This window comes from Limosilactobacillus secundus, assembly GCF_020784695.1.
In the GTDB taxonomy this organism is placed as follows: Bacteria; Bacillota; Bacilli; order Lactobacillales; family Lactobacillaceae; genus Limosilactobacillus; species Limosilactobacillus reuteri_F.
Genome location: NZ_JAJGUA010000032.1, coordinates 1 through 115343 on the forward strand (window position 1 = coordinate 1; position 115343 = coordinate 115343).

A 115343-nucleotide genomic window follows, 5' to 3' on the forward strand; every position below is an offset into this window, starting at 1 on the left:
TTTTGCTAATCAAAAATTTTTCTTTTTAAGAATTGATTGTATTTTTTCATAAAAAAAAATACCCCCTACATTTTCGTAGGAAGTATTTTTAGTCAACCATACCAGTTGACAGATACCCGGTAAAAAACCGAGTATTGGAGGCCTATTGTTGCTTGCGGGGGCTCCCAGAGGCTAGCTTCGCGTCGAAAAACGAAGTCACAAGTGACTTCTGTCTCGCTCCCTATCTTATGCTTTTTCGTTTTTACCCCCATGTCGAACAAGGTATACTGCGACTGCTAGAATTAATACTACAGCACCAACAATAACCGAAACCCGTGTGTCAGGATTAATAAACATAAAGATAACGATCACAATCAACATGAGAAATGCAAAGTAATTCGAAAATGGATATAGTGGTAATTTGAATGGATGATCAACCATTAAGTCTTTATTATTACGACGGAAACGTAATTCTGCTAGTAAAATTACAAACCATGGAATCATTCCAGGTAAAACAGAAGAACTGAAGACAACCACGAACATATCAGCAGTTGAATGATTATAAGTTGCCGAAATCATATCAATAATAAATCCAATCAAGATACCACCGGAAATACCAAGGATGGCAGCATCGGGAACGATCCGTTTTGAAAGACGCCCAAAAATCTTAGGAGCATCCCCCTCATGAGATAACTTAAACAGCATCCGACTTGAACTATAAATACCTGAATTAGCACCTGATAATGCAGCTGTCAAAACCACAAAGTTAATAATTGATGCTGCAGCTGTAATTCCGACCTTAGCAAAAGTAGATACAAAAGGTGACCCAACACTGCTTAATTCATTCCAAGGATAAATTGTTACAATTACAAAAATTGCTCCAACATAGAAAATCAAAATCCGGAATAAAACAGACTTAACAGATTTAACAATTGCTTTTTGCGGATTTGCTACTTCACCGGCAGAAATTCCTAGCAATTCGATGCCCTCATAAGATCCAACGATAATTGACATTGAGAAGAAGAAACCACTCCAGCCACCAGTGAAGAATCCACCATGAGACCAAAGATTACTGAAACCAGTTGGATGACCGCCATTACCAAAACCAAAGAAGATAATCATAAATCCAAGTAAGATCATAAAGATAATAGTAATAACTTTGATCATCGCAAACCAAAATTCAAGTGATCCATATGCCTTTGCACTTGCTAAATTAGCGAGAACCAAGAAAATAATAATAACAACTCCAGCTACCCAAGTATGAAGGTGGGGCCACCAATATTTAAGATATTCAGTCGCTGCTACTACTTCAGACATTCCTACAACAATATACTCAAATACGTTAGCCCATTTAGCAAGATATCCAGCTACTGGATGAACATATTCAGTTGCATAATCCGCAAAAGAACCTGTTCCAGGATTAATGTAAATCATCTCTCCTAACGCTCTCATAACAATATATAAAATTAAGCCAACAAACGCATATGCGAGGATAACAGATGGTCCGGTCCACTTGATTGTAGATGTTGATCCCATAAACAGTCCAACACCAATTGCTCCACCAAGGGAAATCATTTCCATCTGACCAGCAGTCATCGAACGATTAAGTTCTGGTGCCGATTTTTTCATGTGTATCATTATCCTTTCATTGTATTTAACTCTTAAAGATTATATTATATTTCATACTAAATTCCAACGCTTCTTTCTCATTATTTTCTAATACAAAAAGATGTAATCGATTTCAAACTCAATTAAATAATTTGTAATTAAAAAGGACTACGGAATTCCATCCATAGTCCTTTTTGATTTTTAACTAATGCTTAAAATTAACGATTTTCGATGTCTTGACGAGCTTGTTGGCTCAAGTTGTAGAATGAGTGAATACCCTTATATTGAGCAACATCACCAAGTTGATCTTCAATCCGCATTAATTGGTTGTACTTAGCAAGACGGTCAGTCCGGCTCATTGAACCAGTCTTGATTTGTCCAGCGTTTGTAGCAACAACCAAGTCAGCGATGGTAGTGTCTTCAGTTTCACCAGAACGGTGTGAAACGATGGCAGTGTAACCAGCTTCCTTAGCCATTTCGATAGCTTCAACAGTTTCAGTTAAAGTACCAATTTGGTTAAGCTTGATTAAGATTGAGTTAGCAGCACCCATTTGGATACCCTTCTTCAAGTAATCAGTGTTAGTTACAAAGAAGTCATCACCAACAAGTTGAACCTTCTTACCTAACTTATCAGTAATAGTTACCCAGTCATCCCAGTTGTTTTCGTCAATTGGGTCTTCAACAGATACTACTGGGTACTTTTCAATAATACCGGATAAGTAGTTAATCCATTCTTCAGTGGTGTATTCTTCACCAGTTGACCAACGAAGCTTGTACTTCTTGTCTTCGTCGTTCCATAATTCTGAAGCAGCAACGTCAAAGGCAATGGCAATGTCCTTACCTGGCTTGTAACCAGCATCTTCAATAGCCTTGATTAAGTATTCGAATGGTTCTTCATTGTTAGCAAAGTCAGGAGCAAATCCACCTTCGTCACCAACAGAGGTTACTTTACCAGCAGCTTCCAATTCCTTCTTCAAGGCGTGGAAAGTTTCTGAACCCCAACGAATAGCTTCACGTACAGTTGGTGCACCAACTGGCATGATCATGAATTCTTGGAAGTCAACCTTGTTATCTGAGTGAGCACCACCGTTAATAACGTTCATCATTGGTGTTGGCAATACATGAGCGTTGAAACCACCAAGGTAGTTGTAAAGAGGTACTTGTAATTCGTCAGCAGCAGCCCGAGCAGCAGCTAATGAAACAGCTAAAATAGCGTTCGCACCTAACTTACCCTTGTTTGGAGTACCGTCTAACTTAATCATTGCCTTATCGATAGCGATTTGGTCAGTAACTTCCATCCCTACGATTTCCTTAGCAATAATGTTGTTTACGTTTGAAACAGCCTTTAAAACACCCTTGCCGCCAAAACGGTTCTTGTCGCCGTCACGTAATTCAACAGCTTCGTGTTCACCAGTTGAAGCACCTGAAGGAACGATACCGCGACCTACACCACCGGCTTCTGTGTAAACTTCTGCTTCAACTGTTGGGTTACCACGTGAATCAAGGACTTCACGTGCATAAATATCTGTAATGAGTGACATTTGATGAATCTCTCCTCTGTCATTTATTTGGAAAGCAATTCCACTTAACATTGTATTATTTTACACAATTAAAAACAAGCATTTAACAGACTAATGGTGAACTAATTGTAAAAATGTTTCTGGATTTAAGCTCGCTGTTCCAACTAAAACACCATCAATATCATTTTTTGCCATTAATGCATTGATATTAGAAGTTGTTACACTGCCTCCATACAAAATTCGAACATTATTTGCAACTTTATCTCCATACATATCACTAATTGTCTGCCTAATTAAGTAACAACCCTCTGCTGCCTGATCTGGATCAGCACTCTCGCCTGTCCCAATCGCCCAACTAGGTTCATAAGCAACCGTAACATGACAAATTTCATTATTGGTCAATCCATGAAGATCTGCGAGAATGCGGCTCACCACCCAATGAACTTTCTTTCCAGCAACTCGTCGACGCATGGTATCATCACAGCAAACAATCGGACATAACCCGTTTATTAATGCCGCCTTTACTTTTCTATTAATTAATTCATCAGTTTCATTAAAGTAAGTTCGACGTTCAGAATGGCCTAAAATTACATGATGGATTCCTGCTTGGTATAAAGCATATGGACTTGTTTCACCAGTATAGGCTCCCTCATTCTTATAGTAGCAGTTTTCTGCCATTATTTTTAACGGGGATTCTTTAGCTGCTTTAACCATTGGTACTAAACAAAGAGTAGGAGCAGCAATTGCTGTTTCAAGTTGGTCGGCAGGCGGAAGCTGATTTTTTACTGCTTCGATAAAAGAGACAGCTTCTTGAACATCTTTATGCATTTTCCAATTGCCAGCAATAATCGGTACTCTCATTGTTGACCCTCCCATCTACTATTTTATTGTTAATACCAAGATACGGTAAGAGGCTGAGAAAAGCAAAAGTTTTCTCAGCCTCTTATATAAGATTTATAAATAGTAGTTAAACATTAATTATTTGTCAGAAATTGCGGCAATTCCAGGTAATTCGTTACCTTCAAGGTAAGTTAATGATGCACCACCACCAGTTGAAATGTGAGTAAGCTTGTCAGCAACCCCCAATTCCTTAACAGCAGCAGTTGAGTCTCCGCCCCCAACGATTGTTGTAGCATCCGTTAATGTACCAAGGAATTTACCAATTTCAAGCGTTCCCTTAGCAAAGTTTGGCATTTCAAATACACCCATTGGTCCATTCCAAACAACAGTCTTGGCATCTTTTAATACGTTCTTGAACTCTTCAACAGACTTAGGACCAATATCAAGGGCCATCCAACCGTCGTCAATATCACCTTCAACAACTTTTGTATCAGCATCATTGTTGAACTTATCAGCTACTACATTATCAATTGGCAATACAAGCTTGTCGCCAGCTTTATCTAAGATTTGCTTAGCAACGTCAATCTTGTCTTTTTCAACAAGTGAGTTACCAACTTTGATTCCCTTAGCAGCGTAGAATGTATAAGCCATTCCACCACCGATAATAATCTTGTCTGCTTTGTCAAGAAGATTATCAATAACACCAATCTTATCAGAAACCTTTGCACCACCAAGAATGGCAACAAATGGACGTTCAGGATTATCTACAGCATCACCTAAGAACTTGATTTCCTTTTCCATCAAGTAACCAGCTGCTGCCTTGCCTGGCATATTAGTAGCAATACCAACATTAGAAGCGTGCTTACGGTGAGCTGTACCAAAGGCATCATTTACAAATACATCACCAAGAGAGGCCCAGTACTTACCTAATTCAGGATCATTACCAGATTCACGCTTTACATATTCGCCATCCTTAACATCTTCATAACGGGTGTTTTGAACAAGCAAAACATCCCCATTCTTCATGTTATCGATAGCATCTTCTAATTGCTTACCTTCAGTAACTGGAACAAATGTTACTGGCTTGTTTAGTAGGTTAGAAAGACGTTCTGCAACTGGACGAAGTGAAAGTCCAGGCTTATCTTCTTCTTTTTTAATCCGGCCAAGGTGTGAGAATAAGATTGCTCGACCACCGTGGTCAATAACATATTTAATTGTTGGTAAGGCAGCAACAATTCGGTTGTCGTCACCAACAACGCCATCTTTAATTGGAACATTAAAGTCAACACGCATTAATACTTTCTTGCCTTCTAAAGGAAGGTCTTCAACAGTTAATTTAGCCATTGTATTATGTCTCCTCTTCTTTTGATAAAAAAAGCGGGCGGAGTAGTCCTCCTCCCACCTTAATCAAATTAGTTTAATTTTACTTCAAATTAAAGAGTAGCAAAATGAAGCAAAGTCCGGATCATGTTGCTAGTGAAACCGTATTCGTTGTCGTACCAAGCAACAGTCTTAACTAATTGTGAACCATCGTCACCTTCCATAATTTCAGTTTGGGAAGGATCGAATACTGAACCGTATGTTGAACCGATAATATCAGTTGAAACAATTTCATCTTCAGTGTAACCGAATGCTGGGTTAGTAGCCTTCTTCATAGCATCGTTGATTTGGTCAACAGTAACCTTCTTGTCTAAGATTGAAACAAGTTCAGTTAATGAACCATCAACAACACCAACACGTTGTGCGTGACCTGAAAGCTTACCGTTTAATTCAGGAATAACTAAACCAATAGCCTTAGCAGCACCACTTGAGTGAGGAATAGTGTTTACACTTGCAGTACGGTTGTTACGCATCTTCTTACCACGAGGGCCATCAAGAATAGCTTGAGTAGAAGTAAATGCGTGGATAGTAGTCATAGTACCAACCTTAACACCAAATTCGTCATTTAAGACCTTAGCCATTGGTGCCAAGCAACTAGTAGTACATGAACCAGCTGATACGATAATGTCATCCTTAGTCAAAGTATCAAGGTTAACACCAGGAACAACAGTTGGGATGTTACCAGCAGGTGCTGAAATCAATACACGCTTTGCACCAGCGTCAATGTGTGCTTGTGACTTTTCAGCAGAGGTGTAGAAACCAGTACATTCAAGAACAAAGTCAACACCATCGTTCTTTACCCAAGGAATGTTACGAGCATCGCGTTCAGCGTATACAGGGTATTCCTTACCATCAACAACAATACCAGTATCAGTAGATGTAACTTCACCTGGGAACTTACCATGAGTTGAGTCATACTTAAGTAAGTAAGCCAACATAGAAGGAGTAGTCAAATCGTTGATTGCAACAACTTCAATATCATTTGTGTTAAGTTCGTGAATCCGACGAAATGCTAAACGACCAATACGGCCAAAACCGTTAATACCAATTTTTACAGTCATACTGCAAATTCCTCCTTTAGGAAAAAACATAATTAGTGTACTTGCTTAGTTTATCACATTACATCAGCATCGCAACTCTCAACCATTGTAAGTGACGCAGTGGGAAGGTCTAAGCAACAATACAACTTCTACGATACTTATGATACCATCTTCAAAAAAATTGTCTATTCAATCACAACATTTTTCTGATGTAAGCGTTATTTTGATTAATTTTTTCAAATAATGCTTGCAATTCATTTTAACTTAAGATAATATAATATCTGTTGACGCGCCCTTAGTGTAATGGATCGCACGTGAGATTCCGGTTCTCGAGATCCGAGTTCGACTCTCGGGGGGCGCATTTTTATGAGACTGTTGAAAAAATTTTTCAACAGTCTTTTTTATTTTTAAGATATTATGGAACTATTTTCGCGTCGCTACAAGGCTGTTAATTTTCACTTGCCTTTTTGATAATTCAAAAAAAAGATCTCCGTCATTCGAAATTAATCGAATAATTGGAGATCTTTTTATTTATCCCTTTACTTTAATTTTGAATTATTTTCCATTACACCATCAAGTAAGCCGTAATCTACTGCTTCTTGTGCTGTCAAGTAATGATCACGTTCAGTATCAGCCTGGATCTTCTCGATAGGTTGACCAGAATTCTTAGCAAGGATCCCGTTAAGCATCTTCCGTGTTTTCAAAATTTCAGTAGCAGCAATTTCGATTTCAGTCTGTTGACCTTGAGCTCCACCAGATGGTTGATGAATCAAAACTTGTGAGTGTGGTAATCCAAAACGCTTACCCTTAGCACCAGATGATACTAATACACTGGCCATAGAAGCAGCCATCCCGATTACAATAGTTTGAACATCAGCCTTAATAAAGTTCATCGTGTCATAAATTGCCATTCCTGAGGTAACAACACCACCAGGTGAATTAATGTATAAGTAAATATCTTTAGTTGAATCTTGCGCATCAAGGAATAAAAGTTGCGCAACAATTGAATTTGCCATTTCGTCTTCAATTGGACCAGAGAGCATAATAATACGGTCCTTCAGAAGCCGTGAGTAGATGTCATAAGCACGTTCACCACGGGATGATTGCTCAATGACAGTAGGTACTAAATTCATAATATGGCCTCCTTAATAAATTAGCACTCGTTAGTCTTGCATGCCAACGGATAATAATACTATACTCGATTGGTCAAAAAAGGTCAAATGTTTTAACTATTATTTAATATTTTTTTGTAAAACATTCTTGACTATTATAATTAAATCAAAAAACAAGGCTAAAAATTCTTCAAAGCCTTGTTTTAGCGAAAATTTAATCTTTTTTGTCAGAAGCGGCTATCTTTTCAGCACGACGTTCAGCAATAAAAATATAAACCAATAATAGAAATGCTAGCGCTGAAGCAGTGTATAAAACCATATTACTTGCAAGCCAGCCATATTTGGCTACCAAAATACCAATTAAAGCAGTTGCTAACGTTTCACCAAAAATATATTGGAAAAAGCCCATAAATCCAGTTGATGAACCTACTGCAAATTTAGGAACTGCTTCGTTAACCATTAATCCAACCAATGTTAATGGAGCATAAATTAAAGTTCCCATAACAAAAAGAACACTTACGATCAAAACGTGATTGGTACTAAAGAAATACGTTGTCAAACAAATAAATAAACCAATTACACATAAAATACAAACAATAGCTCGACGTCCCTTTAATGCATCGGAAATTGCTCCCATAATAATTACTCCCGGAACCGCCGCAAGTTCAAAAATACCCACTAACCATTTTGCAAAGTTAGTCGTAAAGCCTTTTGATTCTACAAGATAGCTTGGAATCCAGCTCATTATCCCATATCGAACCAAATACAGGGACATTGATGTTAGGGTAATGGCCCACACAACTTTATTTGTCAAAATATATTTAACAAAAATTTGTGGTAAAGTCAGACTCGTCTCTTCCGAATCAGACTCAGTTCCGTTTTCTAAAACAACTTCATCTCCGGTATATTCAGAAATACTTGGCAACCCAACACTAACCGGCCGATCAGCACCAACTAATAATACAAAGGCCGCAATAATCAGTGAAACCACTGAAGATGTATAAAAGACAGCAGAAATGGAACCTGAAAACATGAATGTTGCTAATTGTACAACAGCAACACAAGCAAAGGCTCCAGCGTTATGTGCAGAAGACCAAATCGAATAAATCGCTCCCCGGTGTTTCTTTCCCCACCATAATTGAACAGAACGCTGGCATGCCGCTGCCCCCATCCCTTGAGCAATTGACATAATTAACATTAGAAACATCATCATATAAAGGCTACGGGTAGATCCTAAACCGAAATTAAGCAGTGCAGAAATAATTAATCCGGTTGCTAAATAACGATTAGTATTACTTTTATCACTTAATGCTCCCATAAATAGTTTTGAAATCCCATAACCAATCCCAAAACACGAAAGCACCATTCCGATATCAGCCGTGGTAAAACCATACTGCTTCATAATTTCATTTTGTTCGGTTGTGAAAATTAAACGAATAATATAATAGCCAATATAACCGATACAAATCGCAAGTAATACTCCTAACTGATGCCAACGATACGAACTTTCAACCTTATCAGCAGGAACCTTTTGCTTCGCCGCTGGAGCTGGTTTTAAAAATTCAAACATACTATCACCTCTTTTATAAACGACACTTTTCTGTAAGCGCTTACCTATATTTTAACATACAAAATACAGTATTAGTGTACAAAAATATTAAAACGTTATTTTTAAAAGAGTCATCTTATTAATTAATGCTTTAGTTTTTTCTTTTTATTAAAAAATAAAAGCTATGCACTGGATTGCATAGCTTTTATAAAATAAATTACTTTTCTTCAGCTGGCTTTTCTTTAGCCCACTTACGAATAGCTTCGATCTTCTTTTCTTTTAATGCTCGCTTATACTTTGAAGCGATTGGGCGACGGCCTTGTACGCCGTATGGGTGTGCTTTACGCATGTTACTTTGCCTCCTTTGATATTAAACGTAAATTAATTAACGTTCCAATTATACCGGTCATTGTTTTAAAAAGCAAGTCTCCCTTAATCCAAAACAACTATCTCGTGAATACCATTTCTAAAAATTAATAATTTATCTAAATTTGATAAACGATTATCTTTGCTATTCCATTAATGGTTTCAGCAATTGAACTATACCAATTCCACAAAGCGCCACATAAATACCGTTATTATAACAGTTGACTTTTAGACCAATCATAGTATGATATAAGATGTAGATGAAAGAGAACAAAGGTGTAAGGTCAAGGAGGATATTATAATGTCAGTAAATAAATTAAACGTTTTTAACGTTACCACCAACTGGAATAAATTAGATCAAGAATGTGCAACAGCCGAATTAGCGCTAATTAGCGAAAGTATAAATAAAAAATAAATTTCACTTAAAGAAGATAAAATAAAACCTTTGAGGATAAGAAAAAAGCTTATTTTTTTCTTATCCTCAAAGGTTTTTATTGTTTAACCTGCGATGTACGCAATTCATCAGCATAAGCATTCAATTTACGTAAACGATGGTTAACACCCGACTTGGAAATCGGACCACCAGGAACCAATTCCCCTAATTCTTTTAGACTAACTTCTTGATGGGCTAACCGCGTTTCTGCAATTTCCCGCAACTTATCAGGTAAGCTGCTAAGACCTACTCGTGAATCAATAAATTCAATATTTTCGATTTGTCGCGTTGACGCATTCGCAATCTTATTCAGGTTAGCATTTTCACAATTTACTAATCGGTTAACTGAATTCCGCATATCTCGTACAATTCGAACATTCTCAAACTGAAGCATTGAGTTAGTTGCACCAATTAATGACATAAAATCAGCAATTTTTTCGGCTTCTTTCAAGTAAACGATAAAGCCACTACGGCGAGCGGTTGTTTGGGCATTTAGGCCAAACTTGTTCATCATCTGAGCAATAATCTCATTATGTTCCTCATAAAGAGAGTATATCTCCAAGTGGTAACGGGAAGTTTCAGGATTATTTACTGATCCCCCCGCTAAAAATGCACCTCTTAGATATGAACGGACCATCCATTCATCCTTGAGCAATTCTACGGGTACTTGTTCTTTAATTTGATAATTTTGTAAAATGCCAAGATCATCTAAGACATGTTGTGCATGATAGCGTAAGCGAACTATATATTGGTTATTCTTTTTTAATTTCATTTTACGACGAACCACGATTTCACTTTCCACCCCGTAAAATTGTTTTAAAAGTGAATAGATTCGTCGCGCAATTGCCGGGTTTTCAGTCTGAACATTCAAAACTAACTGGTGGTCAGCAATGCCAATCGACCCATTCATCCGAATAAGGGCCATCAATTCCGCCTTTGCATTATCCCGATGAACAGTAATTCCCGTTAATTCCTTCTTTACTTCGCTTGCATATGACATTTAGCATCAGTCTCCTAACTACTCGTGAACTTGGTGAAGTCGATTCATTAATTCTGCTACAACTTTATCGCGATCATGGAAGGCACCGTTGTCTTTTAGCCGCAGAAAATTTGAACTAATTACGCGACAATTCTGTGCTCGTAGTCCTTGGAAATCATGCTTAACCGGTTGAGAAATTTCATTCCATTCTTGAAAATCAAGGTAATTTTCTGGAACAGGTTGAATATTGACTAAAACTGTATTAATAAAATTCTTCCCAAGGTGATGGTTTAATACCCGAACATGATCAGCATCTGTAAAGTTATCCGTTTCACCTTTTTGCGTCATAATATTGCAAATATAGACAACTTCAGCCTTACTTTCGCGAACGGCTTGCCCTACTTCAGAAATCATCAAGTTTGGCAGGATGCTAGTAAATAAGCTTCCAGGACCAAGAACGATTTGATCTGCATTTTTTATTGCTGTTATAACCTCTGACACAGGACGAGCAGGATGCCCATCATTATCTTTAGAAGGTGTTACCCAGACCCGTTTAATTTGTTTATGGGCGGCCGTAATTTCCGATTCGCCACTTAACTTTGTACCGTCTGTAAATTCAGCATTTAAAGTCAACGGCTCATTGGCAACAGGATAAATATTTCCATTAATCTTCATCATTTCTGATAACTCTTGAACAGCGGCAAAAATACCACCCTTCATTTCAGATAAAGCAGAGATAATCAAATTACCAATCGCATGACCGGCAAAGAACTGATCACTACTCTTAAAACGATATTGAAAAATGTCAAGGTCAAGATCCGGTAATTCTGATAACGCCACTAAAACATTTCTAATATCACCAGGTGGAACCACATTAATATAATTTCGTAAAATTCCTGAAGAACCACCATCATCAGCTACTGTTACGACTGCCGTAACATCAACGTTTTGATCTCGCAACCCGCGAAGGACAACTGGTAGACCAGTCCCACCACCAATCACTACAATCTTTGGTTTATGCAACATAATTAAAACTCCTCTTTATTTTGCCTTCTCAATATCGCGATGGTAAGTATTTACTTTATATCTCTTTTCTTTTAAATCAGCAGATAATTTATTAGCAATAGTTACTGACCGATGTTGACCACCTGTACACCCAATTGCAATTGTCAAACTGCTCTTTCCCTCCTTAATGTAACCTGGAAGAGTAATCTCTAAGAGAGACCGTAAATGCTGGTAAAATTCCTTAGCCAGCGAACTCTGCATAACATAATTTTGAACAGCTAGATCATTTCCTGTTAAGTGCTTTAATTCCGGAATATAGAATGGATTAGGGAGAAAACGAACATCCATTACGATATCCGCATCAAGTGGCAACCCATATTTAAAACCAAATGACATTACTTCAACATAAAAGTCATTGCCTTCACCCTGTCCGAATAATTTATTAAGTCTTAACTTTAGATTTCGTGGTGTCACATTAGTGGTGTCGATTACTATATCTGCTTGACTTTTAAGATCAGTTGAAAGCTTCCGTTCTAATTCTACCCCATCAAGAATTCGACCTTGCGGAGATAAGGGATGAGAACGTCTTGTTTCCTTATAACGTGAAATTAACGTGACGTCATTAGCATCTAAGAAGAGTAGTTTCACATCTAAATCAGCCCGCTTTTTCAGTTTTTCAAAATTTGGTAAAACCTCATCGTAAAACCCGCGTGAACGCATATCCATTACCATGGCGATTTTATTAAACTCTCCTGAATCTTTTATCACATCAACAAAACGTTCTGCCAATCCAGGAAGCATGTTATCAATTACGAAATATCCTAAATCTTCTAAGCTATGAACGGCAACGGTTTTCCCCGCACCACTCATCCCTGTAATAATTACTACTTTTAATTTTTTATCTACCATCACTAGTTCCTCTTTCCGCATACAGCTACCCAACTATTCTATCACATCAAGCCGGGTGTGTCTTATTTAAGCAACAAAAAAGGCCAAGTTAAGCTTAGCCTTAAATCTTAATGCATCCGTCGTTGATCCATTCGTTTAACAATATATAAGATTGGTAATCCTACGATGACGATTCCGATAAAAAGAATTACACCAGCCGGATCATTCATAACTTCACTTACTAGGACAAAGATTCCACCAGCAATCGCAATAATTGGCACTAAGGGATAAAGCGGTGTGCTGAATGGACGTGGTCCCTTATTTCTATGTCTTAAAATGAAGATCCCAAAGAATGCTAAAAGATAAAAACAATAAACAGTAAATACACACAAATCTGATAAGTGATCAGGGTCAAAGAAGAACATCATAGCCGTTGCAAGAACGATAATAAACATCGTTGCTACTACTGGCGACTTCCCCTTTGGCGTAATATATGCGAGATAACGTGAAAATGGCAAATCATGACGACGCGCCATTGCGTATACAATCCGGGGAAAAGTAATCATTTTCCCGTTTAAAGTCCCCATCATCGAAATAATAATTCCGGCTGACAGCAATTTTCCCCCAATTGCTCCAAAGGCTTTTACTGCTAAATATGCAGTTGCATTTTCGCCTAGCCGATGAATAGTATTAACTGGAAGGAACTTAAGAATCCCAACAGTAATTAAAGTATAAATAATAAGAACAGCAGTAATCCCTAAAATAATAGCTCGTGGCAATAATTTTTGGGGATTTTTCATTTCTCCTCCAAGATTTGCAATCAAAATCCACCCATCATAACCAAATAAAGTTGCTAAAACTGCTACTCCAAAACCACCAGTTGATTGGTGAATTTCGGTAACTGTTTGACCAAAAGCATTTTGATGTCCCCAGAACAAGCCAAAGATAATAATTGCTGCAATTGGAATCATTTTTCCGGCAGTCGTAATAATCGAAAAAATTGCACCAACTTTATTTTCAAAAAGGTTCATTACTCCAATTGCAATCACTGTAATCACTGCTAAAGGTATTCGCCACTGGGGTCCTAAACCAAAGAAGTTTGCCATTAAAATACTCATAAATCCGGCAACCGAAGCAATAATTGCTGGTCCATAAACAATTACTTGCATCCACCCGGCTAAAAATCCTAAAAGGCGACCATACAAGTTTTCAATATAGACATATAATCCCCCGGTATATGGCATCTGAGCACCAATTTCCGCCACTGTTAATCCACCAGTTAAAGTAATAATTCCTCCAAATACCCAGGCAGCAATCGCAAGCGTAGATGTACCAGCACTATCAAGAACAGATCCTTGTTTAAAGAATATTCCCGATCCAATAATTGTCCCAATAACAATCGAAATAGCGGACCAAAAGCCAAGCGACCTTTTTAGTTCATCTGTTGGTTGTTGATTCATCATCATTCCTCCATTCTTAATATTAGGCAAAATAAAAACTCGGGATATCATCTATTAATACAATTTGGTCACGCCAAATGATTAATAGAGAACCCGAGTCTGTATAAACCTATCGATTGGGTACACCAAAATCACTCAGCCTTAATAGAATTAGAGGCTGAGGAGGAAGAAAACTGTTGATTTTGATTATTAAAAAATAACATCTCTTTTCCCTCGTTTCGTGTACTTTAATTTTCATTAGAATACCATTAGAAGAATTAGATTGCAACTACTTTTTTTGCTTAGCTTCTCGTTCTTCTGCCCATTTTTGATCACGTGCGAGCATCTCTTTTAAATATTTACCAGTGTAACTTCCCTTTACTTCTGCTACTTGCTCTGGAGTTCCAGTGGCGACAACATTGCCTCCACCAGCTCCTCCTTCAGGGCCAAGATCAATTAACCAGTCCGCTGATTTTACAACATCTAAATCATGCTCAATTACTAAAACAGTATTTCCCGCATCGACTAACCGCTGCAGGACAGCTAATAAGCGTTTGATATCATCCATGTGCAATCCAGTAGTTGGCTCATCTAAAATATAGAAGCTCTTACCGTGAGACTGACGGTGAAGTTCAGCTGCTAATTTCATTCGTTGAGCTTCCCCACCTGAAAGAGTAGTTGCCGGTTGACCAAGGTGAACATAACCCAACCCAACGTCTTCAATAGTTTGCAGTTTGCGCTTAATTTTCGGAATCGCACTAAAGAAGTCAAGAGCTTCAGAAACAGTCATATTAAGGACCTCAGCAATATTCTTGCCCTTGTATTCAACTTCAAGGGTTTCAGAATTATAACGTGTTCCATGACAAACTTCACATGGCACATAAACATCTGGCAAGAAATTCATCTCAATTTTAATAATTCCGTCCCCACGGCAAGCTTCACAGCGTCCTCCCTTAACGTTAAAGCTAAAACGTCCCTTAGTATATCCATGCATTTTAGCTTGGTTGGTTTGAGCAAATAGTTCACGAATGTCATCAAAGACTCCCGTATAAGTTGCCGGGTTGCTTCGTGGAGTACGACCAATTGGCGATTGATCAATATTGATAACTTTTTCAATATTTTCAACCCCACTAATCGACTTGTACTTACCAGGTTTTGCGGAATTATTATTCAGTTTTTGGGCTAAAACTCTTTTGAGAATCATATTAACAAGGGTTGACTTTCCTGATCCAGAAACCCCCGTTACGCAAATAAACTCACCAAGTGGAAAATCGACTGTAATATCCTTTAAGTTATTTTCCGCCGCTCCTGTAATAGTAATTTTCTTACCACTACCTACTCGACGCTCCTGAGGTACTGGAATAAATTTTTTCCCTGATAAGTATTGGCCAGTTAACGACTTCCGTGATCGCATAATTTGCTTAGGAGTTCCGGCAGCCATCACTTGGCCCCCGTTTTCACCAGCTCCAGGGCCAATATCGACAATGTAATCGGCCGCGCGCATTGTATCTTCATCATGCTCTACGACAATCAGCGTATTGCCAAGATCACGCATGGCCTTTAACGACTCAATCAAACGGTCATTATCTCGTTGATGAAGTCCAATTGACGGCTCATCGAGAACATACATTACTCCTGACAAATTAGAACCAATTTGCGTTGCTAACCGAATCCGCTGAGCTTCTCCCCCTGAAAGAGTTCGAGCTGAGCGACTTAAAGTTAGGTATTCAACACCAACATTTTTCATAAAAGTTAATCGGTCAATGATTTCTTTTAAAATTGGCTTAGCAATTTCATTTTTTTGTGCAGAGAGTTTGATACTCTTAAAGAATTCAAGAGAATCACTAATTGATAAAGCGGAAACTTCACCGATATTTCGCCCATCAATCTTTACTGCTAAGGCCCGCTGGTTTAGCCGGTAACCATGACAAACCGGACATGGAAGCTCAGTCATATACTTTCTCATTTGTTCCCTTGTAAAATCTGAGTTAGTCTCCCGGTATCGTCGGCTAATATTATTGATAACACCTTCAAATGGCACATCGACATCCCGAATGCCACCAAAGTCATTCTCATAATGGAAGTGGAATGGTGTTTCACCATTACCGTACAAAATCTGTTGTTGTTGCTTTTTAGGCAACTTATTGAAAGGAGTATCCATATCAATGCTAACCGACTTGCAGAATTGTTCTAACATTTGTGGATAGTATTGCGATGAGATTGGATTCCAGGGAACAATCGCCCCTTCTCTTAAGGTCTTTGTTTGGTCAGGAACTACTAAATCAATATCTACTTCAAGTTTCAATCCTAACCCTTCACATTCTGGACAAGCACCAGTAGGAGCATTAAAGGAGAATAGCCGTGGCTCTAATTCACCAACTGTAAAGCCACAAATGGGACAGGCATATTGTTCAGAAAATGGAATTGGGTCTCCCCCAATCACATCAGCAATTGCATAACCATCGCTTAAGCGGAGAGCCGATTCAAAGGAATCAAATAACCGCGCCCTAATTCCCTCTTTGATGATAATTCGATCAATTACGACATTAACCGTATGTTTTTTATTTTTATCTAATTCAGGGACTGAATCAAGATCATAAGTTTCGCCATCTACTTGAACCCGGACAAATCCCTCACGTTTAATTGTTTCAAAAACTTTCTTTTGTGTTCCCTTTTTATCACGAACAACCGGCGAAAGAATTTGCAGGCGTGTCCGTTCAGGCAATTCTAGTACCCGATCTACCATTTGTTCTGGTGACTGACTAGTAATTGGAATATTATCGTTCGGACAAATTGGTGTCCCAACCCGCGCCCATAGTAAGCGTAGAAAATCGTTAATTTCAGTCACGGTTCCGACCGTTGAACGCGGATTATGGGAAGTTGTTTTTTGGTCAATTGAAATTGCCGGAGATAAACCGTCAATTGAGTCCACATCTGGCTTATCCATCTGTCCTAAAAATTGTCGCGCATAAGCCGATAAACTTTCCACGTAGCGTCGTTGTCCTTCTGCGTATAATGTATCAAAAGCTAAAGAACTCTTTCCAGAACCTGATAGGCCAGTTACAACGACTAACTTGTTTTTCGGAATAGTAATATCAATATTTTTTAGGTTATGAGCCCGTGCCCCATGAATTATGATCTTATCATTTGCCACGAAATAATCCCTCCTCTATTTTTTTGCTTTTGTCTTTAATTCCATTATCGTATCACGAAGCGTAGCAGCTTGTTCAAAGTCAAGGCGCTTAGCAGCAGAGCGCATTTGCTCTGTTAATTCATCAAGCATCTTTGCTTGGGCCTCTTTATCTAGCTTTGCAAAATCTTTGTCAGTAAATTCAGCACTGTTATCTGCTTCAGCTTCATCCGTTGCTTTCTTAGTAACAGTAATTGCTTCTTGAATTGGCTTGATGATTGTATGCGGCGTAATGTGATGTTCTTCATTGTATTTCATCTGAATCGTCCGCCGCCGCTTTGTTTCATCGATTGCCTTTTGCATCGAGTCAGTCACAGTATCAGCATACATAATTACTGCCCCATTCTCATTCCGGGCCGCTCGACCAATCGTCTGAATAAGGGAACGTTCATTGCGTAAAAAGCCTTCCTTATCGGCATCAAGAATGGCGACCAAGGATACTTCTGGAACGTCCAGCCCTTCCCGCAAGAGGTTAATTCCAACAAGAACATCAAATTTACCAAGACGGAGATCACGAATAATTTGTGTCCGTTCAAGAGTCTTAATATCACTATGAAGGTATTTGACCTTTAACCCCATATCCTTTAGATAATCAGTAAGGTCTTCAGACATCTTTTTCGTCAGGGTCGTAACAAAAACACGTTCATTTTTCTCAATACGTTTGTTAATTTCACCAACTAGGTCGTCAATCTGTCCCATTACCGGGCGAACCTCGACTGTTGGGTCAAGTAACCCAGTTGGTCGAATAATTTGCTGAGCAACGTGGTCTGTCTGTTCCATTTCATATGGGCCAGGTGTTGCAGACATGTATACAACTTGATTAACATGTTGTTCAAATTCTGGTAGTTTTAATGGTCGATTGTCAAGAGCACTTGGTAAGCGGAACCCATAATCAATTAACATTTGTTTCCGCGCTCGGTCCCCGTTATACATTCCCCGTACTTGCGGCATGGTTTGGTGGGATTCATCAACAACTAATAAGAAATCTTTAGGGAAGAAATCCAATAAAGTATAAGGAGGTTCGCCGGGCTTTCGGCCATCCATATAACGCGAATAATTCTCAATTCCATTGGTGTAGCCCATCTCACGCATCATTTCAATATCATAAGTTGTTCGTTGCTGAATCCGCTCTGCCTCAAGAAGTTTTCCCTCATCAGTAAACTTCTTTACTTGTTTCTTCAAATCAGCTTCAATTTGTGGCAATGCCCGATCCATGACTTCTTCATTAGTCATAAAGTGGGTAGCCGGGAAGATAGAAACATGATCCCGGTCACCAATCACTTCGCCTGTCAGTGCATCAACTTCACGAATCCGATCAATCTCATCCCCAAAGAATTCAATCCGCAATGCCCGTTCATCACGCGACGCCGGAAAGATTTCAACTACATCGCCACGAACGCGGAAACGCCCCCGTTGAAAATCAATATCATTGCGATCAAATTGAAGATTAACAAGTTCGGTCAACAATCGATCACGTTCAATTTCTTGACCAACGCGCAAAGAAAGGACACTATTTTGATATTCTCGAGGATCCCCTAATCCAAAAATACTAGAAACAGAGGCAACTACAATTACATCATTTCGTTCCAGTAAGGAAGTAGTGGCAGAGTGCCGAAGCTTATCAATTTCATCATTAATTGACGCATCTTTTTCAATATAAGTATCACTAGATGGCACATATGCTTCTGGTTGATAGTAGTCATAGTAGGAAACAAAATATTCAACCGCGTTATGAGGGAAGAATTTTTTCATTTCACCATAGAGTTGCCCCGCTAAGGTCTTATTATGGGAAAGAATCAAAGTTGGCTTATTGACATTGGCAATCACATTTGAGATTGTAAATGTTTTTCCTGTTCCTGTTGCCCCTAATAAGATTTGAGCTTTTTCACCATCTTCAATCCCCCTTGTCAATTGATTAATTGCTTGGGGCTGATCGCCAGTTGGTTTGTACTCTGACACTAGTTCAAATTTTTTATCTGGTTGCCGGTAAATCAAAAGAATTTCCTCCCTTACGTCGCAGTTAAATAAAATAAAGTGGAATCGCAACTTCATAAATTACCGCATCCCACTTATCACTAACTATTTATTATTTACTGTTATTAGTTTATCACCCAAACATGTATTCGTCTATAAATTTACAGTAAAAAAGTGAGTAGAAAACAATCGCTCCAAACAAAACTATTTTCACTCACTTCTTAAAACATTTTATTTATCATTTTAATTGTGCCGAAAGTAACCGAAGTAAAATTGTAAGCCCGCGGCAACAACATTAATCCAATTCAAACAAATAAACCACGGAACAAGATTAGCATTATCAAAATGGGTTACCCCATAAAATACGGAAAAACCACCAATAATCGCAATAAGATTAAGCCAAGCACATAGGCGCCGCATTACAATATCTCTTGGTCGACTCAATTCCCAGATAATATCAACGATTAACCACAATACTAAAATTGCAAATGTTCCTGCAAATAAACTTGGTGTCATCCTTGCCGCCTCCCTTTATCTTGTTAGTTTTTACCTTCTACTTCCATTATAAGAAAGCGTTTGCAAAAAGCAACTATTTGATAAAAGGGAAGCCTAACAGTATAAATTATTGTTGAATAATTTGGGTAGTAATAATCGCTAATTGGTTTTTCGCATTACTATCTGCATTATCTTTTAATAATTCTGGCAAAATCTTCTTAAGGAAATACCGGACACTGGCCATATCACGAAAATCCATAATTGCTGTCAAGCTCGACTTATAAATATCCATATAAACTGGTTCAGGATTACCTTTTTGAATTTCGCCAAATGATTCATACATAAGATCAATCTTATCAGCAACTGCGAGAATTTTACCTTCTAAAGTATCATCTTTTCCTTCCGCAAATCGTCGTTCATAAGCTGTCCGGAACTCAGCCGGAATCTCAGATTGAATAAAGTTTTCTGTTAATGATTTATCAACCCGCGCCAGCATTGAGCGCAATTCAGGAGTAGCATATTTTACCGGCGTTTTGATGTCACCAATAAAGCGCTCTGTATAGTCATGATTAAGAGCTTTTTCATATAAAGAACGCCAATCAATTTCATTTCCGGCTTGTTCTTCAATATCACCCAGCATTTGTGCGGCTTGAGTTACTTTAAATGAATGGGCAGCTACATTATGTTCCTCAAATTTAAAATATCCTGGAGCACGGTTAATCATTTCGAGGTCACTTAAACTTTTCAGATATTCATGCATTCCCATGATGAATTCCTCCCAAAAAATAATTAATTTGTACAATCATACAATTTTTTTGCGAAATTTCAAGAAAGGTGAGGAAAAATTTAATCTTATTGACATCCCCGATATCGTGTATAAAAACAGAGACTGTTGAAAAAAGCAAAGTTTTTTTCAACAGTCTCTCAGTTATTATTCTTCAGCAAACTCTTGTAAAGCCTTTTCGAAATCAGCTAATTTTTCATTTGCCTTATCTAAGGTATCAGCACTTGTACCAATGTAGAACTTAAGCTTTGGTTCAGTTCCCGATGGACGAATAGCAATCCAAGTATCATCATCAAGAATGTAACGCAATACATTTGATTCTGGAATACCTAATTCACTTACTTTGCCATCAGCTGTAGTTTTAGTCCCATTAGCGAAATCTTCAGTAACTACTACTTGATGACCCGCAAAATGAGTTGGGGCTTCTTCTCTGAACTTCTTCATTAAAGCCTTAATCTTAGCAGGGCCATCAACACCAGCATAAGTATTAGCAATTGTCTTTTCACGGAAGTAGCCATACTTCTTAAATAATTCTTGTAAGCCATCGTAAAGGGTCATGTTACGACTACGGTAATAAGCGGCAACCTCAGCAAGTAACGTTAAGGATTGGATGGCATCCTTGTCACGAACAAATGGCTTAATAAGGTAACCATAACTTTCTTCAAAACCGAACATAAAGGTATGATCAGCTTTCCCAGTCTCATATTGATGAATTTGGTCAGCAATCCACTTAAATCCAGTTAAAACATTGATCATATCAACGCCGTAACTTTCTGCAATTTTAGCAGCGAAATTAGTAGAAACAATTGATTTTACCGCAGCAGCATTCTTTGGCAAGGTTCCTGCTTGTTTATGCGCCTCAAGAATGTAGGCAAGCATGATAGAAGCAATTTGATTACCAGTTAGCAATTGATATTCACCATCTGGTTGACGAACTGCACATCCAAGCCGGTCAGCATCAGGGTCCGTGGCGATCAACACATCTGCATCAACCTTTTTACCAAGGGCAATGGACCGAACAAATGCTTCTGGGAATTCTGGATTAGGATGTTCCAAGCCAGGGAAGTCACCATTTGGTTGTGCTTCAGTTGGTTCCATTTCGTAATTTGTAAACCCAGCTTGACGCAATGCTCGTTCACCAAGCATTCGACCTGTTCCACATAATGGGGTAAAGACAAACTTCATATCTTTACCATATTCCTTAGCTAATTTAGGGTTAACAGTTACGCCCTTAGCATTAGCAAGGTATGCAGCGTCGACATCTTCACCCATAATTGTTTCCAAACCATTGTCAAGCATTTCTTGTTCATCAGCTAAAGCAATGTCAAAAATATCATCAATCTTACGGATGTAACCTGTCATCATGTCAGATTCTTTCGGTGGCATCTGTCCACCATCTTCACCGTAAATCTTGTAACCATTGTATTCCTTAGGGTTATGACTAGCGGTAATCATGATCCCCGCATAAGTTCCCATGTGACGAACGGCAAATGATAATTCAGGCGTTGGACGTAAATTATCATAGATATAAACCTTAATCCCATGAGCACCTAATACACGAGCAGCGTCATGAGCAAATTTACGGGAGTTGTGACGAGAATCGTAACCAATAGCGACTCCCCGCTTTTTAATATCGTCACCCAATGAATCCATTAAAGTTGCCAAGCCTTCAGTTGCTTGACGGACAGTGTAAACATTCATCCGGTTAATTCCTGGTCCCATCAGTCCCCGCATTCCTGCAGTCCCGAATGATAGTGGACCGTAAAAGGCATCTTCAATTTCTTTATCGTCGCTCATTGCAGCTAATTCTTGCTTTAAGTCTGGTTCAAAATCTGTTCGTTCTTGCCAAACCTTATAAGTATCTTTCCAGCTCACAATAATGTCTCCTTTATGTCATACTCTGCTTTTTAGTATACCGCATAAAATGTTATCTGTCGCTTTTTACTTAAAAATTTACTAAAGTTTTACCACGGCTTGGAAAGTGAAATATGAGGCAAAAATTCTTGCTGTTTTTGCCGCTGGATTTGACGTTGCTTAACACGTTGAGAATATGTTGCCATTAATGTCTTTTGCTCTTCAGTTTCTGGAATTAATTTATTAAATACCGTTTGTTTTTCAGGGTCAAGAATTACAAAAGTCATAAAACAATAAAAGCCGAGAAAACGTTCGCCGGTCATCAAGTGCTCGCCAATTACTTTTGTAAATACTTCAATTGATCGCTTCCCAAAGCCGGTAACGTATGCTTCCATACACATTGAATCTTGAAGGTCAAATGGTCGCAGAAATTGGATCTCATCCATCGATACCGTTGCAACTGTTGTCCGAGCTACTCGCATTGCTGCTACCGAGGCTTGCCCATCAATCAATTCCAAGATTCGTCCTCCATATACTGTCCCGTGTTCGTTCAAATCTGAATGACGAACCCGATGAATTGACACCGCTAATGTATCATTACATTTGATTGCACCCATAAAAAAAACTCCTTAGTCCTTGTTATATTAAATTTTAGCAAATCATTAACGATTATTGTTGGATTTTTGAAATTCGGCAACCGGGCCCAGATAATCGCTACCAATTTCTAATCATTTTTTATTACCCCGTCGTAAGGTATCATCTTTTTGAAGAGTCCCAAGAGCGTAGTTAATTTTATTAATAATCGTCCGATCTTCCTTCTTCATTCCAATCGCAACCCAGTCTATAGGATATTTCGTTGCTGGAATCAATTTATAATTATTGCTATTAGCGATGTGGGTAGCGTAATGACAAGTTGAACTTTCTTGAATTTCCAACGTCTTTCCTTTCATATCCACGAATTTTTTAATTTTACTATCCTTTCCGTACCACTAAATAAAAAAGATGCTAGAGCTTTTTCTCTAACACCTTTTTTTGTTACTCCATCGATTTAATATATTGGTAAACTTGCTGTCCAGCAATTGCGCCATCACCAACGGCGGTTGCAACCTGTCGTAATGGTGTTTCACGAACGTCCCCAATGGCAAAAATACCTGGTACTGCTGTCCGCATTCGCTCATCAGTCTTTACCCAACCTTGATCATCTAGGATGTCTAAATTCTTAAAAGCGGCTGTCATTGGGAAATTACCAACATAAATAAAGACACCATCCGCAGCCATTTCACCATCTTCACCAGTCTTATTATTATGAGTTTTAACACCTGTTACTTTAATATCATCCCCAACAATTTCAGTCACACTAGTGTTGTAAATAAACTCAATTTTATCATTATTCATCGCTTCTGCTTGAATAATCGGTTCAGCCCGGAGTTCATCACGACGAACAAGCACTGTTACTTTGGAAGCTAATTGCGTTAAATAAACTCCCTCTTCAACAGCCGCATCACCACCGCCAACAACGATTAAATGCTTTCCTTTAAAGAAAGCTCCATCACAAACTGCACAGTATGAAACACCACGGCCACCAAATTCTTCTTCTCCCGGAACATTGAGATGACGCTGATCAGACCCAGTCGCAATAACAACCGCCTTTGCAGTATATGTTTCATCCATGTCAGTAGTAATCTTCTTTAAGTCACCATCAAGTTCTACTTTAGTTACTGTTCCATAAGCATATTCTGCGCCAAATTGAGTAGCACCTTCATACATTTGTTGGGCAAGTTCAGGGCCTTTAACACTCTTGAACCCTGTGTAATTTTCAATTTCTGCAGTATTATTCAAGTTTCCGCCATAAATTCCACGATCAAGCATCAAGACAGATAGGTTTGCACGTGATGCATACATTGCTCCGGTCATTCCACCCGGACCGGCACCGATGATTACAACATCATATTGCTTATTTTCAGCCATTTCTCTCTTCCTCCTCGAACAATTTTTACTATCCATATCATACAGACTTTAGATCTTTTTGTCTATCATATTGCTTACTTTTTAACAGTGATATTCTTATCGAACTATAACCAATATTATAATTTTATATATTTATTTTAAATAATCAAATCGTTTTCAATCCTAATATTATCACATTTGAGTTATACTTATTATGATAAGCAATTATTTTTTCGATTTTTAAGGAGGCGAAGTGCATCCAACTAATGCACGCATGTATGAAAGTCTGTATTTTTTCTACTTGTATCGTTGATCTGCTTTATCCAGATGTCGGAAAAGCAACGGTTGAACTTCTCCAACGTTTTGGCTGCGAAACATTTTTCCCTGATAAACAAATCTGTTGCGGACAGCCGACCTATAATAGCGGTTATGATCGCGAAACAATCGCTACATTTAAAAATCAGCTCGATGCCCTTTTAAGTATTGATGCCGATTATATTGTTGGGCCTTCTGGATCATGTGTTGCCATGCTTCATGAATACAAGAACATTTTCAAAGATGATCCGGAGTATTCGAAGAAAGCGCAAATTCTTTATGATAAATCTTTTGAACTAACGCAATTTATTTACCGGGTTCTCGGTATTCTTGATTGCGGTGCAGAACTAGATGATACGGCAACCTTTCACCGTTCTTGCCACATGACTCGTCTTCTTGGTGAACGCACGGCACCAATCGTTCTTCTTGAACACGTCAAGGGTCTTACACTCATCCCCCTTCATAATATTCAGTTATGTTGTGGCTTTGGTGGAACATTCTCTGCTAAAGAACCCCTTCTCTCTGAAGCGATGGTTGATGATAAAGCAAATAATGTTTTAAAGACGAAAGCACACGTTCTTATTGCTTGTGAGCAAACATGTTTAATGAATATTGGTGGACGAATTAACCGGCGCCGTGATGGATCTCATATTACGATTATGCACATTGCTGAAGTCCTTAATCATAACGTTGATACTAGCCGGATCACTTATATCAAAGATACGGATCACGTAATGGTACCAGCAAACGGAAACGGGGTGTTTTAGATGGGAATAGCCACAAGCGATAAACCTTTTACAGAACGAATCAAAGACGCAGAAGCTGACAAATTTATGCGGGCATCTGTTGCTAAAGCACAAGACGCTCAATTCCAAAAACGAACGGAGGCTCGCCGCCAATTAGGCCATTGGGAAGGCTGGCGCGATCTCTCCGCAGAAATTCGCCAACATGTTATTAAGCACCTTCCGGACTACTTGGAGGAATTCAGTGATAACGTTCAAAAAAATGGCGGTCATGTTTTCTTTGCTAAGGATGGTAACGAAGCAAGTACCTTTATTAAACAATTAGCAATCAAACAACAAGCTCATCATGTTGTTAAATCAAAATCAATGGTCACTACAGAAATTGGCCTTGATAAAGAACTATTGACTATCCCTGGCCTTTCATTAATGGAAACTGATTTAGCCGAATTTATTTTACAGGAAGATAACTGGGATGAACCGACTCATATTGTTTTCCCCACATTGCATAAAAACCGCAACCAAATTCAAAAAGTTTTTGAAAAACTCGGTTACGATGGTGATAATGATCCTGAACACATGGCAAGATTTGTCCGTCACTATCTTCGTAATTACTTTATGCAAGCTGATTTTGGCATTACTGGCTGTAACTTTGCGATTGCTGACAACGGGATGATTAATCTGGTCACAAACGAAGGAAACGCTGATATAAGTATGGCAATTCCCCAAACCCAAGTTGTAGTTATGGGGATGGAGCGTATTGTGCCAAGCTTGAAAGAAGCTGAAGTCCTCGACAATGTTTTATGCCGAAGCGCGGTGGGACAAAAATTGACTAGTTATTGTACTTTTTCAAAAGGTAAGGAAGCCGATGAAGCTGATGGACCAGACGACTTCTATGTTGTCATTGTTGATAATGGTCGTTCTAAGATGCTGAATTCTGATTTTGAACCAATGCTCCAATGTATCCGTTGTGGTTCTTGCTTAAATGTTTGCCCCGTTTACCGGCAAGTCGGTGGAAAGGGCTATGGATCGATTTATCCAGGACCAATGGGCGAAGTTCTTTCCCCAATTTTAGGTGGTTATCAAGAATTCAAGGAATTGCCATATGCATGTAGTCTATGTGCTGCTTGTACAGAAACTTGTCCTGTTAAAATTCCCCTTCATGAGTTAATTCGGCATCACCGTTATGTAGAAATGGATGAGCTTCATTTAGATCACAGTCCTTCGAATGCCCTTCTAAAGGCAGTTGGTAAAGGGACCAGTTCCCCTACGCTTTTTAATGACGCGATGCGATTTGCTCATATTGCTCTTGAGCCATTTGGCAAGAAGACAACTCCTGAAGACATTAAGAACCTTTATCCAGATGGTAAAATTAATCACCTTCCCGCAATTGCTCCTAAACTAGCTCATGGCTGGGTAGACGTTCGTGATCTCGCTGTTCCGCCGAAGTATCATCAAAATTTCCGTCATTGGTACCACCATTATGAAGAAGAGGAGGAAGAGGGAAATGACTGATTACTTACAAGAAGCAAATACTACTAAGAATCAAGAAGATTTCTTAAATCGAATTGCAAAGGCTGCCAATCGCCCTCGTCATACGCTTGCTGAGGACCCATTTGTCCCTGTTAATGATCTTCCAGAAACTACCCTTGCTGGAAAAAGTCAAGATGAACTTCTTGAACTTGCGCGCAAAAATAGCGAAGAAGTTCATGTTGATTTCCATGTTGTTAAATCAGGTGATCTTGGTCACACCCTCAATGATTTTATCCAAGAAAAAGGGATTAAAAGTTTAATGCTTCCCTCCTTTGATGAAGAGAAATGGCAAGATTATTCATTGGGAAAATGGCAGGATAATTTACGAGTAGATCCCCTTTACTATTGGGAGCCTGAATTTGGGCGGCAAAATATTGTAAATGCAAATAACAGTGATGGGGCAATTGGTTTCGCGGACTTTCTATTAGCTGAGTCAGGAACTGTAACAGTTGCAACCTACCCACAACAGGGACGAATGTTCCATTTTCTTCCAACCCACTACCTAGCTATTGTGCCAAAAAGTAAAATTCTACCACGTTCACGTCAAGCAATGGATTATTACCAAAAAGCAATTCAGGATGGTAGTTTACAAACATCAAATATTAACTTTATTACCGGTCCATCCAATTCTGGGGATATTGAAATGGTGCTAATCGTTGGTGTTCATGGTCCCCTTGATATGGAATATGTAGTTGTTGAAGATATGTAAAAAATAAACCTTCAAGGTCCCTAACGAATCTTGAAGGTTTATTTTTGTTAAAAGGCTAATACTAGTCTTACTTCTTAGAATTATTTTGCTTATCTTCAGCAGTAAGCTTTGCGCCTAATTCCTTAATATATTCACGCAATTCTTCTTTAACTTGTGGGTGTTCCAAGCCATATTCAATGTTTGTCTTAACCCAACCAAACTTATTACCAACATCGTAACGGTCACCCTTGTATTCACGAGCGAATACCCGTTGAGTTTGGTTCAAAGTATCAATTGCATCAGTTAATTGAATTTCTCCGCCCTTACCTGGCTTAGTCTTTGCTAATACATCAAAGATTTCTGGAGTAAAGACATACCGACCAATGATTGCTAAATCACTTGGTGCGTCTTTAGGAGCTGGCTTTTCAACGAAACTAGTTACGTTATAGAGGCCGGGCGTAACCTCCTTGCTAGGGTTAATTACACCATACTTTGCAGTATCTTCATGTGGAACCCGCATAACTGCAAGAGTAGATGCGCCAGTTTGGTTATAACTTTCAATTAATTGCTTCGTTAAAGCTTCATTCTTGTTGTTAATGTTATTAAGGTCATCCCCAAGCATAACAACAAACGGTTCATCCCCGATAAAATCACGAGCAGTTAAAACAGCGTCCCCTAAACCACGAGGATGTGATTGACGAATGAAGTAAATATTAACATCAGTTGTTTCTTCAACCATCTTTAACATCTCGTCCTTGTGCTTTGAACGGAGATTATCTTCCAACTCTGGATTAGAGTCAAAATGATCTTCAATAGACCGCTTATTCTTTCCATCAACAACAACAATATCTTCAATTCCTGATTTACGCGCTTCTTCAACAATAAATTGAATTGTTGGCTTATCAACAATTGGTAACATTTCCTTTGCCAATGCCTTTGTTGCAGGAAGAAAACGAGTTCCTAAACCAGCAGCAGGGATAATGGCTTTTCTAACACGTTTCATACTTATAAACCCTTTCCATGTTTCAATTTCTCTCAATATCCATCCTCTAGCATTTTACCATATTTATTCGTTTTCTGAAGTAAGATCTCGGTCCATTAACTGAGAAATTGCAGTTTTGATATCTTCACCTTCATACAAAACACGGTAAAGAGCTTCGGTAATTGGCATCTGTACTTGCCGTTTACGGCTTAATTCATAAGCGGCCTTGGTAGTATAGACCCCCTCGATAACCATTCCCATATTATCAATTACATCTTGAAGTTTTTTTCCTTGCCCCAATTGATATCCAGCACGCCAATTTCGAGAATTTTTACTGGTAGCAGTAACAACAAGGTCACCAACACCAGAAAGACCAATAAAAGTCATTGGGTTAGCACCAAAAGCAACCCCCAACCGACGAATTTCTGCAAGTCCACGAGTAATCAAGGCTGCCCGTGCATTATCATGGTACCCAAGGCCTTGGATAGCTCCCGCACCAATTGCAATAATATTCTTTAAGGCTGCTCCAAATTCTGCACCAATCACATCGTCGTTAGTATAAACACGGAAATAAGAATTACTAAATAACTTCTGCGCCTTTTTAGCACTAGCTAGGTCCTCACAAGCCGCAGTTACAGCTGTCATATCTTTAATTGCCACATCTTCAGCATGACTCGGACCGGATAAAACAACAATTGCCTGACGGTTTTCAGGAGAAATATCTTCGCTAAGCATTTCTGATGGCCGCTTATAAGTATTTTGTTCTAGGCCTTTCGTTGCGTGAATAATTAACGGTTTTTGGTGTAATTCAGCCAAAATTGTATTTAATTTCTTAGCAACCTCACGTAGACCCTTTGTTGGAATTACAATCAGTATCACGCTGGCACCCTTAACCGCTTTTTTCATATCTGTTGTTGCTGTTAAGTTAGGAGAATAAACAAAATCTTTCATGTAGCGAGGATTTGTATGTTCAGTATTTAATTGCTTAACTTGTTCCTCATTACGAGACCATAATGTAACATCGTGGCCATTTTCTGTAAGCATGTTTGCTAAAACACTGCCCCACGAACCAGCACCTAAAACAGCAATTTTTTCTGCCATAATTCTTTCTCCTTATCCAATTCAATTAGTTTTTGTTTATTCCGTTATAATACCACGGAATATTTTTATGACGTCGAATTATTAGTATTACTAATGCACTAACAAAAAACACTACAGAAAGTAACTGTGAAATGCGAATATTTCCGAGCATTAAACTATCGGTCCGCATACCTTCAATAAAGAAACGTCCAAACGCATACCACATTACATAGGTTAAGAAAATTTCACCACGACGAAATAAATGTTTACGATGGCGAAGTAAGATTAATAATGCAAAGCCAGTTAAATCCCACAATGACTCATATAGGAACGTTGGAACTCGATAGTGGCCACCAATATACATTTGGTTTATTATCCAATTTGGAATATGCTGAGCCATTAAATGCGCCCGTGTCGTAATATCACCAAACGCCTCTTGATTCATAAAGTTACCCCATCGGCCAATTCCTTGAGCCATAATAAGGGTTGGGGCAATGATGTCCATCATCAGCCAACTAGATAAATGACGGTAATGGCAAAAGACAAGTAAAACAATAAAGCCTCCTAAAATCGCCCCATATATCGCAATTCCACCATCCCAGATAGCAATAATCTCACTTGGATGCTGGGAATAGTAGCTCCACTGAAATACTACATAGTAAATTCGTGCGGAAATTATCGCAATTGGGAGCGCCCATAAAAGATAATCATAAAAATCATCTTCAGAAATTCCCTCTCGCTTTCCTTCGCGAACGGCTAATAAAAGAGCTAAAACTACTCCACTAGCAATAATTACGCCATACCAGTGGATAGTAAACGGACCACCTTGGAAAGCGATTGGGTTTAAGGCGGCTTTTATTCCTGGATTAATCATCTAGTTTGCCGACCCCTTGTTATTTTTACTATCACGTTCTGAATTCTGCTTAATCAACTGATTAAGGTTTCGATCAAATGTTTCGGTAGCATCATAGCCCATTGTTTCGGCCCGATAATTCATTGCAGCTGATTCAATAATAATTGCTAAATTACGACCAGTTTTAACCGGGACAGAGACTTTAGGCACAATGACACCTTGAATTGTTTGAGTATCTCCACGATCACCAAGACGATCAAATTGTACATCTGGAGTCCACGTTTCAAGATGTACAATTAAACTGATTTGATCAGAAGGCATAATTGCCCCTGTTCCATAAAGCGTAGAGACATCAATAATCCCAATCCCACGAATTTCCATTAAGTGTTTTAAGATTTGGGGAGCAGTCCCTACCAAGGTCTGTTCGTCGCGAGCGTAAACTTCTACCCGATCATCAGCAATCAGTCGGTGTCCACGACGAACAAGTTCCAAAGCGGTTTCACTCTTACCTACTCCTGAATCACCAGTGATAAGCACTCCAACCCCACTTATATCAACTAATACACCATGGAGAGATTTTCGTGGTGCCAAACGTTCAAGCAAGTAAGAAGTCATGTTACTTAATATTTGCGAAGAGGTTAAATGCGTTCCTAAGATTGGAATTTTCGCATCCTCAGCCGCTTTCTTTAACTCCTTAGGAATCGGCAAATTAGTTGAGATAACAAAACATGGTGTTTGTGGCATACACATTTTTGTCATGTACTCCTCACGTTGCTCATGAGTTAAATCTTTAGCAAATGAGGTTTCAGTGATTCCTAATAGCTGAATCCGTGCTGCGGGGTAATGCTTGAAATATCCTGCAAATTCAAGTGCTGGCCGTGAAATGTCACTAGTTGTTATCTTACGTTGGAGATAATCTTCCCCTTGCAAGACTTTTAACCGGACCTTATCAACTAATTCTTGCACCGTTACATTGTTTGGCATTTTCTCCACTCCTTTACAATCTATCCTCGTGACTTGTAATAACCGCATTGAAAATTGCCATGATAATCGCAATCAACATCGCAGAGCCAAATGACGAAAAATGAAAGTTTGCCGACCCGACAAGCATCGATGTCAGTTGTAACATTATTCCATTAATTACAACACTAAAAAGTCCCAGGGTCAAAATATTAATCGGCAACGATAAAATTACTAAAATTGGCTTAATAGCAACATTTAAAATTGCTAAAACAAAGCTTGCCAATGGCGCAATCCAAGCACTTGTAATATAAAACATCCCTGTTCCGGCAAATAAACCAGCAAGGGCAATAAAAAGGATTGTATCAATCAATACTCTTTTCCAAAATTCCATCATGATCTTCCATTTCTTTTTATGTCTTTTTCCTCAACATTCGTTAAAGTCCGCCGAGAACGTTGGTGGGGTTGTTGAGATGTTTTTTGTGATTCACTGAAAGACTTTAAAAATCCTAGTAAATCAGGCTTTTGCGGATCAGCAGGCATTATTATTATCAAAATAATATAAATAATAATGCCCGGAACAAAACCGGTAAAAATAGTCAGTAAGACATATAAAATACGTAAAATATTTGGCTGAATCTTAAAGTACTGGCCAATTCCGCCAAATACACCAGCTATCATTCGATCTGATCCAGAGCGAGTTAATCTTTTATGTTGACTTTCGCGCACTTTACTCACTTCCTTCCAAACTAAAGAATTTATTGAGGATTCTTTTGACTAAGTTTCCACTGTAAAAAAGCATCAATAAATGGATCGAGTTCCCCGTCCATTACAGCTTGTCCATTATGGGTTTCATAACCTGTTCGATTATCCTTGACTAGAGTGTACGGGTGAAAAACATATGAACGAATTTGAGAACCCCAACCGATATCAAGTTGTTCGCCTTCAATTTCCGCCCGCTTTTTAGCCTTCTTTTCTTCTTCTAGTTCATATAACTTTGATTTTAACATATTCATTGCAGTCACTCGGTTTTGGAGTTGGGATCGTTCAGCCTGAGAAGATGTCACAATCCCAGTAGGAATATGTGTAATCCGAACAGCAGATTCCGTTTTATTAATATGCTGACCACCAGCACCACTAGACCGGAAAGTATCAACTCGTAAATCTGATGGATCAATATCAACCTCAACACTATCATCCAACTCTGGCATTACGTCAACCGAAGCAAATGATGTATGACGCCGACCGGCCGCATCAAATGGGGAAATTCGGACAAGCCGATGAACCCCTTTTTCACTACGAAGATAACCAAACGCATTATGTCCCTTAATTAACAGCGTAACACTCTTGATGCCCGCTTCATCACCGGCCTCATAACTCGCTGTTTCAACAGAAAAGCCGTGCTGTTCACCCCAGCGAATATACATCCGCAGAAGCATTTCACCCCAATCTTGGGCTTCAGTACCACCTGCTCCCGGATGAATTTCTAAGATAGCATTTTTAGCGTCATACTCCCCATCAAGAAGTTGCGTCAATCGATACTGTTCTAAAGCCTTTTGTGTTTTTGTAAATGATGCCGCGAAATCTTTTTGTAAATCATCGTCCGGTTCGACCGCGAGCAATTCAAGCGAAGTTTCAAGATCGCTAATCTGATCACGCAAATTCACAAAGGTATCCCGTTTTTCTTTTAAAATATTATTTTCCGCAATAACCTTCTGTGCCTGCTCATTATCATTCCAAAAGTCGGGTTGAGCCATTTCTTGTTCAATTTCTGCAATGCGCTCATCTAATGCATCTAAGTCAAAGAGACCTCCCGAAGTGCGTAACTTCTTTTTGCATTGATTCTACTTGTTTTTTTGCTTCATTTAATTCCACACTCAAACCTCCGTTATACAACAATACGGCAGCGGTACCGCCATGGGTTACCTTACTGCCGTACCTAGTAGTAATTAACAATTAACGTGTTACGTTTTGCCGAATTTCTGACTTCATGAAGAGTCGAGTAGTTTCATACTCAATATCAGCAATCATTTGTTCAAACATATGATAACCAGCAGTTTGGTATTCAACCAATGGATTTAATTGTCCATATCCACGTAATCCAACTGACTGCCGGAATTGATCCATGATATCAATATGATCTGTCCAGTGTGAGTCAACTACTCGCAAAATAACAACCTTTTCAAATTCAAGCATTTGTGCTGGATCATAAAGTTGCTTTTGCTTTTCCTTATAAACTCCCTGGGCAAATGTCATCAAGTAATCTACCATTTCTTGAGGTGATTTACCTTCCAGATCCTTAACTGTGATGGTATCAGGTTTGATTAAGACTTCTTCTGCAAAGTCAACAATTCCTTGTAAATCCCAATCTTTCTTGTCACCAAGGGTATGTTGATCAACTTCACGCTGGATTGTCCGTCTAAACATTGGCATAAGAACCCACTTCAGCGACTTATCTTCAGTGATAATTTGTTGCCGTTCTTTATAGATAATTTCACGTTGTTCACGCATAACATCATCATATTGAAGAACGTTCTTTCGTGAATCGTAGTTGTTACCTTCGACCCGCTTTTGAGCTGATTCAACCTGGTGAGTTAAGAAACGACTTTTAATGACGGCATCTTCATCATTAACTTTCATCCGTTCCAAGAAGGCCTTGATCCGGTCCCCACCAAATCGCTTCATCAAATCATCTTCAAGTGATAGGTAGAATTGTGATAGGCCAGGATCACCTTGTCGTCCAGAACGTCCACGAAGCTGATTATCAATCCGCCGCGATTCATGTCGTTCAGTACCAATAACTGCAAGTCCACCAATTTCACGGACTCCAGGGCCTAATTTAATATCCGTTCCCCGTCCCGCCATGTTGGTAGCGATAGTTACTGCACCCTTTTGACCGGCATTTTTAACAATTTCCGCTTCCTTAGCGTGATTCTTAGCGTTTAAGACAACATGCGGAATGTTCTCTTTATCAAGAAGTTGAGATAAATATTCAGAAGTTTCAACAGCGACTGTCCCAACCAAGATTGGTTGCCCTTTAGCATGAAGTTTCTTAATCCGGTCGACAACAGCTGCAAACTTACTTTGTAATGTTGGGTAAAGCAAGTCAGGTTCATCTTTTCGCTGAACTGGACGGTTAGTTGGGATAGTAATTGTTTCCATGTTGTAAATTTCACGGAATTCTTCTTGTTCAGTTTTAGCAGTACCAGTCATCCCCGCCAATTTGTTATACATCCGGAATAAGTTCTGGTATGTAATGTTAGCCATTGTCTTGTTTTCTTCCTGAATTTCTACGCCTTCTTTGGCTTCAATAGCTTGGTGAAGACCATCAGAAAAACGTCGACCTTCCATCACACGTCCAGTAAAGGAATCAACAATCAATACTTCACCATCTTGAACCACATAATCCTTATCTAAAAGCATGATATAGTTAGCACGCAACGCCTGATCCAAGTGGTGTGTTAATGCGGTATTTTCTGGATCATATAGATTCTTTAAGTTGAAGTATTTTTCAGCTTTTTTAATTCCCTCATCAGTTAATGAAACTGTCTTTGATTCAAGATCAATCTTGTAATCAACATCTTTCTTTAACTGCTTAACAAACCGATCAGTCTGTTTGTACAACTTAGAAGTTCCCGTTCCTGGGCCTGAAATGATTAATGGCGTCCGCGCTTCATCAATTAAAATTGAATCCACTTCATCAACTAAAGCATAGTTTAAACCACGTTGGACTTGGTCTTCTTTGTAAACAGCCATGTTGTCACGAAGGTAATCAAATCCAATTTCACTATTAGTAGAATACATGATATCAGCTTTGTATGCTTCTCGTTTTTGATCAGGACTCATTTCTGAGTTATTAATACCAACGGAACATCCAAGCCAATTATAAAGCTGTCCCATTTCGGTAGCATCACGTTTTGACAAGTATTCATTAACAGTAATAACATGAACACCTTTTCCGGAAATCGCATTAAGATAAACCGGCATTGTAGCAGTTAATGTCTTACCTTCACCAGTCCGCATTTCTGCAATATTACCTTCGTGGAGAACAATCCCCCCCATGATCTGGACATGGAATGGATATAGTCCTAAGACCCGCTTAGCACCTTCACGAGAAACTGCGAATGCTTCTGGCAACATATGATCCAAAGATTCACCTTTTTTATAACGTTCCCGAAATTCATCAGTTTTTGCCTGAAGCTGTTCATCAGTTAGTTCAGACATTTGTTTAGCATAGCTCTCGACTTTATTTGCTATTTTGTTAATTCGCCGTAATTCACGACGATCGCTTTCAATCCATTTTTTTAGAATATTGGCCATAAAAGCGTCCTTCCTACTTTCTGGCTTAAGTCCAAAATCAATAAAAAAGTACCACTCAAGCCAATTATATTTTTTACTCTAACCATAATATTTTACCACGTTCATGGCATAAATAAAAATTATTAGTATGGATATTACAAGGTGGCTATAAGATACAAAAAGCGCCAATGATTTCTCATCCGCGCTCCTCATATCGGCATTGATTATTCAGCTTCAATCAAGCCATAACGACCATCATTACGACGGTAAACAATGCTTGTACCATTAGTTTCAGCATCTTGGAAGATAAAGAAATCATGTCCAAGCATATCCATTTGAAGGACAGCTTCTTCAGGATCCATTGGCTTTAATGAAACTTGCTTCGTCCGTACAATCTTTAATTCATCATCTTGTCCATCTGCTCTATCATTATCAGAGGGGATGAATTCAAGGTTCTTTAAGCCTTTTTCACGTGACTTACGGTTAACCTTCGTCTTGTACTTCCGGATTTGCCGTTCAAGCTTATCTGTAACTAAGTCAATGCTTCCATACATATCATTAGAAGTCTCTTCTGCCCGCAACGTTAGGTATGGAAGTGGAATTGTTACTTCAACCTTATACGTCCGGTTTGGATAAACTTTTAAGTTCACGTGGGCGGTAGCTTCAACACTATCCTCAAAGAACTTTTGAAGCTTACTGATTCGCTTTACAACGTAATCACGAATTGACTCAGTAACTTCGACATTTTCACCACGAATATTGAACTTTAACATTGTACTTCTCTCCTTTCAGCCAAGCAATTGCTTGATCTGATATCAGAAGGACCACTCTTCTCATATCCTATTTTTATTATAGATTAGTTTGTATTAATTAACAAACTTTATTAATGCATCTTAAGAAGAATTTAACGTGCTAGTGAAACGCTACCAATCTCTTTACAGCCAGCTTGTTTAAAAAGTACCGCTGCATGGTATAACGTCCTACCTGTAGTATAGACATCATCAACTAAAAGGATCCGTTTATTGATTACTTTTTCTGGAGATTTAAGGATAAATGGTTGCTTAGTTGTAAGTCGTTCTTCTTTTGTCTTACTTGATTGCGCTACTTTTGAACTTGCCCTAGTTCGTAAAATTGATTGGTAAGACACTTCTCGTAATAGACCAATAACTTGATTAAAGCCACGCGTTTGCATCGTTATCGACGTTACTGGAATCGGGACAATTAAATCTGCTTTCTGTTCATTAACCACTTTACTAAGTTCACACTGAAATACCTCTCGCAAACGATAATCGCCATTAAATTTGTAACGCTGCATATATTCTTTCATTGCTTCGTTATATCGATATAATCCTCGATGATGCAAGTTCCAGCCGTAAATTTTTCTCCAAGTCTGACAATCTGAACATAAGAAACTATTTTTATTAATGCTTTCCTTACCGCATCCTGCACATCCGCAATCATTCCAGCGTACAAAACTTTCTTTACATTTTGTACAAACTACTGGCGTGATAATTTCGCGAAAGCTAAAAATATCTTTCAAAGTTAGCTGGAAAGATATCCTTTTATTGCACAACAGACATTCCATCTATCAACCGTTGACCTTTCCGATTCAAGTACTTCACCTGAGAAACAGCTTGATTAACTTGGCGACAATTACAATTGATCCAAAAAATAACCCGCCCAGTTGGTCGACTTTGCGCGCGTCCAGCCCGACCCGCAATTTGCACTAATGCCGATGAAGAAAAAACTGGATCATCAGCACCTAAAACATAGACATCAATTTCTGGAAAAGTAACTCCCCGTTCAAGAATAGAAGTCGTGACTAAAAAAGCGTAATCCCCATCGCGCATTTTTTGTACTTTTTCTAATCGCTCTGGATCACTTGCATGAACAGTAGCAAAACGGAAAGTTCTAAAAGAATGCCGTAATGCAGCTTCAACTAATGCTAAATCTGCAATATGAGGAATAAATAGCAAAAAGCGATGACCTTCCCTTAGTGTTTCTTGCAACTGTTGAATAACTTGCGGGGGTAATTGCTGGCGCTCTAAACGTCGCCGCCATTCAAAAGCTAGTCTAACTTTTATTTGTGGAAGTAAATGCCCATGATAACGAAGGGGTAAATAATTAACAACTAATCGTTTACTTTTAATTTCTCGGAGCAAAGCATCTCCAGGGGTTGCAGTTAAGTAAAGACACCCTCCGTTCTCTTTTATCGCTTGCTTTGTTGCATATAATAACGAAGCATTAGCAGCATACGGAAAGGCATCTACTTCATCAATAATTAAATTATCAAAAGCATGATAGAACCGAAGCAATTGATGGGTGGTACAAATAGTCAATTGGGCATAATGATAAGGTAATTCTTGTCGACCATGCAAAAGAGCAATATCACAATTAGCAAAAGCAGCTTTTAAACGAGGAAATAATTCTAAACAAACATCTACTCGTGGAGAAGCTATTCCAATTCTTTCACCACGTTTTATTGCTGCCGCGATACCCGCAAACATCATTTCAGTCTTGCCAGCACCCGTAACTGCCCATAATAATTGCTGAATATGATCAGCCATTCCTTGGGAAATTTTTTCTGAAGCTTGTTGCTGAAGAGGCGATAATTTTCCTTTCCAGGTTAATACCGGTTCGATAACCGTAAATTGATTTGGCTCTGGAACATGATAAAATTTATTTAACGTTGAAACGCGCCCAAGATTAATGCAATGCGGACAATAGAACTCGCCTCGTGGCAAAGCACCCAGCGATTTTGCTGTGACATGATTGCAGCGATAGCACCTAATATTAGCAGCATCAATTCTGATTGTTGGCAGTTCTTGAATTCCCGATTGTATCCCCTCATGACGCGAAACCAAGACTCGTCTCCCATAATAATTGTCTAGATCCATTATTCACCTCCTACTTTATATATACGTAAATTACTCAAAATCGCACGAAGGAAGTTTAAAAATGACAGAACCATATTTAACAATCGCTAAAGACACCGCTTATGAGCAAACAATTAAAAAATCACAATTTATTTGCTCTTTATCCCGTGTCTCCTCAGAAGAAGAAGCTCAACAGTTCATCGCCAGCGTTCAAACAGCTAACAAAAAAGCTACCCATAATTGCTTTGCATATATGATTGGTGACAACGACCAAATACAGCGGGAAAGTGATAATGGCGAGCCGAGTGGAACAGCGGGAATCCCGATCCTTGAATCACTTAAACTCGCAAAGATCCATAATGTCGTAGCAGTAGTCACCCGTTATTTTGGCGGGATTAAACTAGGCGCAGGTGGTCTCATCCGGGCATATAGCAATACAACTACTGAAGCAATTCACCAAGCTGGTCTCGTCCAACGGATCAAGCAAGCGATTCTAAAAATCACTGTTACCTATGCTCTTCACGATTCCCTTCTTTATTATCTCAAGGAAAACAATCTTGAGGTAGCCGGTGAAGAGTTTGGGGTTAACGTTGAAACAAGTATTTATGTAAATGAAACGGACTTAAAAAACGTCAAAGAGAAGCTCATTAATCGTTTTAACGACCAGCTTCAAATAACTGAGGGTGATCATCGCTTTAACGAAATTCCATATTAAAAAAATTCAGGTTAAAAACGATTTCTAACCTGAATTTTTTAATATCCTATCTTTTCACACTCCGATAGTAACTTATCCAAATTACAATACAAAAAATTGTTAACATTCCAAAGGCTTCTTGAGTTCCAATCGCTGTAGAGACATTTCTCACCGTGTGGAGATGACTCTGACTGGCTGCAACAATCATCGCTACTAATGAGGTCCCAATTGCTCCGGCAAATTGCTGAAGGGTATTAAGAATTGCATTTCCTTGCGACTGCTTTTCTTTGCCAATGACGGTTAGTGCACTTGTCATTACGCATCCCATGCACATTCCCATTCCACTCATATAGAGAATGTAAACAAGCGCAATAAATGTATTCGTTAAATGCCGTCCAGAAATTGTAAAAGCAATAAGCGCAATTAGACATAATGAAGTACCAGTCAAAATAGGCTTACGCGCGCCAAACTTATCTAAAATTCGTCCTCCCAATGGGGCAAATATCGCGCCAACAAAACCAGCCGGGAGGACAATCAAGCCAGCTGTCATTGCACTATTATCATTTACTAATTGAATATAGTTTGGTAAAAGGAACGCAAACCCCAAAGAAATAAGTTGAGTTAAAAAGGAAGCCAAGAACATACCCAGAAAATTTTTTATTTCTAAATAATCGTAATTGTAAAATTGGTTCTTTTAGGGTTAATGAACGCCAAGCAAAAAGTCCTATTCCTAAGCCCCCAATTAACAATGCACCACCAACTGAAAAGGTCATGAATGCTTGGCTTCCCAGGTTACTAAATCCTGTTACAAAACCACAGAACATGAATACAATCATTAACATGCTAAAAATATCAATTTGTTGCTTTTTAATCGGTGATTTTTGGGTAATTCCCCCTTCACCAAGCACAAACGAAATAATTAAAAGCGGAATTAATGAATAAAATACCCACCGCCAATTAAGCTTGCTGGCAACGAGTCCACCGAAAGTAGGACCAATCGCTGGGGCAACTCCAGTAATAAGATTTCCAATCCCCATCATGAAGCCAATTCGGCTTGTTGGAACTTGTTCCATAATAATATTAAACATCAATGGTAATGCAATCCCAGTTCCTATTCCCTGAATTGCACGACCAACTAAAAGCAACCAAAATGACGGTGCCAGTGCATCAATAATTATTCCACCAATAAAAAGCAAGTTTGCAACTGTAAAAAGCGTCTTTGTTCGGTAAGAGCTTTTCAAAATTGCCGATAAGGGAACAACGATTGCAACCAAGAGCAAATAAATGGAAGTCATCCATTGGACCAGATTAGTAGTAATCGAATATTCACGCATTAGAATCGGAAAAGTCACATTCATCGCCGTTTCTACAATTACCCCACAAAATGACATCAATCCTGTTGCCACAATTGCCGCTACAACCTTTGCTGGAATTTTTTCAGTATTCGTATTCATTTTTTCTCCTCGATCATCGTTGACAAGAACTGTTTTATTTTTGAAATATCTTGTTCACTAAAATCTGCTTTTAATTTCTCTTCATATTGTGTAATATACGCACTTACATCTGAAGATAATTTTTTGCCTTCTGCAGTAAGAGTAACGACTTTTTGACGCCGATCTTCTGGTAACGGATGACGTTCAATTAAATTTTTCTTTGCCATTCGTTGAAGCAATACAGTAGTTGTTGACCTCTTTATTCCAAATTCATTTTCGATCTGGTGTTGATCACAACTATTTCCCGGGAAATGCGTTAAAAAATCAATAATCGACATTTGCATTCCTGTCAATCCATACCGCTGCGCAAATGTATTCATTTCTTGATTCATCGCATTGTTAGCTTGTTTTACTAAGCGACCTATTAACATTCTTATTTCTCCTTTTCGTTAGTTAACTAACAAAATTATAGTGTTATTTATCCTATTAATCAATACAAAAAAAGAGACTAGGATTGTATTAACCTAATCTCTTTAATAAACCTTATTTAATTATCCTAAAATTATCTCAGCAATATCAAGGACAATGATAATTCCTAAAATACTGCTTAAAAGCACTAAAATTTTTCTCGTATGTTGATCTTTTGATTGCAGTTTTTCCCAATTCATTCCTGCATACGCAATTAAGATCAACGCACAGCCAATGATACCGTATATCCCAGAATGAAAACCACGATTATCAATAGTGTAACTTGCTGCCATAAAAAGGCCAATTGCAAACAAAAGTCCCCATAATAGTTGCTTTTTATTCATTAAATCAATACTTTCTCTCTAATTAAACTATTCTTGAAGGTGGTAGTTATAGCTAGCAACAATAATGTTCTCTCGGGAATTCAATAACGCCCGTAAACGAACACTAGTCTGATTATGCAAGGCCAATTGCCATGGATGTTTAGGAATAAATTGCGGAACAAGAACAGTCGTCGAATAATTTCTTGCTTCTGCTCGCTTTGCAATTACATCAACGAACCGTAACGTTGGTTTAGCAATTGAACGGTACGAAGAGTGAATATCAACAAAACGGACATCTGGATATTCAGCTTTAAATTCATTTGCCGTTTTATGCTCTTTTCCTGGATTCTCATCAAATGAAACGTGCATGGCAATGACATAATCACCAATTGACCGAGCGTAATTAATTGCACCACGCGTCACCCGGGTTATATTACCAACTAAAACGATCACCGTTGCTCCATCATAATCATGTAATTGAACTTTCGTCTTTTCAGCAACCCGCAATTGAGCAGCTACTTTTACATAGTGCCGGTGAATCGAATGGAACATCCATAAAAGCAGCGGCATGATAATTAAGTATGGCCAAACATTTGCAAAGTGTTGCCAGAACAAACAAATAACAAGGATAAATGAAATCAAGGCCCCGACTAGGTTAATAAAGGCTTTCCCTAACCAAAAACCTTCCCGTTCTCTAAACCAGTGAATAATCATCCCAGATTGCGATAAAGTAAATGGAACAAATACCCCCACTGCATAAAGCGGAATTAACATATTAGTCTGACCATGAAAGATCAAGATCAAAATAATTGCTCCAATCGCCAATGAAATAATTCCGTTGGAGTAACCTAACCGATCACCGCGATCCATGAACGCGTGCGGCATATATTTATCTTTTGCCATATTAAAAGCAAGAATTGGAAAGGCTGAGAAACCAGTATTAGCAGCGACTGCTAAAATCATTGCAGTTGAAAGTTGCAACAGGTAAAAACCTAACCCATGCCCCCCAAAGATTTGTGCTGCCATTTGGGAGAGAATTGTTGTCCGTGAATTAGGAACTACCCCCAGATAAAAGCTAAAGAAGATAACGGCAATAAAGAAGAACGCCAAAATAGCACTCATAATTGCCAGAGTAGTTGAAGCATTCTTTTCCTTAGGCTTATTAAAGTTAGGAACAGCATTACTTACGGCTTCTACCCCAGTTAAGGATGACGAACCAGCCGAGAATGCCCGAATAAGTATAACAAATGACATTCCCGATACCGGTGTTCCATAATCAACAATTGCCTGGTAATGAATATGACCAGTGGCAATATTATAGCCACCCCACACTACCATCGCAATCATCATAATAACAAAGAAATATACCGGAATTGTGAGGAAGTTTGCACTTTCACTCATTCCCCGTAAATTCATAAACATAATTAAAAGAACAATAACGATCCCGATTGGAATTGAAAATTTATATAAAGCAGGGACTGCAGAAGTAATCGCTTCAACTCCAGATGTCGTTGAAACAGCCACCGTTAACATATAGTCAACTAGTAATGATCCTCCAGCAAATAATCCCCCATTACTCCCCCAATTCCGCGTGGCAACGACATAAGCACCACCACCACTAGGATAGGCATGAATGATTTGCTGGTATGATAACGTGATAGCTAACAAAAGGACCAACACAACTGCCGCAATCGGAATTGAATACCAAATTGCTGCTGCGGATAAAGTTACCAGAACAGTTGTAATTTGCTCTGGTCCATATGCTACTGACGATATTGCGTCAGAAGAAAGCATGGCTAATGCTTTAAATTTAGTTAAGTGTGTTTGCCCTTCATCAAGGGTTTTTAACGGTTTCCCGATTAAAACACGTTTCAAATAGCGCCACATACTATTTCTCCTTTGATTTTTACACTTTTTAAGTAGGTGACAATACTACAATTTATTCTTTAATTTTGCAACCTACAAATATATCTATTGATCTTTTTCTGGCATCTTTACCTTAGCATTAACCTTTTCTGCCGCAGGATCGATTTTTTTCATCCGGCTAGCCACAGCCCACCGATAAAATCCTAGCGAGCAGATGATGATAACAACAAAATCCCATGGGTACTTCAACCAGTCCTTGCCGCCAAATCCTTCACTTCCAATGTAAGAAACTATTGAGATAAAAACAAGATAAGCCAGCATCCAATAACTATTGCGTAAGTCACGTAGCCCTGATGCGTGACGATATTTAACTTCATAATAAAGATAGATTGGTAAGCCTAATAAGATAACTCCAATCACCTGAACAGTTGTCGGCCACATTGTCCAATAAATTGAAAGGCTCGTCAAGATAAATGCAAATGGTGCCAACCAGGACATAAAACGGGGATGAAACGGCCGCTTTAAATTAGCATTCATTTTCCGAAGCGACATCACAGTAACGGGACCAGTAAGATAAGCAATTAAAGTTGAACCGGTAATTACAGTGGCTAACAAGCTCCAATTTCTAAAGAGGCTAACCATTACTACCGCTAAAATTAGATCAACGACCATGGCAAACCGCGGAATCATGTACCGCCGTTCGAGCCGTCCTAACCATTGGGGCAAATGACCGGTATGAGTCATTGCTGCCAATGCTCGTGAAGCAGTTGCCACGAACGCAACCCCTGTTCCAAATGGTGAAACAAAAGCATCCATATATAGTAAAATTGCAAGCCAATTCATCCCCAGCAAGATCGCAATATCAGCAAATGGAGATGTATAGTTAATCCCATGCCATCCTTTTTGCGCTAATAAATTCGGATCAATTGCTCCAATAAAGGCAACTTGTAACATGACATAGATCACAGCGGTAATAATCATTGAAATCAATACGCCTCGCACGATATTTTTATGAGGATTAATCATTTCTCCCCCCATGTTGATTACCGTTTGAAAGGCATCATAAGACATAATAATTCCAGAAATAGCAGCTGCTTCAAAGATTGATCGACTACCATATGGCATAAAAGTAGTTACGCTATGACCAAAATTACTAGGATGAAAACCCGCCGCAATAAGCATCACAATTGTCAATGTTGGTAATAAAATTTTAAAAATTGATATTAAATTAGTAAAGCGAGTCATCAATTTTACCGACCAGAAATTGATCAAAGTAAAAACAAGCATGAAGCCAAATACAACTAACAATCCCGGAGTCGTAATATTACCGTTTTTCATAAAGTGGTGGGTCCAATTCGCCCATGCCCACGGCCACGAACTCATATATTGAACTGAGGCTACTGCTTCCATTGGGACTAAAGTGATTAATGAAATCCAATTTGCCCATGCAGCAATAAAGCCTAAAAACGGACCGTGGCTATACTGAGCGTAACGACTCATTCCTCCACTTTCTGGAAACATTGCGCCTAATTCAACATAAGTAAGGGCAATACTAATAATGATTATTGCTCCCAAGATCCATGACAAAATAGCAGCTGGTCCCGCAACCTTTGCAGCAGTTCCGGCACCAAACAACCATCCTGAACCAATTAAGGAATTTAAGGCAAGCATTACACCAGAAAATAGCGTTATCTTCTGGAACTTCATTTTTTCCATTTCTTAGTTCCTTTCAGTTATAGTTTGGTTAAAAATTAATACTAATTTACTTTACCACAATTTAAGATTTTTAGATTAACTTTATAGTTGAATCGCCTTAACTGGATTACTATTCTGCTTTATTATTTGAAGCAAATCTTTTATGACTAGAATTACAGTGGCAGTATTATCGTTTGAGTGACAACCTATTAACCCCTCATTCTTAAAGATATCAGCATCAATAATAAAGGTAACTTAATGTTGTTTATCATTAACCAAGTTAAAAGGTAAAACAGCCCCACTTGTTCTTCATAGCTAATTCTTCTGGGCGATCAAATCGGTATTTTTGAACATACTTACCTGCTTGTTCTACTGTATAAACGGGAGATGCTTAACAATTCGATAGCTTATTTTTTCGTCATTGATTTTTCTCTAACAAAAAAAAGATCCTAATATTTGAAAATCAAACATTAGAATCTTTTCTGCCCACAAAATTAAATTTTATTCAGGTGATATTACATCATACCGCCCATGCCGCCTTGTGGAGCAGCAGGGCCTTGATTATTAGCATTTGGATCTGGCTTATCAGCAACAACTGCTTCAGTAGTAAGAAGCAATGCTGATACAGAAGCAGCGTTTTGAAGAGCAGAACGGGTAACCATTGTTGGGTCAACAATACCAGCCTTGATCATATCTTCAAACTTGCCATCTGCAGCGTTGTAACCAATACCTTCTTTTTCGTTCTTTAATTCATTAACAATAACAGAGCCTTCAACACCAGCGTTTTCAGCAATTTGACGAACTGGTGCTTCAAGGGCAGCCTTAACAATATTGATACCAGTTAATTCATCACCATCGGCTTCAATCTTGTCAAGAGCAGGAATTACGTTAATTAAAGCAGTTCCACCACCAGGAACAAATCCTTCTTGAACAGCAGCACGAGTAGCGTTCAAGGCATCTTCAATCCGGTACTTCTTTTCCTTCAATTCAGTTTCAGTTGCGGCACCAACCTTAACAACGGCAACCCCACCTGAAAGCTTTGCAAGACGTTCTTGAAGCTTTTCCTTGTCAAAGTCGGAAGTTGACTTAGCAATTTCTTGCTTAATTTGGTCAACACGTTCTTGGATAGCTTCCTTTGAACCAGCACCATCAACGATAGTAGTAGTATCCTTTGTAACTGTAACCTTGTTGGCTTGACCTAATTGATCAACAGTAGCGTCCTTAAGACTCATCCCAAGGTCATCAGAAATAACAGTACCCCCAGTCAAAACAGCAATATCTTGAAGTTGAGCCTTACGACGGTCACCAAAGCCTGGAGCCTTAACAGCAACAACATTAAAGGTACCACGAATCTTGTTCAATACAAGGGTTGGTAATGCTTCACCAGTAATGTCATCCGCAATGATCAAGAGAGCACGGCCTTCTTGAACAACTGATTGAAGTAATGGCAAAATGTCTTGGATGTTACTAATCTTCTTGTCAGTAATCAAAATATATGGGTTATCAAGGTCTGCTTCCATCTTGTCGTTATCAGTTACCATGTATTGTGACATGTAACCACGGTCAAAGCTCATTCCTTCAACAACGTCAACACTAGTGTCAACTCCACGAGAATCTTCGATAGTAATTACACCATCATGGCCAACCTTTTCCATTGCATCAGCAATTAACTTACCAACTTCTGGATTAGCGGCTGAAATAGAAGCAATTTGTTCAATATCATCCTTTGTCTTTACATCGTGTGACATCTTCTTCAAAGCTTCAACAGCAACTTCAGTAGCCTTGTCAATACCACGACGAATACCAACTGGATTTGCACCAGAGGTAACGTTCTTCATACCAGCATTAACAATTGCTTGAGTTAAAACAGTAGCAGTTGTAGTACCATCACCGGCAATATCGTTAGTCTTTGAAGCAACTTCGGCTACTAACTTTGCACCCATATTTTCAAATTGGTTTTCAAGTTCAATGCTCTTAGCAATAGTTACACCATCATTAGTAATAGTTGGTGTGCCATAGCTTTGTTCCAAAACAACATTCCGTCCCTTTGGACCCATCGTTGTCTTAACAGTATCAGCTAATTTATCAACACCACTGAGCATAGCGCTCCGTGCATCTTCAGAAAACTTAATTTCTTTTGCCATTTATGTCACCTCAAAATTAAATTCTTTATTTAAAAGAGACGGTGAAGGAATTTTATTCTTTCTGTCTCCTGCTCTTAATTCGCTTATTTAACTATTCAACGATTGCTACTAAGTCTTTAGCATGAACAACTAAGAACTTTTCACCGTCGTATTCTACTTCATTGCCTGCGTACTTATCAAATAATACGCGATCGCCTTCCTTAACAGCTGGAGCAAGCTTTTGTCCGTTTTCCAAAGTACGACCTTCTCCAACGGCAATAACCTTTCCAGTAGTTGGCTTTTCCTTCACATTGGAAGCAAGGACAATTCCACCAACTGTCTTTTCTTCTTCAGTTTCAGCTTTTAGAACAACGCGATCTCCTAATGGTTTTAACACGTTAATCCCTCCATCTTGTTAATAAATTTTATTTTTAGCACTCAAGTTCATCAAGTGCTAATCACATGTTTAAATATAACATGTTCTCTTCAAAATGCAACAAAAACACTTTGACTTTTTTTGACCATTTTTTAAAACTTAAGGGATCCTACCTACAATCCATGACTTTTATTAATAATTTAGTAAACAAAAAGCATTGGTTGAACGCTTTCATCAAACCAATGCTCTCTTAATTTATTCAATTGAATCTTCAGTATAATTTTTAATGAAGTAAATCAATGTTTGAAGTTCGTTTGTTAAGTCAATGTTTTGAACTTGAACATTTTTAGGCACAGATAAACGAACAGGAGTAAAGTTAAGAATTCCCTTCACACCAGCTTCAACTAATTGGTCTGCAACATGTTGGGCCTTGATTCCAGGAACGGTTAGAATAACAACGTCAATCTGTTGCTCTTTTAATTGCTTGACCATATCCTCGGATGGGTAAATTGGAATACCACTTTTGACTGTATTAGCATATTCTGGTTTAGTATCAAATGCCGCACTGATCCGTAAGTTGGTATCTTGGTGGAAGTTAAAGTTTAACAAGGCACTTCCCAAACTACCAACCCCGACTAAGGCAACACTAACTAATGAGTCTTGGTGCAAGATTCCTTTAAAAAACTTTAATAGACTTTCAACGTCATAACCGTATCCCCGCTTACCTAATTCACCAAAATATGAAAAGTCACGACGAATCGTTGCCGAATCAACTTGCACAGCCTCCGAAAGTTCAGTTGATGATACCCGTTGCTTGTTTGCGTCTTTCAATACATTTAAATACCGGAAATATATTGGCAACCGTTTCGCAGTCGCGCGTGGAATCTTTTTATTAGCCATTCTACTTTTGTTCCTCCTAAAATAAGCCCTTCTCAACCTAGTTTGCCAACTAATTACTAAGTTTTTGATAAGGATAATGTTACTAATCTTTACTTTGTGAAATTTAAGTCTGAGTATATTCTAGCAATTAAACCCTTTTTTGTGAACTAAAATACAAAAATATTTTCAACTTTTTATTTAAAATTAAAAATCTGCTAAAATAAAACCATATTAAATAACGAATTAAATGAGGTTTCAATATGTTACTTTTACAGACAAATGACGTTGTGCGTCGATTTGGCGCGGACGTTTTATTTCACAATATGAACATGCAAATCCAAGAGCATGGCCGTACTGCGCTTGTTGGGCGTAACGGTGCTGGTAAGACGACCTTGTTAAAAATGATCGCTGGAATCACCGAACCAGATGAAGGAACAATTACGAAGGTTAAAGATTTGACAATTGGTTATTTGGCTCAGAATCAAGGACTCGATAGTCAAAATAGCATTTGGACTGAATTAGATACCGTTTTTGCTCCTCTCCACAAACTGGAAACACAAATTCATGATCTTGAACAGCAACTAGCCGACCTCGACAGTGCCGCTAGTAATTATCAACAAATTCTTTCAACATACGATAATTTACAAACTGCCTTTAAAAAGCAGGGTGGTTTTGAATACGAATCACGGATGCGGGGAATTTTACATGGATTTGGCTTTGGCGAAGATAGTTATGATACGCCAATTAATTCCCTTTCAGGAGGGCAAAAAACTAAACTCGCCTTAGCAAAGATTCTTCTGCAAGCACCTGGACTTTTGATTCTAGATGAACCGACTAACCACCTTGACATGAACGTTCTTTCATGGTTAGAAGATTATCTTAAAAGTTATCAAGGCGCATTGCTTATCGTCTCTCACGACCGTTACTTCTTAGATCGGGTTGTCAGCGATGTTTATGATCTCGATAATAAAACGCTCACCCACTATACTGGTAACTACACGCAATTTGTTAAACACAAGCAAGAACGATTACAAGCAGAGTGGAAACACTATGACCAACAACAAAAAAAGATTGCCAAGTTAGAAGACTTTGTTAATCGAAATATTGTTCGCGCTTCAACAACTAAACGTGCTCAGGCGCGACGAAAGCAATTAGAAAAAATGGAGCGGCTTGAGCGTCCAGAAACTGATGATAAATCAATTCATTTCCAATTCCATTCTGAAAAAGATAGTGGAAATGAAGTTCTTGATGTAGAGCAGGCAAAAGTTGGCTACGATGAACAGATCCTTGCTGGGCCGCTTTCATTTAATGTCCGCAAGCCACAGCGCGTTGGGATTATCGGACCAAATGGAATCGGAAAGTCAACTTTACTTAAATCTATTCTCCATAAAATTCCGTTAATTAGTGGAACAATTAAACTCGGTGCTAACCTCGATATCGGTTACTACGACCAGGAACAGCAACAATTACATCCAAATAAAACAGTTTTAGAAGAAGTATGGGATGACCATCCAGAAGTACCTGAAAAAGATATTCGTTCATTATTAGGTAGTTTCTTATTCGTTGGTGATGATGTTTATAAAGTCGTTCATGACCTATCTGGTGGTGAAAAGGCACGATTGGAGTTAACTAAACTCTCATTTAAACCGATTAATTTTCTTATCCTTGATGAACCTACTAACCACTTAGATATTGATAGTCGCGAAGTTCTTGAAAATGCAATTAACGAATTTAGCGGAACTGTTCTCTTTATTTCTCACGACCGTTACTTTATTAATCAGGTTGCAACCGATATCTTAGCAATGGAACATGATGGAATTAAACATTACGAAGGCAATTATGATGACTACCTAATTGCTAAGGAAAAAGAAAGTTCACCTGAAACCACTTCACCTAATCCCAACAATACTGCTAAAGCACCAGCTGGCAAGCAATCTTATCAGCAAAGCAAAGAACAGCAGCGTGCTCGGCGCAAAATCCAGCGACAAGTTGATGAGCTTGAACAACAGATGGCAGAATTAGAAAAAAAGCAAACTGCAATTCAAGAACAAATGAGCCAGCCAGAGATTGCTACGGATATTGGAAAATTAACCGATCTCCAGAAAAAACTTGATGAACTGTCAGCTAAATCTGAAGAAGTTGAACTTGCATGGACAGAAGCAGCAGAAAAACTGGAAGAATTTGATCAAGAAAACTAAAAGAAGAAGCGGACCTTTCCGCTTCTTCTTTTAGTTTTGTCGAAATTTACGCGTATTCTCTGCCAGATGAACCAAATTACGTAAAAAGTCATGAGTTGATGCCTCATAGTTATACTTCTTACCTAGGTCATAAATGTACCCATTAATGTAATCGACTTCTGTTGGTCGATTTTTACTCATATCTTGGTACATTGATGGGTAATGAAGCGGATTGGTAACTTCACTGACATACTTTATTGTTTGCCACTCCTCTTCACGGGTACTTAAGAGCTGGATGCCAGCCCGTTCTGCAACATCGAATGCTTCATTAATTAGCTGCTTACCAAGCTTTTCTGCACCATCATAATCAATAAATTGCCCCATTTGAATCTCAAAAAGCGTGCAGATCGTATTAATAACAGAATTGAAGACTACTTTTGTTAGGAGGGTCCCATAAAAATTATCATTAAGATGGGGATTAATATTCGCCGTGGTAAAGTCCTCAACAATTTGTTTTACCCGCTCATCTGGTTCGCCGACTTGGGGAGCTAGGTTGATCGAACCAGCACCAGGTTTACCAATAAAGTCCACATCCCCCGCCTTATTAAGAACCGTCCCGATTAAACAAGTACCGGCTACGACATGTTCTTTAGGAAAATAGTGGTTAATTTTTTCAATATGTCCCATGCCATTCATTCCCGAAAAGACATATTGATGGTCAGGATGGAAGAAATGAGCACTGCGTTGTAACAAATCACTGAGCGTCATCTGCTTAGCAAAAACGATAAACACATCTGGATCACCATCATATTCTTCTGGTGAATAAATATTAATCGGGACAAGGTGACGATTTTCATGGTCCCGAGAAACGTAAACCCCACCCTGTTGTTTAATAGTTTCAACTTGGGGAGCCCAGTTATCAACAAAATCAACCTTAGCGCCAGCCAGTTCTTGAAGCAATACGCCAAATCGTAGTCCCATTGCCCCTGCACCTAAAACCGTATATTTCAAAGCCATAATCTTTTCCTCCTTAATTAAATAAATTCAGTTTAGCAATCCGCTTAACGGCTTCCGTTAATCGTGCTGGTTCAATCAAAAGGCCAATCCGCACATAACCTTCACCATGTTTGCCAAAGCCATTGCCGGGTGCTACTGCCACGCCAGCTTTGTCCAATAATAAGTCTGCAAAGCTTTCACTGGTATAACCCTTTGGAACCGGCATCCAAGCATAAAAGGTACCCTGGGGAGCAATGGCATGCCAGCCAATTTTTTCCGCCGCATTAATAAAGGCATTCCGTCTTTCTTCATAACGACCAACGATTTCTGTAATTGCCTCATCACGCTGTGGTAGCGTCAAGGCATCAATAGCAGCTTCCTGTAAGGCGGGAAAAAGGCTAACAAATAAATGGTCTTGAATTAAGTTTAAGGCTTCAATAATATCTGCATTACCAACTGCAAATGCGATTCGCCAGCCTGCCATATTGAACGTCTTAGAAAAGGTATAAAATTCAATTCCCACATCTTTAGCGCCTGGTGTTTCCATAAAACTAACTGGCGCTTGACCATCAAAGCCAATTGCGCCATAGGCAAAATCACTAATAATACCCACGTGATACTTCTTGGCCCACGCAACGAGTTCTCGATAAAACTCGGGAGTAGCTACAGCCCCCGTTGGATTATTAGGATAGTTAAGATAGAAGAATTTAGCACGTTGAGCCACCTCTTCAGGAATTGCCTCTAAATCTGGTAAGAAATTATTTTCTGCTAATAATGGTACTGTTTCAAAATTAACTTCTCCCAATGCTGCTCCTGATAAGTAATCTGGATAGCCTGGATCAGGAAGCAGAAAAGTGTCGCCGGGATTCATCAATGCCCATGGCAATTCTACAAGCCCAATCTTGGAACCACCCAAAATGGCGACTTCTTTTTCTGGATCAAAATCAGCTCCATATTTTTCAGAATAAAATTTTGCTGCCGCTTCCTTAAACGCTGGTAAGCCCCGAAATGGCGAATACTTATGAGTTTGCGGATCTGTTACCCATTTTTGTGCACTCTTAACAACATAATCTGGCGTTGGCTTATCAGGATTTCCTTGGCCGAGGTTGATAACATCGACCCCTTCACTTATTTTTTCATTAACCTTGGCGACCAAATTGGCAAAAAATTGTTTCGGTAAAGTGTCTAATAATTTAGATTGTTCAAAATTCATCTTTTCCATCCCCTTTTTAGTGATAAAGATTTGGGCGACGATCCTTAAACACCGGAATTGGCCCTCGAACCTGCGCTAACTGTGCTAGGTCAATTTCTGCATAACTTACTTGTTCAATTTCGCCTGCATCATGGATAACCTGTCCAAGTGGATTAATTACTAATGAATGGCCATTAAAACTATTCTCTAAATCCGTCCCAACACGATTGACTGCGACCACAAAGGCTTGATTTTCTATTGCCCGCGACTGTAGCATTATTTTCCACTGCTTGATCCGTTTACTTGGCCATTCTGCCGGAAAATATAAGATATCAGTTCCATAACGAGCAACTGTTCTAATCCATTCAGGGAAACGCAAATCATAACAAATAAAACTTGCACTAGGAATCTCAGCTAATTTAAAATGATTTTCTTTTTGCCCAGCTTCTAAATATTGATCTTCATTCATGAGTCCAAATAAATGCACTTTATCGTAACTACTAATTAGATTTCCCTTTTGATCACAGACATAAGTTGTATTAAAAAAAGATTGTCCACGTCTCACCGCTACTGAACCACCGACAATGTTAATTTGATTTTCTAGCGCTAACTTACTAAGGAATTGTTGCGTCTTTTGACCATTTTCGTCTGCTAGTACCGATAATTGGCCTAAAGCATAACCAGTATTCCACATCTCTGGTAAAACAACGATGTCTGCATGGTTATTAGCAGCTTCTTCAATTGCTTGTTTAGCTTTTTGATAATTTTCGACAAGATTTCCTAATTGAATATCAAGTTGAGCTAATGCAATTTTGCGTCTCATCACTTTCACCTCCATAAAAAAATACCCATCCTTAACTTAATAAGGACGAGTATTTTCGCGGTGCCACCTTAATTTACTATCCACTCACATGGATAGCCTCAGGAAGTTCATCATAAACTTCGATACTTGATAACGGATATCAACCGACAAGTGCTTAGTTTTCCCTCACGCTTGTTGTATTTTTTTTAAGACCATCTTCAAAGCAATTTGTAATTTTCTTCCACCACCCGAAAACTCTCTTAATACTACATTGCTTTTACTCTTCTTAAACGACTAATATTTAATTGTTGTTCGCATTCTAATTTATTTCTAATCATTTGTCAATATTTTTAATTAAATCTCAAAAATAATTAGTCTTGACAAAAGCTTAGTCTTCCAATTAAAATTTTAATTGTAGATAAAAGTAGGTCAGTCCAGGAACGATAGCCATCGACTGCAAGCTATCGCCAGTACCGAAGCCCTGCTACAACTTTAATATATTCTAATAATAAAATAATTTAAAAGTGTAAAGCGCGTCTTTAAACGAGAATGGTACCGCCATAATTGGTGTCTCGGTTAAGGGCGCTTTTTGTTTTCTGAAAGGATTCCCTATGACTCATAAAATACAAAAAGTAGTTGTTAAGATTGGGACGAGTAGCCTTGTGCTCCCCAATGGAAAAATTAATTTGCGAACAATCGACCAACTCTCATTTGTTCTCGCTACATTAAATAATCAGGGATATCAGCTTATTCTTGTTTCTTCGGGAGCCATTGGCGTTGGACTCGCGAGTTTAGGATTAACGGATCGCCCCGCCGAAATAGAACAGCAGCAAGCTCTAGCATCTATTGGTCAGGCTGCTTTAATGCGGATTTATTCGCAACGCTTTTTAGACTATCAAACGCACGTCGCTCAGCTTCTCCTTACCCGCGATGTGCTCACTTATCCTATTAGTCGCCAACATACGCTTAATACAATTAATACTTTACTTCAGCAAAATGTGATTCCGATCGTTAATGAAAACGACCCCGTGTCAGTTGATGAGCTTGACCATTACACTACCTTCAGTGATAATGATGAACTCTCTTCCCAGGTCGCTATTGCCATTGATGCTGACGAACTAATTATTCTTTCGGATATCGATGCCCTTTACGACAAAGACCCGCATAAATTTCCTGAGGCGCAAATAATTAAAGAAGTGCCAGTCCTAACGCCAGAAATAGAGAACGCCGCAAGCGGTAGCAGTACTAGGTTTGGAACAGGCGGAATGGTAACTAAATTACGGGCAGCTGCCACAATGATGCAAGCAGGCAAACAAATGATTTTATGCAATGGTCGTGATCCTAAAATTCTTTTTGATATTTTTGATGGTCATACTATTGGTACTCATTTTGGAAAATAGGAGTGATGATAATGAACCAAGATTTAATTGCAATTGGACAAAGAGCTCAAATTGCTGCCAGCAAACTAGCTTTAATGAATACTGCCACCAAAAATAAGACACTGCTTCAATTGGCAAATGATTTAATCAAAAACAAAAACCAAATTATCGCTGCAAACCAACAAGATTTGGCCGCTGCTACCCAGATGCCAACTAAATTTACGGATCGGTTAATGGTCAATTCCGAACGCATTGAGGACATGGCTAATGGTCTCCGGAAAATCGCCGACTTGAGCGATCCCACTTCCCAAATCGATAAGGGATGGATTACTAAGGATGGGTTGCAAATTCTTCAACGACGCGTACCATTAGGGGTAATTGGCATTATCTTTGAAGCACGGCCAAACGTAACTGTAGACGCGACCGGCCTCACATTTAAGAGTGGCAATGCAGTTATTTTACGGGGTGGAAAAGAAGCTATCCAGACTAATACTGCCTTAGTAAAAATTCTTCGCGAATCGTTGCAAAGTCAAAATTTACCGGTCGATGCTGTCCAGCTTATTACCGATACTAGTCATGCAATTGCTGATGAAATGATGAATCTTACTGATTACATTGATGTCTTGATTCCACGAGGCGGCCGTGCTCTTATTCAGCGGGTTGTAACAACAGCTACGGTCCCAGTTATCGAAACCGGTGCAGGTAATTGCCACATTTATATTGATAAGGATGCCGACTTAGCAATGGCAACCAATATTACTGTGAATGCAAAAGTACAACGACCTTCTGTATGCAATGCCGCTGAAAAATTACTTATCCACCGCGATATTGCCGCTGAATTTCTTCCTGTTATCGCCAAAGCTTTAATGGAACATGGAGTCCAATTACGCGGTGACGAAATGGCTTGCCAACTAGTATCAACTATCCATCCCGTTGCTGAGGAAGACTGGGAGACAGAATACAACGATTTAATTATGGCCGTAAAAATTGTTGATTCCCTTGATGATGCAATTAGCCATATTAACCACTACAGTACTCATCATTCAGAATCAATTATTACAAACAACATTACTCGGGGACGTTACTTCCAACAAGCTATTAATTCTGCTTGTGTTTATGTTAATGCCTCCACCCGGTTTACTGATGGGGGAGAATTTGGCTTTGGCGCTGAAATTGGTATCAGTACTCAAAAGCTTCACGCCCGGGGACCAATGGGGTTACAACAATTAACAACACTTAAGTATGAAATTATCGGTAATGGGCAAATCCGGAAATAATTTAGGAGGTTTTTTAGATGAAAATTACAATTATTGGTGTTGGAAATATGGGGACCGCAATTATGAAAGGATTAAATCATACGCAGAATTTTACTCTCAGTGCAATGAATCCTGTTAATCCACGTGTTACTAGTCTTGCTGAGAAACTCAGGTTTGAACTCGTTAATACAAATAGTGCAGTGGTTAACCTTACACCCGATATCGTAATTTTGACTACTCCTGCTCCTATTACAACCGCAGTCGCTAAAGAATTAGCTGTCCTTAACGATCACACTATTTTTATCTCTGCCGCTGCTGGAATTACTCACGAAGCCTTAGCAAAAGTTCTTCCTAATAAAGAAATTGTTAATATTATTCCCAACACACCAGTTGAAGTTAATGCTGGTACAATTGGTCTTGCCTTACCAACCGGAATTTCCGCTGAATCAATTTCAAAAGTAATGACTGTTTTAGATAGTCTTGGCGATGTCATCGAAGTCCCAGAACAACAACTAGATATAATTGGTGTTATCGGCGGTTGTGGTCCTGCATTTGTTGATGTGATGATGGACGCAATGAGCGATGCCGCTGTTAAGCATGGCCTCGATCGCCAAACCGCCTATGAAGTCATCGCCAGTATGGTAAAGGGTACGGGAACACTTGCTTATGATAGCAAGCTTGCTCCGGCATTGTTACGTGATCAAGTAACATCACCAGCAGGTACGACGATCAAGGGCGTGGAAGCACTGGAAAAAAATGGGTTCCGTTACGCCGTGATGGATGCCGTTGACAAAGCAAATGGTGAAGCATAAAAAACGCAAAAAGGGCTGTGGTTAAGTCCATACAACACAGTATAATAATGGCCTCCAGTGCTCGGTAAAAAACCGGACGCTGGAGGCCATTATTGCTTATGGGAGTTGTGTTGATAATTATTTATTCTGAATACGATTAAACATCAATCCTGGTACTGCATTCAAATCTAGACCTGCTCGATCGCCATGTTTGTAGTTAACATAACCAGCGGCCCCAATCATTGCAGCATTATCACCACATAATTTCAACGGTGCTTGCAGCATAGGTACATCAGGATGAAATTCCTTCATGTCATGGTCTAAACGAGCACGGAGACCATGATTTGCAGCGACCCCACCAGCTAAAATCAGTTGCTTTACTGGGTAATCATCCAATGCACGCATTGTTTTTTCAGCAAGCACGTCGATAACACTTTGTTGGAAACTGGCTGCAAGATCATATTTATCTAATTTTTCCCCACGTTGGTCTGCGTTATGAACAGTATTGATGAAAGCACTCTTCAACCCACTAAAGCTAAAGTCATAATTATCTTCTTTTTCCATTGCTCGTGGAAAATTAAAAGTATCTTTCCCCTTAGCCGCCCATTCGTCAATCGTTTTTCCTGCCGGGTAATTGACCCCTAATACACGACCGATTTTATCATAGGCTTCACCGGCAGCATCATCACGTGTTTCACCGATAATTTCGTATTCATGTTCAGATGGCATATAAACTAATTCCGTATGTCCCCCAGAAACCAACAATGCCATTTGTGGATATTTGAATTCTCCAACATAGCGTGCGGCATAGATATGACCAGCCATGTGGTTTACCGGCACTAACGGAAGATTATGGGCCCATGCAATAGCCTTCGCTGCTGTTACACCAATTAATAATGACCCGACTAATCCTGGACCGTATGTTACTGCAACAGCATCTAGGTCATCATAGTCTACATCCGCTTGCGCTAAAGCTTCATTTGTACATTTAGTAATTTGTTCAATATGATGGCGACTAGCTACTTCTGGTACTACTCCACCAAAACGCTGATGGCTATCAATTTGCGTTGCAACAATATTGGAAAGAATTTTAGTTCCATTTTCAATTACAGCAACACTTGTTTCATCACAGCTTGATTCAAACGCTAAGGTTAATGTGCGTTCTGTCATAATAAAATATTTTCTCCTCTACCTAAGTAAGTTTGCTTGCATATCAACGGCATCTTCGTGATTGTCTAAGTAATAACGGGGTTTAATATGCTGATTGCGAAAGCCTAAACTTTCATATAAACGCCGCGCTGATACATTGTGTACTCGTACTTCTAAACTCAGCGAATGCAATTTTAAGTGCCGAGCATAGTTTTTGGCAGTTGAAATAAGGTACGTTCCAATCCCCTTATTTTGGTAACTTGGTGTAATGCCAATATTTGTAATATGCAAATCATAATGATACCAATCAATGGCTGTTCCCATAAAGCCAACAATCTGCTGATCATCCTCAATAACTAAATATAGTCGATCACACGGCCGTTGTAGTTCAATGCGAAAAGCAGCATAACTCCATGGTGCTTTTCCGTAGATTCTTTCTTCAATTTCGACTAAAGTTTGAATATCTTGCTCTTTTGCTATCCGGACCACATATTGATGTCCGGATATCATTACTATTCGTCGCGGAAAATCAAGGGTCGGTCGTTTAGCAGGATTAGTTGTATTAACAAACCATTCTTTAAACTTCTCGAACATAATTCTTTCTTTTTTCTCCAGGATGAAGTTTTTGCCAATTAGCCTCTGCTTCAGTAATCCGTAAATAATGTGGGACAAAAGTATCAATCTCTTTAACCGGTTCCTCTGTTTTACCTGCAAGAGCTAATTGATAGGTTGACGGAATGCTATAAGGTCGTGGTAAAAGGGTCACATTAGCTGGTAATTGATCATATTTGGCTTGAATTTTATCAGTCATATGACCCACTAAAACAACTTGTTGATCTAATTTTGCAAGTTGTTCCAGCAAAACATCAATCCCTAGATGTTGATCTTCTATTTTATTTACTAATTCGCCATTTTCCCACTGGTAAGCACCAGCAAATACATTTCCTCGTCGTGCATCAAAGAAAGGAACAATAATTGCTGATGATGTTGGAACTACATTACGTGCTAATACTGCTAAACTTGATACTCCAACTAAATCAACCTTTTCTGTATCAGCCAATACTTTAGCTGTTGTAACTGCAATTCGTACTCCCGTATAAGATCCTGGTCCCTGTGCAACCACTACCCGATCAATATCTGTTGGCTGCCACTGAACTAACTCAAATAACTTACTAATTGCCGGCATTAAATAAATACTATGATTGCGAACCATATTAAGGGTCGTTGTTGCCAACAATTGCTCATCTTCAACCAACGCTACGCTCATTGGGTGGTTGGATGTATCGATGGCTAGAATCTTCATCTTTTATCAATCCTTTCAATCATCTTACATCTTATCACACTGGATCAGCTTTGACTTCCCTTTTAATTTCTTTTGTTTATTTACGACAAAACAGGCCCTAGCAAAAGTTTTACTGAGAGCCTGTTTGTTATTTTAAAACCGATTATTAGTCGCGATCATCATAACCCTTTGGATGAGTTGAATGCCACTTCCAAGCAGTTGCAATAATGTCGTGAACATCATCATACTTAGGACTCCATCCAAGAATATTACGCGCCTTATCACTAGCAGCAACTAATGAATCTGGATCTCCTGGACGGCGTGGTGCCATTTTAGCTGGAATAGGTTTACCCGTAACTTCACGGGCTGCTTCTAGCATTTGCTTGTTAGAGAAGCCAGTGGATGAACCAAGGTTAAAGGCATTACTCTTGTTACCTTCTTGAAGGTACTTAATAGCAAGAATATGAGCATCTGCTAAATCCATAACATGGACATAGTCACGAACATTGGTACCATCTGGTGTGTTGTAGTCATCCCCAAAGATACTCAATTCATCCCGTTTTCCTTGTGCAACCTGAAGAATAATTGGAACTAAGTGCGTTTCTGGACCGTGATCTTCACCGATCGTACCATCAGGAGCAGCCCCGGCAACATTAAAGTAACGAAGGGCAACAAACTTAATACCGTAAGCTTTATCAGCCCAAGACATCATTTCTTCCATCATTAACTTACTCAAGCCATATGGGTTAATTGGCTTTTGTGGGTCCGTTTCCTTAATTGGCATGTGTTCTGGAACCCCATAAGTAGCAGCGGTTGAACTGAAGACAATATACTTAATATCATGATCATGCATTGCTTCAAGCAAAGTAATCATTCCACCAGTATTGTTATCAAAGTACTTCAATGGCTTACTCATTGATTCAGGGACAATTGAGAAAGCAGCAAAGTGAACAACTGCAGTAATATCTTCATTGTCAAAAATCTTATCTAAGAATTGACGATCACGAATATCGCCTTCGTAAAACTTAGCCTTGGGATTAATCGCATCCCGGTGACCCGTTGATAAGTTATCAGCAACTACTACATCTTCACCATTTTCAATAAGATCTTTTACCATATGGGAACCGATATATCCGGCACCACCAGCAACTAAAATTGACATCTTGTTTCCTCCTTGATCCAACTAAAGCTTTCATAGTGATTGTAGCACAATTTTACTGTTTCTAATCAGTAAAATTTAGTAAAAATAAGTAAAAATTTTAGCAAATAATTTTATAGCGAAGATTTCAATTGATCAAAATTAATTTGCTGTTCAAGGTACTTAAATAATAATCCTTCTCTTAATCCACTATTGCTAAAGCAAATCTCATTAATTGATAATTGCCGGACAAGAGAGATGAGAGGAAGAAGCCCTCCAACAATTACATCTGCTCGCACCTTCGTAATTCCACGGATCCCTGCCCGCGTCTGGCGATCTACATCTAATAGTTGACGCATAATCAAAAAGGCTTCTTCTGAACGCATCGTTAGTCCATGAACTGGTCTGATCTCATCAGGATTAAGAGCTTGTTGCCACCGATATACCTTTGCTAATGCACGGTTACATCCCCCAAGTGCCACAATTTTTGTTCCTCGCATTCGATTCAGCCATAATTGTTGAGAAAGAACTTCATCAATTTTAATCATGGCATCAAATAAATCAGCTGGATTAATTTGATCTTCAAGGTGGTAGGTTTGCGAAATGCTAACTGAACCGATCGGAATACTAATCACTTCTTCTGCCTCACCATTATTCACCGAGATTAATTCCATACTTGCTCCTCCAGTATCAACAATTATTCCCTTATCAATTGGAAGAGTCTGGTTAACACCAACATAGTCAAGATATGCTTCTCGTTCCCCACTAATTACATGAATTTCAAAACCAGTTTCTCGCTGAACCTTTTCAAGAAATTGCAGTTGATTTTGTGCTTGACGAACTGCAGCAGTCGCCACCGCAATAATTGTCAGTTTCTTATTCCGATATCGATCACAAATTGTCCTAAATTCTTTTAAGGCATCAATAGTCCGCTTTATAGGAGCTGACTTCAGCATTTTTTCGGGCCCCATATTAGAAGCGAGGCGAACATATCTTTTTTCGTATTGAACCGTTTCAAAGCTCCCGTTATCTTGAATTTTTGTTATTTTAAGCCGAACTGAATTCGAACCTAGATCAAGAATTGCAAGGTACTGCTCATTGCTCATAAATTACTCATCCTTTCGCTCATCTAAATGAAGGTTGGGAACATGGCGAGTTAAAGTTTCAAAAACAGAAGAGAAATGTTTCTTTGCTTTTTTCTCCTTTTTCTCACGCGCATTCAATTTCATTGCTTGTTTGACAAAGTATTCTTGTGAGCTGAATGGTGCGGCATCCCCACGATCAATCCGTTCATAATGATCTCCTACCAACCGTCGAGCCTTGACATTATCTTTCCACATAACATCAAAAATGTGAATTGCATGAGCTTTTGTGTCTGGTTGGGTAACGGGATACAATTCTTCAACCCGCCGATTAAGATTTCTAGTCATCATATCGGCACTTGCAAGATAAACTTCCTCATGTCCATTACTCTTAAAGTAGTAGATCCGGGAGTGCTCAAGGAAACGTCCAATAATAGAATGAACCTCAATATTCCCATGCAGTTCTGGCAGATCGTTCCTTAAACAGGTAATGCCCCGAATTAATAACTCAACCTTAACTCCACTAGCAGCAGCAGCGTATAGGCGAGCAATAATTTGCTTGTCCGATAAGGAATTCATCTTCATCCGAATTAACGCTGGATTACCATTTTTGGCATTTTCAATCTGCTCATCAATTTTGGCATTAATAAATGTCCGGATCCCATCAGGAGATACCCGTAATTCATTGAAATAAGCTGGTCGAGCAAATCCTGACAGCATATTAAACAGGTTCGTCATATCGATACCCAGCTCATGGTCACAAGTAAATAATCCCATATCGGTATAAAAATGAGCTGTTACATCATTATAGTTACCAGTTCCTAAGTGCATATAACGCCGAAGCCCATCTTCATCACGACGGATAACCAAAGCAACTTTACAGTGCGTTTTAAGACCAACTAAACCATAAATAACGTGGCAACCCATTTGTTCAAGACGTTGTGCCCATCGAACGTTATTTTGTTCATCAAACCGCGCTTTAACTTCAACTAAAACTGTTACTTGCTTACCCTGTTGAGCTGCCATTCCAAGGTACTTAATAATCGGTGAATTACCAGAGACCCGATAAAGAGTCATCTTAATTGCTAAAACATCTGGGTCAATGGCTGCTTGATGAATAAAGTTAACCACGGCTTGAAAATTATCGTAAGGATGCTGCATTAAGTAGTCCTTTTGACGAATTGAAGAAAAAATATTATGGTCCATATCTAACGCTGGGTTAAGGTAAGGCTTATACGATGGATAGCGCAAGTCATCATGACCATTAACCATCCCCGATAATTTTTTCAAGAAAGTTAAATCGACGGGACCGTCTACTTCATACAGTGACCGTTCACTTACATGCAGATTATCAATTAACTGATCCTTTAACCATTCATCGATTGAAGCAGGAACTTCTAGGCGCATCACCTGTCCATGCTCTCGTTCCCGCAATTGCCGTTTGACTGCCCGGAGCAAATCAGACGTATCTTCTTCAGCTACATCTAAGTCCATATCCCGCATAACTCGATATGACGCTGTAGCTAAGATCTCGTATCCTGGAAAAAGCGCGCTCAGAAACTCAGTAATGATTTCATCAATCAAAATGAAGCTATTTTCTCCTGGTAACCGAACTAACCGCTTATAAATTTCTGGAACACGGACCGTTGCAAATTTGATATCCGCTTCTTGACGATCATCATGTGGTTCTATTTGCGGACGATGTACCTCTTGATCTCCTTCTAGAATTTCCTCGGCAACTGGTTCACTTGTTGAACCCATTTGACGCCGCAACTGAACAGCAATATTTAAAGAATTATTGGAGATAAAAGGAAAAGGACGTGAGGCATCATCTGCCATGGGAGTCAAAACTGGCATCAACTCATCATTAAAGTACCGACGAATAAATTCATATTGCTTCTCGCCAAGCTTGGGAACATGGAGAATATGAATATTATTTTTTGCAAGGTCCGGGATGATTTGCTGTTTGTAAACTTCATACCGTTGTTTAACCATCCGGTGTTCTTTTTCATTTACTGCATCCAACTGCTCTTCTGGAGTTAGACCAGATGCATCAGTAGTAGTAACGTTGGCTGCAGCAAGCTTATGAAGCGATGCAACGCGCACCATAAAGAATTCATCAACATTGCTTTGAGTAATTCCCAAGAAGTTAGCACGTTCTAACAAAGGATTAGCAGTATCAGTTGCCTCTCCCAGTACTCGTCCATTAAAGTCAATCCAACTCAATTCTCGATTAACATAATTCTGCGGCTTATAAAACTCCTTATACATCTTACTGATCGCTCCTCTCGGTTAAGACCGGTTCAATTCCGTATACATCCTTAAATAGTTGCGATTTTTTACTAAAAGACCACTTTTCAAGAACAAGGTCGTCATTAGCTGTTGCTTTAATGATTAAGCGGCTATCTCCTACCAGCTTCAATTTAATACTTGAAATTTTTTGCAGCCGCGAATCATCTAATGCATCCACCAATCGCAAAATAGCCGCTAATTTTGCTACCGGCATTTGGATCTCATCATCAAGGTGACGGTAATGAGCCTGACTAATATCTGGAGACTCTGCACTATGATATCTTGCTACTTCAGCAATAATCCGATTATCTTTATCTGAAAGGCCAATTAAGGGATTAGCCTCCATAATGTAAGCAGAGTGGCGATAGTGCCCCCGTTGATTAATAAAATTACCAATATCATCAATTCTACTAGCAATTTCTAATAACAATCGTTCATGTTGAGCAAGACGATGAATTGGGCGTAATTGATCAAAAAGTTGGAGTGAAAAGCGTGTTACAAAATCCCGGTGCGCTGAATCAACACCATATCGTGAAGAAATATTGTCGGCAGCTGTTCTGATCATTTCATTAATTTGCCGCCTCGTTTTAAGATTATTAACCCCAATTCCATGGGAAATCCCATCCATTGTCGAAATATCAGTTACATAAAGGCCAGCTGGTTGAATTAAGCGAACTGTTCGCGCTGTTACCAAATAATTTGGCAATAATAATTCAAACTGCTGATCATCAATTTGCATATTTTTCATCAAGCCATCTTTCACTGGCGATAAAATTTTTTGGTAATCATCATGAAATTTGTACAGCGGCACTTCAGCGATCTGTTGATCATTTGGCAAAAATAATTTATTGAGTGAGAGGGCATTTTGCACCATCATTACTGTATGCTTTTTCTTGGTCAATTCTGGTGTTAAGTACTCTAATTTACTACTAATGTAATCTTGAATAATTTCAGTTGGATTAGTGGCAGTTTTGCGAAGCCGGCTCACCAACTGACTAATTTTTGCATTACCAAGATCAATATCCCATGCACGTTCGAAGCTTCCATGGTGGAAATAAGCCAAGGTAGTTGAGCTAAGACCGATGCTTAGAAGATACATATTGTGTTTACTAAGTTTTTCAAAATCTGGTAGCAAGGTTAAAAGGTAACTCATCGACTGTGCCATTAGCTGGTTATTGTTTAGCCATTCAATTTGTAATCCTGTCCGAACTTCTAACTGGTCAGCCACATACCGGGTTGCGACGGGGTCGAGGTCTTCTAAATCGCCATAAAACTTAACGGAGGTTGCTTGATAATCATTGATAATTTGCTTAAATCCTTCAATATTATTAACAATTGTAGTCATATTTTCTGAATAATTAGCGACTTTAGCGTTTCCGATATTTAGAAGACCCGATCGAACATTGTTTATCACTTTTAAAGTGGGTATCTCAATGATCCGTAAATTAACCTGATCAGGTTCGAGGTAAATAATCGCCGTTAAAGATCTTTTCACGTCAACTCACTCCTCATAATTACTACTATTCATAGAATACCATCTTCCTTTCAATGTCTCTACATTAAACCATTTAAGATCTTTTCGTCTATATTTAGGACTAAAATAAAATAGCAACTGATTTTCTGCCTCGAAACCAGTCACTATTATTCATTGATTAATTTTTAATACCATCCTATCTCAGCAATTGCATCAATCTGCTCACCAACACCAATCTGATGGTAAGTTACCTTTTCATCATTTGTTTGGAACTTATTAACTTTACTTTCGACAATTTCCCCGTTGCGTACTTCTTGAAGATACTGCAAATTAAATCTCTTTATCTGATTTTTATGTAAAAAATCACGCCCAAGCGGATCAAGAAGCCAATCAAAGTAACGAGCATTATTAACATGGTGATTAGCATCCAGATCAAAATAACGAACTTGATAATTTTTCGTTATTACTAGAGCATTTCCATCCAATTTTTGAGGTCGCTTTAGACGAGGGATCCTTTTAGCAACAGGTGCCTTAAACGGTTCAATTAAAGTTAATGGAATTGATTGCATTCGCCGTGTCTTTAGATTCATAAACACAAAAATCGACCTAATTCGTGCATATTCAATCTGATGGTCTTTATCCGTTATCCAAAAATCACGAACAGCAAAAAAACGGTTATAGGAAACAGCTTTTGTTCCCAAAGTAACTGTTTCACCAAAAGAAGGCTGCTTGGCGGAAAGCTGTCCTTCATATCCGCTTACTACCCACGTACCACCAGTAGCTTGTATTTCTCTGGTTCCCATCCCTAAAGACATACTATGCTCATCAGATACCATGGAAATCATACTTAATATCATACTCAAGCTTGGGTGACTTGTTTCGTCACACTCATAATATGTTAGTAAGTGTGGCATTTCGAATATCTGTGCTTCTTGCTTTAATTCCATATCTTTCTCCTACAGTTGATGATATTGTTTATATAATTCCTGGCGTTTTATATTATTTTTCTTTGCCACCAGCTTAATTGCGGCATTAGTGGAAAGACCATTTAAGATTTCCTTGTCAACTTGCTCTGTTAAAGGCAATTCAATGTCATCATTCTTCTTTTCCGCGGGGTGTTCGTTTCCTGCTACTAGAATAACGAATTCTCCTCGTGGTTGGTGATCTTCAAACCAGGTAGTTACTTCAGCAAGCGTTCCCCGAGTAAACTCTTCATAGCGTTTAGTGACTTCCCGTGCTAAAACAACCTGCCGTTCATCACCAAAAACTTCCATCATCGTAGCTAAAGTCTTTTTTAAGCGGTGCGGCGCCTCATAAAAGATCATCGTTTCTTGATGCTCTTTTAATTGCTCCAACGCCGCGATTTGTTGCTGATGTTTACGCTCTAAAAAGCCGAAGAAATAAAACGGCTGGGGAACTAACCCCGAAGCAATAAGAGCCGTCAATCCAGCATTAGCTCCCGGAAGCGGAATTACTGGCAGTCCTTCTCTAACTGCTGCCGCTACCAATTCCTTACCGGGGTCAGAAATTGAAGGCATCCCTGCATCACTACACTGGGCAATTGAATAACCGGCTTTTAATTTCTCAATCAATTCTGGAACACGTTGTTCAGTATTATGTTCATGAAAACTAATTTGCCGGGTTGGTATATCAAAATGGTTTAATAGTTGCTGAGTATGACGCGTATCTTCAGCAGCAATCAGATCCACTTCTTTTAAGGTTTTAATTGCACGGAAAGTCATATCATCTAAATTTCCAATTGGGGTTGGAACTAAGTATAAACTTCCTGATTGGTGATCATTAAAACTACTAATTTGCTGCATACTATCTCCTATTTTGTCATTCCTTGTTCATGTCCAAATATTGCATCTAAACAAAAAGTACAAGATTCATTAGGCTCAAGACGTTTACCATAGTACTCACTACAAACATGAAATCCCTGTTGATAAAGTTCTTTTAAATTTTGCCGTGATCCAGATAATTGATTTTCACTATGATGTGGTTGCTTTTCTTTAATCATTTGACGCAAATGCTTGTTTTCAATTGAAAGTTCCACATTTTCCTCAGAAATAGCAATAATTTTTGCCTGCAGCTGTTCCATTTTATTAACTAAATTCTGAGTCTGGTTCATCACCTGCGCAAATTGTTCATAAAGATTATCTGAACTATATTCTTCACTCATCTTTTCGCCCCTAACTAATGCTTAAAACCTGCACAAGTCGAATCGTCAATTGTTCGACAATATTTTGAAAGCTAATATTTTGTTCTAACATGTGACGAGTTTCCAACGTTAACTGACTAGCCGCTAACAATTGTTGAGGAGAGTATTTTCTAACTACTTCTCCCATTTCTCCTAAAATATTATTAAAGTGAAGGCGGTTGGTAACTGTAATTCCCGAATTTACCATTAGCGTATCACGCCAGATTAAGGTAATCAGGTCCAAAACTACTTGTTGTTTATCCCGATCGGTAGCTACTTTTTGCAGAATTGTCTGAACATCAACAAAGCCTAACATCCCATTCCGCGTCGTATCTTGATACCACTGGATGACTCCTTTGATCGCACTCTCAAACCAATTATCTTCTTGCCATTGCTCAATCATTGCGACGGAATCTGTAATCCCAACAGCAATCTGTTGTTGAGATTGTGGAATATTATGTTCAGTTAAAACTGTTAACAATGCATCTCGTTTTAATGGTGGTAGTTCAATCACCTGTGTTCGTGATCGAATCGTTGGTAAGACAGCACTTTTATTAGTCGTTAGCATAAAAATATAAACGCCAGCCCCTGGTTCTTCAATAAACTTAAGAAGACTATTTGCTGCACCGTTTGTCATTTTATCAGCGTCTTTAATAATAAAAATTTTCTTATTGCCTTCTACCGCACTCTTAGAAAATTCTGCTTTTAAGTGGCGAATCTCATCAACCTTTATTTGGCGACCTTCTGGAGCAGCATAGACAATGTCAGGATGGTTTCCAGACAGAATTCGCTGACACTCAGCACAAGTTAAGTCTGGTTCATTGTCTTGAGGATGAAGACAAAATAACCGTAGCGATAACCATTGAGTAATTGACATCTTTCCTGAACCGCCCGGCCCAACAAACAGATAGGCATGAGCAAGTTCTTTATTTGATAATATTTTTTGAAAACGAGTAATTATTGCTGGTTGTAATTTTTCTGCACGTATTTGTCCCTGTTCAGCCAACCATCTTCACCTACTTAAAATTTAATGAAGTCTTCTACTGGTAAGACAAAAACAGTTGCCCCACCAATCTTTACGTTGACAGGAAATGCCGAACCCCCTTCAACATCCATATGCATTTGCGATGTAACGTATTGTTCACGTGACTCGGCATTCTTTTTGATTACTGATAATACTTCTTGAACACGATCATCTTCAATTCCAATTAAAAATGTCGCATTTCCTTCACGAAGAAAGCCACCAGTTGTTGATAATTGGGTAACGTGAATATCAGCTTTATTAAATGCTTTTCGTAAACGATTGCTATCTTTTGATTGAACAATTGCAATAATCATTTTCATTATTAATCACCCTTTTTTATTAAAACAAATCTGAAAAACGGTCATGAATTGTTGCTTTTACATCTTCAATCACTTTTTCCAGCGGCTGGCTTGCATCAATTAACTTTATCCGTTCTGGATAGTTCTTATAAAGTTTCAAGTAAGATTGACGAACAGTTTGATGGAACGCAAGCTTTTCCTGATCTAATCGATTAACTTGATTAGATCGATGCTCAACAATCCGTCTTAAACCAATTTCCGATTCAATATCAAGGTAAATTGTCAATGCCGGCATTAACCCATCAATCGCAAACTGATTAATTTGCCAAATCTCTTTTTCCCCAAGGCCACGACCAGCTCCCTGATAAGCAATGGAACTATCTACAAATCGATCGCACAGAATAACTTTCCCTTCTTTCAATCCAGGAATTATTTCTGAAACAATATGTTGTCGACGAGCAGCAGCAAAAAGTAATGCTTCCGTTCGCCCATCCATATCGGTATTTTGACCGTCAAAGAGTATCTGGCGAATTTGCTCAGAGATCTTATTACCACCCGGTTCACGAGTATACATAACTTTTTCTGTGCCAAGCTGATCTTCCAATTGTTGTTGAATCTGTTGAATCACGCTTGTCTTGCCAGCTCCATCTGGTCCTTCAAATGATATAAATTTACCGTCCATTTCTCTCTCCTAGCGATCAATTACCCCATCATTTAATGTCCCGTGAACTTTAAATTTACGAGCAATTTTGTATAGGTATAAAAATTTCTGCTCTTGAATCCGAGAACGGTAATGAAGTTCACTATTAACGTTTGCTTCATATACTGCTCGTTCAGTTTCACGTGCATGATCCCAACTGGCCTTCGTAGAATATACCGCTTCTAACAGGCGCTGATTTCGTTTACGTTCCACTTCTTTAGTAGGCCGCTTAAAAAACATTTCCTTACATCTCCGTTCGCCCTTGAACTGCTTTGAATAATGTCATCTCATCAGCATAGTCAATATCTGCGCCAACTGATAACCCATGTGCCAACCGAGTGACCTTAATTCCTGCAGGCTTAATTAGCTTGGCGAGGTACCCGGCCGTTAACTCACCATCTGATGAAGCATTAGTTGCAATAATAATTTCCTTTACTTCATCATCTTTCTTTAGCCGTTTAAGTAAACTTGTAATATTAATATCTTCAGGGCCTGTTCCTGCAACTGGAGAAATAACTCCATGAAGGACATGGTATAAACCGTGATATTCATGCATTCGTTCCATTGCCATAACGTCTTGTGACTGCTCAACAACTAGAATTTGCGAATGATCACGAGTCTTATCACGACAAATTGGACAAGGATCGTCTTCAGTAATATTGCCACAAATACTACAGTTATGAAGGTCTCTTTTAGCAGACAGAAGAGATTTTGCAAAGTTCGTTACATCATCTTCTTGCATACTCAAAGTATAGAACGCCAGACGAGTTGCAGTCTTTTGCCCGATTCCTGGCAACTTAGTATAACTTTCAATTAATTTCGCTAATGGTTCTGGATATTGGATCACTTTTTACAACCCCATACCTTGCGTATATTTACCAAGCTTTTGTTGAGTAGCATCATTGACTTGTTTCATTCCGTCTTTCACAGCAGCAATTACCAAATCTTGAAGCATATCAATATCATCTGGATCAACTGCTTCTGGTTTAATCTTTAAGTCCAATAATTGGTTATCCCCGCTAAACGTAGCAGTCACCATATCATCCGGTGCTTTTCCAATAAATTCCTGTTTAGCAAGTTCTTCATGTTCAGCCATCATTTTCTTTTGCATTGCCTTAGCTTGCTTCATCATTTGTTGCATATTCATTCCACGCATCATAATATCATCCATCCTTTTTCTTAATTATCTTCTACTTTAACAATATCACTACCAAATAGCTTCTGTGCTGTTGCTACTTGGTTATCTTCTTGAGGTGATTTTTCTTCAGTTAGTACCTCATCTTCTGGTGGAAGCGGTGGTTCTACCATTGGTGCCGGTGTGCCTGCAGGGGGTTGTCCGCTTCCTTCAGTAGCTTGCGTCTTTTGTTTAATAATGGGTTGAGTCTTTTGCTGATTCTTACCAAAACCATGATCCTTGATAAAGTCTTGCCGAATTTTTGGCCACTTATCCTTAGGTACAAAAACAACTTGCCGTTCATTCCCAGTTAAACGTTGCAAAGCACTTTCCATATTCCCTAACAACGTTGTATCATCAGCGGCTTGCTGGAATAAGAACGGATAATCAAAAGCAACAATTATTCCCACGGCACTAGCAGCAACTGGTTGTGAAACGTGAAGTAAGGACCGTTGCGGCACCGATAATAAGTTCAACATATCTCCCCATAACTCACGAACATTTATTAAATCTTGACGAGTCGCATTTTCTAATACTGGGTAAATCTTATTGAGATTAACCTGCACTTTCTTTTGCTGCACTCGTGGTTGCTCATTTTGTTGCTGAGGTGATGGTCGACTAGCCTTTACCGGCGTATTCTGCAACTGTTTTACTGTTTGTTGTAATTGCTGAATCTCTTGTTGTAATTTTTCAATCATCTTAGTAGCTTCAGTATTTGTATCCGAAGAAACCGTTGGTGCCGATTGAATATTCTTTTGGGGGTCGATTTGTGCAAGCTTTATTGTAAGAACTTCCAAATACACATCTGGATGAGTCGTAAAACGCATCTCTTCTTGAATGTTATTTAGTTCATCGATCATTTGGTATAAGGTCGCCGAAGAAGCAAGTTGGACTATTTCTTCAAAGTCTTCCTGCTTTAGTCCTGTACTCTCAACACTAATCAAGCTTGGTAATTCTTGGTACAACAGAATATCACGAATAAAGGAGATCAAGTCCTCAATGAACCGCTGACCATCTTTTCCTTCATCCAAAATATCTTTCATGGTATCAAGAGCAGCCGCCCCTTCATGCTTACTAATTTCCAAAAAGTACTTCTTTAATAACTGTTTAGTAACACTTCCGGTAACTAATAAAGCATCATCCAACTTTACCTCATTATCACTGAAAGAAAGAACCTGGTCAAGGATACTCAACGCATCCCGCATTCCTCCTTCAGCGGCATTTGCAATTACCCATAATGCTTTCTCATCATAAGTAATTTCCTTTTGATCAAGAATATATTTCATTCGATTAAATGCATCTTCTGCTGAAATTCGTCGAAAATCAAATCGTTGAACCCGCGAAATAATTGTTAAAGGAATTTTATGAGGTTCTGTAGTTGCAAGAATAAAAATCACATTGGCTGGTGGTTCTTCAAGCGTCTTTAGTAATGCGTTAAAAGCCCCTGTTGAGAGCATGTGAACTTCATCAATTATATAAACTTTGTAGTCCGCTTGGGTAGGGGCATATTTTGCCTTATCCCGAATATCACGAATCTCTTCAACCCCATTATTAGAAGCTGCATCGATTTCAATTACATCATTTAATTGCCCGTTTGTAATTGCTTTACAAATCTCACACTCATTACATGGTTCGCCATCCTTGGAGTGATGACAATTAACCGCTTTAGCAAAAATCTTTGCCGCTGAGGTTTTACCAGTACCACGTGGACCAGCGAACAAGTATGCATGGCTTATCTGGTGAGTGATAATGGCGTTTTTTAGGGTTCTTGTAACAATCTGTTGACCGACAAGATCATCGAATCGCTGTGGTCGCCAGACACGATATAATGCCTGATAACTCATCGCTAGACTCCCTTTCTGAATTTAAAATACTATAAAATATTATACAAGGAATTAATCATATAAAGTAGTTAAAATATATTTTAATTAAAATTTAAAAATAAAAAAGACCCGCAATAAACCATTACGGGTCAGCTTAATTATCAATAAAACTTAGAGCACAAGGTATATCATACTTAGTGCTGCTTCCTTCCAGACCTGACACGGTTCGTAAGCATACCCTTGCTCTAAGGCCTTACGGCAAATAGTATAATACACTATTTTTCTTTAAATTACTAGGGGTTAGTCTTATTTTTTCGTCGGGCCTCTTTCCGGCGGCGACGAATTTCACGGAAAAAGTTTTTTAACATTTGACTACACTCATCCCCTAAAATACCAGAATGGACATTAACTTGATGATTTAACCGTGAATCATTTAGCAAATGGTATAAGCTATCAACTGCCCCGGCTTTCGGATCGGCAGCCCCATAATAAACATTTTTTATTCGTGCGTTGATAATGGCACCGCTACACATGATGCACGGTTCTAACGTAACATATAAGTCACAATCTTCTAACCGCCAACTTCCTAAATTAGTACATGCTTCCATAATCGCAAGCATTTCTGCGTGATAGGTAACATCTTGAAACTTTTCACGCATATTATGACCACGTCCAATTACCTGTCCATCGTGGACAACAATCGCACCAATTGGTACTTCATCTAAAATTCTGGCTTGTTTTGCTTCTGCAATCGCCATCTTCATAAATTTTTGTTGTTCAGATAATGATGAATTGATTTTTTCCATTCTTTTTCTCCAAGCACTTAAAATTACCCTGTTGTTCAGTGTATAATAATAAATTAGTTTTTTAAATTAATTTTATTAATCACCTGCTTAAGGGTTCTATCAAAAAAAGTTTCACAGGTGTTAATGACTAGCTTGAGCACTATATATTGTGTTTCACTATTTCACAAGCACGAAATATAGTGCTTTTTTAATTGATTTTTTCTAATTCATCGTTATACTAGAAAACATCGACTAATCGTTTAGGAGGCCTCGTGAAGATGGTAACTGTATTTTCAAAAAATAATTGTATCCAATGCAAAATGACAAAACGGTTCCTTGAGCAGCATAAAATTTCATTTATTGAACACAACATCGATGAACAACCAGAATACATATCTCAGCTTAAGTCTGAAGGTTTTATGGCGACTCCAGTTGTAAAGCTTCCTAACGGTCAAGCTTTTTCTGGCTTTCGTCCTGACCAATTAAACCAACTTGCCTAAGTTTAAATAAACTAAGATTTTGCCAGGCATCAATTCGCTATTGGTGCACTGGCTTCTTTATTGACATAATCAAATTAATTCAGAAAGTGAGTTATTAATATGGCGTTATCTGATATCGATATGACCAAAGTTAAATATTACGATTATAACAACGAAGTAAATATCCCCAAAAACGGACAAATTCAACTAGATAAAGACAAATTAGCCTTAGAGGACTTTATTAAAAATAATGTTGAGCCAAATACTAAAAGATTTTCTTCATTAAAGGAACGTTTTCAATGGTTAGAAGAAAATGATTATATTGAAGAAAGTTTTATGAATAAATACAGTGAAGCATTCATTGAAAAGCTTTACGATTATTTAAAGGCACAAAACTTCCACTTCCATTCTTTTATGGCTGCTTATAAGTTTTATGCTCAATATGCCTTACGAACAAATGATAAAGAGTACTACCTTGAAAATTATATTGACCGGGTCGCAATGAATGCTCTTTACCTTGCCAACGGTGATGAAGAGTTAGCAATGCAACTTGCTGATGAAATCATCCATCAACGTTATCAACCCGCAACCCCAACCTTCCTTAACGTTGGGCGCAAACGTCGGGGAGAATTTGTTTCTTGCTTTGCGATTCAAACAACAGACGACATGAATACCATTGGTCGAACAATCAATTCTGCTCTCCAGCTTTCTAAAATTGGAGGTGGGGTTGGAATCAATTTAAGCAACCTTCGTGAAGCTGGTGCACCTATCAAAAAAATACAAGGCGCTGCCAGTGGAGTTGTTCCTGTAATGAAGCTCTTAGAAGATAGTTTTTCCTATTCTAACCAGCTTGGTCAACGTCAAGGAGCGGGAGTCGTTTACCTGAGCGTTTTCCATCCTGATATCATTGAATTCTTAGGAGCAAAAAAGGAAAATGCTGATGAAAAGATTCGTTTAAAGACCCTTTCACTTGGAATTACGGTTCCCGATAAGTTCTATGAATTAGTAGAACAGAACGCTGATATGTACTTGTTTAGTCCCTATGATGTTGAACGAGTATATGGAATACCATTCTCCTATGTCGATATCACAAAAGAATACGACAATTTGGTAGCAAACGATGATATTCGCAAGAAGAAAGTTAATGCTCGGGACTTGGAGGATGAAATTAGTAAACTTCAGCAAGAATCAGGTTATCCTTACATTATTAATATTGACACAGAAAACCGGGATAACCCGATTAATGGAAAAATTGTGATGAGTAATTTATGTTCAGAAATTGCTCAAGTCCAAGCACCAGCGCGAGTAAATGATGATCAATCATATTCAGAAATGGGAATTGATATCAGCTGTAATCTTGGTTCAACCAATATTGCTAATATGATGGAAAGTCCTAACTTTGGTAAATCAATTAAGGCCATGATGCGGGGACTAACCAGAATCAGTGACGTAGAAGACCTAGATGTTGTCCCAACTATTCAAAACGGAAATCGGCTTGCCCATTCAGTTGGTTTGGGGGCAATGGGATTGCATAGCTACCTTGCTAAGCACCATATTCAATACGGAAGTCCGGTTGCGATTGAATTTACAGGTGTTTACTTTATGCTCTTAAACTATTGGTCATTAGTAGCATCAAACGAAATTGCCAAAGAGCGACACGAAACTTTCCACGATTTTGAGAACAGTAAATATGCGGACGGTTCTTACTTTGACAAATATGTCACTAAGGATTGGGGTCCGCAATCAGATGTTGTTAAAGAACTTTTTGAAGGTATTTTTATTCCTGGAATTGAAGATTGGAAGAAGTTGAAAGAAAAGGTGATGAAAGATGGTCTTTATAATCAATACCGTCTTGCTGTAGCACCAAACGGTTCAACTTCCTACATCAACGATTCAACTGCTAGTCTACATCCAATCATTAATCGTGTTGAAGAACGACAAGAAAAGATGATCGGTAAAATCTATTACCCTGCCCCATATCTTTCAAACGACACGATGCCTTACTATCGTTCAGCTTACGATATGGATATGCGAAAAGTTATTGACACATATGCAGCTGCACAACAGCACATCGATCAATCTCTTTCAATGACCCTCTTTATGCGGTCAACGATCCCTGCAGGCCTTTATGAATGGAAGGATGGACGCACAGATAAGATGACGACCCGTGATTTAAATATTTTACGACACTATGCCTATAAACGCGGTATTAAGTCAATTTACTACATTCGAACATTTACTGACGATAGCGCTGAAATTGGTGCAAACCAATGTGAAAGTTGTGTTATCTAAGCCTAACGAGAATTTGATTTAAACGGTGGGCACTGGTAAACTTGACATTATGTATACAAACGGCTTTTGGTATCTCGACTTACTTAAAAGCAATGTATTTGGAGGAGCTCAATCAATGAAACTGGAAGAATTTAAACCTGTAAATCAATATAAAGCAATCAATTGGAATGAAGTTTCCGACATGATCGATAAAGCTACCTGGGAAAAGCTAACAGAACAGTTCTGGCTTGATACACGGATCCCTGTTGCCAATGACATGAATGATTGGCGTGAATTAGATGACGATCATCAATGGACTGTCGGACATGTTTTTGGTGGTTTAACCCTTCTTGATACTGTTCAATCAGAAGCAGGATTAACTGCCCTTAAAGAAGATGTTAAAACTCCTCATGAAACAGCAGTTCTTAATAACATCCAATTTATGGAATCAGTTCATGCTAAGAGTTACTCAACTATTTTTTCTACACTTAATACTCCCGACCAAATTAAAGAAATTTTTGAATGGTCTGATACAGAAGAATACTTACAAAATAAGGCTGTTAAAATTGCAAATATGTACCTTGATCCAAGTCAAGACCCGCTAAAAAAGAAAGTAGCCAACGTTTTCCTTGAAACTTTCTTATTCTACTCTGGTTTCTACACTCCCCTTTATTATCTTGGTCACAACAAATTAAACAATGTGGCTGAAATCATTAAGCTAATTTTACGGGACGAATCAGTTCACGGGACATATATTGGATACAAGTTCCAAGTCGGCTTACGTGATCGAACAGAAAAGCAACAACAAGATATGAAAGATTGGATGTATAATTTCCTTTACGAACTATATGATAATGAAGAAAAATATACCCATCTTCTTTATGATCAAGTTGGTTGGACAGATGATGTTTTAACTTTCATCCGTTACAACGCTAACAAGGCATTGATGAACCTTGGTCAAGATCCGTTATTCCCTGATACCGCTTCTGATGTTAACCCAGTTGTTATGAACGGAATTTCTACTTCAACTTCTAACCATGATTTTTTTAGCCAAGTCGGCAATGGATATCGCATGGGTGCCGTTGAAGCAATGAATGATAGTGATTATGACGTTAAAGATCCAAACGCTGGCAAAGATATTAACGCCCGCGATTAATAAAAAGTCACCATTTTTCTGAATGGTGGCTTTTTTATTAATCTCAATAATAATCTGTCAACAATTAGTTAACTTAATAACTAGCTGAGTCAAATTAATATATTAGGCTTTATATTAGATTTGTGAAATACACTTCAATTAATGATAGTCAGCGAATCTAATATTTCTTAGCCTCAAAAATAATACCAATGTTTTTTGTTGCTATGCAAGTATTATAAAGACAATATTGTAAGCGAATTCACATAAACTAACCATTGTTTAAATGTTCACAAATATGTTTACAAAGCAAAAAAATGTAGTAATATTATACATGTTCAAATGTTAACAAAGAAAAGAATTGAAAAAAGGAGATTTCAATTATGCCTGCTAACAACAAAAAACAAGTTGAAAAAAACGTATTAACTGAAGAAGAAAAAAAGCAAAATGCGCAAAAATTAGTTGATGACATAATTGCCAAAAGTGAAGCAGCTTTTGAACAATTACGTTACTACTCACAAGAACAAGTTGATAAAATTTGTCAAGCCATGGCCCTAGCTGCTGAAGAACACCACATGGACTTAGCTATTGATGCAGCTGAAGAAACTGGTCGTGGAGTTGCCGAAGATAAAGCTATCAAGAACATCTACGCAAGTGAATACATTTGGAACAAAATCCGTCATGATAAGACTGTCGGAATTATCGAAGACAGCGATGAAAACCAAACTATCACAATTGCTGATCCTCTTGGTATTATTGCAGGTATCGTTCCAGTTACTAACCCTACTTCAACAACTATCTTCAAATCAATCATTAGTGCTAAGACACGGAATACAATCATCTTTTCATTCCACCGTCAAGCCATGAAATCTTCCATTAAAACAGCTAGGATTTTACAAGAAGCTGCTGAAAAGGCTGGTGCACCAAAGAATATGATTCAATGGCTTCCTGAAAGTAGCCGTGAAAATACAAGTGCATTGTTACAACACCCTAAGACTGCTACTATTTTAGCAACTGGTGGTCCTTCATTAGTTAAGGCTGCCTACAGTTCAGGTAACCCTGCTCTTGGTGTTGGTCCTGGTAACGGTCCAGCTTACATTGAAAAGACTGCTAATATTGAACGTTCTGTTTACGATATCGTTCTTTCTAAGACTTTTGATAACGGAATGATCTGTGCTACTGAAAACTCAGTTGTTGTTGATAAAGAAATCTACGACAAGGTCAAAGAAGAATTCCAAAAGTGGAACTGTTACTTCTTGAAGCCAAATGAAATTGATAAGTTCACTGAAGGATTCATTGATCCTAAGCGTCACCAAGTTCGTGGACCAATTGCTGGTCGTTCAGCTAACGCCATCGCTGATATGTGTGGAATTAAAGTTCCTGAAAACACTAAGGTTATCATCGCTGAATATGAAGGGGTTGGTGACAAGTACCCACTTTCCGCTGAAAAGCTTTCACCAGTATTAACAATGTACAAGGCTACTTCACATGAAAATGCCTTTGATATTTGTGCTCAATTATTACACTACGGTGGTGAAGGTCACACTGCTGCTATTCACACCCTTGATGATGACTTAGCAACTAAGTACGGTCTTGAAATGCGTGCTTCACGGATTATTGTTAACTCTCCATCTGGTATTGGTGGTATTGGTAACATCTACAACAACATGACGCCATCACTTACTTTAGGTACTGGTTCATACGGTGGTAACTCAATTTCCCACAACGTTACTGATTGGGATCTCTTAAACATCAAAACAATTGCAAAGCGACGTGAAAACCGTCAATGGGTTAAGATTCCCCCAAAAGTATACTTTCAACGCAACTCACTAAAAGAATTGCAAGATATCCCAAACATTAATCGGGCATTCATCGTTACTGGTCCTGGAATGAGCAAGCGTGGTTACGTTCAACGTGTTATCGATCAATTGCGTCAACGTCAAAACAACACCGCTTTCTTAGTATTTGATGATGTCGAAGAAGATCCATCAACAAACACTGTTGAAAAGGGTGTTGCCATGATGAATGACTTTAAGCCTGATACAATTATTGCCCTTGGTGGTGGTTCACCAATGGATGCTGCTAAGGCTATGTGGATGTTCTATGAGCACCCAGAAACTTCATGGTATGGGGTTATGCAAAAGTACCTTGATATTCGGAAGCGTGCTTATCAAATCAAGAAGCCTACGAAGTCTCAACTTATTGGTATCCCTACTACATCGGGTACTGGTTCAGAAGTTACTCCATTTGCGGTTATTACTGATTCAGAAACCCATGTTAAGTACCCACTTGCTGACTACGCCTTAACACCAAACATTGCAATCGTTGACTCACAATTCGTTGAAACTGTTCCAGCAAAAACTACTGCATGGACTGGACTAGATGTTTTATGTCACGCTACTGAATCATATGTTTCTGTTATGGCAACTGATTACACTCGTGGTTGGTCACTACAAACCATCAAGGGTGTTATGGAAAACCTTCCTAAGTCAGTTCAAGGTGATAAGTTAGCCCGTCGTAAGATGCATGACTTCTCAACAATGGCCGGTATGGCATTTGGTCAAGCCTTCTTAGGAATTAACCACTCCCTTGCCCACAAGATGGGTGGAGCGTTCGGTCTTCCTCACGGTTTGCTTATCGCTATTGCAATGCCACAAGTAATTCGCTTTAACGCAAAACGTCCACAAAAGCTTGCTCTCTGGCCTCACTATGAGACTTACCATGCAACTAAGGACTACGCTGACATTGCACGATTCATTGGTTTGAAAGGTAACACTGATGAAGAATTAGCTGAAGCATATGCTAAGAAAGTCATCGAACTTGCTCACGAATGTGGCGTTAAGCTTAGCCTTAAGGACAATGGTGTTACACGTGAAGAATTTGATAAGGCTGTTGACGATCTTGCTCGCTTAGCTTACGAAGATCAATGTACTACTACTAACCCAGTTGAACCACTTGTTAGTCAACTCAAGGAATTACTTGAACGTTGCTACGATGGTACTGGCGTTGAAGAAAAATAATCCAGCGCATAATTAAAAATTAAGACTTTTCTCCTATTAAAAAGCCCCTCGACATCTAATTTCTAGATATCGAGGGGCTTTTATTAATCTTAGTTACCTTAATTCACTTCATTATCACCAGATTGCGTTATCAAGCGAAGCACATTTTCTGCATCATCATTTTGATGTAAGGGTTCTTCACCCTTATCTTCACCATTAAGTTCATTATCACCTGCATCAGTCTTTAGGAAGTAGCCATCAACAGTTGTGTTTGTAACTGTATTATCACCAGACTGATTATTGACAGTATAGTGACCTTGAACTGTTAAATCATGTCCTGTAAAGTTACCTGACGAGAGTTTTGTGCTTCCACCGCGTAATGTAACTTGACGATATTCAACGTCTCCTGCGCCGCTGTTAACATCAATATTGTCCATTTTAACTTTAGAAGCTGTTAGATCACCACTTTCTAAATGAATGCGCCCAGCTAAGGCTTGATCATGCGGGATAGTTACAATGATTAAATCTTGGTGGGGCTGGTATTCATTAAAGTTAAAGACAAGAGGAAAACTGCCAGTTTGACGAATTGAGGCAACGTTATTATGAACAGTTACTGCTGGAGTATGCTTACTAATGCCAGAATAAGTAATTTGATAATTCTTGCCTTCACGAACTACTACATTAGCCGTCGATGCTGAGATATCAATCCGTTCAAAAGCTTTATTAGTACTTATTGTTTTAGTGTGAGAATGAAAGATTGCTGGACGATTGTTCTCAAAATAAACGGCCTTATTACCATTATTAAAGAAGCCTATTCCGAGGAGGATTACTCCTAAGATTAAAACAATTACTCCTATTTTAAATATTCTTTTCATTTACTTTTTCCTCCTTGCCTGCACTTTTGCATAAATGAACTTAGCAAAGTTGGCAATCCCTTGAACAATAACTCTAATTAACCAGTAGATTAAAGGCAAACAAACAAGGAATAAGCCAATCAGTGTCAATCCTAATCCAAGATAAAATAGTCCACTAAACAGGTTTGTCGCAAGTAAACCAATTCCAATATAAATAGATACAATCGCTATGGCAGCAACTCCAAAGATCAAAGCAACTATTCCAACAATCAAACTTAAGGCGACTCCTCCGGCTGCCAATAGTAGTGCTAGTAAGGCAATTCCTAGTCCAAACGTTATTGGTGACGTAATAATCGCTACTAGTACCCACCAAAATACACGCCAACTAGAATGAGGTGAAGCAGGGTGTCCTTCTTTGATCGACTCATTATTAGCTTTAATTGAATAATCGGCTAATATCTTATGGCTTAACTGTCGTGGCGTTCCTAATTTCTCTTCAATCGCTGTTCGAGTCTCCAGTCCAGCGTCTGCAATATATTCATCATAAAATTCTAAGGCATCATTTCGTTCTTCATCAGTTAATTGTCTTAAATATATTGATAAATCATTAATGTATTTCTGACGTTCATTCATCTTTATCTTCTCCCTCACCTAACCCATAAAAAATACCATCTAAACTATTCTTATAATCAGTCCATAATTTACGAATACGTTGTAAGTGTTCCTTGCCGGCTTCCGTAATTTGATAATAACGGCGATTGCGTCCCTGATAAGGCTGATCATAAGTTGTTAAATATCCCTCTTTTTTTAACCGGCGTAAAACGGGATACATTGTTGATTCAGAGATGGTAATCGCTGATTGCATTCGTTGAGTTAAGGCGTATCCATAATAATCTTTGTGTTCAAGAATTGCTAAGACCATCCCATCGAGTAAGTCTGCTGTAATTTGAATTTTCATTCTATCCCTCCTTTTTAGCCGCAATATTATATGTCATATAATATAATATTTTAATATAATATGCAATTATTATTTAAAAATAAATTAAATCTCCCTATATCATCTCATAAAAGCAGTAAGCATATAATTCTGTTTGCTATAATCATAATTGAAGTTGTTCCCCTCTAAAGCTAGAAGGAGGCCTATTTTATGTTAAAAGAATTCAAAACATTCATTGCCCGTGGTAACGTTATTGACATGGCAGTTGGGATAATTGTTGGTGCTGCTTTTACATCAATTGTAAAATCATTAGTTAATAACCTTATTAATCCCCTCATTGGCCTATTTATTGGGCGAATTGACTTATCTAACCTTGTCTTGACAGTCGGTGACGCCCAATTTAAATACGGAAGTTTTCTAAATGCAGTCATTAACTTCCTGATTATTTCCTTTGTTGTTTTCTTAATGGTAAAAGCAATCAACACATTCCGCAAAAAAGAAGATAACAAAAAAGAGACTCCTAGCGAAGAAGTTATGTACCTCAAAGAAATTACTGAACTCCTAAAAAAAAATAAAGATTAATAAAAATGCTGGTTAAAAGTTTCTAACCAGCATTTTTATTAATGTATAATATTTTGATTTTTATACCATATCATTGGAATTGAGCTTGTATACTTGTTACTATCATGGTAGGACAACAAAAGAGGTGATAAATATGTTTAAAAAGAAAAATTGTCCTACGTCAAATAGCCAAAATAATGCAACGAATGCCTACCAAAAAGGTTATGATCAAGCAGTTAAGGATTATAAGGCCCTAGAACCTTTTAGGAAGTATCCACAACGAATTATTAATGTTACCAATAAGTTTATTAAAGGTAAGATGCATGCTCTTCGTGACTATGTTGACGGGTATGAAGATGCTAAGCAACAACTTTCCCAAAATTAGTAAAGCATTGCCAATTATTGTAAACAACTTCAACTGCTAATTACACCGCATAATACTTTTTTCGAATGTTGCTCTTCATCAATTCAATACGCGTTTATTAATGTTTATCGAGGTTCTAAGGAGGGATATCTTATGTTATTTAATGTTATTTTTTGGATCTTAGCTATTTGGTTTGTCATTAATGTCATTTGGATGTGGTTCCAACTTAATAATCAAATTCTACAAAAGACTTTCGCTTGGATCAATGTTTGTGCAATTGTTATCGGTTTTTGGGTTTATTATGGTGTATCTCATGATGCAAGCGCAATTAACGGTTGGTTTATTGCTATGAACTGGGTTAACATCGCTATCGCTGCTATTCAATTCTACTTTGGTTACCGCACAAATAACGATAGTACTACTCACCCTGCAAAGTAGACTCATTTACTTTTAACTTTCCTGTTCTTCTAAAATTTTGCACACAGCATAAAATAGCTCCTTATTTATAATAGCGGGAGCTATTTTCATCTTATAAAGGAATATCTCATATGGTATCCCCAAAATAAAAAAGAGTCACGAAAAACTGTTTTCGTAACTCTTTTTTATTTAATAATTTAAGACTACTTAAGGGTAACAGTAGCACCAGCGGCTTCAAGCTTTTCCTTGATGTCGTTAGCTTCGTCTTCCTTAACGTCTTCCTTGATAGCTGATGGAGCACCATCAACAAGGTCCTTAGCGTCCTTAAGACCAAGACCAGTAATGTCCTTAACAGCCTTAATAACCTTAACCTTAGCTGAACCTGGTTCAGTTAATTCTACAGTGAAGCTGTCCTTAGCAGCAGCGTCGCCACCAGCAGCACCTGCAACTGCAACTGGAGCAGCAGCAGAAACGTCGAATTCTTCTTCGATAGCCTTAACTAAGTCGTTAAGGTCAGAGATTGATGCTTCCTTTAATGAAGCAATGATAGCATCCTTATCAAAAGCCATGTTTATTTCCTCCAATATTTAGGTAATTAATTTTAATTTTATATTGTATTGATATACGGCAATTATGCGGCTTCGTCTTCCTTGTCGGCAATAGCCTTGACTGCGCGAGCAATCTTCCGCATTGGATCTTGCAATGCAGATGCAAGCATTGACAACAGTTCTTCGCGACCTGGCATATTTGCGTATTCGTTGATTTCGTCAAGAGTCTTAACACTCTTTTCGATGAAACCACCCTTGATTTCAAGAGCGTCGTGGTCATCAGCGAACTTCTTCAAGATCTTAGCTGGAGCAATTGGGTCTTCGTCAGAGAAGGCAACAGCAGTTGGTCCAACAAAAGTAGAACGAAGATCTTCGTAGTCAGTACCTTCAACAGCACGATCAAGAATCTTGTTCTTGATAACTGACATTTGGATACCAGCATCACGAAGTTGCTTACGTAAGTCAGTAACTTCCGCAACAGTTAAACCACGGTAATCTACAACGATAGCACTTTGGGCTGCATTAAGCATATCAGTAGTTTGCTTAACGATTTCAGCTTTCTTAGCAATAGCTGCTTCACTCATGAATTTTCACCTCCTGCAATGTTTTTTTGATCGGATTTATAAAAAAATCCCTATGACCGCAGACATAGAGAAGGAACTTTCATTTCTTCCTCGGCAGGCATTCGATTAAGGCTTTCGCCACCTGAGTCTTAGGCAGAGTCATATTTAATCAACTGTTACAGTTTAACATATTCTCCGAAGTTCTGTAAAGGGACTTTTTATAATTCTTTTTGAGTTACTATCCATTTAGCAATAGCATCTAAAATTCGTTCGCTTGCATGCCCATCTCCATAAGGATTCTGTGCCTCACTCATCTTATTATATTCTTCAGGACTATTTAATAGTGACGATAACTCGTTCGTTACATTATTAAATTGCGTACCGATTAATTTAAGGGTTCCAGCAGTTACCCCTTCCGGTCGCTCTGTAGTATCACGCAAAACTAGAACTGGTTTATGAAGTGCTGGTGCTTCCTCTTGAACCCCACCCGAATCACTCATCACAAGTAAAGACTTACTCATAATATTATGAAAATCAACAACATCTAATGGCGAAATCAAATGAAAATGATTATCGTTTCCGAAAATTTTATTAGCAACTGCTTGAACTTTAGGGTTCAGATGAACCGGATAAATAACATCAATATCATCCCGTTGATCCACAATCTCTTTAATCGCCTTAAAGGTTTCTTCCATCGGTTTACCCCAATTTTCTCGCCGATGCATGGTAAGTAAAATAATCTTCTTGCCGGGATCAATTTCGTCTAATACTTGGTGATGATACGAATGGTCAATCGTATACCGCAAAGCATCGATGGCAGTATTTCCCGTCACTATAATTCCATGCTGATGATTTCCCATTTTGAGATTGTTAGCACTTGTTTGGGTGGGAGCAAAATATAAATCAGCAAGATCATCAATCATTTGCCGGTTCATCTCTTCTGGATAAGGCGAATATTTATCCCATGTTCGTAAACCAGCTTCAACATGACCAATAGCAACCCGATTATAAAAGGCAACCAAAGCTGATGCGTAGGCTGAACTAGTATCGCCATGAACTAACACAATATCTGGTTGCTCTTTTTGAATAATCGGTTCAAGCTTTGTCATCGTTTCAATTGTAATTTCCGTTAGTGTTTGTCCAGGACGCATTATTTTCAAATCATAATCAGGGGTTATTTTAAAAACAGCTAAAACCTGTTGAAGCATTTCAGCATGCTGACCGGTCGAAACAACTACTGATGAAAAGCGATCATCTTGCTCCAAGGCCTTGACTACTGGGCCCATTTTGATTCCCTCTGGACGAGTTCCAAATACCGTCATTACTTTAATCTTTCTCATCATATCTCCCCGCTATTTAAGAAACATTTTTTCCATGTTCCGTTTTTATCCACGAATTTTGGCGAAAACTCCACCGCCAATAAGCCATTATAATACTAAAAAATAAGATAACATACATATAGGAAATCCCAAGCGGTAATAAGACTAATTGATGCTTTTTTAAAGGTGGTTCATGGTAGTGGACTAAGTCACGATAGTAAAATATCCCAAATATTATTCCCCAAAATAACGAAAAGACTACCAAGCCGGCCATCACTAATGAAAAGGTCATAAGCGTCAAGTGACCATAAAGATTATGCCAGTGAGTAAGGGTAATCGTCGTTAAAATGATAATCGCAACATCCGCAAGAAAATTAAGCCATGGCTGAAGTAGGAAATAATATATACCAAGTTTCTGTGTCCTGCTTAAAACGCGGCTTTTAATAATTTGGGGAAGATACTTAAGACAATTTAAATCACCTTGTACCCACCGGCTTCGTTGACGAACAAATCTTTTAGGGGACGTTAATGCTTCCTGGTAAACATATGTATCTGTCATATAATCAACATGCAATTTTTTCAGCATCATTTTTATTGTTAGTTCGTAATCATCTAAGAGCGCATTGCCCCATGGATGCGCACCAATTTTATCAATAATTGGTTTGAGTCGAAAAAACTGACCATTCCCACTTAAACCAACTGTTTTAGTATACATTCGCATAATTTGGGCCATATGATTAATACTAAAAAACTCAATATCTTGTAAAACCTGCAACCAATTTTTAAAATGTGGGTACATTTTAACTCGCATCTGAGTAATATTCGTCCTTGGTGAGGAAAAATAGGCATTTAATCGTTGCAGAGCATTATCAGCTAATTGGGCATCCGCATCTACTACGCCAATAATAACCTTTTCAAAGGGAACTCGCTGACGAATAGTTATCTGACAAATATAATCTAGGGCAAAATTCAATACATCCCCCTTGCCTGTATGCGCGTTAGGGAGATGCCGTCGCAAAAGGTGGACCCGTGAGTTAGCAATCTGCTTAATCTGACTAACTGAATCGTCACTACTAGCATCGTCTACTACCACTATTTCAAATTGCTTAAATCGCAACAAATATTTGATTGTTCGTTGAATAACTGCTGCTTCATTAAAACATGGAACAATAACATAATATTGTAAATTACGGTCAATTTTAGCTGGTCGCTGGTTTCCTGCAAAGTGATAAAAGTCCCGAGGATACGAAATCATCCGAAATAGCAGACTAATCAATGAATAAACCAAAAATATAAACAGCGCGATCCCCCAAATAAGCGTAAAAATTATAATTACCATCTATAATTATCCTTTTTTCATATTTTGGTGGTAAATCAACCAAAATAAAAAACTAACTGCAAAGGATATTACAAACATTATTATTAAAGTAAAAATAACGGCTACTGCCATTTCTGTATTAGTGAAATCTATCATTGACATTATCAAAAACTCCTTTTCCCTTAAAAATTTCTGATAATGCTTATTACTATCCCAATTAGACAGCCAGAAACCCGAATATTTAAAACTTTTCAGCAATTAATATAATTATAATCACAATTAACTCAAAGTACAGAGGGAGTATGTATTAACTTACTACATTTTAATGACTAAAAAGATTGGACAGATGTTAGATTACGTTCACAAGTGACAAATAGTACAGTATAAAGGCCTCCAACGCCTGGTAATACCAAGCGGTAGAGGCCTATTATTGCTTACGGGAGTTCTTCTGTCTTGCTCCCATCATCATTTAATTTTATTAGGATTGTATTTATTAATGGCTGAAATAATTACTTATTAACTGCAGCTGTTAAAGCCGCTCCTAAACGTTTCAAACCAACTTCAATCTGGTCTTCTTTCATATTTGAATAGTTCAAACGGAAAGCACCAGGTTGAACTTCACCAGCAAAGAACGGGTCACCTGGAACAAAGGCTACATCATGCTCAAGACATTCCTTAAATAATTCTACTGTATCATCAACCCCAGGAACTTCTACCCACAAGAACATGCCACCTTCAGGATCCGTATATGTAACTCCTTCTGGGAAGTATTTTTTAATTCCATCAAGCATTAAATCTTTGCGTTTGCCGTATAAAGCACTAATTTCTTTAACATGGGCATCCACATCGTTATCAGCAAAGAATTGGGCAACCGCGAATTGAGCTAAATTATCTGTATGGAGATCAGCTGATTGCTTAAGGACCGTCAATTTATTAACCACATCTTCATCAGCAACCAACCATCCTAAACGAAATCCTGGTGCTAATGTCTTTGAAAATGTACTCATGTAAAGGACATGGCCCGATTTATCAAAAGCCTTAACTGCTGGTACGTGCTCGCCAGCAAAACGAATTTCACCATATGGATTATCTTCTAGTACGTATACATCATATTTTTCTGCTAATTTAGCTAACTGCTTTCGTCGTTCTTCAGTCATTGTTCGTCCAGTTGGATTTTGGAAGTTTGGCACAGTATAGATGAGTTTGGTATTTGGATTCGCCTTTAGTGCTTCTTCTAAAGCATCCATCTTCATCCCATCTTCATCCATCTCAACACTAGCAAAATTAGCACCGTAAGAACGAAAAACATCTAAAGCACACAAGTATGTTGGTTGTTCAACTAATACAGTATCACCAGGGTCAACAAAAGCCTTGCCCACTAAATCTAAGGCTTGTTCTGATCCCGTTGTTACTAAAACATTGTCTAATTCGGAATCCACATTTTCTTTTTCCTTTACATGTTGTTGGATAACCTCACGTAAAGCTGTGACTCCCTTCGCCGCTCCATACTGCATCGCTTCTTGACCATGTTCTTCAAAAACCTTATCAACAGCAGCTTTCATTTCTTTAACAGGAAACAATTCGGGTGCCGGCAATCCTCCAGCAAACGAAATAATCTTAGGATCCGCCGCTGCTTGTAAAATTGCACCAACCGCATCCGTACCATCTGCTGGAACACGCTTTGAAAATTTAAATTGTGTCATTGTCGTCACTCCTTAATTAGTTTTAAACTTAAATGATAAACTCTAATTATTTTTTAATCATTTTATCATTGGTTAATAATATATCACAAGCAATCCCTATTGTGAAGTAAAAATTAAGATAAAAAAAGACTTTGAGCAATAAACTCAAAGTCTTGTTAATTTTAATTAATTCAAATTAAAATGTAGTTAAATCAAGCGTAACACTTGGTCCAAATGTTGAAGAAATGGAAGCGTGCTTGATGTATGTTCCACGTACTGAAGCTGGACGAGCCTTAGCCACAATATCTTCTAAAGTAGCCAAGTTTTCAACTAACTTGTCAGTATCAAATGAAACCTTACCGAATGGTACAGCAACGTTACCATCACGGTCAGTCCGGTAAGTTACTTGACCAGCTTTGGCATCAGAAACAGCCTTAGCTACGTCCATTGTAACAGTACCAGTCTTAGGGTTTGGCATTAAGCCCTTAGGTCCAAGGACACGTCCTAAACGACCTACCTTAGGCATCATGTCTGGTGTTGCAATTGCAACATCAAAGTCAAGCCAACCATCTTGAATCTTTTCTACTAAATCATCGTCGCCAACAAAGTCAGCACCAGCTTCTTGAGCAGCCTTAGCATTTTCACCATTAGCGAAAACAATAACTGTTTGATCCTTACCAGTACCGTTTGGTAAAACAACGGCACCACGTAATTGTTGGTCAGCTTGCTTTGTGTCAACGTTTAAGTTAAATGCTACTTCGATAGTAGAGTCGAAGTTAGCGTAGGCAATATCTTTTACTAATTGGACAGCGTCTTTAACAGCGTATTCTTTCTTGCTGTCAACTTTCTTGAGCGCGTCTTGGTACTTCTTACCACGTTTTTTAGCCATCTTGTGTTTTCCTCCTTGCAAATGTGGTCTAACGGAGTTATACCTCCCACGTGGGTGCACTATTTTCATAGTGCATCCCGACTGCTAGTAATTAGTCTTCAACAGTGAAGCCCATGCTACGAGCAGTACCTTCAATCATGCGCATAGCTGCTTCTACGTCAGCTGCGTTTAGATCTTGCATCTTAGTTTCAGCGATTTCCTTAACTTGGTCCTTCGTTACTGAAGCAACCTTGTTTGTGTTAGGTTCACCGGAACCATGTTCAACACCAGCGGCCTTCTTTAGTAAGACAGCAGCAGGTGGCGTCTTAGTAATGAAGTCGAATGAACGGTCCTCATATACAGTAATTACAACTGGGATCAACATACCCTTTTGGTCTGCAGTCCGTGCGTTGAATTCCTTAGTGAAGCCCATAATGTTAATACCTGCTTGTCCAAGCGCAGGACCTACTGGTGGAGCTGGTGTAGCGGCACCGGCAGGAATTTGCAACTTGACAATGTTAGCTACTTTCTTTGCCACGAGACAAAACCTCCTTAGTCCGTGTTGTGGTCATGATGAGGCAGTAAGTTTTACCTCTCCCACAGTATGTTAATAGCATACTTAGAAAACATACCACAATTCTCAACTTATTTCAACAATTTTCAAAACATTAAATCAACTAAAATGTATCAATCTGATCAAAGCCTAATTCAGCAGCCGTTTCACGGCCGAACATTTCAACAGTTGCCTTAATCTTTTGCTTTTCATGATCAACTTCTACAACCTTGGCAGTCATATTTGCAAAGGATCCCGCAATAACTTTTACAGTATCGCCTTCCTTAACATCAATGTCACTAACAGTTGTTTCGGTTCCCATCCGTTTCATAATCCGATCAACTTCTTCGGGAAGCAATGGGGTTGGTTTGGAACCACCACCGTGAGATCCTAAGAAACCAGTTACGCCGGGAGTATTACGAGCAATGTACCAAGCCTGATCAGTCATTACCATTTCAACCAAAACATAGCCTGGGAATGTCTTTTCAATTGTCTCTTTTGCTTGACCGTCCTTAACCTGGCGAACTTCTTCTTCAGGAACAACTACTCGAAAAATGTAGTCTTCCATTCCCATTGATTGAGCCCGTGATTCCAAGTTACTCTTAACCCGGTTTTCATAACCAGAGTAAGTATGGAGCACATACCAACGTTTTTCATGTGATTCCACGATGAATCCTCCTATCATAATTCAAATCATTTTTCAGTAAAATAAAAAACTTCGTAATAGCTACGAAGTTCCCTTAGGTTTAGTATAACAAACTAATTTCTATTTGACTACTAATGTTAAACAAAGAGTTTCATCATTAATTGAATTAACCAATCAAACAGAGCAAAGAATAGTACGAAGAACAGAGTCAATGAAACAACAATAGTCGTATCACGACGATTCTCTTTAGCTGTTGGCCATACAACTAGCTTCATTTCGTGGTTAACACTCTTAATAAATCGAATTAAGTGCATATTTTCCTCCACTATCTGCTTTCACGATGAATAGTATATTCACCGCAATGTTTACAGAACTTACGTAATTCTAATCGTTCTTGTCGTTGAGGGTTAGCGGTAATCGTATAATTACGCGCACCGCACTTTGTACATTCCAATGCTACTTTTTTCTGGGACATACTTATCACCTCCACACAGTACTTAGGTTAGCACGAATCAAGGTTTAAAAGCAATAAAATCAAAATTATTTTAAAGGATGACGAGAGTTAAAGCCTTGGTAGATCAACAAACTTGCCGCCACACTCGCATTTAAACTTTGAACATGCCCAACCATTGGAATTGTTAGCATTTCATCACAAGTTTTCTTTAACAAGGATGAAATTCCTTTACCTTCATTACCGATAACTAAAGCGACGGCACCATGCGCATCCCATGTTCGGTAATCTTTTCCTTTCATATCAGTACCAAACAGCCAAACGCCTCGTTCTTGCAATTCTTTAGCAGTTTGAACCAGGTTTGTTACTCTGGCAACTGGCACGTGTTCAATTGCTCCCGTAGATGTTTTGGCAACCACTGAAGTTAATCCTACTGCTCGCCGACGTGGAATAATAATACCATGAACACCAGCGGCATCAGCTGTTCGCATGATTGAACCTAAATTATGTGGATCCTCTAGTTCATCAAGAATAAGGAAAAAGGGGTCTTCGTCATGCTTAGCCGCGTTATCAAAGAGGTCATCAATAGTTGCATATTGGTATGCTGCTACAGCTAACACAACCCCTTGGTGATTTTGCCGGTCAGTCATCAAGTCCAATTTATTCTTAGGAACATTCGATACTACTAAGTGGCGTTCTTTTGCTAATTTAACAATCTGAGAAATAGCATCTGCCTTTAACCCCGACTGAATAAAAACTTTATTAATTTCTTGATCAGATTTTAGTGCCATCACAGCCGGATGCCGACCAATAATAAAATCCGTATTCTCATTTTTCATGTGCTGTTCGCCCCGCTTCTACTTGTTCGATACACCATCGCGCTAGTTCGGCTAATCGTTCTTCTTTACCAGCTAATTTAAGGTAACCCATCACCGCTTCAAATCCGGTGGAAATCCTATAAGTCATGACTGATGTATTTTTAGCATGGGTATGACTGTTAGCATTTCGGCCACGTTTGAAATACGACCATTCCTCATCTGACAATAACTCGTCTTCTTTCATCAAGTCAATAAGAGCTGCCTGTGCTTTTGCTGAAACATAGTGGGTAGCAATATGCTGCAATTTCGTTGGTTTGCTAATTCCTTTGGTTAAAAGATGCTGACGAATGTAAACCTCATAAGCTGCATCCCCTAAATAAGCCAAAGCAATTCCATTAAGTTGTCGATAATCTGCTTGTACCATAAGGATCCTTTCTATTCCTTTTTGTAGCGCGTTCCTTGAGGAGTATCTTCAAGAATAATTCCTTGTTTCTTAAGGTTGTCTCGAATTTCATCACTTCGCGCAAAATCTTTATTCTTCCGTGCTACATTTCGTTCTTCAATCAATTGCTTGATCTTTTCATCATTAATTTGATTGTCACTTGTTTCAAGTTTAATGCCAAAAATACTCATCAATTCAACGAGTTCTTTTTTGATTGCTTGAATGGCACCTAAGCTAACATTATCTTGTTGAGCATAAACATTTGCATATTTAACTAATTCGTAAACTGTTGCAATCCCGTTTTGGACATTGATGTCATCATCCATCGCCGTAATAAATTGGTGATGGAATTGATCAAGCCGATCAGTAACTTCTTGAACATCTCCTTCATCGGCATCTTGTTCACGATAAGTCAAGTTATCAAAAGCTGTTTGAATATGATTAAGATTATTTTGCGCATCGATTAGGTTTGCCTGACTATATTGAATTGGACGCCGGTATTGAGTAGTCGCCATAAAGAAACGTAAAACTTGAGGATCTACTTCCTTGATAATTTCATGAACAGTAATGAAATTATGGAGAGACTTACTCATCTTCTCGTTGTCTTTTCCAATTGTTACAAAACCATTATGCATCCAGTAACGAACAAATTTTTGACCTGTTTCTGCTTCACTTTGGGCAATCTCATTTTCATGATGAGGGAATTTAAGGTCTTGTCCCCCTGCATGAATATCAATTGTCTTTCCCAAGTACTTAGTGGACATCACCGAACATTCAATATGCCATCCTGGACGCCCTTTTCCCCATGGTGAATCCCAACTAATTTCGTCGGGCTTCGCTGCTTTCCATAAAGCAAAATCGAGCGGATCTTCCTTCTTATTAACCTCAGCTGCACTAACATGTTCGCTTGCCCCAACTTCAAGGTCATCAAGTGATTGTCCAGAAAGCTGTCCATAGTGTTTAAACTTTCGTGCACGATAATAAACATCGCCATCTTTAGGGTAAGCATATCCTTTTTCTACTAATTCTTGCACAAATTTAATGATCTCGGTAATGTTTTCTGTTGCCCGGGGATGAAGAGTAGCTGGCTCAATATTAATTGCTGCGGTATCTTCCATAAAAGCATTGATATACTTCTCCGCTAATTGTGGAACGGTAATCCCTTGCTCGGCAGCTGCCTTAATCATCTTATCGTCAACGTCCGTAAAGTTAGAAACATAATTTACTTCATACCCTTTAAATTCAAGGTAACGTCGGACTGTGTCAAAAGCGATCGCACTGCGCGCATTTCCAATATGAATGTAATTATAAACCGTCGGACCACAGACATACATGTTAACAACGCCTGGATGCAATGGCTTAAATTCTTCTTTTTTTCTTGTTAACGTATTGTAAATTGTTAGCATGTCTATCCGCTCCTTAAAAATCATTAATAAAGAATTAATTTGTACAGTTAATCTTACCACATTCCGTATTAGAATAGCATTTCTGATGATATTAATTTGCATCCAACAAATTATTTACCATTTGGTCATACTTTCTTCACATTCTACTGCTATTATATATATCGTAGTAAAGATGAACTTTACTACATCAATGAAACCTATTATTTTTCAATTACTCCTCCCAATAGTAACCGAAAAAAATATTTTCTTTTTTTACGAAATCTCCCCCAAGATTATCGTAATACTCCCTAAGAAGCAGCTTTTTCCCGAGCTGCTTCTTTTTTGTTTAAAAAATAGCTGGAAGTAAGAAAACTCTATTTCTCTTCACAGCCATTCTTTATTATTTTTTCTTATCTTTATTATTTCGTTTTTCTTTATGTTCATCTGTATGCTCGTCAATTCCTCGTTGTGAATGGAGAGGGCGGGCAAAAATCATTCGGCCGGCATCTGTTTGAAGAGCACTCGTTACTTCAACTTCAATTTGTTTGTCCATAAAGTAACGACCATCTTCAACAACCACCATCGTTCCATCGTCAAGATAAGCAACACCCTGTTGTCTTTCAGTTCCCTTTTTCACGACAACAACAGTCATCGTTTCGCCTGGGATAACTCGTGGCCGCAATGACTTCGCCAAGTTATTAATATTCAGTACTTGAACGTTTTGGAATTGAATTACTTTATTAAGGTTATAATCATTAGTCACAATGACCCCATCAACTTTTTTAGCGAGGGCAATTAATTTACTATCCACCTCTGGAATATCTTCAAAGTCCCCATCATACATTTCAATTGGGACAATTTTCTCCTTCCGTAACTTGTTTAAAATATCAAGACCACGACGCCCACGCACACGCTTAATACTTTCGCCAGAATCAGCGATATATTGCAATTCATATAAAACAAAATTAGGTACCAGTAATGTTCCTTCTAAGAAACCTGTTTTGACCAAATCATAAATGCGACCATCAATCAGAATGTTCGTATCTAGAATTTTATAATGATGATAATTATCATCCTGACGTTCAATTACATTTCTCCCATCAGTTTTACTGCTTTTAGCATGGGTAAATGCTTTGCGCCAATCATCTAACCGCGTCGTACCAATTCGAAAACCAAAATAACTAAAGACAATCATTAGAAGGATCGGCAAAATATTATTAATTACCGGAATCCTCGTTCTCCACAATGGAATCGAAATAAGAACTGCTAAAACTAACCCAATAATTGTTAATAAGGTCCCAAAGAAAAGGTATACAGGACTACGCTTTGTTAGTTCTTTTTCAATTCGCTGAATCAACTTTTCAGTGCCGCTAACCAATGGGAGTGATAATAACCAGAAAATAAGTGCACCAATAATAATGTCGATAAATACTAATAATGCCGGATTAAGAGCGATGTTCAAAATCTCCCATAATAATGGCAAATAGTAAAATCCCACTGCCGCGCCAACTAGAATATAAATGAGAGTAATCATTCTACGCCGCATTTGCTTCATCCTTTCAATTATTCATTTTATTCCAGCGCTAAATATAACGCTTCTTTAAGGGTCGAGACACCAACTACTTGAATATTAGTTGATGGTTTCCAACCCTTTAAATTATTTTTGGGAATAAAGATTCGTTTAAAGCCAAGCTTTTCTGCTTCAGCAACCCGCTGTTCAATTCGGTTTACCCGGCGAATTTCCCCAGTTAAACCTACTTCACCGACAAATGCATCGGTAGGCTGTGTTCCTTTATCCCGATAACTGGAGGCAATGCTTACTGCAATTGCCAAATCAATTGCTGGCTCATCTAGCTTAACGCCCCCAGCTGCTTTTAAGTAAGCATCTTGATTTTGAAGCATTAGGTTAGCACGTTTCTCTAATACCGCCATTATCAATGATACTCGGTTTCGGCTCAAACCGGTAGCAGTTCGCTGTGCGTTCCCATAAACGGTTGGTGTTACCAGCGCCTGAATTTCAACTAAAATTGGTCGCGTTCCTTCTAATGAAACAACTACCGCTGACCCGGTTGCATCATGTAACCGTTCCTCTAAAAAGATTTCTGATGGATTTTTTACTTCCGTCAGCCCATTTGTATGCATTTCAAAAATACCAAGCTCGTTAGTTGAACCAAATCGATTTTTCACTGATCGCAAAATACGATATGTATGGTGTAGATCTCCTTCAAAGTACAAAACCGTATCAACCATGTGCTCTAAAATCTTTGGACCGGCAATTGCACCACCCTTTGTCACATGGCCAACAACAAAAATCGTAATGTTATTACTTTTAGCAATTTGCATTAACTGGGCGGTAACTTCACGAATTTGCGACACACTACCAATTGCTGAACTTACATCAGTCGCCTGCATCGTTTGTACCGAGTCAATAACTACATACTCTGGCTTGAGGTCACGAATAGTATCCCGAATACTATCCATATTTGTTTCTGGATACACATAAAAATCATCCCCAGCAACTTTCAACCGTTCTGCCCGCATTTTAATTTGTGTCCCACTTTCTTCTCCAGACACATATAAAACCCGGTGGTGCTCATCGCTTAATTGTCCTGAAACTTGTAAAAGGAGGGTCGATTTTCCGATTCCAGGATCCCCACCAATTAGAATTAGTGATCCTGGAACGATTCCACCACCTAAAACGCGATTTAACTCATTCAATTTTGTTTTAACACGAGGAGTCTCTGTACTATCAATCTCATTAATTTTCTGTGGTTTGGCAACTAAGCCGGTTAAGGTGGTGGTTGCTTTTTTTGTTGGTGCAGAACTGGTTTCTATCTGTTCTTCCACTAAAGTATTCCACTCACCACAGTTTGGACACCGCCCTAAGTAGCGTGGTGAGTTATAGCCACAGTTTTGGCAAACATATTGTGTTCGAACTTTTGCCATTGCTTTAATTCCTCTCTAGTTATTTATTCTTTTGTTGAACCAAATCCGCCAGTCCGTTTAGCAGTTGGTTGTTCTTCACCATCAGCGATTAAATATGGCATAAAAATTCCCTGACCAATCCGTTCTCCTTTTTTTATATGATAATCTCGTAACCCGTAGTTAATAAGTTGGAAGAAGATTTCACCTTCATTACTATCATTATCATAATAGTCTGCATCCACAATGCCGATTCCATTTGGTAAAATCAAGCGACGTTTAAAAGGACCACTTGACCGGTTAGCTAATAAGAGAAATTCATCAGCTTGCATATAGGCTTTGATGCCGGTAGGTACTAAGTATGGCTTCAAACAGGAATCAGCAATCTTAAACTCTTCATCAGTTAGCTTTTTTTGTTGATGAATTTGCCAAAGTACCTTTAAGAAATTACCTTTCCAAATTGATGGCAGGATAAAATCTTCTGATGCCTCAAAATCATATCCGGCCGCCCGCGCTGTTTGGCGTTGGGGTAAATGTATGTTTTGGTCTTTCTTACTAGAAACAATCTTAAATCCACGTTTCATTACGTTCACCTCATAGTGTTTTATTCTTAATTATTCCAGTATACTATTATATGCTAGATAATAAGTTAATGGTATCGCTTTGATAACTTGACTTTTAAAAGCAGTTTATCGAAAATTATTATGAAAGGATGTGTTTATATGCAATATCGAGTTGATGGTCAGCGTATCATTGCTTTTGACGATCAAGAACCTTTAATTGGCGAGATCAGTTTTCCAAAAGTCCCAGATACAAATGATCACGTTGTCGTTGAACGAGTTTTTGTGCAACCAACTTACCGTGGGCAAGGAATTGCAGCTGAACTAGTACGTCAATTTGTAGATTATGCAACGAAAGAACACTACACTGTCAAGCTCATGTGTCCATATGCGGTAGCGCAATTCAAACTACATCCAGAATATCAGCAACTATTGCCAGTTGCAGATCGCTTTAATTAGGAGGAATATTAATGGATCAAAATGCATTAAAAGAACAAACAGGTAAGGAATCAGTTAAATACATTAAATCTGGAATGATTGTCGGTCTCGGAACTGGATCAACCGTTAAATATATGGTTGATGAACTTGGTAAGCAAGTCCAAGAAGGTAAGATCAAAGATATTATCGGCGTAACAACTTCAAACCGAACTGCTAAACAAGCACGCGACCTTGGAATTACAATTAAAGATATTGATGACGTTGACCACATTGATTTAACTATTGATGGGGCCGATGAAATCAGTGATGACTTCCAAGGAATCAAAGGTGGCGGTGGTGCCCTCCTTTGGGAAAAGATCGTTGCCAATGCCTCAAATAAGGTAATGTGGATTGTCGATGAAAGTAAACTTGTCCACAAACTTGGCGCTTTCCCCCTTCCTGTTGAAGTAATTCCATTCGGTTCTCAACATGTCTTTGACCGTCTTGAAAAGAAGGGCTACAAGCCAACTTGGCGAATGGATGGAGATAAAAAGTTCCGTACCGATGAAAATAACTATATTATCGACCTTCACCTTGGCGAAATTGATGATCCTAAGGCCTTAGCCGACGAATTGATCCACATGGTTGGAATTGTTGAGACTGGTTTATTCTTAAATCGAGTTAACGACGTAATTGTTGGTACTCCAGAAGGTCCAAAGGTATTGCACGCCCGTTAATTTAATCTATTCAAAGGAGATATTGCAAATGAGCTTTTCAATTAATAAAGAAGATATTGCTAGTTTTCATAAAAACTACCGTCATCACCCTAACAGCAGTGTTTTAGAAAATACTGTTACAAAAAACGGGGTACGGAATGCAAGCTTTAATTGGCATTCAATTGCTGATAATACTCCTCATTTCTCTATTGACCTCAAGACGGGGGACGTTGCTGATCAAAAACAATCCGGTCGTTGTTGGATGTTTGCGGCATTGAACACAATGCGTCATGATATGCAGCAAAAATTTAACTTACCTGATAATTTTGAGCTTTCACAGGCCTACCAATTCTTCTGGGATAAGTTTGAAAAATCCAATTACTTCTACCAAAACGTAATTAAGACTGCTAAAAAGCCTACCGACAGTCGAAAAGTTTCATGGTTAATGAACGAACCACAAAATGATGGTGGTCAATGGGATATGCTTTGCGCCCTCATCAGTAAATATGGGGTTATGCCAAAAGCCGCAATGCCCGAATCATTTAATTCTTCTAACTCACGGGGAATTGATGAAGTCTTAAACAACAAACTTCGTCACGATGCCGTTATTTTGCGGAAAATGATTAACGAAGATCATGCAAATGAAGAAGCAATCGATGAAATGCGCCGTAAGATGTTAAACGAGAATTACCGGATGCTTGCTTACACATTTGGTGAGCCAGTTAGTCACTTTGACTTCGAATATCGGACAAAGAAGGACAACGAATTCCACCGCGATACTAACCTAACACCACAGGAATTTTTCAAGAAGTACGTTGGCTGGAAGCTTGATGATTATATTTCAATCATCCAAGCCCCAACCGCTGATAAGAAGTACCACCAAACTTACACCATTGATATGCTTGGTAATGTCGTTGGTGGCCGCGAAATCAAGCACTTAAACCTACCAATGGATGAATTCAAGCAGCTTGCGATTGAACAATTAAAGAATGGCGAAAGTGTTTGGTTTGGTTCAGATGTTATTAAATATTCAGAAACTAAACTTGGAATTATGGCCCTTAACACCTATGACTACGACAAACTATTTGACGTTGATCTTGAAATGACCAAAGCTGAAGCACTTGATTATAGCGAAAGCATGATGGATCATGCCATGGTTATCACTGGTGTTGACCTTGTCGATGGTAAGCCCACCAAGTGGAAAGTCGAAAACTCATGGGGGAACAAGGTCGGTCATAAAGGTTACTTCGTTATGAGTGACGATTGGATGGACAAGTACTGCTACCAAGTCGTTATTAATAAGAAGTACCTTAGCGAGGACCTTAAACGTGATTACGCTAAGAGCCCAGTTGTTCTTAAGCCTTGGGATCCAATGGGAACTTTAGCATAATAATTTAACATTAATTTGTGAAAAAGCTGTGATAGATTTATTTATGGCTTTCAAAAAAGATCTCTAACACTGTAACATACAGACGTTGGAGATCTTTTTAAGTTATTCAGTAATATTTGCACCGAAGTATTTTTCAGATAGCTTCTTGACTGTTCCATCTTGTTGAAGTTCCTTAAGTGCCTTGTTGTAGGAAGATTGAATAGCAGTATCTTTCTTGTTAAAAAGCGCTGAAATTTTAGCTGGATCTTGTTCACTAGAAACGTCAATCATCTTGAGACCCTTAGTACTATTCTTCTTGCTGTAAGCGTACCATGCTTCACGCGAATTGACGGTTCCGGCAGCCCGACCTTGCTTGATCATATCTAAGGAACTAGCAAAATCGCCATTTGCTGTAAGGTTACCCTTATATTTTTTAACCACATTCGCATTATTAGTTCCTGTCCCAGCAATAATCTTCTTGCCTTTAATATCCTTCAAGCTCTTGATATTGCTATTAGTAGGAACAATTAATGCAAACCGTGACTTGATATATGGAGTAGAGAAATTATATTGCTTGGCCCGTTCTGGTGTCTGTGTAATGTTATTCATTACTACATCAAACTTACCTGAACCAAGGCCAGCAATTAGTGAATCCCATTTAGTTGGTACGAATTTAGCTTTTAAGCCCATCTTTTTAGCAACTGCCTTACCAAGATCTACTTCAAAGCCAGTCAATTTGTTATTTTTACGATAAGAGTATGGGGAGTAAGTTCCCTCAAGACCAATTGTCAATTCTCCCTTATGAACTAATTCTGAATTAACAGCTGATGAAGCAGCAGAAACACCTGTAATTCCTGCAGAGGTACCAACTGTTAAGGCTGCAATTGTTAATAGTACTTTCTTCCAAAATTTCATTATTCTAAACTTCCTTTATTTTAAATTTTCCATTGTCATTGAGGCGATAAAATTCTTAATTCGTTTATTTGGATTATCTGGCGCAAAAAACTCGTCTGGAGTACCATCATATAAAATTTCGCCGTTTTCCACAAAAATAATCTTATCCGCAACATGTTTAGCAAAGACCATGTTATGAGTAACAATTACCATTGATTGTTTTTCTTCAGCTAATTGCAATAGAACCTTCAACACACTAAGTTCTAATTCTGGATCAAGGGCAGAAGTCGGTTCATCAAGTAAGATATACTTTGGTGACATTGCCAAGGCCCGGGCAATCGCTACCCGCTGTGCTTGTCCACCAGATAATTCATTCGGATAGGCTTCTCCGTAATCTGCTAAGCCCACTTTAGCAAGTAATTTATGCGCGTTTGCAATTGCTTCCTTTTTCGGCTGTTTCAAAACCTGTGTTGGTCCTTCAATAATGTTACCAAGGACAGTTTTATTAGGGAAAAGATTATAATCTTGGAAAACCATCCCTGTTTCTTGACGAATTGCCAACTTATCTTTATTACTTATTTTTTGACTGAAATCCAAATGATGATCATCAAAATCATACTGGCCACTCTCTGGCATTACTAGTAAGTTAAGGGAGCGGAGAATTGTTGATTTACCCGAGCCAGATGGACCAACCATTACTGTTGTTTTACCGGCCGGAAACTCTAACGTGGTATTTTTCAAGACATTTTTATTACCAAAACTTTTATTGATATTTGTTAATTTCATTTTTCTCACCTATTATTTGCGTTTACTTGACGGTCTACTATCCGCTCAAGATACCCTTGGAAATAAGATAAAACTGTCGTAAAGACCGCGTAGACCATTGCTACTAAAGTATACATAAGCAATGGTTGATAGTTTTCGGCCGCAATTTGTTGGCTGACGGCAAACATTTCCATAATTGTAATTGAAGCAGCCAAAGACGTATCTTTTACCAAACTTATAAAACTGTTGGATAAGGGCGGTAAAGCTACTCTTAAGGCTTGCGGTAAGATAATTCGCCACAAGATTTGCAACCGCGTCATTCCGATTGCTGCACCTGCTTCCCATTGCCCAGTTGGAACAGAACTGATTGCTGCCCGAATTGTTTCGGAAGCATAAGCCCCAGTGTTTAGTGAAAATGTAATAATGCCGGCTGTAAATGGTTCTAATTTTATTCCATGCGGCAGGACTCCCTTAATTCTCAGATATGGCAGTCCAAAGAATACAATAAATAATTGAACCAGCAGCGGTGTTGACCGGAAAAGCCAGACATAAAAACTAGCAATCCATTTAAGAATCATGAATGCGCCACGTTGACGAGAGAGACGAATTAAAGCTGTTACTAGTGCAATAATCAGCCCAAAGAAAAATGAAATAATCGCTAACGGAATCGTATATTTAAATCCCGCTGCTAAGAGTTGTGGTAAAGATGTCTTGATAATTTCCCACATAAGTCACAGTTTCCCTTCTTCTATAATTAATCTAATTTTTTAAGTGCTTGTTGCAAGTCAGCAATAATATCTTCAGGGTCCTCAATTCCTACCGAAAGACGAATCAACTCATCTTTAATTCCGTTTTCTAATCTTATTTCCCGGGGAATAGATCCATGGGTCATGACAGCTGGAACTTCAATCAAACTTTCAATTCCTCCTAAGCTTTCGGCAAGATCAATCAATTGTAGACTTTCAACAAACTTCTTCGCATCTAAGCCAGCCTTAAGTTCAAAGGAGATCATTGCGCCAAAGTTCCGCATTTGCTTAGTCGCAACCTCATGACCAGGGAAATCTTTTAAGCCTGGATAATAAATTTTTCCAATATGTTCATCGTTTTGAAGGAAGTTAATGACTTCATTCGCATTTTCTTGATGAACTCGCATCCGCGCGCCGAGAGTTTTCATTCCCCGTTGTAACAGCCAACTATCATCAGGACCAAGCGTACTACCGATTGAGTTTTGCAGGAATGCTAATTGTTCAGCAACCTCATCATCGTTAGTAACTGCTAATCCGGCAACAACATCACTATGACCACCTAAATATTTGGTTGCGGAGTGAACAACAATATCTGCCCCAAGGGTTAACGGTTGTTGGTTATAAGGAGTAGCAAAGGTATTATCAACAATTGTCTTTATTCCATGCTTCTTTGCGATATCAGCAATTACTTTAATATCAGCGGTTTGCAAGAGCGGATTAGTCGGTGTTTCAAAATAAACTGCAACGGTATTATCTTGAATTGCCTTTTCTACTGCTTCAAGGTCTTGCATATCAACAACAGTAAATTCAAGGCCAAAGCGTTTTAATACCTTATTGATTAATCGGAATGTTCCTCCGTATACATCACTACCAACTACAAAATGATCACCTTGAGAGAATAAAGAAAAGGTAGCATGAATAGCAGCAGATCCAGAAGCAAATGCAAAGCCAGCTGTCCCATGTTCAAGCTCTGCAATTAATTTTTCAAGAGATGCACGTGTTGGATTTCCTGTTCGAGAATATTCCCATTTAGGTTCACCGCCAAGAACGTGTTGATGGAATGTCGATGAACGGTAGATCGGTGTTGAAACAGCACCGGTTGTTGAATCTTCACTATTACCGCCATGAATTAATTGTGTGTTGAATCTCATAATATCTATCTCCTTTAGAATGCAAAAACGAATACAAAAAAGGCGCAAACTCAAGAACTTCTCACTTGAATTTGCGCCTTATGCATTTATTCCCGGTTACGTTAGCAGTTACTCAACTAAAAGTAAGCACGCCAAACTGTGGGTCGCATAAGACGCGATCCACAACAACAAACAGTAACGTTGATTAATTGTTTGTTAAACATGACGTGTTCCTCCTAACTTAGTATGCCAAAATCATAACTTATAAAAAATAAGTTGTCAATACAATTACTAAAATTTATTTAAATTGATCGTCAAGAAACTTCTGCACAATGTTATAAATTGTTGGACTCCAGAAATCTCGTTCATGGTTCGCACCCTTAACCCGATATGCTTCAACAGAATTCCCGTTGTCCTTCAATCGCATATACATTTTTTCCATTTGTTCATATGGAACAACTTTATCAGCATCTCCATGGAACAATAAGAATGGTGGATAGTTTTGTCCATCTTTGACTTGATATAGGGGACTCATTTGCTTTTCAATTTCTGGCCATTTTGATACATCAGGTCCCAATAAACAATATTGCAGTAACTTATTTCCCAGAACGTTAGCATCATACTCAAACGTCTTCTCCACGTCCATTGGGGCAAAACAACTAACCACAGCATCTACTGCATCCGATTCGTCTTGATAAAGGTCAACTTTGTAACGCGGATCATCACCCGTTAAGCCGACTAGCATTGCCGCATTGGCCCCAGAGGAAGTACCCCAAATTGCAACCTGTTGCGGATCAATTGCATATTTTCGCGCATTGGCCCGTAAAAAACGAATAGCAGTCTTAACATCTTGCAAAAACGCAGGAAAAGGATGTCCATCAATTGAGCTACGATGTTGAACGGTTGCTACAACATAACCTGCCTGAACAAATTGAACCAGTTGTGGAATTTCTTCTCCCATTTTTGGTGTTCGCCACGAGCTCCCTTGAACAAAAACAATCAATGGCCGTGGTTCAGTTTGATATTGTTTCGGGAAACGTTGCGTCCACGGTGCTAAGATCGACATATGTAATGCTTCCCCATCCATTGCACCATAAACAATATTTTCAATCAAGCGTACTTGACCACTTAACGTTGGGTTATTTGCTAATTCGTGTATTGTCATCAATTTCACCATCCATTGTTATAAAAGTCTTTTTAATGACATTAAGCTGATCATCAAAGCGATATAAAATTGGCTTACCATTTGGAACTTCTACTTTATCAATATCATCATCTGAAATACCATCTAAATATTTAATTAATGCTCGCAAAGAACTACCATGGGCAACAATTAACTGATTATGTCCATCGATTAAACGAGGCGCAATATGGTCTTGCCAATATGGGAGAAGTCGTTGGAGCGTCATTTCTAAACTCTCACTAAGCGGAATCTTAACTCCTAAGCGCTCATAGCGGCGATCATACTGGCGTTCTTTTAATTGTGGTGGTAAATCTTTAAAACCACGTCGCCATTTATGAAGCTGTTCTGCACCAATTTCTTTCTTCACTTCATCTTTGTTCCGACCACTCAATGCCCCATAATGACGTTCGTTTAGTCGCCACGTTTTATGAACAGGAATATATAGCTGATTAATTTCTTCTAGGATAATATTAGTCGTCATGATTGCTCGTTCCATATAGGACGTATATGCATCACTAAATTGGATACCTAGTCTTAGCAATTCCTTGCCTACTAATTCACCCTGCTCAATTCCTTTAGGAGTCAACGGAACATCAGTCCAGCCAGTAAAAATATTATCACGGTTAGCTTGACTTTGCCCATGACGTACAATTACTAATTCTGCCATTTTTTCACTCCCCTTTGCCACTATCTTATAATAGCGCATTTTACTAGTGCTTAACAATTAAACTAGCTGCAGAGGGTTATTTTACAGTCGACTTTTCTGCCGTATAATTATTAAGGTAAGTATTTGAGGAAAGGAAAAATTAAACTGATTTAGTTTAATTCTCAATTTTATGAAATCTAAAATTGCTAATCTAATTAATTGGGGGCTGCCATACTGTGCCATCGCTGCAATGGCATACTTAATCATGTCCCCCCAATTTGTATCACATGGAGTTATTTTAGGGACGGACTCCATTTTCCACTTTAACCGTTTTTACGATGCAGCTAAGCAAATTCAACAGCTTAATTTTAGCTATTTTCAAAGTAATTATAGTTTCCAACAAAGTGGCCGCATCATCAATGCCGTTTATGGTCCCCTCTTTGCATATTTAAATGGAGCTATTCTTGGCGTAGTAGGAACTTGGTATCAATATCAGATCGTCACTACCTTTATCGTCTATTTATTAGGTGGGATCGGCATGTACCGGCTTGGCATCCGTGTTCATAGTAAACGGACATTTGCAATTATCTGTGCCCTAATCTATATGAACATTGGCTGGCTTCCACGATGGGAATTAGCACAGAATATGAATGCATGGGGAGCTGCTCTGGCCCCTTATATGGTAATTTGTGGAGTCCGTATGATCCAGGATCACCAACGACCAGTCAACTGGTTACAATTGATGACCCTAATGACGATCATCATTCAGATCCACATGCTAAGTTCTTTATTTTTTGTGATTACACTAACACCGTTCTTTATTATTGGATTAATTATAACAACTAACCGTAAGAAAATGTGGATCGAAACGCTAAAGGCAGGCGGCGGAACGATTATTTTAACGGCTAATGTTTGGGGAGCCTTATTAATGCTTAACCTCCACAATAACATTGCTCATCCTGCCGATTTTAGCCTCGCAGATAACGTATTATTGCCTTCAATGTTTAGCAGTACACGCGATTACCTAATCTATGCAATGTGGATTCTCTTTATCCTTCAACTCATCTACGTATTATTTACTTTTAACAAATCACTTATTAATACGGTACTGACATTACTTGGCTCTTTGGTTTTCTTACTTAGTTCTTTCCTTACTCCGTGGTCATTTTTCCAAGATGTGATCCCGGCCCTTGGACACACTTTGCAGTTCCCTAACCGGTTGACAATTATTGCCTTTCCTCTCTTACTCGCAGGAGTTGGGATCAGTGCTACCACCCTTGATAAAAAAGCGCAAGAGATTGACTTACGAAATCAATTAACTACTGGAATTCTCTTGCTAATGGTTTTTCTGGTCTTTACTCCCACAACAATTGATGTTTATAAACGAGCAGCACGCTATGATTCAGAAATTGTCCTTAATAGTTTTAGCGCAATTACCCGCGTAAGTGAAAATAAGGCCGCACTGCGACACTCCGTCCATGATCTTTACCCTGGTCAACTGTTAACGATGGTTGAGAAGAGAAGTCCTGATTATTTGCCAATTCCTAAGAAGTACATGAATCAAAAGTATGTTCGTTCTTACGCTTATGAAGGGCAAATTATTAATGAAGCCCATAAATATACTCATACTGTCTTGCCTCATGGGGGATTGCAATTAACATGGGAAACAGGAAAAGCGGGAAAAGTTCGGTTGCCAATTATTACATATCACGAATCACAATTAACAGTTAATGGTCACCTACTTCGTCACTATCAGCGATCCTCGGTTGGTGCTCCTTACATTCAGCAGCGTAAAGGTAAAAATACCGTTACCCTCTACTTTAAACAAGCAAAATGGTTCACCGCTTTATTAGTGATTTCACTAGTTGGTCTTAGCATGCTTGCGATTTATGGCCTTTATTATTTCTGTACGCACTTTAGACCTTACTTTAAGCGAGTTATGGCAGGTGAAATTGATTAGCATAAAAAGGGTGCATGATAAAAGCTATAATTGACTCCAGCGGTCACACCCTTCAGAATGCAAAAGGTCTCAAATAATCGGCTTTTCCGAATATTTGAGGCCTATTTTGCTGTTAACTTTTGATCTATATAACAATTTGTACTTTCTATTTTGCATTCAATACAAATGAAAACTCAACATCACGGTCGGCAGGAATATGATACTGTTCTTCAACATCTGCACCCCAGCTATCAATTCCTCCAACGCCTCGAACGGCCCCCGCAACTACGAGAACGGTTCGTCGTGCAAGCGGCAACTCTTCGATGTGTGTTGCATTTTCTAATTCCTCCGCTGTATATGGTAAACAACTGAAGGCAAATGGTTGCTCGTTTTGCTTAACAATTAAGCTAAATGGCTCCCGAGAATGATCAGCATTATTTTGAGTAGAATCACGCGTAATTGTTAATGCATGAGTATCCATGTGCATTCCATTTTCCTGCGGGACTAAATACTTAGTAACCGGTAAACCATCAACATGGAAAGTGCCCTCAGTTGCGCCTGCCATCCGGTCGGGGTAAGTTTCACCGGATAATCCTTGATAGTCAAAGCCGGTAGCAACTGTTGGCATGATAAAACGCATTCCTACTACTGGTAGATCGGGTAAGTCTTCATGACCGTAATAATGCATTGTCACTTTAATCTCACCTTGTCCGTTAACCTCATAAGTTACCGTGACTTGCGTAGCCGGAACTGTTAGCGTCTCAAAAGTATACTTAATTTTGACGTCCTCAGCAGATATGGGATCACTAAATTCATTGGTTGTCGGCGCAATAGGCAATTCAGCAAAGTGTTGGTTATCAACTATCAGGTCAATTCCAACACACTTATGGAAAGTATCCGCTGCTAACCACTGAGCAGATCGAATATTAAAGCCGCTCCCTCGATCATTATCAGTGGTTGCCCGCCAAAATGTCGGCATTGGTTCACGATATAGCCATTCTTTACCGTTTAGTTTAAGCGATTCTAATCCACCACGCTCATAGCTAAAGATATAATGAAAGCCGTCACCACTAAGTCCTAATGTTGCATCACCGTATATCACGCGTAATTTATTTGTGTAAGCCATAGTAGTATCTTACCTCCTGCATTGCTGGCTTCGGTGTCCGATCGGCAAACATCAAGCCATCTCCCGAGAATTCGTAATCTGAGTGACGATCATCGAAATCACCACCATAGCGCATCACTTCTTGACCACTTACCGGGTCCTTAACAAGGAGGGCTTGGTCAATAAAGTCCCAAATGAAACCGCCAAAGTATTGTGGGTATTTATCAAGCAAGGAAATGTACGAACCCATTCCACCATCGGAATTTCCCATATCATGCATGTACTCACATTCCATAAATGGCTTGTCTGGATTGTTCTTCAAGTACTCCTCAACTTCTTTAGGTGGTAAGTACATCCAGCTTTCAACGTCTGAGATCCGAGCACGATATTCGGGAGTATGACAAACACCTTCATAGTGAATAAGCCGACTATCATCATGCTTCTTATAGAATTCATTCATTTTGACAATATTATCGCCAGCATATGATTCATTACCTAAAGACCAGAATAAAATCGACGGGTGGTTCTTAAATGTTTCATAGTTAGTCCGTGCTCGATCAACTACTACATCACGCCATTGGGGAACTGAACCAGGGACGTTATATGATGGTTCAATTGCTCCCATCTTCTGCCAGGTAGCATGGGATTCCAGATTGTTTTCGGCCATCATGTAAATCCCATTATCATCACAAAGGTAATACCACGGAATTTGATCTGGATAGTGACACGTCCGGACGGCATTAATATTATTTTCCTTAAAGGTGTGAATATCACTCGTCATATCATCCATCGTGATCGCGCGGCCACGTTTAGCATTCCATTCGTGACGGTTAACACCATTGATAATTAGCCGTTTACCATTCAATAGGACAACATGGTCTTTATTAATTTCGATTCGGCGAAAACCAAAACGATATGGAACGAGTTCGACCAAATTACCTTCGTCATCACGAATTTCAATCAACAATTGATAGAGGTAAGGATCATGGTTATCCCATAAGTGAACATTTTCTAAAAATTGATCCTGAACTTTTACCGGGGAGTCAACAGGGTGTGTTTCATTGACGAGCGTATTACCATCGTTGTCGATAACCCGCACATTAACGTTCCCGGTCTTTTCACCGTGAAGTTGAAGGTCAACATTAAAAATACCGTCCTGATAATTATCAGTAACAATTGGCCGAATATTAAGGTCTTCAACATGAACAAGTGGTTGAGCTAATAGGTTTACACTCCGGAAAATCCCAGAAAAGCGGAACATATCTTGATCCTCAATCCACGAGGCGGTACTATGCTTGAAAACTTCCACGGCTAAAACATTACCTTCATCTTGAACGTAAGGAGTCAGGTCAAATTCAGATGGGGTAAAACTGTCTTCAGCGTAACCAATAAAGTGACCATTAAGCCAAACATACATGGCACGCTCAACACCATCAAAACGAATGCGGATCTGCTTTCCCCGTAAAGAAGGTTCAAGGTCAAAATGTTTTAAGTATTCGCCAACAGTATTGTCATCCCCATCGCTAAACGATCCTTCTTGCGCATCATCAGGACTAAGGGCATATGCAGGACGACGGTAAATCTTACCTTCCCACGGAATCAAAGTGTTAATGTAATTATTTTGGGCATAATTATTTAGTTCAATCTCACTAGGAACTTCGATTGTTCCAAAGCTGCTGCTATCGTAATCTGTCTTATAAAAATCTTCTTCGCGTTCACGCGGGTTTTCAGCAAAGTTAAATTGCCATTGTCCATCCAAGTTTTGCGCAAAACGACTATTATTATGCCGCCATTCATCATAGTTGCCGTAATAATAATGGTCACTATGCGCAGGTAATTGATTAACCCGGAATGTTTCTGGATCATCAAGCCATTTGATATTTGCGTTCATTAATAGATCCCTCCTCGTTACTATCTACAACATCTAAAGTATAGCGCTTTCATCGTTGAGATAGCAAGAGAAGGAAGTAAAATTTACGTAAATTTTATTAAATGAAAATTTTAAAACAAAAAAAGCACTGAGCAAATATTACTCAGTGCTTTTTAAGTAGTGCGGCCGAGAGGACTTGAACCTCCACGGTCATAATCGACCATAAGATCCTTAATCTTACGCGTCTGCCAGTTCCGCCACGGCCGCATATCAACCAACGAATATTATTATAGCAAGATACCTATTCGTTGGCAACAACTTTTTTCAATTTTTTAAAAGAAATTTGTGACCACATCGCCGACAAATATATCGTTGGGTGTTGAACCGCCGTTGTCGCGCGATTTCAACACCACAACCAGTACAGATATAATGCCATTTTTTCTTGGAATTTACTTTTCTTTTACTAGTTAGTGGTGCATATCTCGATCCTCCCACCTGTACTAGTAAAGTCTTAAATTCTCTACTACGATGGCGGTAATCCATTCCTAACAGATGTAAATGATAATGGCACAATTCATGAAGAACCACTTGGCGCAGATTATGAAGATCAAATTCAGTATACATTAACGGGTTGATATCAATACGATGGTCACTTAAATAATAACGTCCACCGGTTGTTTTTAACCGCTTATTAAAAAATACCTTGTGCGTAAATTCCCGCCCAAAGTATTCTTTTGACCACTGTTCGGTCAATTGTTGTAATTCAGCATTAGTCATTCGTGACTGTCTCCGGTTCAAGCATCGTTAATTGAATCCGCTGACGCTTCAAGTCGACATCATCAATCCACACGTCCACAATATCACCAACGGCTACCATTGCCCGCGGATCACGAATGAACTGCTTACTCATCTTTGAAACATGAACTAACCCATCATGTTTGACACCAATATCAACAAAGGCTCCAAAGTCGACAACATTCCGGACAGTTCCCTGAAGTTTCATCCCCGGCTTAAGGTCTTCAATCGTCATTACATCATGGCGTAATAATGGAGCAGGCATTGAATCACGCAGGTCACGGCCTGGCTTTTGCAAAGAAGAAATAATATCAGTAACGGTTTCCGTTCCAACTTGATCATCCGTAAACTGCTTAACATCAATTTTCTTTAACTTATCATCAGCACTTGGCGTTCCCAACTCATCGACATTAATCCCTGCTGCTTGAATAATCTCTTCCGCCACCTGGTAACTTTCTGGGTGGACATCAGTGTTATCTAATGGATTTTCGCCACCAATAATCCGCAAGAAACCAACAGATTGTTGATAAGCTTTAGGTCCTAACCGTGGCACTTTCTTTAGCTGCGTCCGATTAGTGTACCGCCCATTTTCATCTCGGTAAGTAACGATATTCTTAGCAATCGTTTTATTAAGCCCGGAAATACGGGTTAATAATTGATAACTAGCTGTGTTGAGGTTGACCCCAACCCGGTTTACCGCCCGTTCAACAATTGTTTCCAGTTCCCCGCTCAATTCTTTCTTCGGCAAATCATGCTGGTATTGCCCAACACCAACCGCTTGCGGATCAATTTTAACTAATTCAGCAAGGGGGTCTTGCAGACGACGACCAATACTGATTGCGCTTCGTTGTTCAACATGCAGATCAGGGAATTCATCACGGGCTTCTTTACTTGCGGAATAAACTGAGGCTCCAGCTTCATTTACGATTACATAATAGATTGGCCGTTTGATCTTTTTAAGTGCTTCCGCAACAAACTGTTCTGATTCCCGGCTAGCTGTCCCGTTACCAATCGCAATCATTTCAACGTGGTACTTTTCTAGTAAGTCAATAAACTCGCTTTCTGCTGTCACACGTTGCTTTTCTGGCGCTGGTTTGTGGGGATAGATAACTGCTTTAGTTAAAAATTTCCCATTTTCATCAAGGACCGCCAACTTACAACCAGTTCGGTAAGCAGGGTCAAATCCTAACACAACTTTTCCCTTAATTGGTGCTTGCATCAACAAATGATAGAGGTTCTCACCAAAGACCTTGATCGCCTGTTCATCAGCACCCTCTGTTAATTGACGCCGCAGTTCCCGTTCAATTGCCGGGCCCAAGAAACGCTTGTAGGCATCCTTGTAGGCGTCCTCAATAAAGGCAGTTGCGTCGTTTTTCTTGCTGGTTTTGATTAAACGGAAACGAAGGTAATTCATCACTGGTTCTTCATCTAAAGTGATTTTGACGTTAATAATTCCTTCTTTTTCTCCGCGATTAAAGGCTAAAATTTGATAAGAATTTAATTTTTGAACTGGACTAGTGAACTCATAGTACTGCTTATAAGTCCCAAGCTCATCCTTTTCTTCCCCACCACGTTTTATACCTGTCTCTAATTGCCCATGTTGAGCAGTATAATTTCGCAACCAGCTTCGCACCGTGGCCATTTCACTAATTGCTTCAGCTAAAATTTCATGTGCGCCTGTTAATGCACTTTCAGCATCAAGAACATCATCGTTAATAAATTCTTGCGCCTTCGCACTTAAATCATCGTCAGGGTAAGATAGCAGCCAATTTGCTAGCGGTGCCAAGCCATGTTCACGAGCTTGTTGGGCCTTTGTCTGTCGCTTTTGCTTATATGGCAAATAAAGATCTTCTACTTCTTGCAATTCGGTCGCGCTATTAATTTGCTTTTCGAGCGCCGGTGTTAGCTTACCGAGCTCTTTAATCTTATTGATAACTGTCGCTTGACGTTCCCGCAATGTCGTTACCCGGTGATATTCATCCCGAATAGCTTGCAATTGAACTTCATCAAGCGTACCCGTCATTTCTTTACGATAACGGGCAATAAAGGGAATCGTATTTCCTTCATCCATTAAGCCGAGGGCCGCTTTAATTTGTTGAGGGCGAATATCTGGTAATTGTTTACTAACAAGCTGAAGTGTTTCCTCTTCCATTGTCATCCTCCTTAAAACTAGTAAAGAGACTGAGTTGACTCCCAGCCTCCCATTTTATTATTAATTTATTTCCACCAGGTATCGTATGGGGCAATCGGTAAGTGCCGTTTATGTTGCGTCCGCCGATACCAACCTTCAATCTTTTCAGCAGCTGCTGGCGAAACTTCACGACCTTCTAAGTAGTCGTCGATTTCATCATAGCGAACACCAAGCGCTTCTTCATCGGGACGCATTGGTTTGTCTTCTTCTAAGTCTGCAGTTGGTGTTTTATCATAAAGCTTGGCTGGTGCTCCTAAGTATTGTAATAAGGCTTTTCCTTGGCGCTTATCTAATCCAGAAAGTGGTGTAATATCGGCACCGCCATCCCCAAACTTAGTATAAAAACCAGTTACTGCTTCAGCGGCATGGTCTGTTCCTACCACAGCTCCTTTGTTTTCTCCACCAATAGCATATTGGACAATCATTCGTTCCCGGGCTTTAATGTTTCCCTTATTAAAATCGCTAATTGACGTACCTGCTTCATTTAAGGATGCCACCATCGCATCAGTCGTCGCCTTAATATTAACCCGCATTATTTTATCAGGTTTAATAAAGTCATTAATTGCAAACATTGCATCTGACTCATCAGCTTGCTCACCATATGGCAACCGGACTGCGATAAATTGGTATTCATTGTCGCCAGTCTCTTCCCGCAGCTTTTCGACTGCCAATTGTGAAAGCCGCCCCGCCAAACTTGAATCTTGACCGCCAGAAATTCCTAATACCAGGGTCTTCATCTTAGTGGTTTGGAGAAAATCACAGATGAACTGAACACGTTTAGTTACTTCTGCTTGGGGATCAATTTGCGAGTTAACGCCTAATGCATTAATTATTTCTTCTTGATACTTTCGCACTACAGATTACCTCTACTTATTCAATGATTTAACATATTCATGAACTTGGTGAATTAATTTAAGTTTATTATCATAGCATTTCTGTGACAAATCGACTGGGTATACTTCTGGGTTTAAATCTCGTTTATACTCATCCCATAAAGCATTTAAACTATCAAAACGGTGTTGTCGGCTCTCCTCTAAGGTCGGTTCATCATAAACATACTTACCATCTTGCCAGATTGGCTTTAGCATTGGCCGGGCAGTAAAATCCTCCACGTCTTTTTGTTGGAGTGGGAAGTTAGGATTGAACATATTGAGTGATTTTTCATTACGAGGATCCTCATCAACTAATGTAATATAATCCCCTTCACTCTTGAGATCTGCACGATCGTTAATCCGCCATACTTGTTTTTTGCCGGGAGTTGACATTTTACCAACATTATTAGAAATCTTAATCGTATCAACAAGTTGGCCATCTTCATCTTCAATAGCAACTAATTTATACACCGCCCCTAGAGTGGGTTGGTCATAGGCAGTAATTAACTTAGTCCCGATTCCCCACGTATCAATCTTCGCTCCTTGCATTTGCAAGTTTTGGATTGTCTTTTCATCCAAGCCATTAGATGCGATGATTTTTGCGTCTGGAAAACCAGCATCATCCAGCATTTTGCGTACTTTTTTAGATAGGTAGGCCATATCACCACTGTCAATCCGGACACCGATAAAGTTAATTTTATCGCCAAATTCCTTGGCAACCTTAATTGCGTTTGGAACCCCACTCTTTAAGGTATCAAAAGTATCCACAAGAAAGACACAATTATGATGAGTTTCTGCATATGCTTTAAATGCGTCATAATCATTCATGTATACTTGCACAAGGGCATGAGCATGGGTTCCTGAAATCGGGATACCAAATAATTTACCTGCACGGACGTTACTTGTAGCATCAAAGCCACCAATATATGCTGCTCGCGTTCCCCACAAAGCTGCATCCAATTCTTGTGCCCTCCGTGAACCAAATTCCATTACAGTTTGGTTACCGACAATTGACTTAATTCGTGAAGCCTTTGTC

General features: G+C 38.8%; 110 protein-coding genes, 1 tRNA gene, 1 other RNA gene, 1 pseudogene and 2 other annotated features (1 of these 115 running past the window's edge). Of the genes and pseudogenes, 19 read left to right on the top strand and 94 right to left on the bottom strand.

Annotated elements, in window-relative coordinates:
• Nucleotides 1–225: 225 nt before the first annotated feature.
• From LMB57_RS04715 to trxB, 20 genes are all read right to left on the bottom strand, one after another.
• Nucleotides 226–1608, bottom strand: coding sequence for an amino acid permease (locus tag LMB57_RS04715; protein ID WP_229271147.1), 1383 nt, complete (start codon nucleotides 1606–1608; stop codon nucleotides 226–228).
• A 197-nt stretch (nucleotides 1609–1805) separates the two neighbouring features.
• Nucleotides 1806–3128, bottom strand: a complete 1323-nt coding sequence (gene eno / locus LMB57_RS04720; protein ID WP_003666443.1) for a phosphopyruvate hydratase — start codon at nucleotides 3126–3128, stop codon at nucleotides 1806–1808.
• A 90-nt stretch (nucleotides 3129–3218) separates the two neighbouring features.
• Nucleotides 3219–3968 carry a triose-phosphate isomerase gene (gene tpiA / locus LMB57_RS04725; protein WP_229271146.1) on the bottom strand — a complete coding sequence of 250 codons (750 nt, stop codon included), beginning with the start codon at nucleotides 3966–3968 and terminating at the stop codon, nucleotides 3219–3221.
• 117 nt (nucleotides 3969–4085) lie between these two features.
• Complete coding sequence (locus LMB57_RS04730) at nucleotides 4086–5291, bottom strand: phosphoglycerate kinase (RefSeq protein WP_003666439.1); 1206 nt, start codon at nucleotides 5289–5291, stop codon at nucleotides 4086–4088.
• A gap of 89 nt (nucleotides 5292–5380) precedes the next feature.
• Entirely contained in the window at nucleotides 5381–6388 is a 1008-nt protein-coding gene (gap, locus tag LMB57_RS04735; protein WP_003666436.1) for a type I glyceraldehyde-3-phosphate dehydrogenase, read from the bottom strand.
• A gap of 518 nt (nucleotides 6389–6906) precedes the next feature.
• Nucleotides 6907–7500: an ATP-dependent Clp endopeptidase proteolytic subunit ClpP gene (gene clpP, locus LMB57_RS04740; protein ID WP_003666435.1), complete on the bottom strand. Its 594-nt coding sequence runs from the start codon at nucleotides 7498–7500 to the stop codon at nucleotides 6907–6909.
• Between the two features lie 193 nt (nucleotides 7501–7693).
• Entirely contained in the window at nucleotides 7694–9049 is a 1356-nt protein-coding gene (locus LMB57_RS04745; protein ID WP_229271145.1) for an MFS transporter, read from the bottom strand.
• A gap of 196 nt (nucleotides 9050–9245) precedes the next feature.
• Nucleotides 9246–9377 (bottom strand): hypothetical protein, encoded by a 132-nt coding sequence (locus LMB57_RS09790; RefSeq protein WP_003666430.1) that lies wholly within the window; start codon nucleotides 9375–9377, stop codon nucleotides 9246–9248.
• Nucleotides 9378–9885: 508 nt separating this feature from the next.
• Nucleotides 9886–10827 (bottom strand): DNA-binding protein WhiA, encoded by a 942-nt coding sequence (whiA, locus tag LMB57_RS04750; RefSeq protein WP_229271144.1) that lies wholly within the window; start codon nucleotides 10825–10827, stop codon nucleotides 9886–9888.
• Between the two features lie 18 nt (nucleotides 10828–10845).
• A complete protein-coding gene (locus LMB57_RS04755) occupies nucleotides 10846–11832 on the bottom strand; it encodes a gluconeogenesis factor YvcK family protein (protein ID WP_229271143.1) in 987 nt (328 codons plus the stop codon).
• 15 nt (nucleotides 11833–11847) lie between these two features.
• Nucleotides 11848–12720, bottom strand: coding sequence for an RNase adapter RapZ (gene rapZ, locus LMB57_RS04760; RefSeq protein ID WP_324255227.1), 873 nt, complete (start codon nucleotides 12718–12720; stop codon nucleotides 11848–11850).
• Nucleotides 12721–12827: 107 nt separating this feature from the next.
• Entirely contained in the window at nucleotides 12828–14159 is a 1332-nt protein-coding gene (locus LMB57_RS04765; protein WP_229271141.1) for an APC family permease, read from the bottom strand.
• A 268-nt stretch (nucleotides 14160–14427) separates the two neighbouring features.
• The gene (uvrA, locus tag LMB57_RS04770; protein ID WP_229271140.1) at nucleotides 14428–17292 is read right to left on the bottom strand and encodes an excinuclease ABC subunit UvrA; all 2865 of its coding nucleotides are present in this window, start codon (nucleotides 17290–17292) and stop codon (nucleotides 14428–14430) included.
• Between the two features lie 15 nt (nucleotides 17293–17307).
• On the bottom strand, nucleotides 17308–19323 hold the full coding sequence (gene uvrB, locus LMB57_RS04775) for an excinuclease ABC subunit UvrB (protein ID WP_324255228.1): 2016 nt from the start codon (nucleotides 19321–19323) through the stop codon (nucleotides 17308–17310).
• Between the two features lie 222 nt (nucleotides 19324–19545).
• Nucleotides 19546–19818: a hypothetical protein gene (locus LMB57_RS04780; RefSeq protein ID WP_003670446.1), complete on the bottom strand. Its 273-nt coding sequence runs from the start codon at nucleotides 19816–19818 to the stop codon at nucleotides 19546–19548.
• A 106-nt stretch (nucleotides 19819–19924) separates the two neighbouring features.
• A complete protein-coding gene (locus LMB57_RS04785) occupies nucleotides 19925–20563 on the bottom strand; it encodes a YfbR-like 5'-deoxynucleotidase (RefSeq protein ID WP_229271138.1) in 639 nt (212 codons plus the stop codon).
• A gap of 165 nt (nucleotides 20564–20728) precedes the next feature.
• Nucleotides 20729–22456 carry a phospho-sugar mutase gene (locus LMB57_RS04790; RefSeq protein ID WP_229271137.1) on the bottom strand — a complete coding sequence of 576 codons (1728 nt, stop codon included), beginning with the start codon at nucleotides 22454–22456 and terminating at the stop codon, nucleotides 20729–20731.
• An 89-nt stretch (nucleotides 22457–22545) separates the two neighbouring features.
• Entirely contained in the window at nucleotides 22546–23052 is a 507-nt protein-coding gene (locus LMB57_RS04795) for an acyl-CoA thioesterase (RefSeq protein ID WP_229271136.1), read from the bottom strand.
• Nucleotides 23053–23163: 111 nt separating this feature from the next.
• The gene (locus LMB57_RS04800) at nucleotides 23164–23391 is read right to left on the bottom strand and encodes a transporter substrate-binding domain-containing protein (RefSeq protein WP_229278070.1); all 228 of its coding nucleotides are present in this window, start codon (nucleotides 23389–23391) and stop codon (nucleotides 23164–23166) included.
• A gap of 79 nt (nucleotides 23392–23470) precedes the next feature.
• Complete coding sequence (gene trxB, locus LMB57_RS04805) at nucleotides 23471–24403, bottom strand: thioredoxin-disulfide reductase (protein ID WP_229271134.1); 933 nt, start codon at nucleotides 24401–24403, stop codon at nucleotides 23471–23473.
• Nucleotides 24404–24660: 257 nt separating this feature from the next.
• On the opposite strand from trxB, the gene LMB57_RS04810 reads away from it, so the two are divergent.
• The 3 genes from LMB57_RS04810 to LMB57_RS04820 are packed head-to-tail and all read left to right on the top strand — an operon-like array spanning nucleotide 24661 to nucleotide 27679.
• Entirely contained in the window at nucleotides 24661–25464 is an 804-nt protein-coding gene (locus LMB57_RS04810) for a (Fe-S)-binding protein (protein WP_229271133.1), read from the top strand.
• On the top strand, nucleotides 25465–26952 hold the full coding sequence (locus LMB57_RS04815; RefSeq protein WP_229271132.1) for a LutB/LldF family L-lactate oxidation iron-sulfur protein: 1488 nt from the start codon (nucleotides 25465–25467) through the stop codon (nucleotides 26950–26952).
• Nucleotides 26945–27679, top strand: a complete 735-nt coding sequence (locus tag LMB57_RS04820) for a LutC/YkgG family protein (protein ID WP_229271131.1) — start codon at nucleotides 26945–26947, stop codon at nucleotides 27677–27679. Before LMB57_RS04815 ends, LMB57_RS04820 begins: the two co-directional genes overlap by 8 nt.
• 67 nt (nucleotides 27680–27746) lie before the next feature.
• On the opposite strand, the gene galU is transcribed toward LMB57_RS04820, so the two are convergent.
• From galU to LMB57_RS04875, 11 genes are all read right to left on the bottom strand, one after another.
• The gene (galU, locus tag LMB57_RS04825) at nucleotides 27747–28661 is read right to left on the bottom strand and encodes a UTP--glucose-1-phosphate uridylyltransferase GalU (protein WP_229271130.1); all 915 of its coding nucleotides are present in this window, start codon (nucleotides 28659–28661) and stop codon (nucleotides 27747–27749) included.
• A 63-nt stretch (nucleotides 28662–28724) separates the two neighbouring features.
• The gene (locus tag LMB57_RS04830; protein ID WP_229271129.1) at nucleotides 28725–29741 is read right to left on the bottom strand and encodes an NAD(P)H-dependent glycerol-3-phosphate dehydrogenase; all 1017 of its coding nucleotides are present in this window, start codon (nucleotides 29739–29741) and stop codon (nucleotides 28725–28727) included.
• 25 nt (nucleotides 29742–29766) lie between these two features.
• Nucleotides 29767–30594, bottom strand: coding sequence for a prolipoprotein diacylglyceryl transferase (lgt, locus tag LMB57_RS04835; protein ID WP_229271128.1), 828 nt, complete (start codon nucleotides 30592–30594; stop codon nucleotides 29767–29769).
• Nucleotides 30595–31557, bottom strand: coding sequence for an HPr(Ser) kinase/phosphatase (gene hprK, locus LMB57_RS04840; RefSeq protein ID WP_003666394.1), 963 nt, complete (start codon nucleotides 31555–31557; stop codon nucleotides 30595–30597). It abuts the gene before it with no gap.
• A 13-nt stretch (nucleotides 31558–31570) separates the two neighbouring features.
• A complete protein-coding gene (locus tag LMB57_RS04845) occupies nucleotides 31571–31927 on the bottom strand; it encodes a phage holin family protein (RefSeq protein ID WP_003670462.1) in 357 nt (118 codons plus the stop codon).
• Nucleotides 31927–32262 carry a PspC domain-containing protein gene (locus LMB57_RS04850; RefSeq protein ID WP_229271127.1) on the bottom strand — a complete coding sequence of 112 codons (336 nt, stop codon included), beginning with the start codon at nucleotides 32260–32262 and terminating at the stop codon, nucleotides 31927–31929. Before LMB57_RS04850 ends, LMB57_RS04845 begins: the two co-directional genes overlap by 1 nt.
• 29 nt (nucleotides 32263–32291) lie before the next feature.
• Nucleotides 32292–33408, bottom strand: a protein-coding gene (prfB, locus tag LMB57_RS04855) for a peptide chain release factor 2 (RefSeq protein WP_418887473.1) whose coding sequence is annotated in 2 segments (ribosomal slippage) — nucleotides 32292–33335 and nucleotides 33337–33408 — 1116 coding nt in all. Because the reading frame shifts where the segments join, the coding sequence is not laid out codon by codon here.
• Nucleotides 33409–33489: 81 nt separating this feature from the next.
• Nucleotides 33490–35853 (bottom strand): preprotein translocase subunit SecA, encoded by a 2364-nt coding sequence (secA, locus tag LMB57_RS04860; RefSeq protein WP_003666386.1) that lies wholly within the window; start codon nucleotides 35851–35853, stop codon nucleotides 33490–33492.
• Nucleotides 35854–36056: 203 nt separating this feature from the next.
• Nucleotides 36057–36605: a ribosome hibernation-promoting factor, HPF/YfiA family gene (gene hpf / locus LMB57_RS04865; RefSeq protein WP_229271125.1), complete on the bottom strand. Its 549-nt coding sequence runs from the start codon at nucleotides 36603–36605 to the stop codon at nucleotides 36057–36059.
• Between the two features lie 131 nt (nucleotides 36606–36736).
• Nucleotides 36737–37159 (bottom strand): ComF family protein, encoded by a 423-nt coding sequence (locus LMB57_RS04870; RefSeq protein ID WP_229278071.1) that lies wholly within the window; start codon nucleotides 37157–37159, stop codon nucleotides 36737–36739.
• A gap of 235 nt (nucleotides 37160–37394) precedes the next feature.
• Nucleotides 37395–38729, bottom strand: coding sequence for an ATP-dependent helicase ComFA (locus LMB57_RS04875; protein WP_229271123.1), 1335 nt, complete (start codon nucleotides 38727–38729; stop codon nucleotides 37395–37397).
• Nucleotides 38730–38790: 61 nt separating this feature from the next.
• On the opposite strand from LMB57_RS04875, the gene LMB57_RS04880 reads away from it, so the two are divergent.
• On the top strand, nucleotides 38791–39423 hold the full coding sequence (locus tag LMB57_RS04880) for a YigZ family protein (RefSeq protein ID WP_229271122.1): 633 nt from the start codon (nucleotides 38791–38793) through the stop codon (nucleotides 39421–39423).
• Nucleotides 39424–39469: 46 nt separating this feature from the next.
• Here the strand turns inward: LMB57_RS04880 and LMB57_RS04885 are convergent.
• The 8 genes and pseudogenes from LMB57_RS04885 to LMB57_RS04920 form a co-directional block, all read right to left on the bottom strand.
• A pseudogene (locus LMB57_RS04885) lies at nucleotides 39470–40856 on the bottom strand (MFS transporter).
• Entirely contained in the window at nucleotides 40853–41266 is a 414-nt protein-coding gene (locus LMB57_RS04890; protein WP_229271121.1) for a MarR family winged helix-turn-helix transcriptional regulator, read from the bottom strand. The pseudogene LMB57_RS04885 and the gene LMB57_RS04890 overlap by 4 nt, the downstream one beginning before the upstream one ends.
• Before the next feature lie 120 nt (nucleotides 41267–41386).
• Entirely contained in the window at nucleotides 41387–41647 is a 261-nt protein-coding gene (locus tag LMB57_RS04895) for a hypothetical protein (RefSeq protein WP_229271120.1), read from the bottom strand.
• 27 nt (nucleotides 41648–41674) lie between these two features.
• Complete coding sequence (locus tag LMB57_RS04900) at nucleotides 41675–43513, bottom strand: APC family permease (protein WP_229278072.1); 1839 nt, start codon at nucleotides 43511–43513, stop codon at nucleotides 41675–41677.
• An 84-nt stretch (nucleotides 43514–43597) separates the two neighbouring features.
• Entirely contained in the window at nucleotides 43598–45208 is a 1611-nt protein-coding gene (locus LMB57_RS04905; RefSeq protein ID WP_229271118.1) for an APC family permease, read from the bottom strand.
• Nucleotides 45209–45702: 494 nt separating this feature from the next.
• On the bottom strand, nucleotides 45703–47331 hold the full coding sequence (gene groL / locus LMB57_RS04910) for a chaperonin GroEL (protein ID WP_229271117.1): 1629 nt from the start codon (nucleotides 47329–47331) through the stop codon (nucleotides 45703–45705).
• Nucleotides 47332–47422: 91 nt separating this feature from the next.
• Nucleotides 47423–47707 (bottom strand): co-chaperone GroES, encoded by a 285-nt coding sequence (gene groES / locus LMB57_RS04915; protein ID WP_229271116.1) that lies wholly within the window; start codon nucleotides 47705–47707, stop codon nucleotides 47423–47425.
• 234 nt (nucleotides 47708–47941) lie between these two features.
• Nucleotides 47942–48586: a redox-sensing transcriptional repressor Rex gene (locus LMB57_RS04920; protein ID WP_003666366.1), complete on the bottom strand. Its 645-nt coding sequence runs from the start codon at nucleotides 48584–48586 to the stop codon at nucleotides 47942–47944.
• A gap of 239 nt (nucleotides 48587–48825) precedes the next feature.
• Here LMB57_RS04920 and LMB57_RS04925 point away from each other — a divergent pair, with 239 nt between their 5' ends.
• Nucleotides 48826–50763 carry an ABC-F family ATP-binding cassette domain-containing protein gene (locus tag LMB57_RS04925; protein ID WP_229271115.1) on the top strand — a complete coding sequence of 646 codons (1938 nt, stop codon included), beginning with the start codon at nucleotides 48826–48828 and terminating at the stop codon, nucleotides 50761–50763.
• A gap of 30 nt (nucleotides 50764–50793) precedes the next feature.
• On the opposite strand, the gene LMB57_RS04930 is transcribed toward LMB57_RS04925, so the two are convergent.
• Genes LMB57_RS04930 through LMB57_RS04940 form a run of 3 tightly spaced genes read right to left on the bottom strand, consistent with a single transcriptional unit; the run spans nucleotide 50794 to nucleotide 53753 of the window.
• Nucleotides 50794–51759 (bottom strand): ketopantoate reductase family protein, encoded by a 966-nt coding sequence (locus LMB57_RS04930; protein WP_229271114.1) that lies wholly within the window; start codon nucleotides 51757–51759, stop codon nucleotides 50794–50796.
• Between the two features lie 13 nt (nucleotides 51760–51772).
• On the bottom strand, nucleotides 51773–52951 hold the full coding sequence (locus LMB57_RS04935) for a pyridoxal phosphate-dependent aminotransferase (RefSeq protein ID WP_229271113.1): 1179 nt from the start codon (nucleotides 52949–52951) through the stop codon (nucleotides 51773–51775).
• A 16-nt stretch (nucleotides 52952–52967) separates the two neighbouring features.
• Nucleotides 52968–53753 (bottom strand): carbon-nitrogen family hydrolase, encoded by a 786-nt coding sequence (locus LMB57_RS04940; protein ID WP_229271112.1) that lies wholly within the window; start codon nucleotides 53751–53753, stop codon nucleotides 52968–52970.
• Nucleotides 53754–53791: 38 nt separating this feature from the next.
• Nucleotides 53792–54036: a binding site (T-box leader), on the bottom strand.
• 307 nt (nucleotides 54037–54343) lie between these two features.
• Here LMB57_RS04940 and proB point away from each other — a divergent pair.
• Genes proB through proC form a run of 3 tightly spaced genes read left to right on the top strand, consistent with a single transcriptional unit; the run spans nucleotide 54344 to nucleotide 57179 of the window.
• Nucleotides 54344–55132: a glutamate 5-kinase gene (proB, locus tag LMB57_RS04945; protein ID WP_229271111.1), complete on the top strand. Its 789-nt coding sequence runs from the start codon at nucleotides 54344–54346 to the stop codon at nucleotides 55130–55132.
• An 11-nt stretch (nucleotides 55133–55143) separates the two neighbouring features.
• Entirely contained in the window at nucleotides 55144–56388 is a 1245-nt protein-coding gene (locus LMB57_RS04950) for a glutamate-5-semialdehyde dehydrogenase (protein ID WP_229271110.1), read from the top strand.
• Between the two features lie 17 nt (nucleotides 56389–56405).
• Nucleotides 56406–57179, top strand: a complete 774-nt coding sequence (gene proC, locus LMB57_RS04955; protein WP_229271109.1) for a pyrroline-5-carboxylate reductase — start codon at nucleotides 56406–56408, stop codon at nucleotides 57177–57179.
• A gap of 117 nt (nucleotides 57180–57296) precedes the next feature.
• Here proC and tsaD read toward each other — a convergent pair whose 3' ends face one another.
• The 19 genes from tsaD to tadA form a co-directional block, all read right to left on the bottom strand.
• Nucleotides 57297–58328 carry a tRNA (adenosine(37)-N6)-threonylcarbamoyltransferase complex transferase subunit TsaD gene (tsaD, locus tag LMB57_RS04960; RefSeq protein WP_229271108.1) on the bottom strand — a complete coding sequence of 344 codons (1032 nt, stop codon included), beginning with the start codon at nucleotides 58326–58328 and terminating at the stop codon, nucleotides 57297–57299.
• Between the two features lie 18 nt (nucleotides 58329–58346).
• Nucleotides 58347–58901 (bottom strand): ribosomal protein S18-alanine N-acetyltransferase, encoded by a 555-nt coding sequence (rimI, locus tag LMB57_RS04965; protein ID WP_229271107.1) that lies wholly within the window; start codon nucleotides 58899–58901, stop codon nucleotides 58347–58349.
• Entirely contained in the window at nucleotides 58885–59610 is a 726-nt protein-coding gene (gene tsaB, locus LMB57_RS04970; RefSeq protein ID WP_229271106.1) for a tRNA (adenosine(37)-N6)-threonylcarbamoyltransferase complex dimerization subunit type 1 TsaB, read from the bottom strand. Before tsaB ends, rimI begins: the two co-directional genes overlap by 17 nt.
• A 145-nt stretch (nucleotides 59611–59755) precedes the next feature.
• The gene (gene galE / locus LMB57_RS04975) at nucleotides 59756–60751 is read right to left on the bottom strand and encodes a UDP-glucose 4-epimerase GalE (protein ID WP_229271105.1); all 996 of its coding nucleotides are present in this window, start codon (nucleotides 60749–60751) and stop codon (nucleotides 59756–59758) included.
• A gap of 110 nt (nucleotides 60752–60861) precedes the next feature.
• Nucleotides 60862–61833 carry a Ppx/GppA family phosphatase gene (locus LMB57_RS04980; RefSeq protein WP_229271104.1) on the bottom strand — a complete coding sequence of 324 codons (972 nt, stop codon included), beginning with the start codon at nucleotides 61831–61833 and terminating at the stop codon, nucleotides 60862–60864.
• A gap of 3 nt (nucleotides 61834–61836) precedes the next feature.
• Nucleotides 61837–64080, bottom strand: coding sequence for an RNA degradosome polyphosphate kinase (locus LMB57_RS04985; RefSeq protein ID WP_229271103.1), 2244 nt, complete (start codon nucleotides 64078–64080; stop codon nucleotides 61837–61839).
• Nucleotide 64081: 1 nt separating this feature from the next.
• Complete coding sequence (locus LMB57_RS04990) at nucleotides 64082–65596, bottom strand: exopolyphosphatase (RefSeq protein ID WP_229271102.1); 1515 nt, start codon at nucleotides 65594–65596, stop codon at nucleotides 64082–64084.
• Nucleotides 65597–65760: 164 nt separating this feature from the next.
• Nucleotides 65761–66522, bottom strand: coding sequence for an acyl-[acyl-carrier-protein] thioesterase (locus LMB57_RS04995; protein ID WP_229271101.1), 762 nt, complete (start codon nucleotides 66520–66522; stop codon nucleotides 65761–65763).
• A gap of 9 nt (nucleotides 66523–66531) precedes the next feature.
• Nucleotides 66532–67398, bottom strand: coding sequence for a 16S rRNA (cytidine(1402)-2'-O)-methyltransferase (gene rsmI / locus LMB57_RS05000; protein ID WP_229271100.1), 867 nt, complete (start codon nucleotides 67396–67398; stop codon nucleotides 66532–66534).
• 8 nt (nucleotides 67399–67406) lie between these two features.
• Nucleotides 67407–67757, bottom strand: coding sequence for a DNA replication initiation control protein YabA (locus LMB57_RS05005; protein WP_229271099.1), 351 nt, complete (start codon nucleotides 67755–67757; stop codon nucleotides 67407–67409).
• Nucleotides 67758–67767: 10 nt separating this feature from the next.
• The gene (holB, locus tag LMB57_RS05010; RefSeq protein ID WP_229271098.1) at nucleotides 67768–68781 is read right to left on the bottom strand and encodes a DNA polymerase III subunit delta'; all 1014 of its coding nucleotides are present in this window, start codon (nucleotides 68779–68781) and stop codon (nucleotides 67768–67770) included.
• A 14-nt stretch (nucleotides 68782–68795) separates the two neighbouring features.
• A complete protein-coding gene (locus LMB57_RS05015; protein ID WP_003666336.1) occupies nucleotides 68796–69119 on the bottom strand; it encodes a cyclic-di-AMP receptor in 324 nt (107 codons plus the stop codon).
• A gap of 19 nt (nucleotides 69120–69138) precedes the next feature.
• Nucleotides 69139–69780 (bottom strand): dTMP kinase, encoded by a 642-nt coding sequence (tmk, locus tag LMB57_RS05020; protein WP_229271097.1) that lies wholly within the window; start codon nucleotides 69778–69780, stop codon nucleotides 69139–69141.
• 9 nt (nucleotides 69781–69789) lie between these two features.
• Complete coding sequence (locus LMB57_RS05025) at nucleotides 69790–70038, bottom strand: YaaL family protein (protein ID WP_229271096.1); 249 nt, start codon at nucleotides 70036–70038, stop codon at nucleotides 69790–69792.
• A 4-nt stretch (nucleotides 70039–70042) separates the two neighbouring features.
• On the bottom strand, nucleotides 70043–70645 hold the full coding sequence (gene recR, locus LMB57_RS05030; RefSeq protein WP_003666331.1) for a recombination mediator RecR: 603 nt from the start codon (nucleotides 70643–70645) through the stop codon (nucleotides 70043–70045).
• A gap of 3 nt (nucleotides 70646–70648) precedes the next feature.
• Complete coding sequence (locus LMB57_RS05035) at nucleotides 70649–70957, bottom strand: YbaB/EbfC family nucleoid-associated protein (RefSeq protein ID WP_229271095.1); 309 nt, start codon at nucleotides 70955–70957, stop codon at nucleotides 70649–70651.
• Nucleotides 70958–70977: 20 nt separating this feature from the next.
• The gene (dnaX, locus tag LMB57_RS05040; protein WP_229271094.1) at nucleotides 70978–72816 is read right to left on the bottom strand and encodes a DNA polymerase III subunit gamma/tau; all 1839 of its coding nucleotides are present in this window, start codon (nucleotides 72814–72816) and stop codon (nucleotides 70978–70980) included.
• A gap of 139 nt (nucleotides 72817–72955) precedes the next feature.
• Nucleotides 72956–73053: signal recognition particle sRNA small type (gene ffs, locus LMB57_RS05045), an RNA gene on the bottom strand.
• A 35-nt stretch (nucleotides 73054–73088) separates the two neighbouring features.
• On the bottom strand, nucleotides 73089–73601 hold the full coding sequence (gene tadA, locus LMB57_RS05050) for a tRNA adenosine(34) deaminase TadA (RefSeq protein WP_229271093.1): 513 nt from the start codon (nucleotides 73599–73601) through the stop codon (nucleotides 73089–73091).
• Between the two features lie 257 nt (nucleotides 73602–73858).
• Between tadA and nrdH the strand changes: the two genes are divergently transcribed.
• The 4 genes from nrdH to adhE all read left to right on the top strand — a co-directional run bounded on the left by nrdH (nucleotide 73859) and on the right by adhE (nucleotide 80482).
• Complete coding sequence (gene nrdH / locus LMB57_RS05055) at nucleotides 73859–74080, top strand: glutaredoxin-like protein NrdH (protein ID WP_003666324.1); 222 nt, start codon at nucleotides 73859–73861, stop codon at nucleotides 74078–74080.
• Nucleotides 74081–74179: 99 nt separating this feature from the next.
• Nucleotides 74180–76351, top strand: a complete 2172-nt coding sequence (nrdE, locus tag LMB57_RS05060) for a class 1b ribonucleoside-diphosphate reductase subunit alpha (RefSeq protein WP_229271092.1) — start codon at nucleotides 74180–74182, stop codon at nucleotides 76349–76351.
• A 115-nt stretch (nucleotides 76352–76466) separates the two neighbouring features.
• On the top strand, nucleotides 76467–77486 hold the full coding sequence (nrdF, locus tag LMB57_RS05065; protein ID WP_229271091.1) for a class 1b ribonucleoside-diphosphate reductase subunit beta: 1020 nt from the start codon (nucleotides 76467–76469) through the stop codon (nucleotides 77484–77486).
• 359 nt (nucleotides 77487–77845) lie between these two features.
• Nucleotides 77846–80482, top strand: a complete 2637-nt coding sequence (adhE, locus tag LMB57_RS05070) for a bifunctional acetaldehyde-CoA/alcohol dehydrogenase (RefSeq protein ID WP_229278073.1) — start codon at nucleotides 77846–77848, stop codon at nucleotides 80480–80482.
• 98 nt (nucleotides 80483–80580) lie between these two features.
• Here adhE and LMB57_RS05075 read toward each other — a convergent pair whose 3' ends face one another.
• From LMB57_RS05075 to LMB57_RS05085, 3 genes are read right to left on the bottom strand one after another with little or no spacing between them, the layout of a single operon-like run.
• Nucleotides 80581–81336: a DUF4097 family beta strand repeat-containing protein gene (locus tag LMB57_RS05075; RefSeq protein ID WP_229270986.1), complete on the bottom strand. Its 756-nt coding sequence runs from the start codon at nucleotides 81334–81336 to the stop codon at nucleotides 80581–80583.
• Nucleotides 81337–81948 carry a DUF1700 domain-containing protein gene (locus LMB57_RS05080; protein WP_229270987.1) on the bottom strand — a complete coding sequence of 204 codons (612 nt, stop codon included), beginning with the start codon at nucleotides 81946–81948 and terminating at the stop codon, nucleotides 81337–81339.
• Entirely contained in the window at nucleotides 81941–82273 is a 333-nt protein-coding gene (locus LMB57_RS05085; protein ID WP_229270988.1) for a PadR family transcriptional regulator, read from the bottom strand. Before LMB57_RS05085 ends, LMB57_RS05080 begins: the two co-directional genes overlap by 8 nt.
• Nucleotides 82274–82462: 189 nt before the next feature.
• Between LMB57_RS05085 and mscL the strand changes: the two genes are divergently transcribed.
• The 3 genes from mscL (at nucleotide 82463) to LMB57_RS05100 (ending at nucleotide 83615) form a co-directional block, all read left to right on the top strand.
• On the top strand, nucleotides 82463–82834 hold the full coding sequence (mscL, locus tag LMB57_RS05090; RefSeq protein WP_229270989.1) for a large-conductance mechanosensitive channel protein MscL: 372 nt from the start codon (nucleotides 82463–82465) through the stop codon (nucleotides 82832–82834).
• A gap of 133 nt (nucleotides 82835–82967) precedes the next feature.
• On the top strand, nucleotides 82968–83198 hold the full coding sequence (locus LMB57_RS05095; protein ID WP_229270990.1) for a hypothetical protein: 231 nt from the start codon (nucleotides 82968–82970) through the stop codon (nucleotides 83196–83198).
• 132 nt (nucleotides 83199–83330) lie between these two features.
• Nucleotides 83331–83615, top strand: a complete 285-nt coding sequence (locus tag LMB57_RS05100; RefSeq protein ID WP_229270991.1) for a hypothetical protein — start codon at nucleotides 83331–83333, stop codon at nucleotides 83613–83615.
• Nucleotides 83616–83797: 182 nt separating this feature from the next.
• Here LMB57_RS05100 and rplL read toward each other — a convergent pair whose 3' ends face one another.
• The 17 genes from rplL to LMB57_RS05180 form a co-directional block, all read right to left on the bottom strand.
• Entirely contained in the window at nucleotides 83798–84163 is a 366-nt protein-coding gene (rplL, locus tag LMB57_RS05105; RefSeq protein WP_003666310.1) for a 50S ribosomal protein L7/L12, read from the bottom strand.
• A 62-nt stretch (nucleotides 84164–84225) separates the two neighbouring features.
• Entirely contained in the window at nucleotides 84226–84726 is a 501-nt protein-coding gene (rplJ, locus tag LMB57_RS05110) for a 50S ribosomal protein L10 (protein WP_003666309.1), read from the bottom strand.
• Nucleotides 84727–84758: 32 nt separating this feature from the next.
• Nucleotides 84759–84877 (bottom strand) — a sequence feature (ribosomal protein L10 leader region).
• Between the two features lie 46 nt (nucleotides 84878–84923).
• Entirely contained in the window at nucleotides 84924–86045 is a 1122-nt protein-coding gene (gene wecB / locus LMB57_RS05115) for a non-hydrolyzing UDP-N-acetylglucosamine 2-epimerase (protein WP_229270992.1), read from the bottom strand.
• Between the two features lie 16 nt (nucleotides 86046–86061).
• Nucleotides 86062–87363: a glycosyltransferase gene (locus LMB57_RS05120; protein ID WP_229270993.1), complete on the bottom strand. Its 1302-nt coding sequence runs from the start codon at nucleotides 87361–87363 to the stop codon at nucleotides 86062–86064.
• A 6-nt stretch (nucleotides 87364–87369) separates the two neighbouring features.
• The gene (locus tag LMB57_RS09795) at nucleotides 87370–87504 is read right to left on the bottom strand and encodes a hypothetical protein (protein WP_263862822.1); all 135 of its coding nucleotides are present in this window, start codon (nucleotides 87502–87504) and stop codon (nucleotides 87370–87372) included.
• A 347-nt stretch (nucleotides 87505–87851) separates the two neighbouring features.
• A complete protein-coding gene (locus tag LMB57_RS05125; protein ID WP_229270994.1) occupies nucleotides 87852–89045 on the bottom strand; it encodes an aminotransferase-like domain-containing protein in 1194 nt (397 codons plus the stop codon).
• 175 nt (nucleotides 89046–89220) lie between these two features.
• The gene (gene rplA, locus LMB57_RS05130; RefSeq protein WP_003666300.1) at nucleotides 89221–89913 is read right to left on the bottom strand and encodes a 50S ribosomal protein L1; all 693 of its coding nucleotides are present in this window, start codon (nucleotides 89911–89913) and stop codon (nucleotides 89221–89223) included.
• 91 nt (nucleotides 89914–90004) lie between these two features.
• A complete protein-coding gene (rplK, locus tag LMB57_RS05135; protein ID WP_003666299.1) occupies nucleotides 90005–90430 on the bottom strand; it encodes a 50S ribosomal protein L11 in 426 nt (141 codons plus the stop codon).
• Nucleotides 90431–90569: 139 nt separating this feature from the next.
• Complete coding sequence (gene nusG / locus LMB57_RS05140) at nucleotides 90570–91112, bottom strand: transcription termination/antitermination protein NusG (protein WP_003666296.1); 543 nt, start codon at nucleotides 91110–91112, stop codon at nucleotides 90570–90572.
• A gap of 116 nt (nucleotides 91113–91228) precedes the next feature.
• Nucleotides 91229–91405 (bottom strand): preprotein translocase subunit SecE, encoded by a 177-nt coding sequence (gene secE / locus LMB57_RS05145; protein WP_003666294.1) that lies wholly within the window; start codon nucleotides 91403–91405, stop codon nucleotides 91229–91231.
• Between the two features lie 11 nt (nucleotides 91406–91416).
• A complete protein-coding gene (gene rpmG, locus LMB57_RS05150) occupies nucleotides 91417–91566 on the bottom strand; it encodes a 50S ribosomal protein L33 (protein WP_003666293.1) in 150 nt (49 codons plus the stop codon).
• Between the two features lie 65 nt (nucleotides 91567–91631).
• Complete coding sequence (rlmB, locus tag LMB57_RS05155; protein WP_003667343.1) at nucleotides 91632–92381, bottom strand: 23S rRNA (guanosine(2251)-2'-O)-methyltransferase RlmB; 750 nt, start codon at nucleotides 92379–92381, stop codon at nucleotides 91632–91634.
• Nucleotides 92371–92784 (bottom strand): Mini-ribonuclease 3, encoded by a 414-nt coding sequence (locus LMB57_RS05160; RefSeq protein ID WP_229270995.1) that lies wholly within the window; start codon nucleotides 92782–92784, stop codon nucleotides 92371–92373. The genes rlmB and LMB57_RS05160 overlap by 11 nt, the downstream gene beginning before the upstream one ends.
• A gap of 11 nt (nucleotides 92785–92795) precedes the next feature.
• The gene (gene cysS, locus LMB57_RS05165; RefSeq protein ID WP_229270996.1) at nucleotides 92796–94208 is read right to left on the bottom strand and encodes a cysteine--tRNA ligase; all 1413 of its coding nucleotides are present in this window, start codon (nucleotides 94206–94208) and stop codon (nucleotides 92796–92798) included.
• 379 nt (nucleotides 94209–94587) lie between these two features.
• Entirely contained in the window at nucleotides 94588–95742 is a 1155-nt protein-coding gene (locus LMB57_RS05170; protein ID WP_229270997.1) for a PIN/TRAM domain-containing protein, read from the bottom strand.
• Nucleotides 95743–95759: 17 nt separating this feature from the next.
• Complete coding sequence (gene radA / locus LMB57_RS05175; RefSeq protein WP_229270998.1) at nucleotides 95760–97133, bottom strand: DNA repair protein RadA; 1374 nt, start codon at nucleotides 97131–97133, stop codon at nucleotides 95760–95762.
• A gap of 23 nt (nucleotides 97134–97156) precedes the next feature.
• Complete coding sequence (locus LMB57_RS05180; RefSeq protein ID WP_229270999.1) at nucleotides 97157–97693, bottom strand: dCTP deaminase/dUTPase family protein; 537 nt, start codon at nucleotides 97691–97693, stop codon at nucleotides 97157–97159.
• Nucleotides 97694–97831: 138 nt separating this feature from the next.
• On the opposite strand from LMB57_RS05180, the gene LMB57_RS05185 reads away from it, so the two are divergent.
• Genes LMB57_RS05185 through LMB57_RS05195 form a run of 3 tightly spaced genes read left to right on the top strand, consistent with a single transcriptional unit; the run spans nucleotide 97832 to nucleotide 100192 of the window.
• Complete coding sequence (locus LMB57_RS05185; RefSeq protein ID WP_229271000.1) at nucleotides 97832–98128, top strand: GNAT family N-acetyltransferase; 297 nt, start codon at nucleotides 97832–97834, stop codon at nucleotides 98126–98128.
• Nucleotides 98129–98139: 11 nt separating this feature from the next.
• A complete protein-coding gene (rpiA, locus tag LMB57_RS05190) occupies nucleotides 98140–98823 on the top strand; it encodes a ribose-5-phosphate isomerase RpiA (protein ID WP_003666281.1) in 684 nt (227 codons plus the stop codon).
• A gap of 28 nt (nucleotides 98824–98851) precedes the next feature.
• Nucleotides 98852–100192: a C1 family peptidase gene (locus tag LMB57_RS05195; RefSeq protein ID WP_229271001.1), complete on the top strand. Its 1341-nt coding sequence runs from the start codon at nucleotides 98852–98854 to the stop codon at nucleotides 100190–100192.
• 102 nt (nucleotides 100193–100294) lie between these two features.
• Here the strand turns inward: LMB57_RS05195 and LMB57_RS05200 are convergent, their stop codons facing one another.
• The 6 genes from LMB57_RS05200 to LMB57_RS05225 all read right to left on the bottom strand — a co-directional run bounded on the left by LMB57_RS05200 (nucleotide 100295) and on the right by LMB57_RS05225 (nucleotide 105595).
• Nucleotides 100295–101086, bottom strand: coding sequence for a transporter substrate-binding domain-containing protein (locus tag LMB57_RS05200; RefSeq protein ID WP_229271002.1), 792 nt, complete (start codon nucleotides 101084–101086; stop codon nucleotides 100295–100297).
• 15 nt (nucleotides 101087–101101) lie between these two features.
• Nucleotides 101102–101851 (bottom strand): amino acid ABC transporter ATP-binding protein, encoded by a 750-nt coding sequence (locus LMB57_RS05205; RefSeq protein WP_229271003.1) that lies wholly within the window; start codon nucleotides 101849–101851, stop codon nucleotides 101102–101104.
• Between the two features lie 5 nt (nucleotides 101852–101856).
• Nucleotides 101857–102558 carry an amino acid ABC transporter permease gene (locus LMB57_RS05210; protein WP_229271004.1) on the bottom strand — a complete coding sequence of 234 codons (702 nt, stop codon included), beginning with the start codon at nucleotides 102556–102558 and terminating at the stop codon, nucleotides 101857–101859.
• A gap of 26 nt (nucleotides 102559–102584) precedes the next feature.
• A complete protein-coding gene (locus tag LMB57_RS05215; protein ID WP_229271005.1) occupies nucleotides 102585–103727 on the bottom strand; it encodes a trans-sulfuration enzyme family protein in 1143 nt (380 codons plus the stop codon).
• Between the two features lie 277 nt (nucleotides 103728–104004).
• The gene (locus LMB57_RS05220) at nucleotides 104005–104871 is read right to left on the bottom strand and encodes an alpha/beta hydrolase (protein WP_229271006.1); all 867 of its coding nucleotides are present in this window, start codon (nucleotides 104869–104871) and stop codon (nucleotides 104005–104007) included.
• Nucleotides 104846–105595 carry a 2,3-bisphosphoglycerate-dependent phosphoglycerate mutase gene (locus tag LMB57_RS05225; protein ID WP_229271007.1) on the bottom strand — a complete coding sequence of 250 codons (750 nt, stop codon included), beginning with the start codon at nucleotides 105593–105595 and terminating at the stop codon, nucleotides 104846–104848. Before LMB57_RS05225 ends, LMB57_RS05220 begins: the two co-directional genes overlap by 26 nt.
• Before the next feature lie 130 nt (nucleotides 105596–105725).
• On the opposite strand from LMB57_RS05225, the gene LMB57_RS05230 reads away from it, so the two are divergent.
• Nucleotides 105726–107495 carry a cell division protein gene (locus LMB57_RS05230; protein WP_229271008.1) on the top strand — a complete coding sequence of 590 codons (1770 nt, stop codon included), beginning with the start codon at nucleotides 105726–105728 and terminating at the stop codon, nucleotides 107493–107495.
• Between the two features lie 145 nt (nucleotides 107496–107640).
• On the opposite strand, the gene LMB57_RS05235 is transcribed toward LMB57_RS05230, so the two are convergent.
• The 7 genes from LMB57_RS05235 to LMB57_RS05265 all read right to left on the bottom strand — a co-directional run.
• The gene (locus tag LMB57_RS05235) at nucleotides 107641–108600 is read right to left on the bottom strand and encodes a beta-galactosidase small subunit (protein ID WP_229271009.1); all 960 of its coding nucleotides are present in this window, start codon (nucleotides 108598–108600) and stop codon (nucleotides 107641–107643) included.
• On the bottom strand, nucleotides 108584–110470 hold the full coding sequence (locus LMB57_RS05240) for a glycoside hydrolase family 2 TIM barrel-domain containing protein (protein ID WP_229271010.1): 1887 nt from the start codon (nucleotides 110468–110470) through the stop codon (nucleotides 108584–108586). The genes LMB57_RS05235 and LMB57_RS05240 overlap by 17 nt, the downstream gene beginning before the upstream one ends.
• Before the next feature lie 160 nt (nucleotides 110471–110630).
• Nucleotides 110631–110716: transfer RNA gene (locus LMB57_RS05245), tRNA-Leu, on the bottom strand.
• A gap of 57 nt (nucleotides 110717–110773) precedes the next feature.
• Nucleotides 110774–111226 (bottom strand): SprT family protein, encoded by a 453-nt coding sequence (locus LMB57_RS05250; protein WP_229271011.1) that lies wholly within the window; start codon nucleotides 111224–111226, stop codon nucleotides 110774–110776.
• A complete protein-coding gene (locus LMB57_RS05255) occupies nucleotides 111219–113396 on the bottom strand; it encodes a Tex family protein (RefSeq protein WP_229271012.1) in 2178 nt (725 codons plus the stop codon). Before LMB57_RS05255 ends, LMB57_RS05250 begins: the two co-directional genes overlap by 8 nt.
• Nucleotides 113397–113461: 65 nt before the next feature.
• The gene (nadE, locus tag LMB57_RS05260; protein ID WP_229271013.1) at nucleotides 113462–114289 is read right to left on the bottom strand and encodes an ammonia-dependent NAD(+) synthetase; all 828 of its coding nucleotides are present in this window, start codon (nucleotides 114287–114289) and stop codon (nucleotides 113462–113464) included.
• A 12-nt stretch (nucleotides 114290–114301) separates the two neighbouring features.
• Nucleotides 114302–115343 carry the 3' portion of a nicotinate phosphoribosyltransferase gene (locus LMB57_RS05265; protein ID WP_229271014.1) on the bottom strand. Its footprint extends 425 nt past the window's final position, so 1042 of the gene's 1467 nt are visible here — the last part of the coding sequence; its start codon lies off the right edge, out of view; the stop codon is at nucleotides 114302–114304.

Coding starts and splice junctions, on each gene's coding strand:
- gap (WP_003666436.1), bottom strand. CDS start 6,388: ATGACTGTAAAAATTGGTATTAACGGTTTTGGCCGTATTGGTCGTTTA.
- LMB57_RS04870 (WP_229278071.1), bottom strand. CDS start 37,159: ATGAAAGAATATATGCAGCGTTACAAATTTAATGGCGATTATCGTTTG.
- LMB57_RS04745 (WP_229271145.1), bottom strand. CDS start 9,049: ATGTTTGAATTTTTAAAACCAGCTCCAGCGGCGAAGCAAAAGGTTCCT.
- tsaB (WP_229271106.1), bottom strand. CDS start 59,610: ATGAAGATTCTAGCCATCGATACATCCAACCACCCAATGAGCGTAGCG.
- LMB57_RS05215 (WP_229271005.1), bottom strand. CDS start 103,727: ATGAGATTCAACACACAATTAATTCATGGCGGTAATAGTGAAGATTCA.
- LMB57_RS04980 (WP_229271104.1), bottom strand. CDS start 61,833: ATGAGCAATGAGCAGTACCTTGCAATTCTTGATCTAGGTTCGAATTCA.
- LMB57_RS05080 (WP_229270987.1), bottom strand. CDS start 81,948: ATGAATGAACGTCAGAAATACATTAATGATTTATCAATATATTTAAGA.
- rplL (WP_003666310.1), bottom strand. CDS start 84,163: ATGGCTTTTGATAAGGATGCTATCATTGCTTCATTAAAGGAAGCATCA.
- LMB57_RS05210 (WP_229271004.1), bottom strand. CDS start 102,558: ATGTGGGAAATTATCAAGACATCTTTACCACAACTCTTAGCAGCGGGA.
- tadA (WP_229271093.1), bottom strand. CDS start 73,601: ATGGAAAAAATCAATTCATCATTATCTGAACAACAAAAATTTATGAAG.
- LMB57_RS05095 (WP_229270990.1), top strand. CDS start 82,968: ATGTTTAAAAAGAAAAATTGTCCTACGTCAAATAGCCAAAATAATGCA.
- LMB57_RS05235 (WP_229271009.1), bottom strand. CDS start 108,600: ATGGCTTACACAAATAAATTACGCGTGATATACGGTGATGCAACATTA.
- LMB57_RS04905 (WP_229271118.1), bottom strand. CDS start 45,208: ATGGAAAAAATGAAGTTCCAGAAGATAACGCTATTTTCTGGTGTAATG.
- LMB57_RS04895 (WP_229271120.1), bottom strand. CDS start 41,647: ATGAATAAAAAGCAACTATTATGGGGACTTTTGTTTGCAATTGGCCTT.
- LMB57_RS04880 (WP_229271122.1), top strand. CDS start 38,791: ATGACAGAACCATATTTAACAATCGCTAAAGACACCGCTTATGAGCAA.
- LMB57_RS05255 (WP_229271012.1), bottom strand. CDS start 113,396: ATGGAAGAGGAAACACTTCAGCTTGTTAGTAAACAATTACCAGATATT.
- LMB57_RS04715 (WP_229271147.1), bottom strand. CDS start 1,608: ATGAAAAAATCGGCACCAGAACTTAATCGTTCGATGACTGCTGGTCAG.
- LMB57_RS05170 (WP_229270997.1), bottom strand. CDS start 95,742: ATGAAGCAAATGCGGCGTAGAATGATTACTCTCATTTATATTCTAGTT.
- mscL (WP_229270989.1), top strand. CDS start 82,463: ATGTTAAAAGAATTCAAAACATTCATTGCCCGTGGTAACGTTATTGAC.
- LMB57_RS04755 (WP_229271143.1), bottom strand. CDS start 11,832: ATGTTGCATAAACCAAAGATTGTAGTGATTGGTGGTGGGACTGGTCTA.
- LMB57_RS05085 (WP_229270988.1), bottom strand. CDS start 82,273: ATGAAAATTCAAATTACAGCAGACTTACTCGATGGGATGGTCTTAGCA.
- LMB57_RS04830 (WP_229271129.1), bottom strand. CDS start 29,741: ATGGCAGAAAAAATTGCTGTTTTAGGTGCTGGTTCGTGGGGCAGTGTT.
- trxB (WP_229271134.1), bottom strand. CDS start 24,403: ATGGCTGAAAATAAGCAATATGATGTTGTAATCATCGGTGCCGGTCCG.
- proC (WP_229271109.1), top strand. CDS start 56,406: ATGAAAATTACAATTATTGGTGTTGGAAATATGGGGACCGCAATTATG.
- rapZ (WP_324255227.1), bottom strand. CDS start 12,720: ATGGTAGATAAAAAATTAAAAGTAGTAATTATTACAGGGATGAGTGGT.
- tmk (WP_229271097.1), bottom strand. CDS start 69,780: ATGGACGGTAAATTTATATCATTTGAAGGACCAGATGGAGCTGGCAAG.
- LMB57_RS05005 (WP_229271099.1), bottom strand. CDS start 67,757: ATGAGTGAAGAATATAGTTCAGATAATCTTTATGAACAATTTGCGCAG.
- LMB57_RS05200 (WP_229271002.1), bottom strand. CDS start 101,086: ATGAAATTTTGGAAGAAAGTACTATTAACAATTGCAGCCTTAACAGTT.
- nrdH (WP_003666324.1), top strand. CDS start 73,859: ATGGTAACTGTATTTTCAAAAAATAATTGTATCCAATGCAAAATGACA.
- dnaX (WP_229271094.1), bottom strand. CDS start 72,816: ATGAGTTATCAGGCATTATATCGTGTCTGGCGACCACAGCGATTCGAT.
- LMB57_RS05160 (WP_229270995.1), bottom strand. CDS start 92,784: ATGGTACAAGCAGATTATCGACAACTTAATGGAATTGCTTTGGCTTAT.
- LMB57_RS04820 (WP_229271131.1), top strand. CDS start 26,945: ATGACTGATTACTTACAAGAAGCAAATACTACTAAGAATCAAGAAGAT.
- nrdF (WP_229271091.1), top strand. CDS start 76,467: ATGAAACTGGAAGAATTTAAACCTGTAAATCAATATAAAGCAATCAAT.
- tpiA (WP_229271146.1), bottom strand. CDS start 3,968: ATGAGAGTACCGATTATTGCTGGCAATTGGAAAATGCATAAAGATGTT.
- whiA (WP_229271144.1), bottom strand. CDS start 10,827: ATGTCATATGCAAGCGAAGTAAAGAAGGAATTAACGGGAATTACTGTT.
- rplJ (WP_003666309.1), bottom strand. CDS start 84,726: ATGAGTGAAGCAGCTATTGCTAAGAAAGCTGAAATCGTTAAGCAAACT.
- clpP (WP_003666435.1), bottom strand. CDS start 7,500: ATGAATTTAGTACCTACTGTCATTGAGCAATCATCCCGTGGTGAACGT.
- LMB57_RS04900 (WP_229278072.1), bottom strand. CDS start 43,513: ATGTGGCGCTATTTGAAACGTGTTTTAATCGGGAAACCGTTAAAAACC.
- LMB57_RS05205 (WP_229271003.1), bottom strand. CDS start 101,851: ATGAAATTAACAAATATCAATAAAAGTTTTGGTAATAAAAATGTCTTG.
- LMB57_RS05075 (WP_229270986.1), bottom strand. CDS start 81,336: ATGAAAAGAATATTTAAAATAGGAGTAATTGTTTTAATCTTAGGAGTA.
- lgt (WP_229271128.1), bottom strand. CDS start 30,594: ATGATTAATCCAGGAATAAAAGCCGCCTTAAACCCAATCGCTTTCCAA.
- LMB57_RS04935 (WP_229271113.1), bottom strand. CDS start 52,951: ATGAATTTTGAACAATCTAAATTATTAGACACTTTACCGAAACAATTT.
- rsmI (WP_229271100.1), bottom strand. CDS start 67,398: ATGCAGCAAATTAGTAGTTTTAATGATCACCAATCAGGAAGTTTATAC.
- LMB57_RS05220 (WP_229271006.1), bottom strand. CDS start 104,871: ATGACAATACACGAATTAGCAAATAACCCAACGTTAAGTGGTCAAGTA.
- LMB57_RS05100 (WP_229270991.1), top strand. CDS start 83,331: ATGTTATTTAATGTTATTTTTTGGATCTTAGCTATTTGGTTTGTCATT.
- rpmG (WP_003666293.1), bottom strand. CDS start 91,566: ATGTCCCAGAAAAAAGTAGCATTGGAATGTACAAAGTGCGGTGCGCGT.
- LMB57_RS04940 (WP_229271112.1), bottom strand. CDS start 53,753: ATGAGACGCAAAATTGCATTAGCTCAACTTGATATTCAATTAGGAAAT.
- groL (WP_229271117.1), bottom strand. CDS start 47,331: ATGGCAAAAGAAATTAAGTTTTCTGAAGATGCACGGAGCGCTATGCTC.
- LMB57_RS05035 (WP_229271095.1), bottom strand. CDS start 70,957: ATGATGCGTGGAATGAATATGCAACAAATGATGAAGCAAGCTAAGGCA.
- LMB57_RS04950 (WP_229271110.1), top strand. CDS start 55,144: ATGAACCAAGATTTAATTGCAATTGGACAAAGAGCTCAAATTGCTGCC.
- LMB57_RS04730 (WP_003666439.1), bottom strand. CDS start 5,291: ATGGCTAAATTAACTGTTGAAGACCTTCCTTTAGAAGGCAAGAAAGTA.
- LMB57_RS04795 (WP_229271136.1), bottom strand. CDS start 23,052: ATGGGTGCAATCAAATGTAATGATACATTAGCGGTGTCAATTCATCGG.
- galU (WP_229271130.1), bottom strand. CDS start 28,661: ATGAAACGTGTTAGAAAAGCCATTATCCCTGCTGCTGGTTTAGGAACT.
- LMB57_RS09795 (WP_263862822.1), bottom strand. CDS start 87,504: ATGTCAATGATAGATTTCACTAATACAGAAATGGCAGTAGCCGTTATT.
- LMB57_RS09790 (WP_003666430.1), bottom strand. CDS start 9,377: ATGCGTAAAGCACACCCATACGGCGTACAAGGCCGTCGCCCAATCGCT.
- adhE (WP_229278073.1), top strand. CDS start 77,846: ATGCCTGCTAACAACAAAAAACAAGTTGAAAAAAACGTATTAACTGAA.
- LMB57_RS04920 (WP_003666366.1), bottom strand. CDS start 48,586: ATGGCTAATAAAAAGATTCCACGCGCGACTGCGAAACGGTTGCCAATA.
- LMB57_RS04785 (WP_229271138.1), bottom strand. CDS start 20,563: ATGGGAATGCATGAATATCTGAAAAGTTTAAGTGACCTCGAAATGATT.
- LMB57_RS05250 (WP_229271011.1), bottom strand. CDS start 111,226: ATGACTAATGCTGAATTACAACAATTGACCGAACAGTGGTCAAAAGAA.
- secE (WP_003666294.1), bottom strand. CDS start 91,405: ATGCACTTAATTCGATTTATTAAGAGTGTTAACCACGAAATGAAGCTA.
- hpf (WP_229271125.1), bottom strand. CDS start 36,605: ATGTTAAAGTTCAATATTCGTGGTGAAAATGTCGAAGTTACTGAGTCA.
- galE (WP_229271105.1), bottom strand. CDS start 60,751: ATGTCAATTTTAGTTGCTGGTGGTGCCGGATATATCGGTTCCCATATG.
- LMB57_RS04815 (WP_229271132.1), top strand. CDS start 25,465: ATGGGAATAGCCACAAGCGATAAACCTTTTACAGAACGAATCAAAGAC.
- proB (WP_229271111.1), top strand. CDS start 54,344: ATGACTCATAAAATACAAAAAGTAGTTGTTAAGATTGGGACGAGTAGC.
- LMB57_RS04985 (WP_229271103.1), bottom strand. CDS start 64,080: ATGTATAAGGAGTTTTATAAGCCGCAGAATTATGTTAATCGAGAATTG.
- rlmB (WP_003667343.1), bottom strand. CDS start 92,381: ATGAAAAATGAGAATACGGATTTTATTATTGGTCGGCATCCGGCTGTG.
- eno (WP_003666443.1), bottom strand. CDS start 3,128: ATGTCACTCATTACAGATATTTATGCACGTGAAGTCCTTGATTCACGT.
- LMB57_RS04875 (WP_229271123.1), bottom strand. CDS start 38,729: ATGGATCTAGACAATTATTATGGGAGACGAGTCTTGGTTTCGCGTCAT.
- rimI (WP_229271107.1), bottom strand. CDS start 58,901: ATGTTCGAGAAGTTTAAAGAATGGTTTGTTAATACAACTAATCCTGCT.
- LMB57_RS05025 (WP_229271096.1), bottom strand. CDS start 70,038: ATGTTTTTTAAGCGGCCTACTAAAGAAGTGGAACGTAAACGAAATCAG.
- LMB57_RS05180 (WP_229270999.1), bottom strand. CDS start 97,693: ATGAAACGTGGATTTAAGATTGTTTCTAGTAAGAAAGACCAAAACATA.
- LMB57_RS05225 (WP_229271007.1), bottom strand. CDS start 105,595: ATGCGCTATTATAAGATAGTGGCAAAGGGGAGTGAAAAAATGGCAGAA.
- LMB57_RS05185 (WP_229271000.1), top strand. CDS start 97,832: ATGCAATATCGAGTTGATGGTCAGCGTATCATTGCTTTTGACGATCAA.
- rpiA (WP_003666281.1), top strand. CDS start 98,140: ATGGATCAAAATGCATTAAAAGAACAAACAGGTAAGGAATCAGTTAAA.
- wecB (WP_229270992.1), bottom strand. CDS start 86,045: ATGAGAAAGATTAAAGTAATGACGGTATTTGGAACTCGTCCAGAGGGA.
- LMB57_RS04810 (WP_229271133.1), top strand. CDS start 24,661: ATGAAAGTCTGTATTTTTTCTACTTGTATCGTTGATCTGCTTTATCCA.
- LMB57_RS05120 (WP_229270993.1), bottom strand. CDS start 87,363: ATGGTAATTATAATTTTTACGCTTATTTGGGGGATCGCGCTGTTTATA.
- LMB57_RS04845 (WP_003670462.1), bottom strand. CDS start 31,927: ATGGAATTTTGGAAAAGAGTATTGATTGATACAATCCTTTTTATTGCC.
- secA (WP_003666386.1), bottom strand. CDS start 35,853: ATGGCCAATATTCTAAAAAAATGGATTGAAAGCGATCGTCGTGAATTA.
- LMB57_RS04890 (WP_229271121.1), bottom strand. CDS start 41,266: ATGTTAATAGGTCGCTTAGTAAAACAAGCTAACAATGCGATGAATCAA.
- cysS (WP_229270996.1), bottom strand. CDS start 94,208: ATGCTAACAATTTACAATACGTTAACAAGAAAAAAAGAAGAATTTAAG.
- LMB57_RS05015 (WP_003666336.1), bottom strand. CDS start 69,119: ATGAAAATGATTATTGCAATTGTTCAATCAAAAGATAGCAATCGTTTA.
- LMB57_RS05195 (WP_229271001.1), top strand. CDS start 98,852: ATGAGCTTTTCAATTAATAAAGAAGATATTGCTAGTTTTCATAAAAAC.
- LMB57_RS05230 (WP_229271008.1), top strand. CDS start 105,726: ATGAAATCTAAAATTGCTAATCTAATTAATTGGGGGCTGCCATACTGT.
- LMB57_RS04780 (WP_003670446.1), bottom strand. CDS start 19,818: ATGACACCAAGTTTATTTGCAGGAACATTTGCAATTTTAGTATTGTGG.
- radA (WP_229270998.1), bottom strand. CDS start 97,133: ATGGCAAAAGTTCGAACACAATATGTTTGCCAAAACTGTGGCTATAAC.
- hprK (WP_003666394.1), bottom strand. CDS start 31,557: ATGCCAAACAATGTAACGGTGCAAGAATTAGTTGATAAGGTCCGGTTA.
- rplA (WP_003666300.1), bottom strand. CDS start 89,913: ATGGCTAAAAAACGTGGTAAGAAGTACCAAGACGCGCTCAAGAAAGTT.
- nrdE (WP_229271092.1), top strand. CDS start 74,180: ATGGCGTTATCTGATATCGATATGACCAAAGTTAAATATTACGATTAT.
- LMB57_RS04930 (WP_229271114.1), bottom strand. CDS start 51,759: ATGGCTTTGAAATATACGGTTTTAGGTGCAGGGGCAATGGGACTACGA.
- LMB57_RS04765 (WP_229271141.1), bottom strand. CDS start 14,159: ATGAATCAACAACCAACAGATGAACTAAAAAGGTCGCTTGGCTTTTGG.
- LMB57_RS04995 (WP_229271101.1), bottom strand. CDS start 66,522: ATGGAATTAAAGCAAGAAGCACAGATATTCGAAATGCCACACTTACTA.
- LMB57_RS04925 (WP_229271115.1), top strand. CDS start 48,826: ATGTTACTTTTACAGACAAATGACGTTGTGCGTCGATTTGGCGCGGAC.
- LMB57_RS05125 (WP_229270994.1), bottom strand. CDS start 89,045: ATGACACAATTTAAATTTTCAAAGCGTGTTCCAGCAGATGGTACGGAT.
- LMB57_RS05240 (WP_229271010.1), bottom strand. CDS start 110,470: ATGAACGCAAATATCAAATGGCTTGATGATCCAGAAACATTCCGGGTT.
- tsaD (WP_229271108.1), bottom strand. CDS start 58,328: ATGACAGAACGCACATTAACCTTAGCGTTTGAATCAAGCTGTGATGAA.